The 115,343-nt window shown below is 53.9% G+C and carries 94 protein-coding genes and 1 tRNA gene (1 of these 95 running past the window's edge); 53 read left to right on the top strand and 42 right to left on the bottom strand.

Translation table 11 applies throughout. From position 1 onward, the window contains the following. The 3 genes from R3I13_RS10160 to R3I13_RS10150 form a co-directional block, all read left to right on the top strand. Positions 1-721: the 3' portion of a sugar phosphate isomerase/epimerase family protein gene (locus R3I13_RS10160; protein WP_346317833.1), read on the top strand. The gene continues 137 nt to the left of window position 1, outside the view; 721 of the gene's 858 nt are visible here — the last part of the coding sequence; its start codon lies off the left edge, out of view; its stop codon occupies positions 719-721. A 7-nt stretch (positions 722-728) separates the two neighbouring features. After that, a complete protein-coding gene (locus tag R3I13_RS10155) occupies positions 729-1,859 on the top strand; it encodes a Gfo/Idh/MocA family oxidoreductase (protein WP_346317832.1) in 1,131 nt (376 codons plus the stop codon). Positions 1,860-2,034: 175 nt separating this feature from the next. Beyond that, complete coding sequence (locus R3I13_RS10150; RefSeq protein WP_346317831.1) at positions 2,035-3,204, top strand: glycosyltransferase family 87 protein; 1,170 nt, start codon at positions 2,035-2,037, stop codon at positions 3,202-3,204. Between the two features lie 63 nt (positions 3,205-3,267). On the opposite strand, the gene R3I13_RS10145 is transcribed toward R3I13_RS10150, so the two are convergent. Both R3I13_RS10145 and R3I13_RS10140 read right to left on the bottom strand, forming a co-directional pair. Beyond that, entirely contained in the window at positions 3,268-3,720 is a 453-nt protein-coding gene (locus R3I13_RS10145; RefSeq protein WP_346317830.1) for a carboxymuconolactone decarboxylase family protein, read from the bottom strand. 50 nt (positions 3,721-3,770) lie between these two features. Then, on the bottom strand, positions 3,771-4,601 hold the full coding sequence (locus R3I13_RS10140) for a sigma-70 family RNA polymerase sigma factor (protein WP_346317829.1): 831 nt from the start codon (positions 4,599-4,601) through the stop codon (positions 3,771-3,773). A 104-nt stretch (positions 4,602-4,705) separates the two neighbouring features. On the opposite strand from R3I13_RS10140, the gene R3I13_RS10135 reads away from it, so the two are divergent. Continuing rightward, complete coding sequence (locus R3I13_RS10135; RefSeq protein WP_346317828.1) at positions 4,706-5,701, top strand: outer membrane beta-barrel protein; 996 nt, start codon at positions 4,706-4,708, stop codon at positions 5,699-5,701. Between the two features lie 73 nt (positions 5,702-5,774). On the opposite strand, the gene R3I13_RS10130 is transcribed toward R3I13_RS10135, so the two are convergent. The 4 genes from R3I13_RS10130 to R3I13_RS10115 are packed head-to-tail and all read right to left on the bottom strand — an operon-like array spanning position 5,775 to position 9,691. Further along, positions 5,775-7,721 (bottom strand): DUF2207 domain-containing protein, encoded by a 1,947-nt coding sequence (locus R3I13_RS10130; protein WP_346317827.1) that lies wholly within the window; start codon positions 7,719-7,721, stop codon positions 5,775-5,777. Next, positions 7,721-8,275, bottom strand: a complete 555-nt coding sequence (locus R3I13_RS10125) for a LemA family protein (RefSeq protein WP_346317826.1) — start codon at positions 8,273-8,275, stop codon at positions 7,721-7,723. The genes R3I13_RS10130 and R3I13_RS10125 overlap by 1 nt, the downstream gene beginning before the upstream one ends. Positions 8,276-8,321: 46 nt before the next feature. Beyond that, on the bottom strand, positions 8,322-8,954 hold the full coding sequence (locus R3I13_RS10120; protein ID WP_346317825.1) for a DUF1361 domain-containing protein: 633 nt from the start codon (positions 8,952-8,954) through the stop codon (positions 8,322-8,324). Next, on the bottom strand, positions 8,951-9,691 hold the full coding sequence (locus R3I13_RS10115) for a ferritin-like domain-containing protein (protein WP_346317824.1): 741 nt from the start codon (positions 9,689-9,691) through the stop codon (positions 8,951-8,953). Before R3I13_RS10115 ends, R3I13_RS10120 begins: the two co-directional genes overlap by 4 nt. A 317-nt stretch (positions 9,692-10,008) precedes the next feature. Between R3I13_RS10115 and R3I13_RS10110 the strand changes: the two genes are divergently transcribed. From R3I13_RS10110 to R3I13_RS10090, 5 genes are all read left to right on the top strand, one after another. Beyond that, entirely contained in the window at positions 10,009-10,179 is a 171-nt protein-coding gene (locus R3I13_RS10110) for a hypothetical protein (protein ID WP_346317823.1), read from the top strand. Between the two features lie 62 nt (positions 10,180-10,241). Beyond that, a complete protein-coding gene (locus R3I13_RS10105; RefSeq protein ID WP_346317822.1) occupies positions 10,242-10,475 on the top strand; it encodes a hypothetical protein in 234 nt (77 codons plus the stop codon). A gap of 162 nt (positions 10,476-10,637) precedes the next feature. After that, complete coding sequence (locus tag R3I13_RS10100) at positions 10,638-11,039, top strand: GreA/GreB family elongation factor (protein ID WP_346317821.1); 402 nt, start codon at positions 10,638-10,640, stop codon at positions 11,037-11,039. Positions 11,040-11,208: 169 nt separating this feature from the next. Next, a complete protein-coding gene (locus R3I13_RS10095) occupies positions 11,209-12,078 on the top strand; it encodes a helix-turn-helix domain-containing protein (RefSeq protein WP_346317820.1) in 870 nt (289 codons plus the stop codon). A 134-nt stretch (positions 12,079-12,212) separates the two neighbouring features. Then, positions 12,213-12,521, top strand: coding sequence for a DUF983 domain-containing protein (locus R3I13_RS10090; protein WP_346317819.1), 309 nt, complete (start codon positions 12,213-12,215; stop codon positions 12,519-12,521). A gap of 138 nt (positions 12,522-12,659) precedes the next feature. Here the strand turns inward: R3I13_RS10090 and R3I13_RS10085 are convergent, their stop codons facing one another. Beyond that, positions 12,660-14,213: a PAS domain S-box protein gene (locus tag R3I13_RS10085; RefSeq protein ID WP_346317818.1), complete on the bottom strand. Its 1,554-nt coding sequence runs from the start codon at positions 14,211-14,213 to the stop codon at positions 12,660-12,662. 118 nt (positions 14,214-14,331) lie between these two features. Between R3I13_RS10085 and R3I13_RS10080 the strand changes: the two genes are divergently transcribed. Further along, entirely contained in the window at positions 14,332-15,426 is a 1,095-nt protein-coding gene (locus R3I13_RS10080; RefSeq protein ID WP_346317817.1) for a Gfo/Idh/MocA family oxidoreductase, read from the top strand. Here R3I13_RS10080 and R3I13_RS10075 read toward each other — a convergent pair. After that, positions 15,419-15,946 carry a hypothetical protein gene (locus tag R3I13_RS10075; protein ID WP_346317816.1) on the bottom strand — a complete coding sequence of 176 codons (528 nt, stop codon included), beginning with the start codon at positions 15,944-15,946 and terminating at the stop codon, positions 15,419-15,421. The genes R3I13_RS10080 and R3I13_RS10075 overlap by 8 nt on opposite strands. 234 nt (positions 15,947-16,180) lie before the next feature. On the opposite strand from R3I13_RS10075, the gene R3I13_RS10070 reads away from it, so the two are divergent. Further along, a complete protein-coding gene (locus tag R3I13_RS10070) occupies positions 16,181-17,002 on the top strand; it encodes an N-acetylmuramoyl-L-alanine amidase (protein WP_346317815.1) in 822 nt (273 codons plus the stop codon). A gap of 93 nt (positions 17,003-17,095) precedes the next feature. Here R3I13_RS10070 and R3I13_RS10065 read toward each other — a convergent pair whose 3' ends face one another. Both R3I13_RS10065 and R3I13_RS10060 read right to left on the bottom strand, forming a co-directional pair. Beyond that, entirely contained in the window at positions 17,096-18,676 is a 1,581-nt protein-coding gene (locus R3I13_RS10065) for a RagB/SusD family nutrient uptake outer membrane protein (RefSeq protein ID WP_346317814.1), read from the bottom strand. A 19-nt stretch (positions 18,677-18,695) separates the two neighbouring features. Next, positions 18,696-21,752: a TonB-dependent receptor gene (locus R3I13_RS10060; protein ID WP_346317813.1), complete on the bottom strand. Its 3,057-nt coding sequence runs from the start codon at positions 21,750-21,752 to the stop codon at positions 18,696-18,698. A 515-nt stretch (positions 21,753-22,267) separates the two neighbouring features. Here R3I13_RS10060 and R3I13_RS10055 point away from each other — a divergent pair. The 6 genes from R3I13_RS10055 to R3I13_RS10030 are packed head-to-tail and all read left to right on the top strand — an operon-like array spanning position 22,268 to position 25,602. After that, complete coding sequence (locus R3I13_RS10055) at positions 22,268-23,038, top strand: DeoR/GlpR family DNA-binding transcription regulator (protein WP_346317812.1); 771 nt, start codon at positions 22,268-22,270, stop codon at positions 23,036-23,038. A gap of 33 nt (positions 23,039-23,071) precedes the next feature. Continuing rightward, positions 23,072-23,557, top strand: coding sequence for a hypothetical protein (locus tag R3I13_RS10050; RefSeq protein ID WP_346317811.1), 486 nt, complete (start codon positions 23,072-23,074; stop codon positions 23,555-23,557). Between the two features lie 16 nt (positions 23,558-23,573). Further along, on the top strand, positions 23,574-24,068 hold the full coding sequence (locus tag R3I13_RS10045; protein ID WP_346317810.1) for a hypothetical protein: 495 nt from the start codon (positions 23,574-23,576) through the stop codon (positions 24,066-24,068). Positions 24,069-24,074: 6 nt separating this feature from the next. Further along, a complete protein-coding gene (locus tag R3I13_RS10040; RefSeq protein ID WP_346317809.1) occupies positions 24,075-24,545 on the top strand; it encodes a hypothetical protein in 471 nt (156 codons plus the stop codon). A gap of 17 nt (positions 24,546-24,562) precedes the next feature. Beyond that, a complete protein-coding gene (locus R3I13_RS10035; RefSeq protein WP_346317808.1) occupies positions 24,563-25,069 on the top strand; it encodes a hypothetical protein in 507 nt (168 codons plus the stop codon). A gap of 26 nt (positions 25,070-25,095) precedes the next feature. Continuing rightward, complete coding sequence (locus R3I13_RS10030; RefSeq protein ID WP_346317807.1) at positions 25,096-25,602, top strand: hypothetical protein; 507 nt, start codon at positions 25,096-25,098, stop codon at positions 25,600-25,602. 3 nt (positions 25,603-25,605) lie between these two features. Here the strand turns inward: R3I13_RS10030 and R3I13_RS10025 are convergent, their stop codons facing one another. The 5 genes from R3I13_RS10025 to R3I13_RS10005 form a co-directional block, all read right to left on the bottom strand. After that, positions 25,606-26,709, bottom strand: a complete 1,104-nt coding sequence (locus tag R3I13_RS10025; protein ID WP_346317806.1) for a sialidase family protein — start codon at positions 26,707-26,709, stop codon at positions 25,606-25,608. 77 nt (positions 26,710-26,786) lie between these two features. Next, positions 26,787-28,340 carry an SPFH domain-containing protein gene (locus R3I13_RS10020; protein ID WP_346317805.1) on the bottom strand — a complete coding sequence of 518 codons (1,554 nt, stop codon included), beginning with the start codon at positions 28,338-28,340 and terminating at the stop codon, positions 26,787-26,789. A 6-nt stretch (positions 28,341-28,346) separates the two neighbouring features. After that, entirely contained in the window at positions 28,347-28,940 is a 594-nt protein-coding gene (locus R3I13_RS10015) for a hypothetical protein (protein WP_346317804.1), read from the bottom strand. A gap of 172 nt (positions 28,941-29,112) precedes the next feature. Next, on the bottom strand, positions 29,113-29,601 hold the full coding sequence (locus tag R3I13_RS10010; RefSeq protein WP_346317803.1) for a hypothetical protein: 489 nt from the start codon (positions 29,599-29,601) through the stop codon (positions 29,113-29,115). 111 nt (positions 29,602-29,712) lie between these two features. Then, positions 29,713-32,736: a triple tyrosine motif-containing protein gene (locus tag R3I13_RS10005; RefSeq protein ID WP_346317802.1), complete on the bottom strand. Its 3,024-nt coding sequence runs from the start codon at positions 32,734-32,736 to the stop codon at positions 29,713-29,715. A gap of 258 nt (positions 32,737-32,994) precedes the next feature. On the opposite strand from R3I13_RS10005, the gene R3I13_RS10000 reads away from it, so the two are divergent. After that, positions 32,995-34,218 carry a family 16 glycosylhydrolase gene (locus R3I13_RS10000; RefSeq protein ID WP_346317801.1) on the top strand — a complete coding sequence of 408 codons (1,224 nt, stop codon included), beginning with the start codon at positions 32,995-32,997 and terminating at the stop codon, positions 34,216-34,218. A gap of 42 nt (positions 34,219-34,260) precedes the next feature. Next, complete coding sequence (locus tag R3I13_RS09995) at positions 34,261-35,130, top strand: polysaccharide lyase (protein WP_346317800.1); 870 nt, start codon at positions 34,261-34,263, stop codon at positions 35,128-35,130. Positions 35,131-35,191: 61 nt separating this feature from the next. Here the strand turns inward: R3I13_RS09995 and R3I13_RS09990 are convergent, their stop codons facing one another. Then, on the bottom strand, positions 35,192-36,148 hold the full coding sequence (locus R3I13_RS09990) for a nitrilase family protein (RefSeq protein ID WP_346317799.1): 957 nt from the start codon (positions 36,146-36,148) through the stop codon (positions 35,192-35,194). Positions 36,149-36,269: 121 nt separating this feature from the next. Between R3I13_RS09990 and R3I13_RS09985 the strand changes: the two genes are divergently transcribed. The 7 genes from R3I13_RS09985 (at position 36,270) to R3I13_RS09955 (ending at position 43,528) form a co-directional block, all read left to right on the top strand. After that, positions 36,270-36,707 (top strand): nuclear transport factor 2 family protein, encoded by a 438-nt coding sequence (locus R3I13_RS09985; protein ID WP_346317798.1) that lies wholly within the window; start codon positions 36,270-36,272, stop codon positions 36,705-36,707. A gap of 425 nt (positions 36,708-37,132) precedes the next feature. After that, on the top strand, positions 37,133-37,984 hold the full coding sequence (locus R3I13_RS09980) for a chromate resistance protein ChrB domain-containing protein (RefSeq protein ID WP_346317797.1): 852 nt from the start codon (positions 37,133-37,135) through the stop codon (positions 37,982-37,984). A gap of 197 nt (positions 37,985-38,181) precedes the next feature. After that, positions 38,182-39,531, top strand: a complete 1,350-nt coding sequence (locus tag R3I13_RS09975; RefSeq protein WP_346317796.1) for a glycosyl hydrolase — start codon at positions 38,182-38,184, stop codon at positions 39,529-39,531. Continuing rightward, positions 39,528-40,337 carry a sugar phosphate isomerase/epimerase family protein gene (locus tag R3I13_RS09970; RefSeq protein ID WP_346317795.1) on the top strand — a complete coding sequence of 270 codons (810 nt, stop codon included), beginning with the start codon at positions 39,528-39,530 and terminating at the stop codon, positions 40,335-40,337. The genes R3I13_RS09975 and R3I13_RS09970 overlap by 4 nt, the downstream gene beginning before the upstream one ends. Positions 40,338-40,349: 12 nt before the next feature. Continuing rightward, complete coding sequence (locus R3I13_RS09965; RefSeq protein WP_346317794.1) at positions 40,350-41,510, top strand: Gfo/Idh/MocA family oxidoreductase; 1,161 nt, start codon at positions 40,350-40,352, stop codon at positions 41,508-41,510. Further along, positions 41,507-42,286, top strand: a complete 780-nt coding sequence (locus tag R3I13_RS09960; protein ID WP_346317793.1) for a 3-ketoacyl-ACP reductase — start codon at positions 41,507-41,509, stop codon at positions 42,284-42,286. Before R3I13_RS09965 ends, R3I13_RS09960 begins: the two co-directional genes overlap by 4 nt. 15 nt (positions 42,287-42,301) lie before the next feature. Continuing rightward, complete coding sequence (locus tag R3I13_RS09955; protein WP_346317792.1) at positions 42,302-43,528, top strand: MFS transporter; 1,227 nt, start codon at positions 42,302-42,304, stop codon at positions 43,526-43,528. A 198-nt stretch (positions 43,529-43,726) separates the two neighbouring features. On the opposite strand, the gene R3I13_RS09950 is transcribed toward R3I13_RS09955, so the two are convergent. The 6 genes from R3I13_RS09950 to R3I13_RS09925 form a co-directional block, all read right to left on the bottom strand. Further along, a complete protein-coding gene (locus R3I13_RS09950) occupies positions 43,727-45,868 on the bottom strand; it encodes an ATP-binding protein (RefSeq protein ID WP_346317791.1) in 2,142 nt (713 codons plus the stop codon). A 184-nt stretch (positions 45,869-46,052) separates the two neighbouring features. Further along, on the bottom strand, positions 46,053-46,586 hold the full coding sequence (locus R3I13_RS09945; protein WP_346317790.1) for a ferritin: 534 nt from the start codon (positions 46,584-46,586) through the stop codon (positions 46,053-46,055). Positions 46,587-46,634: 48 nt separating this feature from the next. Beyond that, on the bottom strand, positions 46,635-47,462 hold the full coding sequence (gene murI, locus R3I13_RS09940) for a glutamate racemase (protein ID WP_346317789.1): 828 nt from the start codon (positions 47,460-47,462) through the stop codon (positions 46,635-46,637). Positions 47,463-47,655: 193 nt separating this feature from the next. Continuing rightward, the gene (locus tag R3I13_RS09935; protein ID WP_346317788.1) at positions 47,656-48,933 is read right to left on the bottom strand and encodes a sorbosone dehydrogenase family protein; all 1,278 of its coding nucleotides are present in this window, start codon (positions 48,931-48,933) and stop codon (positions 47,656-47,658) included. An 88-nt stretch (positions 48,934-49,021) separates the two neighbouring features. After that, a complete protein-coding gene (locus tag R3I13_RS09930) occupies positions 49,022-51,943 on the bottom strand; it encodes an FAD-linked oxidase C-terminal domain-containing protein (protein ID WP_346317787.1) in 2,922 nt (973 codons plus the stop codon). A gap of 42 nt (positions 51,944-51,985) precedes the next feature. Then, positions 51,986-52,891 (bottom strand): DUF72 domain-containing protein, encoded by a 906-nt coding sequence (locus R3I13_RS09925; protein ID WP_346317786.1) that lies wholly within the window; start codon positions 52,889-52,891, stop codon positions 51,986-51,988. Between the two features lie 302 nt (positions 52,892-53,193). Between R3I13_RS09925 and R3I13_RS09920 the strand changes: the two genes are divergently transcribed. The 3 genes from R3I13_RS09920 to R3I13_RS09910 are packed head-to-tail and all read left to right on the top strand — an operon-like array spanning position 53,194 to position 57,410. Continuing rightward, entirely contained in the window at positions 53,194-54,615 is a 1,422-nt protein-coding gene (locus R3I13_RS09920; protein ID WP_346317785.1) for a glycogen synthase, read from the top strand. A gap of 9 nt (positions 54,616-54,624) precedes the next feature. Continuing rightward, complete coding sequence (locus R3I13_RS09915) at positions 54,625-55,902, top strand: glucose-1-phosphate adenylyltransferase (protein WP_346317784.1); 1,278 nt, start codon at positions 54,625-54,627, stop codon at positions 55,900-55,902. Between the two features lie 44 nt (positions 55,903-55,946). Further along, positions 55,947-57,410 carry a glycoside hydrolase family 130 protein gene (locus R3I13_RS09910; protein ID WP_346317783.1) on the top strand — a complete coding sequence of 488 codons (1,464 nt, stop codon included), beginning with the start codon at positions 55,947-55,949 and terminating at the stop codon, positions 57,408-57,410. A 238-nt stretch (positions 57,411-57,648) separates the two neighbouring features. Here the strand turns inward: R3I13_RS09910 and R3I13_RS09905 are convergent, their stop codons facing one another. Next, complete coding sequence (locus R3I13_RS09905) at positions 57,649-58,662, bottom strand: glycosyltransferase family 4 protein (protein ID WP_346317782.1); 1,014 nt, start codon at positions 58,660-58,662, stop codon at positions 57,649-57,651. Between the two features lie 6 nt (positions 58,663-58,668). Beyond that, complete coding sequence (locus tag R3I13_RS09900) at positions 58,669-60,954, bottom strand: glycosyltransferase (protein WP_346317781.1); 2,286 nt, start codon at positions 60,952-60,954, stop codon at positions 58,669-58,671. A 225-nt stretch (positions 60,955-61,179) separates the two neighbouring features. On the opposite strand from R3I13_RS09900, the gene bshC reads away from it, so the two are divergent. Continuing rightward, entirely contained in the window at positions 61,180-62,793 is a 1,614-nt protein-coding gene (gene bshC, locus R3I13_RS09895; RefSeq protein ID WP_346317780.1) for a bacillithiol biosynthesis cysteine-adding enzyme BshC, read from the top strand. 8 nt (positions 62,794-62,801) lie between these two features. On the opposite strand, the gene R3I13_RS09890 is transcribed toward bshC, so the two are convergent. Continuing rightward, entirely contained in the window at positions 62,802-65,036 is a 2,235-nt protein-coding gene (locus tag R3I13_RS09890) for an FUSC family membrane protein (RefSeq protein ID WP_346317779.1), read from the bottom strand. A gap of 294 nt (positions 65,037-65,330) precedes the next feature. Here R3I13_RS09890 and smc point away from each other — a divergent pair, with 294 nt between their 5' ends. The 7 genes from smc to R3I13_RS09855 all read left to right on the top strand — a co-directional run bounded on the left by smc (position 65,331) and on the right by R3I13_RS09855 (position 77,223). Continuing rightward, positions 65,331-68,861: a chromosome segregation protein SMC gene (smc, locus tag R3I13_RS09885; protein WP_346317778.1), complete on the top strand. Its 3,531-nt coding sequence runs from the start codon at positions 65,331-65,333 to the stop codon at positions 68,859-68,861. A 405-nt stretch (positions 68,862-69,266) separates the two neighbouring features. Continuing rightward, the gene (locus R3I13_RS09880; RefSeq protein WP_346317777.1) at positions 69,267-69,536 is read left to right on the top strand and encodes a hypothetical protein; all 270 of its coding nucleotides are present in this window, start codon (positions 69,267-69,269) and stop codon (positions 69,534-69,536) included. Between the two features lie 194 nt (positions 69,537-69,730). Beyond that, positions 69,731-72,088, top strand: a complete 2,358-nt coding sequence (locus R3I13_RS09875; protein ID WP_346317776.1) for a TonB-dependent receptor — start codon at positions 69,731-69,733, stop codon at positions 72,086-72,088. Positions 72,089-72,099: 11 nt separating this feature from the next. Further along, on the top strand, positions 72,100-73,533 hold the full coding sequence (locus R3I13_RS09870; protein WP_346317775.1) for a DUF3526 domain-containing protein: 1,434 nt from the start codon (positions 72,100-72,102) through the stop codon (positions 73,531-73,533). Then, a complete protein-coding gene (locus tag R3I13_RS09865; protein WP_346317774.1) occupies positions 73,530-74,966 on the top strand; it encodes a DUF3526 domain-containing protein in 1,437 nt (478 codons plus the stop codon). The genes R3I13_RS09870 and R3I13_RS09865 overlap by 4 nt, the downstream gene beginning before the upstream one ends. An 11-nt stretch (positions 74,967-74,977) precedes the next feature. Next, on the top strand, positions 74,978-75,673 hold the full coding sequence (locus R3I13_RS09860) for an ABC transporter ATP-binding protein (protein WP_346317773.1): 696 nt from the start codon (positions 74,978-74,980) through the stop codon (positions 75,671-75,673). Between the two features lie 86 nt (positions 75,674-75,759). Continuing rightward, positions 75,760-77,223, top strand: coding sequence for an MFS transporter (locus tag R3I13_RS09855; RefSeq protein WP_346317772.1), 1,464 nt, complete (start codon positions 75,760-75,762; stop codon positions 77,221-77,223). A gap of 9 nt (positions 77,224-77,232) precedes the next feature. On the opposite strand, the gene R3I13_RS09850 is transcribed toward R3I13_RS09855, so the two are convergent. The 6 genes from R3I13_RS09850 to R3I13_RS09825 all read right to left on the bottom strand — a co-directional run bounded on the left by R3I13_RS09850 (position 77,233) and on the right by R3I13_RS09825 (position 80,947). Continuing rightward, complete coding sequence (locus R3I13_RS09850) at positions 77,233-77,871, bottom strand: NAD(P)H-binding protein (protein WP_346317771.1); 639 nt, start codon at positions 77,869-77,871, stop codon at positions 77,233-77,235. An 86-nt stretch (positions 77,872-77,957) separates the two neighbouring features. Next, a complete protein-coding gene (locus tag R3I13_RS09845; RefSeq protein WP_346317770.1) occupies positions 77,958-78,758 on the bottom strand; it encodes a type 1 glutamine amidotransferase domain-containing protein in 801 nt (266 codons plus the stop codon). 31 nt (positions 78,759-78,789) lie between these two features. Next, a complete protein-coding gene (locus tag R3I13_RS09840) occupies positions 78,790-79,515 on the bottom strand; it encodes an antibiotic biosynthesis monooxygenase family protein (protein ID WP_346317769.1) in 726 nt (241 codons plus the stop codon). 46 nt (positions 79,516-79,561) lie between these two features. Next, positions 79,562-80,128 (bottom strand): carboxymuconolactone decarboxylase family protein, encoded by a 567-nt coding sequence (locus R3I13_RS09835; protein WP_346317768.1) that lies wholly within the window; start codon positions 80,126-80,128, stop codon positions 79,562-79,564. A gap of 18 nt (positions 80,129-80,146) precedes the next feature. Next, a complete protein-coding gene (locus tag R3I13_RS09830; protein ID WP_346317767.1) occupies positions 80,147-80,713 on the bottom strand; it encodes a cupin domain-containing protein in 567 nt (188 codons plus the stop codon). A 9-nt stretch (positions 80,714-80,722) separates the two neighbouring features. After that, complete coding sequence (locus R3I13_RS09825) at positions 80,723-80,947, bottom strand: 2TM domain-containing protein (protein WP_346317766.1); 225 nt, start codon at positions 80,945-80,947, stop codon at positions 80,723-80,725. A gap of 352 nt (positions 80,948-81,299) precedes the next feature. On the opposite strand from R3I13_RS09825, the gene R3I13_RS09820 reads away from it, so the two are divergent. The 3 genes from R3I13_RS09820 (at position 81,300) to R3I13_RS09810 (ending at position 88,227) form a co-directional block, all read left to right on the top strand. Further along, on the top strand, positions 81,300-83,753 hold the full coding sequence (locus tag R3I13_RS09820) for a histidine kinase dimerization/phosphoacceptor domain -containing protein (RefSeq protein ID WP_346317765.1): 2,454 nt from the start codon (positions 81,300-81,302) through the stop codon (positions 83,751-83,753). 10 nt (positions 83,754-83,763) lie between these two features. Then, positions 83,764-85,734 (top strand): sigma 54-interacting response regulator, encoded by a 1,971-nt coding sequence (locus R3I13_RS09815; RefSeq protein WP_346317764.1) that lies wholly within the window; start codon positions 83,764-83,766, stop codon positions 85,732-85,734. A gap of 198 nt (positions 85,735-85,932) precedes the next feature. Then, the gene (locus R3I13_RS09810) at positions 85,933-88,227 is read left to right on the top strand and encodes a c-type cytochrome (RefSeq protein ID WP_346317763.1); all 2,295 of its coding nucleotides are present in this window, start codon (positions 85,933-85,935) and stop codon (positions 88,225-88,227) included. A gap of 86 nt (positions 88,228-88,313) precedes the next feature. Here R3I13_RS09810 and R3I13_RS09805 read toward each other — a convergent pair whose 3' ends face one another. From R3I13_RS09805 to dnaE, 6 genes are all read right to left on the bottom strand, one after another. Further along, entirely contained in the window at positions 88,314-88,844 is a 531-nt protein-coding gene (locus R3I13_RS09805) for a DUF192 domain-containing protein (protein WP_346317762.1), read from the bottom strand. 88 nt (positions 88,845-88,932) lie between these two features. Continuing rightward, positions 88,933-90,114, bottom strand: coding sequence for an aminofutalosine synthase MqnE (gene mqnE, locus R3I13_RS09800; protein WP_346317761.1), 1,182 nt, complete (start codon positions 90,112-90,114; stop codon positions 88,933-88,935). Then, on the bottom strand, positions 90,111-92,309 hold the full coding sequence (locus R3I13_RS09795; RefSeq protein WP_346317760.1) for a M43 family zinc metalloprotease: 2,199 nt from the start codon (positions 92,307-92,309) through the stop codon (positions 90,111-90,113). Before R3I13_RS09795 ends, mqnE begins: the two co-directional genes overlap by 4 nt. A gap of 140 nt (positions 92,310-92,449) precedes the next feature. Continuing rightward, positions 92,450-94,084, bottom strand: a complete 1,635-nt coding sequence (locus tag R3I13_RS09790; RefSeq protein ID WP_346317759.1) for a nucleoside transporter C-terminal domain-containing protein — start codon at positions 94,082-94,084, stop codon at positions 92,450-92,452. 118 nt (positions 94,085-94,202) lie between these two features. Next, positions 94,203-94,520, bottom strand: coding sequence for a thioredoxin (gene trxA / locus R3I13_RS09785; RefSeq protein ID WP_346317758.1), 318 nt, complete (start codon positions 94,518-94,520; stop codon positions 94,203-94,205). A 134-nt stretch (positions 94,521-94,654) separates the two neighbouring features. Continuing rightward, a complete protein-coding gene (dnaE, locus tag R3I13_RS09780; protein ID WP_346317757.1) occupies positions 94,655-98,287 on the bottom strand; it encodes a DNA polymerase III subunit alpha in 3,633 nt (1,210 codons plus the stop codon). A gap of 93 nt (positions 98,288-98,380) precedes the next feature. Here dnaE and R3I13_RS09775 point away from each other — a divergent pair, with 93 nt between their 5' ends. From R3I13_RS09775 to R3I13_RS09765, 3 genes are read left to right on the top strand one after another with little or no spacing between them, the layout of a single operon-like run. After that, positions 98,381-99,046, top strand: a complete 666-nt coding sequence (locus tag R3I13_RS09775; RefSeq protein WP_346317756.1) for a C40 family peptidase — start codon at positions 98,381-98,383, stop codon at positions 99,044-99,046. A gap of 33 nt (positions 99,047-99,079) precedes the next feature. Continuing rightward, on the top strand, positions 99,080-99,814 hold the full coding sequence (locus R3I13_RS09770) for a class I SAM-dependent methyltransferase (RefSeq protein WP_346317755.1): 735 nt from the start codon (positions 99,080-99,082) through the stop codon (positions 99,812-99,814). Then, positions 99,811-100,602, top strand: coding sequence for a family 6 glucosyltransferase (locus R3I13_RS09765; protein ID WP_346317754.1), 792 nt, complete (start codon positions 99,811-99,813; stop codon positions 100,600-100,602). The genes R3I13_RS09770 and R3I13_RS09765 overlap by 4 nt, the downstream gene beginning before the upstream one ends. Positions 100,603-100,610: 8 nt before the next feature. Here R3I13_RS09765 and R3I13_RS09760 read toward each other — a convergent pair whose 3' ends face one another. Continuing rightward, positions 100,611-102,110, bottom strand: coding sequence for a polysaccharide biosynthesis C-terminal domain-containing protein (locus tag R3I13_RS09760; RefSeq protein ID WP_346317753.1), 1,500 nt, complete (start codon positions 102,108-102,110; stop codon positions 100,611-100,613). Between the two features lie 48 nt (positions 102,111-102,158). Here R3I13_RS09760 and R3I13_RS09755 point away from each other — a divergent pair, with 48 nt between their 5' ends. Genes R3I13_RS09755 through R3I13_RS09740 form a run of 4 tightly spaced genes read left to right on the top strand, consistent with a single transcriptional unit; the run spans position 102,159 to position 105,888 of the window. Continuing rightward, positions 102,159-102,995 (top strand): alpha-1,2-fucosyltransferase, encoded by an 837-nt coding sequence (locus R3I13_RS09755; protein WP_346317752.1) that lies wholly within the window; start codon positions 102,159-102,161, stop codon positions 102,993-102,995. A 9-nt stretch (positions 102,996-103,004) separates the two neighbouring features. Then, the gene (locus tag R3I13_RS09750; protein WP_346317751.1) at positions 103,005-103,817 is read left to right on the top strand and encodes a glycosyltransferase; all 813 of its coding nucleotides are present in this window, start codon (positions 103,005-103,007) and stop codon (positions 103,815-103,817) included. Continuing rightward, positions 103,814-104,980 (top strand): glycosyltransferase family 4 protein, encoded by a 1,167-nt coding sequence (locus tag R3I13_RS09745; protein ID WP_346317750.1) that lies wholly within the window; start codon positions 103,814-103,816, stop codon positions 104,978-104,980. Before R3I13_RS09750 ends, R3I13_RS09745 begins: the two co-directional genes overlap by 4 nt. Then, entirely contained in the window at positions 104,977-105,888 is a 912-nt protein-coding gene (locus tag R3I13_RS09740) for a glycosyltransferase family 2 protein (RefSeq protein ID WP_346317749.1), read from the top strand. The genes R3I13_RS09745 and R3I13_RS09740 overlap by 4 nt, the downstream gene beginning before the upstream one ends. A gap of 67 nt (positions 105,889-105,955) precedes the next feature. Here the strand turns inward: R3I13_RS09740 and R3I13_RS09735 are convergent, their stop codons facing one another. Further along, entirely contained in the window at positions 105,956-108,448 is a 2,493-nt protein-coding gene (locus tag R3I13_RS09735; protein ID WP_346317748.1) for a YfhO family protein, read from the bottom strand. Between the two features lie 63 nt (positions 108,449-108,511). Between R3I13_RS09735 and R3I13_RS09730 the strand changes: the two genes are divergently transcribed. Genes R3I13_RS09730 through R3I13_RS09720 form a run of 3 tightly spaced genes read left to right on the top strand, consistent with a single transcriptional unit; the run spans position 108,512 to position 110,051 of the window. Continuing rightward, positions 108,512-108,793 (top strand): hypothetical protein, encoded by a 282-nt coding sequence (locus tag R3I13_RS09730; protein WP_346317747.1) that lies wholly within the window; start codon positions 108,512-108,514, stop codon positions 108,791-108,793. Next, complete coding sequence (locus tag R3I13_RS09725; RefSeq protein ID WP_346317746.1) at positions 108,790-109,587, top strand: queuosine precursor transporter; 798 nt, start codon at positions 108,790-108,792, stop codon at positions 109,585-109,587. Before R3I13_RS09730 ends, R3I13_RS09725 begins: the two co-directional genes overlap by 4 nt. Positions 109,588-109,601: 14 nt before the next feature. Next, positions 109,602-110,051 (top strand): NUDIX domain-containing protein, encoded by a 450-nt coding sequence (locus tag R3I13_RS09720; protein ID WP_346317745.1) that lies wholly within the window; start codon positions 109,602-109,604, stop codon positions 110,049-110,051. On the opposite strand, the gene R3I13_RS09715 is transcribed toward R3I13_RS09720, so the two are convergent. From R3I13_RS09715 to R3I13_RS09705, 3 genes are read right to left on the bottom strand one after another with little or no spacing between them, the layout of a single operon-like run. After that, positions 110,048-110,986 carry a magnesium transporter CorA family protein gene (locus R3I13_RS09715; protein WP_346317744.1) on the bottom strand — a complete coding sequence of 313 codons (939 nt, stop codon included), beginning with the start codon at positions 110,984-110,986 and terminating at the stop codon, positions 110,048-110,050. The two genes, R3I13_RS09720 and R3I13_RS09715, sit on opposite strands and share 4 nt — an antisense overlap. Positions 110,987-111,030: 44 nt before the next feature. Continuing rightward, entirely contained in the window at positions 111,031-111,810 is a 780-nt protein-coding gene (dapF, locus tag R3I13_RS09710; protein ID WP_346317743.1) for a diaminopimelate epimerase, read from the bottom strand. A gap of 31 nt (positions 111,811-111,841) precedes the next feature. Further along, the gene (locus R3I13_RS09705) at positions 111,842-112,717 is read right to left on the bottom strand and encodes a nucleoside phosphorylase (protein ID WP_346317742.1); all 876 of its coding nucleotides are present in this window, start codon (positions 112,715-112,717) and stop codon (positions 111,842-111,844) included. Positions 112,718-112,823: 106 nt separating this feature from the next. Here R3I13_RS09705 and R3I13_RS09700 point away from each other — a divergent pair. The 3 genes from R3I13_RS09700 (at position 112,824) to R3I13_RS09690 (ending at position 115,141) form a co-directional block, all read left to right on the top strand. Further along, positions 112,824-112,894, top strand: a tRNA-Cys gene (locus R3I13_RS09700). A 332-nt stretch (positions 112,895-113,226) separates the two neighbouring features. Continuing rightward, positions 113,227-113,796: a hypothetical protein gene (locus tag R3I13_RS09695; protein ID WP_346317741.1), complete on the top strand. Its 570-nt coding sequence runs from the start codon at positions 113,227-113,229 to the stop codon at positions 113,794-113,796. Next, positions 113,741-115,141 carry a hypothetical protein gene (locus R3I13_RS09690; RefSeq protein WP_346317740.1) on the top strand — a complete coding sequence of 467 codons (1,401 nt, stop codon included), beginning with the start codon at positions 113,741-113,743 and terminating at the stop codon, positions 115,139-115,141. The genes R3I13_RS09695 and R3I13_RS09690 overlap by 56 nt, the downstream gene beginning before the upstream one ends. Positions 115,142-115,343 lie beyond the last annotated feature (202 nt).

Genomic DNA, 115,343 nt, shown 5'->3' with positions numbered 1-115,343 from the left:
GATAGACGCGCTGACCGTCAGGCAGGCGCTGGACGATAACGGCCTGGAACCCATTTTATGCGGCGCTTTCGGGCCAACGAGAGATCTTACCAATGAAGACCCTAAGGTGCATGAGCATTGCTTCGCGTACATCCGCCAATGTTTCGATCTCTGCAATGCCTGGGGCGCGGGCTTCGTAGCGGGGCCGATGTATTCCGCCGTGGGCAAAGCACGCATGGTGCCGCCGGAGCAAAGGAAGATTGAATGGGACCGCGCAGTGCGCAACCTGCGCAAGATGTGCGAAGAAGCAGAAGCCGCAGGGCTGAAGCTGGCGCTGGAACCGCTGAACCGGTTTGAGTCTGACCTGGTGAACACCGCGGAAGACGTGATGCGGCTGGTGCGGGACATCGATCATCCCGCAGCGGGCGTGCTGCTGGACAGCTTTCATATGTCCCTGGAAGAAAGGAGCCTGGAAGAGGCCATTGTTGCCGCCGGAGAAAGGCTGCTGCATGTGCAGGTATCCGAAAATTACCGCGGCGTGCCCGGCACCGGGCAAACGCCCTGGGACAGCTTCAGGCGCGGGTTGGAACGGGCAGGTTACAAAGGCGTGGTGTCTATTGAAAGCTTTACGCCCGAGATAAAAGAACTGGCCGGTGCTGTCTGCATTTGGAAGAACCTGGCGGAAAGCCAGGACGGCTTTGCCGAAAACGGTCATCAATTCCTGAAAACATTATTAAAATAACGAGAACATGGAACAACGCAGGATCAACATAGCAATTGCCGGGCTGGGATTTGGCGCGGAATTTATTCCCATCTACCAGCAGCATCCTGATGCCAACTTGGTAGCCATCTGCCAGCGCACCCGCTCCCGCGTCGATGAGATCGGCGACGCTTTCGGTATCGAAAAACGGTATACCGATTACGATGAAATGCTGCTGGACCCGGAGATAGACGCCGTTCACATCAACACGCCCATCCCGGACCATGGCGTGCAGACCATTAAAGCGCTGAAAGCAGGCAAACACGTGGCCTGCACCGTGCCCATGGCCACCACCGTGGAAGAATGCGAAGAGATCGTACGGCTCAGCAAAGAAAAAGGACTTACCTATATGATGATGGAAACAGTGGTGTACAGCCGCGAGTTCCTGTTCATGAAAGAATTATATGAAAAAGGGGAGCTGGGCAAAGTGCAGTTCCTGAAAGCCAGCCACCAGCAGGATATGGACGGCTGGCCGGGTTACTGGCCGGGCCTTCCGCCGATGTATTATGCCACGCATTGCGTAGGCCCCGTGCTGGGACTGCTGCGCAGTGAAGCGGAGTATGTATCCTGCTTCGGCTCCGGCACCATCCGCGAAGAAATGCACGGTCATTACGGTTCGCCTTATGCCGTGGAAACCACGCAGATCAAGCTGCGCAACTCAGACCTGAGCGCGCATGTGTACCGCTCTTTGTTTGACGTGGCGCGGCAGTACCGGGAAAGTTTTGAAGTGTACGGCTCCCTGAAGTCCGTAGAATGGCCGCTGATAGAAGGAAAACCGCTGGTAGTGCATACTGCCAAGAAACCAGAGCCTGAAATACCGGAAGAAACGGAATGCCCTGATTACGCGAAGCTGCTGCCGGAGGAGATCAGGCGGTTTACCACCAAAGGGGTGTATGACGCGGACGAGCACCAGCACCTGTCGTTTGCGCAGGGTGGCGGCCATGGCGGTTCCCACCCGCACCTGGTGCATGCTTTTGTGAAAGCGCTGAAGGAGGGAAGCAGCCCGTACCCGAATGCTGTACAATCCGCCAATATCACCTGCGTGGGCATCCTGGCGCACGAATCTGCCAAGCAAGGCGGGAAGATCATTTATTTACCACCATTTACCCTGGCTGATTAATCAATGGCCTTATGCCGCGAACGGGAACTGCGGGCATCCAGGCAACCATATCCTACAGGCGTCCGCCCGGCAACCCGTTCTGCCGGGCCTGCCTTTCATGTTTGACCGGTAATATGGCAATGGGTACTAAATGACCGAATAATTGCTATTTTGCGCCGCATAAGCAATTATTATCATGTTGAAACAACGGAAAGACCTACTATCCTGGCTCGGCGAAAAAGAATGGCTGGCCCCCTCATTGTGGTTCGGGTTGTCTATGATCGTTGCCTGCAAAGAGTTCTTCAGCGGCAACTACAACAACTACACCATTTTCAAGCATGTTTTCCTGCACACTGTTCACGGCCAGAACCTTTACATCGCCTACCCTGAGTACTTCGACGTGAATATGTACGGCCCGCTGTTCAGCGTGCTGATCGCGCCTTTCGCGCTTTTACCCGATATGATCGGCTCCATTCTCTGGATGCTTTTCAACGCCACCGTACTTTTCCTGGCCATCCGCCAGTTGCCGCTGACGCGCATGCAGCAGAACCTGGTGCTGATATTCGCCAGCCATGAGCTGATGGCCGCCAGCAGCTATTTCCAGTTCAACCCGATCATCGCCAGCTGCCTCATTTTCAGCTTCGCGATGATCCGGAAAGGAAAGGAGTTCTGGGCGGCGTTCTTCATCATGTTCGGCGCGCTCACCAAACTCTACGGCATCGTCGGTTTGTCATTTTTCTTCTTCTCCAATAACAAATGGCGGCTAATCTACAGCATGGTGATCTGGGGCGTGATCCTGTTCGCCCTGCCCATGATCATTTCCTCACCGTCGTTTATCGTGCAGAGTTACAAGGACTGGTGGGATGCGCTGGTGTTCAAGAACGATAAAAACGCGCAGTTCGACAAAGGGATCAAGTTGCAGGATATTTCCGCGATGGGCTTCATCAAGCGCGTTTTCAACCTGCATTATATGAGCAATCTCTGGGTGATAGGGCCTGCCCTCGTCCTGTTTGCCGCGCAGTACCTGCGTTTGAAGTACCGCGAATATGCCAGCTACCAGCTGTATATCCTCTGTTCCGCATTGCTGTTCACCGTATTGTACAGCAGCAGCTCCGAGTCGCCCACGTACATCATTGCATTCATTGCGCCCTGTATCTGGTATGTGATGCAGCCGAAAACCTGGCAGAACAATGCTTTCTTCATATTCGTGCTCATCGGGTGCAGCTTTTCACATTCAGACCTGGTGACGCCCTGGGTGAAAAAGAACATCGTAGTGCCGTATGCCTTCAAGGCATTCCCCTGCCTGGTGATGTGGCTGGTGATCGTTTACCAGGTACTCACGCGAAGGTTTTTGCGAACCGTTTAAAATAACCGGGAAGGCTGCTTTTCACAAAGCAGCCTTTTTTGTGTTGAAATGATGGCCCTGCGGTTATCCTTTCAGCTGGTAAGTGCCTGCCTCCACACCGAAAGAACGCACCAGGCGGTTCCAGGAGTTGATCTGGCAAATAGCGAGCGTGAGTACGGCTATTTCCTGTTTAGAAAAGAAGTTCAGCAGCTCGTCGTGCAGGTGATGGGTATGCTGCTCTGAGGGCATGTGGGTAAGGGTTTCCGCGAAAGCCAGCACGGCCTGCTCTTTGGGTGTGTAATAGTTGGTTTCGCGCCATACGGAAACAGACAGCAGGCGGATGGGTGTTTCGCCGGCGTGTACTGCTTCCTTGTAATGCATGTCCATGCAGTATGCACAGCTGTTGATCTGTGAAACCCGCATCTGCAGGAGCTTTATCAGCTTCGGTTCCAGTCCTGACCTGTAGATGTAAGCCTGTACGTTGGTCATCACTTCCATGAGACCGGCGGGAATGTCCTGTTGATTAATTCTGGCCATGGTAAAATTGATTTTATATAAAGACATTTCCCCGGACCGGAATGTGACAGCTAAGCGGGATTTTTTTTCAAATGGCGTAATTTATCCGGGTTACGGATGATGAAAACGTTGCTGATGGCGCCATTGAGGAAAGTAAATACCTGGCAGCCGATCAGCTCGCCGTTATAATAATGCAATATGGCAGGCTGGTTGTTCACTTCCCCGGGCCGCAGGTCGAAATGCATATATGCTTTTTTGTAAAGACCCAGCAGCATCGCCATAGCAGCCGTTCTGCCGGAAACCGGGTTGATGGCGGCCGATACCTTGCCGCCGCCATCGGAAATAACGGTGATATCTTCATTCAGCAGCTGTTCCAGCTTTTTGAGATCGTTGCGGATAATGGCGTCCTGGTATTTACGGATATCCGTTCCCGTATGTGCCTGTATAACGGGCGCATCCAGCTGTTTGCGGGCGCGGGTGAGCAGCAGCCGGGAATAGTCTTCGCTGATGTTCAACGTAGCGGCTATCTCGGCATGATCATAATCGAATGCCTCGCGGAGGATGAACACCGCGCGCTGGCGCGGGTTGAGCTTTTCGAGCAATACCATGAGGGAATAGGAGAGCATGTCGCCCCGCAGCAGGGAACTGTCGGCACTTTCGGTAGATACAGGCTCGGGCAGCCATTCGCCGGGATAATCCGCAGCCTGCAGCTGCTGTTGTTTTTTACGGTTGATAGAACGGTTGATGACGGTTCTTACAAGATAGGCCTTTTCGTCCCGCACATGGCCCCTGTCTGCCTGTACGTAGTGCAGGTAAGCATCCTGCACGATATCTTTGGCTTCTTCCAGTGAACCAGTGATATTGTAAGCATAAGTAGTCAGCAGCGGTCTGAGCGATTCCATGCCTGAAAATTATATAATCTATTCCTAATCGCCTGAAAATCGTTAACTTCCCTATAACCATATTTGATACGGAAACCATATTCAGTAACCAAAACAATTGAAGTATGAATCGCATACACCTGCTTTGCCTCGCATTGCTGGCGATGGCATTTACAAACGGAGCCCATGCACAATCCACCCCAGGAAAATTTTATATGAAAGTGGCCGGCGGTTATTTTTTCAGCGTATCTCCCGGCCAGTTTCCGGACGTAGGCCCTTACCCGCCGAGAGATGAGCATGTGGCTGTTAATCCAACTACCGGCGCGATGACCACCATTTCAGAAAGAGTGCTCACCGGTTCTTACGGTGAAGGCGTGCGTGGCGGATTGTCGTTCGGGTATACGCTTAATAAACATTTCGCCATTGAAGGAACGTTCAATTATTTCCGCAGCAAGAAAAACCTGATGACGAAAAATGTGACCACCGTACAGGGTACGAACACCGTGGTGGGCAGCATCGAATCGCACGGGCATGTGAATGCCGTGGACTTCGCGCCCAGCCTGGTGGTGAGCCCCGGATATGAAAAATTCAATCCTTATGTACGTTTCGGCGTGGTAGTGCCGTTGTGGGGAAGGCTGTACATTGAAACTGATGCAACCCGCACCAGCGCAGTGCCGGGCCAGCCCGCGGCGGTAGTGGCGCAAACCACGATCCACCGGAAGGAGGAGATCAAACCCAATCCCACCTTCGGTTTCCAGGGTGCGCTGGGTTTCAATTATGCTGTAGCGCGCAGGCTGGATATATTTGCAGAAGCCGAGTACCGCAATGTGCCGGTAAGAAGCAAAAGCAAGGAGGTAACGGAATACGATGAAGTGACCCGCATTGTGAACACCAGCACCGGCGTGGAGATCGCGCGGCAAACACGCGGCCTGGGCGACCTGAGCACGGCGGAAAGGGAAACAGAGTATAAGACAGTGCTGGATGAAAGTTCCAACACGCCCACCGGCAATACCGGTACCAAAACCAATTACAAAAACAATAATGCCCCGGCCAATGACCTGAAGTCCTACATCAACATCGGTGGCCTGGGATTGAATGCTGGCGTGAGATTCCGGTTTTGACATAACCCCTGGAAACAACAGCGCCGGAAGAATTTCTTCCGGCGCCGCCGTTTTTTAAGATTATCGTATGCGGCTACCATCCGCCGCCACCTCCGCCTCCACCGCCGCCGCCGGAAGAACCGCCGCTGCTGCCGGAGCTCCAGCTGGAACTTCCGCTGGAACTGCTGCCTGAGCTGCGCGGCGGGGTTGGGTCCACCTGGGCGCTCATCACGGAAGAAGTGAGGCGGTTGGAGAAGGAAGAAGAAAAACGGGTGTAGTTTAAATTGTTGCCCGCATACCAGCCGGGTTCGTAGTTGGCCTGTTCCAGGACACTGCTGAATTTATCCGCCCACTGGTTTTCCAGGTCCAGCGCAATGGCGTAAGGCAGGAGTTTTTCGAACAGCGCCGGCGTATGTTCGGGCGGCGTAAGCATATCCAGCCTGTGCTCTTCCGCTGTTTCAAGGTACATCCTGAACCCTTCGATCTTCGCGTTCATGTCCGCACCCAATGGCGTAGGCGCTTTGATCAGGCGGATGTAGAGGAAATAAGCCAGGCCCATGCCGGTGATGAATACCAGCGCGGCAAACGGCACCTCGTCCAGGTAAGAGAACATGATCACGAAAGGCACGATCGTGAAGGGAATGCCGACAATGAAATAGACCACCGAAGCGCAACCCGATTTGATCTTCCTGAAACCGCTCACCAGCATGCCAACGCCTATGCCCATAAAAGGTGTGAGGAACAGCAGCAGGAAAAACGTGCCGGCATTGATCAGCAGCATGTATACGAACAGCGTGGCGCCGGTGAGGAGGCCGCCGATGAGGATCTGTTTGGTGTTGGGCAGGAAATAATCCTTTATTTTATGTTGCTCGGCCAAAGCCGCGCTGAATGCATGGTCTGCGGCTTCGAATATTTTATGCTGCTTGTTGTCCAGCGCAATTTCGCGGCGGGAGCTGAGCAGGCCGGAGAATAATTTTTGTTCTTCCTTCGGCAATTTCTCCGGTGCATCAACGAGTTTTTCCACTGCATATTCATTCCGCCCGGTCTCTTTGATGCGGATGATCTTTTTCACTGCCAGGCTTACCAGCGCGGCGGCGTTTGTTTTATTGTCCGCCCCTCGTTTCCAGATATACCGCAACGCTGCCGGCGAAAGGTCCTGTGGCGGCTCGAAAGCGGGCACTGTTACCGGTTGTGTGGGGTCCACGCCATGTTTTTTCCAGGTGGCGAAGAAGTAGAGCAGCAGGCCGGCGCTGCCGGCGAGGGCAAGCAGCACCGCGCGGTAGTGCTCATACCATTCCACCAGCTTTTCCCAAAAACCGGGTGGCGGCGGCCGCGTAATGATGCCCGGGCTGAAGGCCGGCGCGATGGTAAAACCTTCGCCCGGCTCCAGCTGGCTGCTGGCGGTGAATGTGGGATGTCCTTCGTTGTTGTAAGCCACGGTGCAGTTGCTGGCGGTGGAGCCATCGGGCCCGGTGTAGCACGCTGCCCGCACGATCCTGGCGCCACGCGGAAGCTCCACGGTGGCGCTGGCTTTCACGATGGGAAAGCTCCAGCCGCTGCCGGTCACATTCCAGTAGAATTCATCGGAATCGTCGAAGAAACCAACGTGGCCTGTGGTGGTGTAGCTGATGGCGTATTCGTATACGCCGGGCTCCAGCTCCACGTCCTTATCGCCGATGCGGATGAGGAGGTCGCCGTCTTTTTCCGTTTCCGTGTATGGCTCCGGCATCCCGTCTTTCAGCACCTCGGTAACGTTGATGTCTACACGTTTCCAGCTGCCGTTCTTGTTACGCCGGTACAGCGGGATATTGCGGAAAATGCCTTTTTTGATGTAGAACCGCGCGGTGAATACCTTGATCCGTTCCGTGATGCGCGCTTCGCCGGTGGGGTACAGGCGGATGTCTGAATGGAAATCCAGTATACCGTCTGAATACAGCTGATGGGCGGCCTCTTCCTGGATATAGGCAGTGGTATCGGCTTCCTGCGCCGGCGCTTTCGCGAAGGGAAGCAACAGGCAGAGGGCGAAAATGAGCTGTTTCATCAGAATGTTACGTTGGGCCTTTCGCGGTGCGCGGCATTGTCTATTTCAAAGAATTCTCCTGTGCGGAAGCTGAACATGCCGGCAATGAGGTTGGTGGGGAAACTTTCAACGAGCGTGTTGTTCTCGCGCACGGTGCCGTTGTAGTACCGGCGGGCCGATTCCAGGTTGCTCTCAATATCCGCAAGCTCCGATTGCAGGGCCGTGAAATTGGCGCTGGCTTTCAGGTCCGGGTAATTTTCCGCTACGGCGAAAAGAGAGCCCAATGCGCGGGTAAGCCCGGCCTCGGCCTGCATCTTGTCGTGCGGACTGGCTGCGTTCATGGAAGCGGTGCGGTAGCTGGTCACCTGTTCGAGCGTTTGTTTTTCATGCGCGGCGTAACCTTTTACGGTCTCCACGAGGTTAGGTATGAGGTCGTAACGCTTTTTGAGGCTCACGTCTATCCCGCTCCAGCCTTCTTTCATGAGGTTCCGTTTGCTGACCAGCCTGTTGTAGCCGCTGATGGCCCATATCAGCATAATGGCCGCGAGCGCGATGATTCCAATGGTAATTCCCATAATTCCGTAGGTTTTAGGAAAATGGAAATTAATTATAAATATCGGTTCAGCATAATGTATGGGAGCGGAGCTTTTTAAGGGTGAAATAAAATAAGCTGAACATGGCGGCGAACAAAGCGGTGAAAAACCATACTTCCGCGTTGCGGAAGGGATGGATGAAATGCGCGGCCAGGCCTTGCAGCAGGTCATGCGGCGCGGCGATCACATCCCAGCTGTTGAACCGCATGAACCGCCCGATGTAGATGCCGTACCCGCAAAGCAGCGAGGCGCCGGCCAGGCAGAGATGCACGGTGCTTTTTTTGAAACCCGCCATGAGGAAATGTTCCACCTGCATGAGCGATACCATGCCGAGCAATAACCCGTTCCATGCGGCCGTGACCAGCAGGAAGAGGTCGAACCACGCAGGTACGGGCGGCTTGGCGTGGAAGTGGAACAGGTCTGTGAGCAGGTAGGGGGCGTTGGGGAAAAAGAGGAGCCAGGCGGAAAGCTGCAAAATATTACGCGGGCCCGGCGCTTCTCCCGGTTTTAGTTTCCGGCTGATGGCCAGCGGTATTAAAGCGAGCACGGTGTTCCATGCAAGGAAGATGTAAGCAATGTTTTGCGTGTAGCATATGCGGACCGCCAGCAGCAGGCACATGAACAATATACTCAGCAGGATCATTTTTTCAACAGGCTTCATGAGTAGGACAATTGAGGTTTGGGCATGGACAACGTAACCCGGTGCAGTGTTTTGTAATATTTGTAGCGCATTTTGCGGAAGTAGGTGGTGTAAGTGTTTCCGCCCGCTTTGAACAGCCTGCGGTGGGCAAACCAGATCACATGGATGGTGGCAAAATAGAATACTTTGTAGAACAGCCTGCTGAATATCCTGCCGTTCATGGATTTGGACCAGAACAGCTGCTCCATCCGTTCCCGCTGGAATTGTATATGATATGCTTCGTCTATCAGTATTTCGCGGCAGATCTGTTTCAGGAGAATGCAGGAGGTGGCGTCTTTCAGCGACTGGTAAAACACCTGCGCGGCACTTTCCACGGTGAGCACGGCGAGCGTCCAGGATTCCATGCTGGTGTTGAAATGGCGGGCGCGGCGGAACAGCGTGTCGCCCCAGTTATGTTTTATCCTTGGCTGCCCGATCATATCCAGGTAACGGCCAAGGTTTTCGCCGTGCTTCTGCTCTTCTTTAATGAAAAGCTGCATCGCTTCCACGAAATGTTCATCACCTGTTTTGCGGGCATGCAGGAAGGAAGCGCGCAGCAGGTTGCGCCCGTCAGACGTTTCGCCGAGCTGCCAGGCCTGGAGGGAGCGGAGCACGGCTTTTGTCTGCGACGGCGTGATGGAGGGTGTAAGGTCCCAGTTCACGCGGTGATGCGTGGCGTTGTAACGGAAAAAACGGACCCAGTCCTGTGTAGAATGCATAGGCGTATTTTTATTCACTTTGTGTTGCAAAGTAAAAGGGTGAAAAATAAGGCTGAGCGGGACAGCCTGTTTAATGTCTATGAATTGATTGTCTGAAAAAAAGTACTTTGTAATACAAAGTAAGTGAAGCTATGCAAAAAATCCAAATTTATTTTTGATCGCCTTCGAAGCGGAATTGGTTCTGCCTGCCGGGTTTTTCATACCTTTTGTATATTAGCGGTACCAGAATTTACGTTTTTAAAGGAAAGGGCAGCACCAGGCGTATCCACGATGAATAAAACGAGGTTATTTCCACGGAAATTTTGTATATTCGCCTAATGTCAGGTAAGTTTATATACCAGCGCATGCGCATCATTTTCCGTCCCACGCAGGACGTGATGCCGCTGTATACCTGCATCAGCAAACATTTCCGCACGTTCTGCAAGAAGTTGTATTACTTCTCAAATTTTAAGGACTTCAATACGCTTGCCCTGAACCGTATATCATAGTGCCAGGGTTCAGGGGCTTCCTTACTTTTTTATTTTTTATCGACATTTCAAGCTGAATTGTTATGACCAGGAATAAGGAAACTGTTCCGGTCAGCGGTATGTTACTGGTCCTTCTCGTGATTATCAACGCGCTCGTATTGCGCGCGGGGTTAACGAGAAATTCCGGGTGGTATTGGGTGCTGTGCATCACTTTCCCGCTGCTGCTGACCGTAACAAGGAATGCGTGTAGAAAACAACCCGAAGGCGCACAGCGAAACCTTGCCGGGCAGCTGCGGTGGCTGCTCCGCATTTGGTGAGCCGCAAAGGGCATGATGTTTGCACACAACACCAGGACAATACTTACGCCGCACCCGGCCGGCTTCCAGGAAGCCCGTCCTTCCCATTAAATATATTACCCGTTTCGGACCTGCCGTCGCCGGCCGGACCGGGATCTTTATTCATAAAAAAAATGATGACCGATGCAAAAGACAAAACATCAACCGGTATTCAGGAAAGATGATTTCGAAATATTACAGGCCTGCCTGCAGGAAGACGAGCGCGTGAGCCAATTCACGCCCGAAGTGGTGGAATCGCTGCTGGCAGACTTCAGGAAGGGGAAACTCGTCAGCAAGGAAGAATTTCCCGCGGACGTTGTGCGGCTCAACTCCCGTGTGATAGTGCAGGAGGCCAATAAAGACAAAGAAATGGAACTGACCGTGGTAATGCCGGAAGAAGCGGACATCAAACAGCGGAAAATATCCGTCATGGCGCCCGTGGGCGTAGCCCTCATCGGTTTCAGGCAGGGGCAGGAGGTGATGTGGCCCGTACCCGGCGGCCAGAAGAAATTCCGGATCAAAGAAGTGATCAACGACAACGAATAATAGCTCAAAATTGGAATAAACACAGCCGGCGCTTTTATAGGCGCCGGTCTTTTTTACGGCATACCGGTAAAAGATACAAATACCATTTACCGGGAATCAGTAAAAAGTACCATAAAATCCCTGAATCAGCGCTGGCCGGCCGCCGCTTACGGCGTACCTTTACATTGTTATGAAACAGGCCATCCCGGTATATGATATTTGTACCATCAGTGCTGGTCACCAGCATAAAGACCTGCTCGCGGAGCGGCTGAACGGTTACCTGGAAAAGAACTACCAGCGCGTTCACCAGCAGCATGGTCATGACTTCTACCACCTGGTGCTTTTCACTAAAGGCAACGGCGCGCATACGCTGGACTTCACACGTTTTGCCGTGCAGCCCTGGCAGATCTATTTCATGACGCCGGGCCAGGTGCACAGCTGGCATTTCAGGGAAGGAACAGACGGGTATGTGATTCACTTTTCCGCCTCCTTTTTCGATACGTTCCTCATGCAGCACCAATACCTGGAACAGTTCCCTTTTTTCAGCGGCAACAGCAGCGAACAGGTGCTCAACATCCCGGCCCCCGCGCGGAACAATGTGAAAACCGTGCTCGAACAAATACTGGAAGAAGCAGCAGGCCGCAATGAGACAGACATGATCCGCGTGCTCCTGCTCCAATTGTTCCTGCTGGTGAACCGGGCAACGGTGAAAGACACGAAAAAAGCCGTACCACAGCAAAAGCAACTGGTGTTGCGCAATTTCCGGCAACTGATCAATAAACACTACCGGAGGCTCCGTCTGCCGAAAGAATACGCGGAACTCCTGTACATCACCCCTAATCACCTGAATGCCCTCTGCCAGGACCTGCTGAACAAAACCGCCGGGGAACTGATCAGGGAACGCGTGCTGCTGGAAGCCAAACGGATGCTGACCAACGAAGACCTGACCATAACGCAGATCGCCGCCGATCTCAACTTCGAAGACAATTCCTACTTTTCACGCTTCTTTAAAAAATATGCGGGCATGACCGCAGAAGAATTTAGAAACAGTTTAATCTGAATACCATGTGTGCCGAAAGAACAAACCATAAACCAAACCTTTTACTGAGCGTATTAGGTAATAAATGTCCCCGTTGCAGAAGGGGCGATCTTTACGAAAATCCCAATCCCTACAACCTTTTCAAATTCATGCGCATGAACGAACGCTGCCCTGAATGCGGGCAGCTTACCGAACCTGAGACCGGGTTTTATTTCGGGACGGGATATGTGAGTTATGCGCTGGCCGTTGCTACCAGCGTGGCTACGTTTATCGCCTGGTGGGTGTTGCTCGGGTTTTCGCTGGAAGATAACAGCGTGTTCTGGTGGCTGGGAGTGAACGGGTTGGTGTTGGTGCTGATGCAGCCTTTGTTGATGCGGGTTTCGCGGAGTATTTGGCTGGCGTTTTTCGTCTACTACGATAAGGATTGGCGGACGAATGGTGAATTTTTTAAAAAAATAAACTAGGCTGTGTTCGCTTAGGCAATGGGCACAGGATTTTTTTAAAAAATTCACCATTCGTCCTTGGGGGCAGTAAAAATTTGGGTGTGTTGGGTTATGTGTTTTTTTAGGGAATTGTTTGTTCTCGGGTTGTGTGGAAATTCGTTATTGTGCTACTTCTTTGAAGATATGATTGCATTTTTCGGCTACGTCGTGAATGATGTGGTCCATTTCCTGGGCGATCTTTTCTATGAAGGTGAGCAGGGGCAGGTTGTCTGGATGGGCGAGGTCTTCTTTGTTGAGGAGGGATACTACGCCAAGCATTGACGCCACTGGTCTGCGCAGGCTGTGAGAGCTCATGTGGGCTACTTTTTTGAGTTCTTCTATGTAGGTTTTTTTATCATGGATGTCTTCCATGGCGCCAATCATTCTGTAGGGTTTGCCTTCATCGTTGTACAGCACATAGCCGCGGTCTGAAATATAGCGGTAGGTGCCGGCGGCGCTTTTGAACCTGTAGTCTACCGTCCATTGTTCTTTCCGCCGGTTCATTGCTTCTTCCACGCTTTTTACCACCATATCGGCATCGTCGGGATGGACATGATCTTTCCACCAGTCTGTGCCGGTACTGCTGTCTTTATAGCCGAAAAGGGTGAAGAGATTATTGTTCCAGAGTACTTTGTTTGTTTTCAGATCCAGGTCCCATATTACATTGCGGGTGGCAAGGGTTACCATGTCGTAGCGGTCCAGCGCTCTTTTGAGACGGATCTCCTGTTTTTTCCTTTCGGAAATATCGCGGGCAAAGCAGGCCACGCCTACTATTTTGTCGTCGTTGATAATGGGGTTGAAAGTAATTTCCGCTGTTGACAGGCCATAGTCCGCCATTTCCCTGGATTCCTCAATGATTTGTTTTTCGCCCTGCAAGCTTTTTCGGAAATAGCCTTCCCAGCGGTGAAGCTCCTCCCGGTTTGTGGTGAGTACGGGCCTGGTAGTACCGGGTTTAAGGCTCACGCCGGTGAAATGCAGGATGGCGTCGTGATAGGCTTTGTTAAAAACAGTGAAACGCAACTGCTCGTCCACCGCCCAGATGAGGTCTTCCGTACTGTTGATCACCGAATCAAGCAGTGCCTGCTGTTTCGAGAGGGCTTCGAAAGCATGATGTTTTTCCGTCACATTCCAGATAGACACGATCTCCACGTCGCGGCCCCTGTATACTGTGCCATAAGTGCGTATTTCAACATGCATCAGGGTACCGTCCTTTTTCAGGTGTTTCCAGGTACCGAAGTCCGCGAATCCCTTCCCGATCCTTTTGTGCACTTCCAGTACCCGGTCCACGTCTTCAGGCGGGCGTACCTGCAGGATGGACATTTTGAGGAACTCTTCCAGCGAATAGCCGTAAAGGTCCACCGCGGCGTCATTCACGGCAATGAAATGCAATGTTTCCCGGTCGTAGATCCACATGGGCTGCGGGTTTTGGCGAAAAATGCGGATGTAGGCGGTTTCCGATTTTTGCAGGGAACGTTTGTATTTGGCCAGCAGCCAGTACATCACAATGCTCGCCATACAAACGAAAAGAAGGCCCCTGGTGTACGGCCCTTTCCAAATAGTGCTGGGGATATGTATGGCCAGCCAATGCAGGAGATGATCTGCGGTTAGGGTCCAGGTGAGACCGAATGCGAAAAAAATAAGGACTGTTCGGGCCGGAGACAGTAGGTTGATCATAAGTTAGCTCGATTTCAGTAGACGGTTATGGTCTGTGTTAAGTTACTGAAATTTCCGGAGGCCATTGCATTTACAAGCAGAGATTTGTATCTTTTGTACATTTCCTAAAACCCTTTTTATGACAACACATTCCCGCCGCAGTTTTCTGCAATATTCAGCCGTATTAGGCGCATCAGCATTGGCTTCGCCGTTGACCGGCCTGATCCCTTACCAGGAAAAAAAGCTGGGCATCGCGCTGGTGGGGCTTGGCGGCTATGCTACCAACCAGCTTGCGCCTGCGCTGATGCAAACGAAGAACATCGAACTGAGAGGCATCGTGACCGGTACGCCTTCTAAAATACCGGTGTGGGTGGAGAAGTATAAGATCCCGGAGAAAAATATCTACAATTACGAAACCTTCGACCGTATTGCTGATAATAAGGACATAGACGTGGTATATATCGTGCTGCCCAACTCCATGCATGCCGAATATACCATCCGCGCGGCCAAAGCTGGCAAACACGTGATCTGCGAAAAGCCTATGGCTGTTAGCGTGAAAGAAGGCCAGGCAATGATAGACGCCTGCAAGGCGGCAGGCAGGCAGCTGGCCATCGGTTACCGGCTGCATTACGACCCGTTCCATCTCGAAATGATGAGGCTCACCCGCGAAAAGGTATTCGGTGCCGTAAAGTTCGTGGAAGCCAGCGACGGCTTCAGGGCGGGCGATCCCAACCAGTGGCGGCTGAAACACGCGCTTTCAGGCGGCGGCCCGCTGATGGACGTGGGCATCTACGCCATCCAGGGCGCTAGGTATACGGTGGGCGAAGAGCCGCTGGCCGTTACCGCGCAGGAATTCCCGAAAACGATGCCGGAGAAATTTAAGGATGTAGAAGAATCGCTTGCCTGGCAGTTATATTTCCCCGGCGGCGCGGTGGCCAATTCCTTTTCTACTTATGCCACCGGCGTCAACCGGCTGTATGCGGGCGCCGAAAGCGGCTGGTACGAGGTGGCTAACGCATATGGCTATGGCGGCCAGGTAGGCCGTACCAGTAAAGGCCCGATGAATTTCACGCACATCAACCAGCAGGCCGCGCATATGGACGGCGTGGCGAAATCCATTCTTGAGAACACGCCGAACATCGTACCCGGCGAAGAAGGCCTGCGCGATATGAAGGTAATAGAAGCGATCTATGCTTCCATTGCGGCTGGCGGCAAAAAGATACAGATCAGTTGAGGGTATGATCCAGCTCCAGCGTGCCGGTGAACAGGAACTCTTTCCGGTCCGCGGTAAAGACCTTTACTTTTACGGAAGTCTGGTAATTAAGAGAGGTGAAAAGCTCGTCTTCCCGGAGGGAATGCAGGTCCAGCAAGGTATGTGGCGAATTTTCCTGCAGCTTTATTTTAATAGGCCAGATGTTGAGTTCAGATAATACCGTGCCGCGGAGCAGCAGGTTGTTTTCCTGTATGCGCAGCAGGATGTGGCGGCCTTTGAGGTTGTCGGTAACTGTGAGAGGCTGGCGGGAGGGGAATGGGAACATGATCAGCGCAAAAAGGAACGAGGCTAGCATTACGCCCAGGATGAGCGCCAGATAAACGGGATTGGCGGGCATGAAATTAATGGCCAGCAGCAGAGCCAGCGAACCCCAGAGCACCAGCCGCCGCTTTTTCTTTTTTACCGTTATATCTTTTTTATAAAGTACCGACGTGGTGATCCATACAGCCAGCGCGAAAGGAGAAGTGGCTACAGTAGCCAATGTGAAAACAAACAGGACGGGAGAAACAGGAAAGTCAGAAAGCTCGGGAGTCGCGACTATGCGAACAGCAAGGATTAAGAATGTGCATACAACAACCGTAGCCCAAACTTTCAAAGTGTGCAGGAATACTCTCATAATTACTTCAAATAAATAAAGAATCCCCCATCTTTACAATACCCCATACGCTGTATTTTCTACGGTTGTTTCCGCTTCAACTTTTTCGTAGATTTATGCATGTTGAAAAGACAGATACTCCTGGCTACGGTTGTTTTTTTCAGCGCCTGCGCGCCTAAACCGTATAAAGCCACCAACAAGGTTTACCGCCATCAGAGCAAACACTGGGCGGACGTGCTGAAAGAGCAGCCGGGCAATGTTCCCGTAGCGGCTGTTGCAGCCCCGGAATGGGTGGGCACTACCAACTTCAACCTCCGTAAACCCAATTATGTCATCATTCACCATACTGCGCAGAATTCCTGCGAACAAACACTGAAGACCTTCACGCTGGAACGTACACAGGTAAGCGCGCATTACGTGATCTGCCGCAACGGCACTGTGCATCATATGCTGAACGATTACCTGCGGGCCTGGCATGGCGGCGTTTCCAAATGGGGCAGCCTGACAGACATCAATTCTTCTTCCATCGGCATAGAGCTGGACAATAACGGCAGCGAGCCTTTCGATTCGCTGCAGATCAACAGCCTGATGATAGTGCTGGACACGCTGAAACGGCGGTATAATATCCCCGCTGCCAATATTATCGGCCATGGCGATATTGCGCCCAAACGGAAAGTGGACCCCAGTGTACTGTTCCCCTGGGACAGGCTGGCTGCGCGGGGTTTCGGCTTGTGGTACGGCGATACAACGGGCATCCAGGTACCGGAGAACTTCAATACTTTACAGGGCCTGCGGCTGGTGGGGTATGATGTAAAAGACACTGCTGCGGCCATCCAGGCGTTCAAAAGGCATTTTATCCCCGGCGATTCGCTGAGCGCGCCCGGTGCAATGAACGAAGCGGCCAAAAAGATACTGCTGGGTGTAATGCAGCAGGCGCAATAAGCCGCATTACCGAAAATATATGATCCTTGCGGGCAAAAAAGAAGCGGAGAGAGAACTCTCCGCTTTCATTTTTCCACGTTACTCAATTCTAAATTAATAGAACGGATTTTGTTCGAGGTTGGGATTGAGGTCTCTCTCTCCCGTGGGGATCGGCCACCAGTAATCGCGTTTCGCGTCAAAGGAGCGGGTGGCCTGCCTTTCCCTCTTGTAATTATATATGTCGGTGTTCATCACCGTTTCCGCTGTTTTCCAGCGGCGGATGTCGTTGTAGTACAAGCCTTCGCCGGCCAGCTCTATCCTTCTTTCCAGGCGGATCACATCGCGCATCTGCGCCTGGGTGAGGCCCGGGGTGATGAGCGGCATGCCTGCGCGGCTGCGGATGGAATCCAGGGCGGCGTACACGGTGTTGTCCGGCCCGGTGGCTTCGTTCTGCGCTTCCGCGTACATGAGCAATACGTCCGCGTACCGCAGCACGATGAAGTTGGTCTCAGACTGGCCGCCAACAAGGGATTCCACGGCTTTTGGAGGAGCAGCGGTGTCGTAGATGCTGAATTTCTTCATGCCATAGCCGGTGAATGAAAAGCGGTTGTTGGCCACCACCTTGCCCATGTATTTATCGCCGGGGAACGTTAAAGTGGCGTACATGCGCGGATCGCGGTTGGCCCACTGTTTGGCGGGATCGTAGCCGGAGCCGGGAGCGGTGCGGGGCAGGCCGTTTTTCATGAGGTAGGCGTCTATCAGGTCCTGCAGCGGCGCGTTGGTATTATACTGGCGGCAAATGAGGTCGAAGGAATTGCCCTGCAGCGGGAAAATGTACTGCACATCGAAGATCACTTCGGAATTGTTTTCGTTTTGCGGCAGGAACATGGCGCGGTAATCCCGGTAAAGCTTGTAGCCGAAAGTGTTGGCGCCCGTGATCACTGCGTTGGCTGCATCAGCGGCGGCTTTCCATTTCGCCGGATCGTTCACGCCGTTGTTCATCAGCGGGCTCGCTTCGTACAGCAGCACTCTTGCCTTCAGGGCCATGGCTGCGCCTTTGGAAGCACGACCCGGTTCAGTGGCTTTGGGAGGCAGGCCGCTGATGGCGTTTTCGAGGTCAGACAGTACCTGTGCGATCACGTCTTTCCGCGGAGTGCGGGGAAGGTCGGAATCCCTTTGCTCATCGGGCGGAGTGAGGATGAGCGGCGCGTCGCCATAATAGGTGGCCAGTGTGAAATAATACAACGCGCGGAGGAAATAAGCCTCGCCTTTCATCCTGGTAATATCCGCGGCTTCCATGCCAGGTACCTCGTCGATCTTGGCGAGGAAGGTATTGCAACGGCCAATGCCGCCGTAGCTGTCGCCCCAGCGTGCGGTAACGATGCCGCCGGTGGAAGCGTTGTGCTGGCCCATGGCTATGGCGTCGAAGTTGTTGGTATTGCTGTAGTTCCAGGCATTGGGTGAAAGCGTTTCATCCCAGAGCGCGGTGGCGTTGTTGGAGCCTTTGCCGCCGTACATGCCGTCGTTCCTGAGAACGGAGTAGCAGCCTACCAGCCCTGCGGCTGCGGCGTCGGGGGAGTTCCAATAGGTGGATTCCTGGTAACGGTCGTTGGGCGATGTTTCGAGTAAACTTTTGTTACAGCCGGTTGCTATCAGCAACAATGCAGTTCCGGCCGCTAAAAATATCTTTTGCATATGCATGAGTTAATTAGAATTAGAAAGTAACGTTGATACCGCCGGTGAATGTTTTCAGCATCGGGTAGGTATACAGGTCGTTCCTGTTAAGCAATGATTCCGGGTCAAGATCTTTGTATTTCGATATGGTCAGTAGGTTCTCCGCGTTCACGTATACGGATACACGGCTGATCTTCACCTTTTGCAGCAGCGAAGCAGGCAGCGCATACGCCAGCTGGATATTCTTCATGCGCAGGTAATCGCCGTTCCTCAGCCAGAAGTCGGACAGGTTGGTGAAGTTGCCCGTTCCCCCGGTGGTAAGCAGCGGCAGGCGCGCATTGGGGTTCTCCGGCGTCCAGGTGTCGCGCGTCCATTCCCAGGTGGCATTGGCGCCGTTCACGAAAGGATAGGCGAGGTTGGCCCTGGGGTATACTTTCACGCCGGCAACGCCCTGCCAGGCGGTGGTGAGGGAAATACCTTTCCAGTCTACGTTGAACCCGAAACCGAAAGTATATTTCGGCATAATGGAAGAGGCATTCATGATCACGCGGTCGTCGCCGTTGATGATGCCGTCCTGCTTCACGTCTTTGTAACGGATAAAGCCGGGGCGGGTGTCCGTGCCCTGTTTGGGGCCTCTTGTAATTTCATCGGCATTCTGGTAGTAGCCGTCGGCTTGCAGGATATAGTAGGAGTTGAGCGGGTAGCCTTTTTTGGTGATGGTAGCGCCGCTGTAAATGATCTCCCCGTCCAGGTCCACTACTTTGTTCTTGTTGTAGGATACATTGCCCCAAACGCCGTAGTTCACTTCCCTGATGTTGTTGCGGTACTGAAGGGTGATCTCGTAACCGGTATTGTCTACCGTGCCGATGTTCCGCTGCGGACCGGTAAGGTTGCCCACCTGGGCGGGCAGGTTCACCGGGCGCAGGATGCCGTCCGTACGTTTTTTATATACATCAACGGTCAGCGCAATGCGGTTCTTCCACATGTTCATATCGATGCCGCCGTTGTACGTGGTGGTGGTTTCCCAGTGAATGCCGGGATCGGTATCCTGTGTTTTAGCGTTGCCTTGCTGCAGGGTGCCGCCAAAGCTGTAATCCTGCCCGGTAGCCACGGTGGGCGCGTAACTGTAAAGCTCAACGGCCTGGTTGCCGAGCTGGCCTACAGAGGCTCGGAGCTTCAACTGGTCAATGAATTTTACATTCCAGAATTCCTCGCGGTCTATGCGCCATCCGGCGGATGCGGCAGGGAAATATCCCCAGCGGTTGTCCGGCGCAAAACGGCTGGAACCGTCTGCGCGGAAAGTGAATTCAAACAGGTATTTATCGTCATAATCATAGTTCGCACGGCCAAAGTAAGACATGATCACGTCCCTGGTAGTGTTGCCTGAAATGGCGTTGAACGTGAGGCCTGCATCCAGGGCGGTAAGCGTAGCTTCGCCGTTATCCAGGTAACCTGTCATCGCGGCGTTGAACTGGTCTTTATCAAAATTGTCGTAGCTGGAGCCGATCATCGCAGACACATTGTGTTTGGAGCCGAAGGTCTTTTTCCAGTCGAGCGTATTGTAGAAGTGCAGGGAAATATCGTTCTCATCCGTTTTGGCGAAACGCGGCGCGGTAGCGGGACTGTTCCAGTTGGTCGGTGCGCCGGTCTTGGGATTGAACGTTTGCAGGCGCGGTGTGTTGGTGCTAAGCAGGCCGTCGTATTTGTCCACGCCGAATTTGATATTGTAGGTGATGTCAAACGGGAGCTTGTATTCCGCGTTCACCGTTGCCAGGAAACGTTGTACCAGCTTGGTGGTAATGGCGCCGTAGGCGAAGAGACGGGGATGCTCCCAGTTGTTGCGGCCCGCGGTCTTCAGCCAGGAGTTGCCATAGCGGCCGTCTGCCAGGGTATCGGTGAGGATGGGCAGGGTGCGGCTCATGGCTTGCCAGAAGGTGTTGTAAGTAGGCTGGGTGTAGTTGCGGTAATAACCATCGAGCGTGATGCCGGCTTTCAGTTTTTTGGTCACGTTCATGGAAGCGTTCAGGCCGAGGGAATAGTTCTTGGCGTGGTTGGTAGGGCCAAACTGGATACCGTCGCGGTCAAGGAAGCCGAGGGAAAGGCGGTATTGGTACTGGTCTGTGCTGGCGGCTACGCTCAGGTCGTGTTTCTGGATAGAGCCGTTGTCTATCGCGATCTTGTACCAATCGCTTTTCGGGTAAGTGATGTTATCGGTGAGCATGCCTTGTTCATATTCGGCGATCTCAGCGTCGGAATATTCAACGGCCTTGTTCTCATTTTTGAGCGCCTGGTTCTTGGTGCGCATGTAGGCGATCGGGTCGTTGATCGCGTCCGGCAGGTAGGTGGCCTTATGGAAGCCGCGGTAGTAGCTGTAGTTTACTTTAGCGGCGCCTTTCCCTTTTTTGGTGGTAACGAGGATAACGCCATTGGCGCCGCGGGAGCCGTAAATGGCGGCAGCGGCGTCTTTCAGCACGGAGATGCTTTCAATGTCGTTCGGGTTCAGCTCGTCCATGGAATATTCAATACCATCCACGAGCACCAGCGGGTTGTTGTTATTGAGTGTTCCTACGCCGCGGATGCGGATAGTAGAGCGGTCGATGCCGGGCTGGCTGTTGCTGAGATTTACGAACAGGCCTGGCGTGCCATGCAGCGCGTTGCTGACGTTGGTGATGGGCTGGCCTTCTTTTTCCGACATGTCTATAGTAGCCACAGCGCCGGTAAGGGTGGCTTTTTTGCGGGTTCCGTAACCAACCACCACCGTTTCATTCAGTTTCTGCACATCTTCCTGGAGTTTCACGTCCAGGGTGGCTGCTTTGGTGATCTTTATCTCCTGGGGGAGATAACCGATGAAGGAGAACCGCAGGACGGCGCCGGCCGGGGCGCTGATCTTAAAAGCGCCGTTGACGTCGGTGCCAATCCCTTTGGAAGTGCCCTGCACCTGGATGCTGACGCCCATCAGCGGGCTGCCGTCTGTGGCGGAGGTCACTTTCCCGGAAATGGGAAGGTCCTGCGCCCGGAGGGTAAGGGAAGAAAGGCAAATAACCCCGAAGCAGGCCGCCAGGAAGCGGAGAAGGAGTGATCGCTTAAAAAGCTCCATAATCATTGATTTTACTTGTTTGAATAGCTCGGATATTTAAAACTGGCTGGTAAAACGCCATGTGATGTATAAATTAAGCTGAGTAGCGGCCGTTGCCGGCGGATCCCGTGAGTAGCATAGTATGTCTGTTAACGTGGCTCTTTTATCGCTGTAATTTGTATCAGTATTATTTTATATATCGATTCTGGCTTTTTTGTCCTTTCGTTTGCGGTCAAAAATATAAAAAATGAAAACAAAAGAAAATAAATTGAAACTAATTTGAAAAATAACCTGGATTCTTGTCAAGCGGGAATAAAGCAGCCGGAAAGCGGGAGCGGGGTTACATATTGTTGATAATGACGTAATTATCAATGTTAAAGAATGTTTAAACCCTGCGGCGGGAATCGGGGAATTGCCTATTTTTAGGAAAATCCTCCGTATTTTACAGGGAATTGCGGGCCTGTACAATTACAAAGAAGTGATTTTCAATATGCATACTGAGATTTCTACGTTAATTTAACCTAATATTTCAACCCATGTCAATGATCAATATTGCGGAGCGGCACAAGTTTATATTAAGCAGGTTATACGAAAAGGGCTATGTGAACGTGGTGGAATTGTGTAAGGAGTTAGACGTTTCCGGTGTAACGATCCGAAAGGATTTGAAGCTGCTGGAGGATAAATCGCTGCTATACCGCTCCCATGGAGGGGCTACGGTGCAAAATCCCTATACCAACGACAAACCGGTAAACGAAAAGGAGAAGATCCGCCGGGAAGAAAAGAACAACATCGGCAAAACAGCAGCTTCCCTGATCGTTCCGGGAGATGCCATTATTATCGCCTCGGGCACCACCGTGCTGGCGCTGGCCAAGCACATCCAGCCCCGCGGGCCGCTGATGATCATTACCTCCGCCCTGAATGTAGCGCTGGAACTGAACCGGTATCATGAAATAGAGGTTGTGCAGCTGGGCGGCGTGATCCGCAACAATTCGTCGTCTGTTGCCGGGCCGTATGCAGAGAAGATCCTGGAAGATTTTTCCTGCAGCAAGCTGTTCCTCGGCGTGGATGGCATTGATGTTGAATTCGGCCTCACCACCACCAGTATCGCGGAAGCGCACCTGAACCAGCAGATGATCGCCGCGGCGCAGAAAACGATCGTGCTGGCGGATTCGTCCAAGTTCGGCAAACGCGGCTTCGGCAGGATATGCCGGCTTGAAGAAGTGGACCAGATCATTACCGACAAGGGCATTTCCGAGCACATGGTGAAATTGCTGGAAGATATGGGGATTGAAGTGGTGATTGTTTAATTTGTACCCTGAACCCAATACACTCTTATACCTATGCTTACAGATCCCGCACAGGAAAATATTTTCCAGGAAGAAGAATTTACGGATGTCCGTTACAGGGAAACACTGATGCCGCTCTGGCTGAAACTGTTAATTGGCCTGGGCGTGTTCTCGTCTTTTATGTCAGGCGCTGTAATCGCTGTTGTATTCTTTGCTGTTGAAAGGAACAAAGGGGCCGCGGACATAATAACAGTCTTTGCAATGGCGTCTTTATTCCTAGCAGGAGGAATAGCCGGCATCCAAATGTTCCGCGAAAAGAAGTGGGCAATTTATGGGATCACAGCCAGCGCACTTTTGCACTTATTGATATATGGCGTAGGAGTTGTGCAATTCCGTGACATGTTTAAGAATGAGGAAGCACGTTCATTAATGATCCCTATGGCAGTCATCGTGTTTGTATTACTGATCTTCCTCATCAAAATCCTTCTTATCTTCAAAAGATGGCTGGCCTACCATCCATCGGTAAAGCCTAAACGATAATTCAAACTTTTCCTTCATGGAGAACCTGGATACCGACGACCTGCTTACCGGCCCCGGCCTTGAAGAGCCCGTCATCCGTAAAAACCTGCTTCCCGAATGGCTGAAGAAGCTGCTGCTGGTGCTGATCTTTTACAAGGCATATGCCCTGCTGCGCAGTTTCCAGCTCTTCCTGCTGCTCAGCACCGGCAGTGTTAACGGCGCCGGCGGTTCCCTTGTGATGTGGATCGCTTTCGTCGTCCTTGATCTGCTGGAGGCTTTCGTGTACATCTCGCTGCTGAAACAGTGGAAACAGGCGCCGATAGCAGGCATTATCATATTATCCGTTTCGTCACTTGCCGTGGTTGTGTATTATGTGCGGTTTATAGTAAGCGTTTGGGATATACAGAGCATGCCCTCCGGTCTAACGATACAGGGGATCATTTCCGTCGCATCGCTGGTATTGTCCGTCATCATCATTATCCGCCTGTTGAAGATCCGCCGTGCCTGGGAGAATGGCGTGGCGGGAAAATAGCAATCTATGAACCAGGGAATGGAAGACCTGTTGCAGGAAGATTTTAAGGCCATACCCACCAGGCGTTCCCTAATGCCTGTGTGGGTTCGCATCTTTATCAGCATCATCGCGCTGGAAGGATTGCTGGGTGGCCTCGGGCTGGTGGCCGGGTTGTTATTAGAGGAAGCAGACTGGAAAGCGTTTACGTTGGCAGCGGTGCTTTTTGTCTACGGCATTTCAGCCACTGCTATGATAACTGAACGGAAATGGGCGATATATGCCTGCTTCGGGATCACTATCCTGGTGCTCGCAGTGCTGATCATCGCAGAAGGCGGATGGATCTATAATGACCTGGTGTACCCGAACAGCCTGCACATACTACATCACATCATCCTATTGGCGCTGATCTTCCTCCACCTGGCATTTGCTTTTAAGCTCGGAGGGATAATGAAGGAATGGAAATGCGCAGTGTCGGGCACGAAGCTGTTTTACGAATAACCTGAAAGTAAATACCCGTGAACATCACACCTGCAACCGAAGACCTTCTTAACGATGACGACTACAACCTGCAAAGGTTCCGCAGGCAATTGGTGCCGCTTTGGATGAAGATACTAACCATCTTGATGCTGCTGACTGCTATTGCACTGGCCGTTTTTTTCGTCATCTCGCAAATAAGAGTTGAGTGGGGCATTCTCCGGAGGTCCGTGTATTCGTGGCAGGAGGTGCTAATGCTGGCCTTGCTTGTCAATTATGTGCTCTTTGGCGTAACTGCCTGGGCGGTATTGAGGGAAAAACGATGGGCGGTCAATTTCGGGCTGGCAAATATTGGACTGGGAGTGCTTATTACAGGATATGTTGTAGTGGATGTAACCCGCGGGGTTATCAGGGGCTCCTTTGTGTTTGGCGTGCCGGAAGCTGTTCTTCTCTTTGTTTTCACGCTGCTGTGCATATACCTGTATAAACTATTCCGGATCCGCAGGGAATGGGGATATCGTCAATCAAAGATCACCGGTAAAATTTGACAACTTATAAGGAAACATAGAATGCTATGAACATGACACCCGCTTCCGAAGATCTCATTGAGGATGATTACGGCTCACAACAGTTCCGCAATCAATTGCTGCCGCTTTGGATGAAGATCTTATCTTATTTATTGGTATTCGGTTCTGTAGCCTTAGTTGCGGTTTTCGTGATCATAACGGTGGACGATGGGTTGGATGCTTTCCTGAGCACTATACGCCGGTGGCAGGACTTGTTCGTCTTTATTTTGTTCCTGAACTGCTGCCTGTTTGGCCTCACGGCCTGGGGGCTGCTCAGGGAAAAGCGCTGGGCGGTCGATTTCGGACCGGTGAACATCGGGATCGGTGTGCTGGTGGTAGCATATGCTGCAGTGGAAATAATCTGGATGAGGCTTAAATATCCGGCCCGCAGGCTGGGTGTTGATGAGGTGATCATCTTTATTTTATTCCTCCTGTTGTGTATTTATCTGTACAGGGTGCTGAGCATCCGCAAAGAATGGAAGCTTCGCAGGTCAAAGATCACAGGCGAATTTTGACATTTATTCCTCTTCCACATTTTCATTTTCCGTCTCCTTCTTTACCTCCGGTTTCTCCGGCCGGTTGATCTGCAGCACTACATGGCGGATGTTCTTCCGGTCGGCGGTATACGTGATATGCACAGCATCATCCTCCGGCGTTTGTATCACCGCGGGATAACTGTATTCGCCTTTCTTTTCGTCTTCCAGCGCAAAAACATTCTGCCAGTTCCCGCCGTTCTCAGACACCGCCACATACAGGCGGCTCCTGCCTTCCCACCATTCGTTGCCCGGCAGCAGTGGATTGTATACGATCACTTTCAGCCCGTTCTTAAGTGTAACAGCATCTGTCCCCGCGTTGGGATTGGGCAGGTCCGTAGGGCTGAGCGGCCCCCAGGTATGGCCGTTGTCTTTAGACCAGGCCTGGACTACGGTATTGTTGCGGCTGCGGCAGAGCAGTTGCAGCGAATCGTGCGGGTAACGCAATATGCTGGGTTGGATCACGCCGAAGGTATCATTGTTGATGGGGATGCGCGTCCAGTTGCGGGCGTTGCGGTCGGATCTTTCGAGGTGGATATGCCAGCGTTTATTGTCGGCGCTTTCGGTGCTGGAAGGGTAGAGGATGTCCCCGTTCGCCAGCTGCAGCGGTTTGTTCTTGATAGGCCCCAGCATGCCCTGCGGCAGCTTTTCCGGGGCGCTCCAGGTTTTGCCGTTGTTGGAAGAGCTCATCATCATGCCCCACCACAACCTGGGGTTGGGGCCCACTTTGTAGTAAAGGAAAAGCTTGCCTGCCTTGGTTTTGAACAGTACCGGGTTCCAGCAGGGATAACGCAGCGTATCGTTGATCACGCCGTTGGCAATTTCCCTGGCTTCGCCCCATTTACCGTTTTCGTTCACGGCTATCCAGATGCTGACGTCTTTATTGCCTTCTCTTGAGCCGCCAAACCAGGAAGCCATCAGCTTCCCTTTACCAAGCGCTACGATCGTAGAGGCGTGGCAGTTAGTTGTGACAGGGGTCTCCATGATCATGACCCTTCTTTCCAGCCGCGGAACAATGGGCTGCTGGGCCCGGCCTTGCAGGCATAAAAGTGAAAGAGCGGTACTCAGGCAAAATAAACTACGGCGCATATGGATGAGAATTAAAAAAGCAACCTTGTGAAGGATGGCCCGCACAAGGTTGCTGATGAAGATAATGATTTTATCTGTTATTCTGTATCCTTCAGCGGCAAAGTGGTATCGCCGTTCTGCTGTTTGCCCAGGTAGGCGGGCAGGTCCATGCCGGCCATGTTGAACATGTCTTGCAGGGGCGGCACGGCTTTATAGAGCCCGCTGATGAAGTTGGCGGTGGATGATGTGCCGTTCTGGCCGTTGGCGCCTTCCCACACGGTCACCTTATCGATCTTGATGTTCTTGATGGCTTCGGTCTGCATTTTCACCAGCTCCGGCAGCTTGTCAGCGATCAGCAGCAGCACGGCGTCTTTGGAATTATTGCCGGCTGCCTGTACGATGCGGTCGAGGCCTTCGGCCTGTTTGGTGAGTATTTCGAACATGCCTTTTGCTTCGGCCTGCATCCTGGCAAAAATGGCGTCTGCCTCGCCGCGGGCTTTTTCGCGGATCTTTTCGGCTTCTGCCTGTGCTTCGATGATGGCTTTTTGTTTCTGGATCTCGGCGGTTACCACCACGTTGGCGTTCTGGGACGCGCGTTCTTTGTCCGCGCGGGCGTCTTCCGCTTTCCGTTCTGCAACGTATGCTTCTTCGAGGGCTTTGGCAGACTGGATCTTTTCCGCGGCAACGGCGCGTTTGGCGGCTTCGGCTTCTTTTTCGCGGCGGGCGGCTTCGGACTGTGCGATCTGCACGCGCGCGGTGTTTTCTCCTTCCACGGCTAAGGCGTTGGCCTGGGAGGCCCTGATGCGGGTATCTCTTTCGGCTTCGGCTTTACCGATGGCCTCGTCCCTGTTGGCGGCGGCAATGAGGATCGATTTGTCTTTATTGGCGGTGGCGATCTGCGTATCGCGGTCACGCTGGGTTTCGGCGATGCTGACGTCCCTGTTCTTCAGCGTTTGCTGGATGGTGATGTCTTTTTCGCGGTCTGCTTCGGCTTTGCCGGTTTCCCCGAATTTCTCCTGCTCGGCCACGCTCTTCTTGGCTTCGTTGATGGCCTTTGCTGCGGCTTCTTTACCCAGGGCCTCGATGTAGCCGGATTCGTCTTTGATGTCCGTTACGTTCACGTTGATCAGCTTCATGCCGATCTTCTTGATCTCGGCTTCTACGTTAGAGGCAACGTTGGCCAGGAATTTATCGCGGTTGTTATTGATCTCCTCGATATCCATGGTGGCCACTACAAGGCGCAGCTGGCCGAAAATGATGTCTTTTGCAAGGTCGTGGATGGCGGGGCGTTGCAGGCCAAGCAAACGTTCCGCGGCATTGGTCATGGTGCCGGGCTCGGTGGAAATGGCCACAGTAAAGCGGCTCGGCACGTCCACGCGGATGTTCTGCCGGCTGAGGGCATTGGTCAGGTTCACTTCAATGGAAATAGGCGTGAGGTCCATGAAAGAATAATCCTGGATCACGGGCCAGATGAAAGCGGCGCCGCCGTGGATGCACTTGGCGCTGTGGCTGCCGTCCGGACCTTTGCCCACTTTGCCGTATACAACGAGTATCTGGTCTGAAGGGCAGCGCTTGTAACGCTTAAAAAGGGCATAGAGCAGCGTAAACACGAATACAACCGCCACCACTATGGCAATCAGTACATAGTCCATAGGTATTTAGTTTTGTTTGGTTACGATGAGGATCTGGTTGTTCACCACTTTGGTAACGGTCACCAGCGCGCCGGTGGGAATGGGCTCGGTATCGTCCGTCATGGCGTCCAGCTCGCGGAAGGCGCCTTGCACCTGCAGGTTGATCTTTCCCATGCCGCTGCGCGAAGGCGGTACGCTGAGATATACGGTAGCGGTGGACCGCAGGGCATTCTCCATGCGGAGTGTGCCGTTGTAGGCCAGCTTGCCCGTGTAATAGAAGATGGCAGCCATCAGCAGCATCATGGCCAAACCTGCCGCGGAACTGATGATCACCGTGAGGGCAGGGGAAAGTTCGCTGTGAATGCAGGCCAGCCCCGTCCACCCGAAAATGGTGAAGAAGCCGAACATATTGCGGATGGTGAAGAACTGGAACCCGATGCCATCGTCTGCATCCAGCATATCGTCCACATCGCCGGTGGCATGGTCGTGATCGCCTCCAATAAGGCTGAGGGCATTCTGCACGAGAAAGAACAATGAAAAGAGGATGGCAACGCTCCAGTATACCTTTTCAAAGATGGGCAGTGGCCCGAACCAATCCATAATGTTTAACAAACTGCTCATAAGCAAGGGATATTGAACCGTCAAGTTAATGAAAATCCGTTAAGACGGGTTTTATAATTTGTGTACGGTAAAGCAAAAAAGAACCGTCCGCCCGCAAGGCTGCTTAAAAAAGCGAACCCGGGGGCGGACGCCCGCATTGCCGGAAGGATCCGGGAAATGTTGTTGAATATCGCTAACACAAAAATTGCAAAACACTGCTTCCCGGAACCCAGGAAGTGGTTTTATCAGTTACATGGAAAGCGGCCATGAGCTGACCCTGGGGCAATTCGGTGGCGGTATAGAAAAACCGGAGATTGTCCTGCTTCAGTTGCAACAGTTCTTTCACGGCCACCACCATGCCGGATTGTTTACCGGTGGCATCTGCAAATTTCCATTCGCGGATAGTGCCGCCTTTATCGTCTTTCACGGTGAGCTTGCGGCCGGTGCCGATCTTCCCGCAATGGCTGTAGTGGAAGGTGAGCTGGTCGTTTGCATTGGCTTTGTCCAGCCGGAGATTGGAAAGCTTCACGGATTCGCCGACGTACTGTTCATGAATGAGCTGGTTGTTGAGGTACACCTTCAGGTGGTCCCTTCCTGTGCCGCTGCCGGCTTGTGTTGTAATGGCTAAAAGGCAGAAGGAGAGGAGGGCGGCTGTTTGCTTAAAAAAGGATGAGCGTTGCATATACTATCAGTTTTAGGTGAATGTTGACAGTACAAAGCAACGCAAACGCCGCTTCACGGCGGAATGGGTTTGACGACCGGGAGGGTTTGCTTGACGTAAGGGCGGATACGCTTATTCTTTCAGCGCATCTCCCGGTATGCGGGCAGCGGCAACGGCCAGCAGGAAGTCGTACAAAGGTACGTCTCCCGGCACTTCCAGCTTTTTGCGCAGGCGGTACCTGCTGGTTTCAACGCCTCTCACGGAAATGCCCAGTGATTGGGCGATCTCTTTCGTGGTGAGATTGATGCGCAGGTAAGCGCAAAGTTTCATGTCCGTAGTGCTGAGATCGGGGTAACGGGCTTTGAGTGTGGAAAGGAAATTGTTGTGCACTTCGTCGAAGTGTTGAGAGAACTGCTGCCAGTCTTCTGTATCCTGCTCCGCTTCGTCGAACAGGCGCAGCACTTTTTTGAAAGGGTAATGGGGCAGCGGTTCTATTTTTTTGATGGCCAGCAGCAGCTCTTCACGGATATTAAAAAGCAGCTTGCCTCGCTGCAACAGGTGCATGGTGGCGGTGGCCAGTTCTTTGTTCTTGAATTGTATCTCGCTCGCGAGCTTGTCGTGCTGCAGGCTGATCAGCTGTTTTTCGCGCTGTTCTTTTTCGTATTCGTGGTGAAGGATGAGTTGTTGCTGTTCCCGGCGGTGACGTTGCTGCTGCGCGGCGAATTTCCGTTTCTGCAGCCGGTAACCGCCCCAGGTGAAAACAAGCAGCAGCACTGCGTACAGGCTTTTGGCGGGCAGGCTCAGGTGCCAGGGTGGCAGGATGCGGAAGGCATAAGCGGCCGCGGCGGAAATATTGCCGAGATGGTCGCGCGCTTTTACCTGGAAAGTGTAGTGGCCATGCGGCAGGTTGGTATAATCTTTTTCTGTGCGCGCGGTCCATTCGCTCCAGGCAGGGTCGAAGCCTTCCAGCCGGTAACTGAATTCCATATTGCTGCCGTGCCCGCATGCAGGGGAGGCATATTCGAAATGAAAACCGGCGTAGGAGGAGGGAAGGGTCTTGAAAGCGGCTTTACCCGGGGGAAGGAACCCTCCGAAAAGCAGGCTGTCGCCGCCTCCGCGGGCGCTTACCCGGCTGATCATCACACGCGGCTCTTTTTTTGGCTGCCGGTATTTTTTGTAGTTGATGTGATACATGCCTTTCTCGCCGCCGATGAACACGTTTTGTTCATTATAAGGGTAAATGTTCTCAAAACCGCTTACGATCATGCCTTTCAGTTCGGGGAAGTACATGACCCGGTAGGGCTTGCCGTCATGTTTATGGTGAAAGTCCACCACACCGGGCGTTTTGCCGGATACGAACCAGATGTTCCCGCCCGCGTCTTCGGTCATGAACTGTACAGGCGCTGCACCCAGCATGGAAAACAGCCAGGGCGAGGGCACAAACGTTTGCCTGACGGGATCGAATTCATAAATGCCGGCTTGTGTGGCCACCACCATCCTGCCGCGGATGCGGAACACGAAGTTGTTATTGTCTGAAGGCAAGCCATGGCGGCTGGTGAAAAGGGTGAAGCGCAGCGTGGTGTCGCGGTCTGTTACGATGCGGTAAACGCCGCGGTAAGGATGGGAGGCCCAGATTACGCTGTCTTGTTCCGCGGTAAGGAACCGCAGGGACTCGAACAGCACATTCACCTGGCGGGCTTTGCCAAAAGTGTCATCCTGTTGATGCATAGTGCGCAACCCGTTGTAGCAGCCGATGAGCGTGCGGTGTGCCTGCGGCAGGAATAGCCAGCAGCCGGTGCTTTTCAGCAAGGGTTCCGCTCTTTCGCCACGCACATTAAACGCGCCTTCATGATGCCCCATCAGCAACTGCCCGCCGGAAACGGCAAGGCTCCATACCTGGCCGCCGGACTGCCTCACTTTGCGGAAGCGGTTTTGCTGAAAGCTCAGGTCTTCATAACCACCAGGCCCCGGCGATAGGATCGTTCCGCTATGCCCGCCTGCGGGCATCTTCCCGTTATAGCCCGCTGTAACCGGCATCCGGCGTAGTGTGGCGCTGTTGCCGGGAGCTTCGCCTTCTTCCAGCGGCGTGGCAAACAGCCCGTCGGATGTGCCGATGTAGAGCTGCCCGTTGAACACCCGGGCCGCATAAGTGGTAAGGTACTGGTGTTTGTCCGGGTGGATCTGTTTGATGGCGTTGCTGTACCGGATCATGTCTATGCCATTGTCCAGCGCCAGCCAGAGGTTATGGCCCGGGTCAGGGAATATTTTCCGCACGCTGCTGTGCTGCAATCCTTCCTGCAGGCCAAATTGCTGGATGACGGCGCCCGTCCGCCTGTCAAGGATATAACAGCCCGCTTCCGCCGTGCCTGCCAATAGCTGGTTGTTTTCCCAATCCAGGGCGCATTGTATGCGGGCTTTTTGCAGGGCTGCCGTTGCGGGTGTGCTGTAGGGGTAAAGCTCGCCGTCATGCAGTTTAAAAATGCCATGTTTGTAAGTGAATAGCAGCAGCGTATCACCGGGGTGGTCGAGCACAGCGGTAACCAGCAGTTGCCTGGCTGCAACGGCCCGGCCAACCTGCTTCCAGCCGCTGCCGGTAAATTGCACCAGGCCCAGCCGCGCGTCCTGCGCATACAGTCCGCGGCCGGTGCTGCACAACAGGCGCCATTCTCCCGGCGCATGGTATACCTGTACGCGGTTGCCATGGTAAGCGAATATTTTGTTGTTGCTCCTGAAGAACATGGCGCCGTTATAAGGCACTATGTTCCAGATATCTGCAAATTCCCTTTCACCCGCGGGGATCAGCGGCTTGAGCGAAGTGTACCGCAGCACCCCATCCGCATCGGCGAGATAATACCCGAAATCGTCCTGCGCGCCCGCATAGATCCGCCCGCCGTCTCCCGCCTTTACGGAGCGCATGCGGGTGTGATTGGGCACGGGGAACATCTTCCAGCCGTGGCCATCGAACGTGAGCAGGCCTTCATTATTGGCAAAATAGAGAATGCCCAGGGAGTCCATATCCGCATCCCAGGTTTGGCCGCCGCCGGAATATTGTTGTTTGCTGAAATGAAGCACGGAAGGGGTGCCTATCAGCTGGCGCGCATGGGTAAAAGATGCCCAGAGCATGGGCAGCACAAACAACAGGCCTTTCATTTTCATAACGTTTGAATAAAAATATAATAAATCCCGGTGAAGTAGGCGCGGCGTATTTAACCGCTATTGACTTCCAGCAATTTAGGAATTCCTGAAGTAGAATTGACGTACCCCGGCGCAGGGTATCCTGCTGTTTAATTGGGGATATTTGAACCCGGTAGCCACGTTATAGAAAACACTTCCGCCCAAACCGCCCGGAACGGAAGAGAGCACTATATAATCATCATTCAAACCCGCTATTATTCACACGTTAACTGAAAAACTATGAAACTTCAATCCTTATTTCTGCCGGCATCTGCTGCGCTGGCATCTCTGCTGTTCTTTACAGTATCCTGCACAAAAGACCGGAAAGCCCCCTCCCGGGAAAAAGTACCGCTGGAGGACAAAAGATCCGCCGTTCAGGCCCAGGCGCTGCAATTGGTATGGCAGGACGAATTCAACGGCACCAGCCTTGACCAGTCAAAATGGGGCTACGAGAACGGCGACCTTGGCGTGAACAATGAGCAGCAGTATTACCAGACGGCCAACGTAGCCGTAACCGGCGGCAACCTGGTGATCACCGCCCGTAAACAAAGCGTGGGCGGCAAACCTTATACCTCGGGCCGCATCAACACCAACGGCAAATTCTCCAAACGTTATGGCCGCATCGAAGCCAATATCAAACTGCCGGCTGTACAAGGCCTCTGGCCCGCCTTCTGGATGCTGGGTACCAACATCGGTACGCCGGGCGTAGGCTGGCCGCGTTGCGGGGAGATAGACATCATGGAGCATGTGAACACCGGCAGTACCGTGCTCGGCACGATCCATTGGTGGAACACCGCCTACAGCTACTACGGCGGCAATACCACCACTTCGCCCACGAACTTCCACGTATACGCTATTGAATGGGACGCCAGCAGCATCCGCTGGTATGTGGACGGCGTGCAATTCCACACGGCAAACATTCTCAACAATATCAACGGCACCGAAGAGTTCCACAACAATTTCTTCATCCTGCTCAACCTCGCCGTGGGCGGCAACCTGCCGGGCCAGACGATCAACGACAATGCGCTGCCTGCCACGATGCTGGTAGATTATGTGCGGGTATATGAGATTGTGAACAACCCCGGCGGAGCGCCCATCGGCTCGGTGATTTCCCTGAGAGGTAACAATGGTCAATATGCCAGCGGGGAAAACGGCACACAGGCCATGCGCTGCAACAGGCCCGCTGTGCAGGCATGGGAACAGTTCACCGTGGTAGATGCAGGCGGCGGCAAAGTGGCGCTTCGGAGCATGAGCAAATATGTTTCTTCAGAGAACGGCGCGCAGCCTATTACCTGCAGCCGCGCCACCATTGGCGACTGGGAGAAATTCGACTGGGTGTCTAACAGCGACGGCACATTTTCTTTACGGGGCAACAACGGTTTTCACATATCCAGCGAGAACGGTACGCAGGCCATGACCTGCAACCGTGCTACCATAGGCGGATGGGAGAAGTTCACTTATTAGTCTGTCTATTATTTCACGTATAAGAAAACAAAAATGCGAAAAATGAAATTCCACTTCCATGCAACCGGCGCAGCCATCCTGGTGCTCGCACTTTTCATTACATCCTGTTCCAAACCCGCTGCTGAAGAGCAGGAACAGCCCGTATCACTGGGCAACGAAACATCCGCCACAGACGTGGGGATCATGGCTATCAACGGCTCGTTCTCCGAAAACTGGAACAGCTACACTCACGGCACGCAATATTCCCAATCGCAGGCGGAGGCAGATTTTGGGAACATCAGCGGCTGGAACGCCGGGCGTTCCATGATCTCCAACGGCAACCTCCGCATCACGCTTGAGCCCAATGCCCTTTCCGGCGCGGGCGGCGTAGTCTCCAACATCGACGTGTCTGACGGTTCGGAATACCAGGTGAGCTTTACCATCCGCTTCCACAGTGCTTTTGATTGGAGCAGGGGCGGCAAGCTGGGCTTCGGCCTGCTCATCGGCGACGGCAATACCGGCGGCGACCCCGGCTGGGACGGCAATGGCGGCAGCTTCCGGCTGATGTGGTACAATAACAATGGCAGGATCTATTTCCATCCCTACGTGTATCACCGCGACCAGGCCGGCAACTACGGCGATAACTTCGGCGTAAGCTATCCTTCTTCGGGCAGCCTCGCAAAAAGCCAGACCTACAACGTGACCCTGTATGCCAAAAGCAACACCGGCTCCAACACCAACGGCCGCGCGCGTTTGATCATCAACGGCACTACCGTGCTGGACAGGGCCATGCGCTGGACCACCAACGACTCCAAACGCCTGATCCGCAACATAAGTTTCCACACTTTCCGCGGCGGCAGCCAGAGCTACTGGATGAGCTCCTCCGTTGGGTATGTATATTACGACGACCTGGTGGTGACCAGGATCAACTAACATAAAGGTTTCTCCCGCCGCACTGTGATCCATAGAACCGGGTATCTGAGTGTTCCCGGTTCTATTTCTCTTTCCCATTCATCCACACCACTTTTTGCTCCGGCACATTTTCCTGCCCGATGATATCCCTGTACAGCGCGGGGTTGCGTGCTTTCCTGTAACGGTAGCCGCCCGCCTGCTGCAGCTTTTCGGGAGTGATGAGCGCAATGGCGTAATCGTTGTCCAGCTTCCGGCATTCGGCAATGATGTCGCCGAAAGGATCGAGGATCATGGAGCAGCCGTTTTTCAGCTGATCGTCGTCCATGCCAATAGGATTTGAGAATACTGCGTAAACGGCGTTGTCATATGCGCGGGCGGGCAGCCACTTCATGAGCCAGGCCCTGCCTTTCAGCCCGTCGAATTCCTGGCGCAGGGAAGTAGGGTCCTGCAGGCGGTTCTCCCAGAGCTTCGGGTCCACGAATCCCGCGCCGGGCCTTGTGCTGGGGGTGCACATGGTCACATGCGGCATGAAGATGATATCCGCGCCTAAAAGCGCCGTGGCGCGCACGTTTTCGATGATGTTGTTGTCGTAACAAATGAGGATGCCGCATTTCCAGCCCAGCAGCTCAAACACCACGTACCGGTCGCCTTTGCTGAGATACGGGTTGATGAACGGGTGAAGCTTGCGGTATTTGGCCACCAGGCCGTTCTTATCCACGCACACATATGCTTTGAAGAGATCGTTGCGCTCATCTTTTTCGAAGAGTCCCGCCAGTATCACAATATCCAGTTCTTCAGCGATCTGCCGGAGCGCCTCAATGCTCGGGCCGGAAGGGATGAGCTCTGCCAGGTCCAGCATCTGCTGCCGGTCCAGGTGGCGGGCAAATGTATAGCCGGTCACGGAGCATTCGTGGAAGGCGATCACGTCGGCGCCGCCTGCTTTGGCTGCCGCCGCGAGGTCCCTGATCACGGAAAGGTTCTGTTTCTTATCCCCGCTGCTGTTCTCGAATTGTGCGGTCGCTATTTTGATCGGTCTCATCTTTGTTGGGTTTAAGATGGCTAATCTAAAGAAAATACCGGTCATGATAAAACATTGGAGGGAATGCCGGGGCGTACCCTGCTTTTTCGTATTTTGTCTGCTCTTCCACAAAAATGAAAACATGAAACACTTCTTTTCACTATTGGCATTCAGTATCATTTTCCAGTTCGCTACAGCACAATCTAAGGACGAAACGGCGGTAGCCGCAGCCGTGCAATCGCTACGCAGCGCCATGATAGATGCTGACAAAGCGGCCCTTGAAAAACTCACTGCCGCCAGGCTGAGCTATGGCCACTCCAACGGGAGGATCGAAGACAAGACTACGTTCATCGGCAATCTTGTAAGCGGCCAGTCAGACTTCGTAACCATGGACCTTTCCGCGCAAACCATCGCCATCACCGGGCAAACGGCCATCGTGCGCCACACGCTGGGCGGGCAGATCAACGACGGGGGGAAAGCGGGCACGGTAAACCTCCATATTCTATTGGTATTTGGTAAAGAAGGCGGGCAATGGAAGCTGGTGGCCAGGCAGGCGGTGAAAATCCCCCCGGTACAATAAACGGATGTTCTTCTCACAAAGGAAAGGAGATGCGGTGAAGCATCTCCTTTTTTATGCGTAAATACAAGCAATGAAACTGATCAGCCCTGATGTTATTTTGTCCTCTTTCCTGTTTGTGAGTTTGGTTAAATTCCTGTTGTGAGCAATCGTTCGCATAAAAAATGTGCGATCGTTTGCAATTTGTTTCCGGGGCAGAGGGAACTCCCGGTGGAAACAAATTTTCCTGGAAGTATTATTTTGTGTGTTGTTGCATGGCAGGGAATTTCATTGCTAATAAGTGTGACCGTTTTAGCACGCCGGCCCGGTCCCCGCCGGCGCGGCTGTATTATTTCAGGGGATTAAGAACCTGTTAACAGGAAATTTGTCTAAAAAACATGATTTTAGGTTAAAATCACGTCTTAAAATCCTATAAGTATAAGTATTTTATGAAATGGATCACTCTCCAGCGCCCGGAAATGGAAACTATCGCCTGCTCATGGCTCATCCTCCGTTTCATCGATCCTGATGCAGAGATAGTATATGTTGAACCTGAAATGCTCACAGCCACCCTCGCGGAAAGAGACGTTATCCCGTTTAATATAAAAGGCTCCTCGTATTATACCCGCCATCCCGACGAATGCCTGTTTGATGTGTTCATGCAGAAACACCGGCTTACAGGCCCGGCCCTTGAAGAAGTGGCCAATATCGTGAGAGGCGCGGCTACCGGCCATTTCCACCTCACCCCGCAATCTTCCGGCCTCCGCGCTATTGCCGCCGGTTTGGCGCATAAGGAATATAATGGCCAAACGCTGCTGCAGCAAAGCCTGCTCATCTACGACGCGCTCTACAACTGGGCCGGGCATGTGCGCAAACCTTTGCTGCCGGATGCGGAAAGCAAATTGATGGAAGTATTTCACCGGTTCATCACGCAGAAGTATGCAGACAGGGCGAAGAAACCCGAATGGGTCAGGGAGATCGCGGCCTTTGTGCAGGATGATATCGATACCAACCTTTCGCTGAAACTCGCCGGCCTGGCTGAACGGCTGAGGGTAGACGCCGGCAGCCTTACCCAACACCCTGACCATCACGCGTTCGGGGAAGAGATCCGCCGCCTGCGCATGGAAAAAGCCATGCAGCTGATGGAAGAAGACATCTACTCGCTCTCCGAGATTGCTTATATGACGGGCTTTTCGGACCAGGGCCATTTTTCCCGCATCTTCGGCAAACATTATGGCAAAACCCCCACAGGCCACCTGAAAACGATCAGGGCGCAAAAGGAAAAGCAGGAAAAAGAATAGTTCCGGAATTTGTATTATCTTAATATGTGCGTAAACGTTTGCATCATACCGGCTTAACGTTTCGGATTTCACGTTTGTACCATTCACCAGCAAGGCCAAAGCGCCGGTATAAGGAGCTGTAGATCATTTCCAACACCACGTATGAAAACGGAGCGGCATTGCCGGCCCCATTCCTGCGTTACCCAAAGCACAGGCCCATGATAAACATCAACGGATCATTACAGCCGCAGCACCTCGCTGCCCGGCTTCAGCAGTTCTGGCAACTTTCCGCCCAAAAGATCCTGCACATCGAAGAACACTACAATACCGCCCAGGGCGCCCCCGTGTTCACCCGCCAGGGGCAGTACACCACCCGCGGCTGGACGGAATGGACGCAGGGTTTTCAATATGGCTCAGCCATCCTGCAATACGACGCTACGGACGACGACCGTTTCCTCGACATCGGGCGGCACAATACCGTGCAGTACATGGCGCCGCACCTGAGCCACACCGGCGTGCATGATCATGGTTTCAACAACGTCAGCACCTACGGCAACCTGCTGCGCCTCATCCGCGAAGAACGCATCCCGGCGGATGAATGGGAGATCAATTTCTATGAGCTCGCCCTGAAAGTCTCAGGGGCGGTGCAGGCGGCCCGTTTCACGCCCGTTGCAGGCGGCGGGGGATATATTTATTCTTTCAACGGCCCTCATTCATTGTTTGTAGACACCATCCGCAGTTGCCGCATCCTCATGGTCAGCCACCAGCTCGGCCATGTGCTGCAGGGGGAGAACGATGTGCGCATCAGCCTGCTGGAACGCGCGCTGCAGCACATGAAAGCCACCGCTACGTACAACATCTGGTACGGTGAAGGCCGCGATGCGTATGATGAAAGAGGCCGCACGGCGCATGAATGCATCTTCAATACGAACGACGGCAACTTCCGCGCGCCCAATGCGCAGCAGGGCTTCTCCGGCTTCACCACGTGGACGCGCGGCCTGGCATGGGCCATGCTTGGCTTCGCGGAAGAGCTGGAATTCCTGGCGAACATCCCTTCCGCCAAACAACACCTGCCCTGGTTAGAAAAGGCCGCCAGGGCCACTTGTGATTTTTATATCCAACATACACCCGCAGATGGCGTGCCTTACTGGGACACGGGCGCGCCGGGCCTCGCCAGGATGGGCGATTACCTGTCCAAACCCGCCGATCCCTTTAACCCGTACGAGCCGGTAGACAGCTCGGCTGCGGCCATCGCGGCGCAGGGCCTCATCCGCCTGGGCAAATACCTCGGCGGCGAAGACGGCAAACAATATTTCCAGGCGGGCCTCACCATCCTGCAAACCCTGTTGGAAGAGCCTTATCTGAGCACCAATGCATCACACCAGGGACTGCTGCTGCACACGATCTACCACCGGCCTAACGGTTGGGACTATACGCCAAAAGAAGGACAGGCCCCCTACGGCGAATCCTGTATGTGGGGCGATTATCATATACGCGAGCTGGCGCTCACCGTGCAGCGCCTCATCACCGGCGAGCCTTATTATGCATTCTTTAATTGTGTGGCATGAACAGGCTTTGCGTGCACACCATCACCACCAAACCGCTGAGCATTGAGCAGGCGGCTGAGGCCTATCCCAAAGCAGGCGTAGGCGGCATCACCGTTTGGCGCGACGCGCTGGAAGGCCGGGATGTCGCTGCCACCGGCCGTTTGCTGCGGGACGCGGGATTGGAGATCGTATCGCTTTGCCGGGGCGGCTTTTTCCCGCATATGGAAGCAGCCGGCAGGCAGACGGCGATAGAAGACAATCTCCGCGCTATCGAAGAAGCGGCCGCGTTGGGCGCGCCCATGATCGTGCTGGTATGCGGAGCGGCGCCGGGGCAGCCGCTGGAAACATCGCGCAGGCAGATCGCTGAAGGCATTGCGGCCATAGAACCTTATGCCAAATCCGCAGGCGTCAGGCTCGCTATAGAACCGCTGCACCCCATGTATGCGGATTCCCGTTCGGCCATCAACACGCTTTCCCAGGCAAACGGCCTGGCGGAACAGCTGGATTCCCCCTTTGTTGGCGTAGCGGTAGACGTGTACCATCTCTGGTGGGATCCCGCGCTGCAACAGGAGATCATCCGCTGCGGCAGCAACGGCAAGCTGTTCGCCTTCCACATCTGCGACTGGCGCGTGCCCACCCGCGACCTGCTGCTGGACCGGGCGCTGATGGGCGAAGGCTGCATTCCTGTGAAGCAGATACGGCAATGGGTGGAGTCCACCGGTTTTGAAGGGTATCATGAAGTGGAAATATTTTCCACGGAATACTGGGCGGGCGATCAGCTGGCTTTCCTTGAAAAAATAAAACAGGCATACATCCATCATTCCTGAAAACAACATCACATGGCTGATACACAAAAGATCATTCACCGCATTGGCATCATCATGAACGGCGTAACCGGCAGGATGGGCACCAACCAGCACCTGCTGCGGTCCATTGTGCCGATCATACAACAGGGCGGCGTAAAGCTCAGCGACACAGAATACATTCTCCCCGAACCGCTGCTGGTGGGCCGCAACACGGCCAGGCTGAAGGCGCTGGCGGAAAGAAGCGGCATCGAAGCATATACCACAGACCTGGATGCTGCCTTAAAAGACGCGCGTTACAGCATTTATTTCGACGCACAAACCACCGGCATGCGCGCGGAGAGCGTGCGTAAGGCCGTGGCGGCCGGCAAACATATTTATTGTGAAAAACCCATCGCTTCAGGAACCGCCGTGGCCATGGAGTTGTACAGGCTCTGCGAAGAAGCCGGTGTGAAACACGGCGTGGTGCAGGATAAGCTCTGGCTGCCCGGGTTGCTTCGCCTGAAACGATTGATACAACAGGATTTCTTCGGGCGAATATTATCCGTGAAAGGAGAGTTCGGCTACTGGGTGTTTGAAGGGCATTCCATTCCCGCACAGCGCCCCAGCTGGAATTACAGGAAAGAAGACGAAGGCGGCATCATCCTGGATATGCTGTGCCACTGGCGGTATGTGCTGGACAACCTGTTCGGCGAAGTGAAAGCCGTATCCTGCCTCGGCGCCACGCACATACCCGAACGGATAAACGAAAAAGGAGAACCATATGCCTGCACGGCAGACGATGCGGCCTATGCCACGTTTGAGCTGGAAGGCGGCGTCATCGCGCATTTCAACTCATCATGGACCACGCGCGTGCGCCGCGACGACCTGCTTACGCTCCAGGTAGACGGCACGCATGGTTCCGCTGTAGCCGGCCTGCGCGATTGTTATGTGCAACATTATGGGCACACGCCGAAGCCTGTATGGAACCCGGATGTGGAGCAACCGATCAAATTTTTTGAAGGCTGGGCGAAAGTGCCCGACCAGGAGGCGTACGATAATGCCTTCAAGGTGCAATGGGAATTATTCCTGCGCCACGTAGTCAAAAATGAACCGTTTCCCTGGAACCTGAAAGAAGGCGCCAAAGGGGTACAACTGGCGGAGAAAGGCCTGGAAAGCTGGGCAAAACGCTGCTGGGTAAATATCGATCCGTTATGAAACAGGAAGACCGGAAAGAAAAAAGAACGGCGCTCGTCACCGGCGGCAGCCGCGGCATCGGCCTGGGCATTGCCAGGCACCTTGCGCAGCAGGGCTTCAACCTGGCCATCAACGGCGTGCGCGCTGAAGATGCGGTGCAGGAAGCGCTGCAATCATTGCGGGCAGCAGGAGCGGAGGTGATCTATTGCCCCGGCGACGTATCCGACGCCGCGCAGCGGGAACAGGTGCTGCAAAAGGCCTGGGACCATTTCGGGGTGCTGCATGTGCTGGTCAACAATGCAGGCGTGGCGCCCAGAGAAAGGAAAGACATCCTGGAAACCACGGAAGAAAGCTACGACCGCCTGCTGGACACTAACCTGAAAGGCGCATTTTTCCTCTCGCAGGCCGTGGCCAACCGCATGCTGCAAACGCCTGAGCTGAATGGCTGCATTATCAATATTTCCTCCATCTCCGCAACAGTGGCGTCTGTGAACCGGGGAGAATACTGCATTGCCAAAGCGGGCATGAGTATGATGACGCAGCTGTTCGCCGTTAGGCTGGGCCCGCACGGCATTCCCGTATATGAAGTAAGACCGGGCGTGATCGCAACGGATATGACCGCCGGCGTGCATGAAAAATATGACCGGCTGATTGAGAACGGCCTGCTCGTGCAGCCCCGCTGGGGCCTGCCGGACGATGTAGGGAAAGCCGTAGCCATGCTGGCTTCCGGCGCGCTGCCTTATTCCACGGGGCAGGTAGTGATGGTAGACGGCGGCCTTACCATTTCCAGATTATGATCTTAAATCCAACGTATGACCCGGACAAATTCCACGGCCAGGGAACTGCTGCGCCTGCCTGTATTGGTTGCAGCCTTCGGTTACCTGGTAGACATGTACGACCTTTTTCTTTTCAGCGTGGTGCGCGTGCCCAGCCTGCAATCGCTCGGCCTGAAGGATGATGAGCTGTTGCATAAAGGCGCGCTGCTGCTGAATGTGCAAATGTTCGGCCTGCTCCTCGGCGGCATCCTCTGGGGCGTGCTGGGCGATAAAAAGGGAAGGCTCTCCGTGCTGTTCGGTTCCATCCTGATCTATTCCCTGGCCAATATCGCGAACGGCTTCGTGGAAACGGTGCCGCAATACGCTTTCATGCGGTTCATCGCCGGCATAGGGCTGGCAGGGGAATTGGGCGCGGGTGTTACGCTTGTCACGGAAGTGCTGCCGCGGAAAATAAGAGGATATGGCACTACGCTGGTGGCTACACTGGGCGTGATCGGGGCCATCATGGCGTATTTCATGGCCGACCTTTTCCAGTGGCGCATATCGTACTTTATCGGCGGGGGACTGGGTTTGCTGTTGCTGCTGTTGCGTGTGCGGGTGCTGGAGTCCGGCATTTATGCGAAAACAAAAGCGATGCAGGTATCGAGAGGGAATTTCCTGTCGTTGTTTACGCATAGCGGCAAAGCGCTGCGTTACCTGCAATGTATCGCCATCGGTTTGCCGATATGGTTTGCCGTGGGCATTCTCATCACGTTCTCTCCCGAGTTTGGCAGGGCCATGAACCTGTCTGCCCCCGTAGTGGCGGGCAAAGCGGTGATGCTCGCCTTTGCGGGCCAGGTGTTCGTCGATATCGCCAGCGGGCTGCTCAGCCAGCTGGTGCGCAGCAGGAAAAAGATCATCCTGTTATTCCTGCTGCTGTCCGCGGTCATGATCGCCGTTTATTTATTCCTCCCGTTCAAAGACGTTACTACCTTCTATATCGTTTGCGCATTGCTCGGTTTTACGAACGGCTACTGGGCTTTGTTCGTAACCGTGGCGGCGGAATTGTTCGGCACCAACCTGCGTGCAACGGTGGCCACAACCGTTCCCAATTTTGTAAGGGGCGCGGTGATCCCGCTCACTACTTTGTTCCTCTACCTGAGACCTTTATGGGGCGTGCTTTACAGCGCGGCTGCGGTGGGTTTGCTTACCATGGTCGTTGCGCTGCTGGCCCTGCGGGGCTTAGCCGAAACCTTTGAAAAAGATCTTGATTACACGGAATAGATTTGTCCGGATACGGACAAATCTGTGCAATATCGTACAGGATAACCTGGTATGGCTGTATGAAAATGAATGAGTTAGGTGATGGCATTAAACTTGCCTGCCGGAGTTATCATTGTTAGCGAAATTTTAATGCCCGGCTCCCCAAACAGATTGCTACCTGCCGGGTTGACTCACGGAAACCACGCTTCGCGCGTGGTTTTATTTTTCAACGGTACGAAAGATCCTGAGCTTTTCCACTATATCCGCTTCTTTGAACGGCTTAAGCACGTAACCATCTATACCCGCGGCCATATAGGTTTCCAGGTCTTCCTTTACCACGTTCCCCGTGATCGCCAATATGGGCAGTGCGGACTTTTGCGGATCGCTGAGGCCGCGGATGCGTTTTGCCAGCGTCAGCCCGTCCATTTCAGGCATCTGTATGTCCGTCATCACCATATCGAATTCATTTTCCGAAAGCAGCTCCAGCGCTTCTATGCCGTTGCCGGCGGAAAGGAAGGGTATGTTCAGCCGGTCGAGGATCATTTCCAGCAGGCGGCGGTTGAGGTTGTTGTCGTCCACCACCAGGATGTGCGCCAGCCTGGGCTTCTGCTCATGAATGTCCTGTTGCTGTATGATGATCGTGTTGCTGGCGGTTTTGTAGGGAAGGCTGAAACGGAAGGTAGTGCCTTTGCCGGGGTAGCTTTCCACTTGCAGCCCGCTGCCGTGCAGCTCCACGATCTTGCGCACGATGGTAAGCCCAAGTCCGCTGCCCTCGTGCCTTCCGGAGGTTCCTCTCGCACCCGGCACCTGGGTGAATTCATCGAAAATATGCGGCAGGTGCTTCGGGTCTATGCCAATGCCGGTATCTGCAATGGAGATGCTCAGCGTTGATTTTCCATTCTGCACGAACAGGTCCGCCAATACTGTTACCGAACCTTCATCGGTGAACTTGATGGCGTTGCCGATGATGTTGAACAGTACCTGCTTCAGCCGGAAAGCATCGCCTTCCACCATGGTCTCCCGCGGGAAACGGATGTCGGTGGTCAGTTGCAGCTTTTTCCTTGCCGCCTGGATGTGCATGCCTTTCACGGTGTCTTCTATGGCTTTGCGCGGCGAGAATGCAAAAGTGTCCAGCGCGAACTTACCCTGCTCCAGCGCGGAAAAATCCAGCACGTTGTTCACGATAGAAAGCAGCACGCCCGCGGACAGATTGATGGCGTCCATGATCTCTTCCTGCTCGGGGTTCATGTTCGTTTTGGCCATTTGTTCGGAAAAGCCGATCACCGAGTTTAGCGGCGTCCTGATCTCATGGCTCATGCTGGCCACGAAATCGCTTTTGAGCCTGGAATATTTTTCCGCGGTCTGTTTGGCCTTTTGCAATTGCAGGCCCTTACGGTAGTCGAACCAGAGCAGGAAAAGGATGAGGATGGTGAGCAGGCTGATGAGCCAGACGCCGCGCAGGGTGGCTTTGTCTTTCCCAGCCAGCATTTGCCCGATATCCGCCGCGATCGCCTGCTTTTTCTCCGCTGTAGCAGCCACTTCCTGGGCTTTGAGCGCGGTAAGGTCTTCCCGGAGGGTTTTCAGCAGGCGGTCGCTGGAGGCAACCATCTCCAGTTCGCGTTTATTGAGGTTCACCTGCCCCTGCGATATTTTTTTATAGAGGTCGTTGTAATAAGCGTGTATGCGTTCCATTTCGCGCCGGTAGCCGGGGCTTCGGCTGTCGATGGAATAGGTGGTCTTTACGATCTTCTTTGAAGAACCGGCAGTGTCCTGCTTCGGCTTTTTGTCTGCAATGGCGTCGGCCAGGCGGCCGAACAGCTTTTTTGACTTGGCCGCTTTTTTCCCGGGATCGATGGTGTCTGTCACCACGCGTTGGGAAAAGTTGAAGGAGGGGATGGCCTGGAACACGTTGTGCTGCGCGGCGGTATCCCAGCTGCCTTTATGGATCAGCAGCGAATCCATGCCCTGCTTGACGTGCATGAACATGGCGCTTTTTGTTTCCATGTCTTTCAGCATGCCGCCCATCTTCTGCTCGTGCCTGCGGCGGGCTTCGAGGGAATCGAGGTCTGCGGCCACCAGCTGCAGGGCTTTGCTGTAATTGTTAAAATGTTCGTTCTGGTAGGTGAGGGTGAAATACCGGAAATGGTTCTGGGCGGCATAGAGGGTGATAACGGCATGGTCTATCCATTCTATTTGCGCGCCTGCGGAGGAAAGCTGCTGTACGGCGTTCTCCAGCCTGGAAGAACGCTGCTGGCGAAGGTAAACGGTCAGCACAATGCTCACCAGCGTTATCACGAGAATGGCAATCAATAAATATCGTAGGAAGTGATTACGGCTGCTCATCGGGGAAGTTGAGCCCATCAGTTAACAATTTTTTGGTGTACTGGTTTCACGTTGATGATCAAATATACCGGAAATGCAGGACCTGCTGTGTTAACGAAGCGGCGGATAAATGTGAATCAATTGTTAATGAAAAAGAAAACGCCCGGCCTGTACAGCCGGACGTTTTCATGATAGTATTCTGCAAATATGTTGGTATCGCAACTCAATGGCCGCCTCTTCCTCCTCCGCTGCCGCCGCTGATCTGCATGCGGAAGTTGAGGATGTCGCGGTCGAAGAGGTAGAGGCCGCTTTTATCTTCACCGATCATCTCGAGTTTTTCGTTGAGGGTGCGCGCCAGTCTTTCTTCTTCTATCTGTTCTGATACATACCATTGCAGGAAGTTGTGGGTGGCGTAATCCTTTTCCTGCAGGGCCATATGCACCAGGTCGTTGATGCTTTCAGACACCTTGATCTCATGCGCGAGGAATTCTTCAAATACGCGTTTGATGGACTGGAAAGTGATGATCGGCTGGCCCAGGTGGGGAACGATACCGAAACCGCCGCGCTCATTCACGAACTTGATGAGCTTCAGCATGTGCACCCTTTCTTCGTCGGACTGTTTATAGAAAAACTCCGAAACGCCCTGGAGGCCGGGTTGAATGTCTGCCCAGGAGGCCATGGCAAGGTATGCCTGGGATGATGCGGCTTCCAGCCCGATTTGCGCGTTGAGCGCTTCCTGTATGGTTTTACTCAGCATAAATTAGATGTCTTTGAATCAAATTACGAATTATTTTGAAAGAATGCTTTAAAGGTTCAGGTGTTTGCTGCTCAGCGGCTCTTCAAAAAAGATGCCGGCCTGCCGGTCGAAGGTCTCGGTGTCGTCTGTCGTATAAAACTCCCTTGTGCCCCCGGTACTGCATTTAGCGGCCATTTCGGGGTGCCGCCGGAGATAGTCCGCTAGGCTCTTCGCGACAATAGCGCCTTGTGAAAGCAGGGTTATACCAGGCGGAAGGTGCTGCTGTATCTTATCTGCCAGTAAAGGGTAATGCGTGCAGCCCAGCACGATGGTGTCTATTTCCCCGCTTTGCACCATCAGCTTGCGGATGTATTCGTTGATGAAATAATCCGCGCCTTTGCTGTTGTGTTCATTATTCTCCACCAGGGGCACCCACATGGGGCAGGCCTGCTGGTATACGGTAAGGTCGGGAAAGAACTTTTCTATCTCGATAGGATAGCTCATGGAATTAACGGTGCCGGTGGTGCCAAAAATGCCTACCTGCCTGCTTTTGGAGTAATTGCCCACGATCTCGGTAGTGGGCCTGATAATGCCCAGCACGCGTTTTTCGGGGTCTATCCCCGGAAGGTCGTTCTGCTGGATGGTGCGCAACGCTTTGGCGGAAGCGGTGTTGCAGGCCAGCACCACCAGGTGGCAACCCATCCTGAAAAGATGCTGCACGCATTCGAGCGTGTAGTGGTACACGGTTTCGAAGGAGCGGATACCGTAAGGCGCGCGCCCGTTGTCGCCAAGATAGATGTAATCGTATTGCGGCAATTCCTTTATGATCTCCTTCAGCACGGTGAGCCCGCCATAACCTGAATCAAAAACCCCGATCGGTCCGGTCTTTTTACCCATGTGGCAAAAGTACTAATTTTTATCCCGCAACGGTTTGCGCTTTCGTGCTTTTCCCGGGCGAAATGAGCGGTTTTGTTTTCCATGGCTTTGAAGGATGCTTCCCAGGAACCTGCGTGGCTGGTACCGAAGTATATCCGTGACCGTGAGTAGTGCATCATGCGCAGTTTCGGCAAGCCCCTGAACGTTGAGGCTGTTATTTTGCAGGCGCCACCCGCCAGATGATGTTGGCCGCATCGTCCGTCACCAGCAGCGCGCCGTCTTTCGCCACGGCCACGCAAACAGGTCTTCCGTATACCTCGGACTTATCAATGTCCGAGATGAACCCCGTCAGGAAATCTTCCATTTTACCTGCAGGTTTCCCGTTGCTGAAAGGCACGTAACCCACTTTATAGCCGGATAATACGGAACGGTTCCAGGAGCCGCGCTGGCCGATGAATGCGCCGCCTTTATATTTTTCAGGAAATGTATTGCCGGTGTAGAACACAAGGCCGAGCGAAGCCGTATGCGAGCCCAGGCCGAGCTCGGGCACAATGGCCTTTGCCACGAGGTCGGGCTTTTTATCCGCGCCCTGTATGCGCGGGTCTTCATGTTGCCCGAAATAAGAATACGGCCACCCGTAAAAGCCGCCGCTCTGCACGCTGGTAAGATAATCCGGCACGAGGTCGTCTCCCAGCATATCACGTTCGTTCACCACGGTCCACAGGGTATTGGAACCGGGCGCCCAATCCATGCCCACCGGGTTCCGCAGGCCGGATGCGTATATTACTTCGCCCGTGCCGTCCGGGTTTACTTCGAGGATGTTGGCGCGGCGTATTTCATTGGCCATGCCATGCTCCGCCACATTGCTGCCGGAGCCGATGGCGATGTATATTTTTTTCCCGTCCCTGGATGCAATGATATTCCGCGTCCAGTGATTGTTATAGCCGCCAACAGGCAGAGCCAGGAGCTTTTTGCCAGGGTCTTTTATTTCTGTTGCGCCCGTGGTGTAAGGATATGCCATCAGCGCATCGGTGTTGGCCACGTAGAATTGATTGCCGAGCAGCAGCATGCCGAAGGGGGAGTTGAGGTTGCTCATGAAGATCTTCTGTTCGTCAGGAAGGCCGTCCCCATTGGTGTCGCGGAAGATGGTAATGCGGTCTGCGCTGGGGCTGCGGGGCTTTTTATTGGCTTCAGCTACGAGCACGTCGCCGTTAGGCAATACGTATATCCAGCGGGGATTTTTCAGGTCTTTGGCGAATTTCTGCACGGTGAAGCCGGGAGGCGCCTGCGGGGTCTTGCCTTCGGGCCAGCCCACCACGGCGGGATTATTCCGCACAGTATCCGTCGCGTAAGGAGCGGGGAGGCTGTCGCCCGCGGCTACTGCGGCAGGCGGGGTCATAGCCGTAGAATCTGTAGTTGTTTGTTTAGCTGCATTGTTGCAGGCGGCGAAAGCAACAATGGAAATGAACAGGGTTGGGAGTACGCGTTTCATAGTGCAGAACTGTTTGTAACGACAGTTTTCCCGCAATTATGCTGCCACAATTGCCTGCGGCCGCAATACAAACCTTGCTGCTGTTCAGCTATGCCAGCGCATCATACAGTATCTCCACCGGGTGCTGCGCCTTCGCTCCCGTGCCGTCTTTGATCTGGTGCCGGCAACTGGTGCCGGGAGCAGCTATCAGCGTGCCTTCCGCGGCATTGCGCACAGCGGGGAACAATACCAGTTCGCCGATCTTCATAGACACATCGTAGTGCTCTTTTTCATACCCGAAAGAACCGGCCATACCGCAGCATCCGGAAGGGATCACTTCCACGGAATGACCCTCGGGGAGGCTCAGTATCTTTTTGCTGTGAAGCACGCTGCTGAGGGCCTTTTGCTGGCAATGCCCGTGCAGCTTGATCTTCCTGTCTGCCGCTTTGAACATATCGCTGCGGATGTGCCCGAGGTCTGCTTCTATAGACAGGAACTCATCTATCATATACACATGCTTCGCGAGCTGTTTTGCAGTATCGCGCAGCCCTTCGCCCACGAGGTCAGGATATTCATCCCTGAAACCCAGGATGGCAGAGGGTTCTATGCCTACCAGCGGCGTTTCTTCGCTGATGAGACTGCTGAAAAGTTTTACGTTCTTTTCGGCGATCACTTTCGCTTTGCGCAGGAAACCCTTGGAGAGCAAAGCGCGCGCGCTTTCAGGGTGATCTACAGGTATCACTTCGTAACCCAGCCTGCGCAGGAGGTTCACGGCTTTGATGCCTACATGGGTGTCGTTGTAATTGGTGAACTCGTCGCAGAAGAGATACACTTTGCGGGACTGTGTTGCAGCCTGCGGGTTTTGCTTCAGCCAGCTGCGCAATGTTTTACGTTCCAGCGTAGGCATGGAGCGTTTTTCGGCGAAGCCGGAGAAACGTTTGATCAGCCGGCTGGACAGGTCGCCTTTTACAAGCCAGTTGTAAATGCCGGGCGCAATGGCGGCGAGGCTGGTCAGCATCCTGAAATTCGCGATCATCCAGGTGCGCATGCTCACGCCGTTGGCGTCGTAATAATGTTGCAAGAACTCCATCTTCATCTTCGCCACGTCTACGTTGGAGGGGCATTCAGACTTACAGCCCTTGCAGGCCAGGCAGAGGTCCAGCACCTCGTATATCTCTTTGGAATCGAATTTATTTTGTTTGGTGGAGTTGGTGAGCACTTCGCGCAGGATGTTCGCACGGGCGCGGGTCGTGTCTTTCTCGCTGCGGGTGGCCATGTAGCTGGGGCACATGGTGCCGCCGCTGAGATGCGTTTTGCGGCAGTCGCCGGAACCATTGCACTGTTCTGCATGCTGCAGGATGGTCTGGTGCGGGAAATGGAAAATGGTCTCCAGGTCCGGGGCTTTTTTGCCGGGCTCGTACCGCAGGTTGCTGTTCATAGACGGGGTGTCTACGATCTTGTGCGGGTTGAAGATATTCTCCGGGTCCCAGGTGTATTTCACCTGGCGCAGCAGCTGGTAGTTCTTCGGGCCTATCATCTGCTGGATGAATTCGCCGCGCAGGCGGCCGTCGCCATGTTCGCCGCTCAACGAACCGTTGTATTTTTTAACGAGGGTCGCTATTTCTTCGGCAATGGTGCGGAAAAGCTGGTTGCCTTCTGCTGTTTTGAGATTGATGATCGGGCGCAGGTGTATCTCCCCGCTGCCGGCGTGGGCATAGTGAACGGAGAACAGGTCGTATTTTTCGAGTATCTGGTTGAACTCGGCGATGTAGGCGGGAAGGTCTTCCACCGCCACCGCGGTGTCTTCGATCACGGGTACGGCCTTTTCGTCGCCGGGCAGGTTGCTGAGCAGGCCCAGCCCCGCTTTGCGCAGGGTCCAGATCTTTTTGGTATCGTCGCCGAAAAGGAGGGGGAAGTGGTAACCCAGCCCCGCGGCCTGCATGTCGGCCTTCAGCCTGTCTGCCACTTCAACGATCTCTTCACGGGTATTGCGCAGGAATTCTACGACGAGTATCGCGCCGGGATCGCCTTCTACGAAGAAGCGGTTCTTGCGCTGCTCGATATTGTCTTTGGTGCATTCGAGGATGAAATGGTCGATCAGCTCGCTGGCGCTGGGCTTGTACCGCATGGCGATGATGTTGGCCCGCAGCGATTCGTCGATGGTATTAAAATGCACGCACAGCAGCCCTGTTTCTTTGGGCGGCAGCGGCGAGATATTCAGTTTGATCTCGGTAAGGAAGGCAAGGGTGCCTTCGGAACCGGCTATCAGTTTACAGAAATTAAAATCTTCTTTCCCGGCGGTGAAGGGCGCGGTTTCCAGCAGCATGTCTATAGCATAGCCGGTATTGCGGCGCAGTATCTCCGGTTTGGGGAATTCTTTCCTTATTTCCTGCTGGTTGTCTGCATTGCCCAGCAGGGTGCGGATCTGCTTATACACGGCCGTTTCAAGCCTCCCGTCGGCCGCTTCGCATTTGGCATGGAATTCATCGGCTGTAAGGGCGCCGAAGCTGGCTTCGCTGCCGTCGCTGAGGATGGCGTTGACGGATAATAAATGCTCGCGGGTGCTGCCGTATACCACGGAATTGGAGCCGCAGGAGTTGTTCCCCACCATGCCGCCGATCATGGCGCGGTTGGCGGTGGAGGTCTCAGGCCCGAAATAAAAGCCGTGGGGGCGGAGGAAGAGGTTCAGCTCGTCGCGGATCACGCCGGGCTGCACGCGCACCCAATGTTCTTCGGTGTTGATCTCAAGGATGCGGGTGAATTTTTTGGAAACGTCCACGATAATGCCGTTCCCAACCACCTGGCCGGCCAGCGAAGTGCCCGCGGTGCGGGGTATCAGCGAGGTCTTATGTTCCCGGGCAAACCGGATGAGGGTTTTGATGTCGGATTCATTTTCAGGGATGGCTACCGCAAGGGGCATTTCCCGGTATGCGGAAGCGTCTGTGGCGTACAGGGTGCGCATGGTATCGTCCGTAAACAATTCGCCTTTCAGTTCCTGGCCTAGCTTTTCCAGCAATTCTCGCTTGATCATGAGGGCGAAAATAATACATTCATCAGACTGTTAAAATAGGCCCTAAAAGAGGGTATTTTCCCGGTGGATGTATGGTTTCCTGATCTTCAGGCCTGTAGCGGCTTCCAGCTTATCGCCGAGGTAAATGGCCATTTCCGGGACTGCCGTATCGTCGTGCATATGCATGAAAATATACGCGTCTTCCAGCCCGTTGGCCAGCCAGAAGGCCAGGCGGTTCACCCAATCGTCCGCCCGCTGGTAATCGGTCGGGTGAAGGCTGTTGCCTACAAAGCGGATCATGGCCCGGGGCACGGGCAAGTGCATGTGCACCACATCGCGGCGGCCGGCTGTATCGGTGATGATCAGCCCCACGCCCAGCTTGCGCAGGGCCTCGTAGAGGGCAGTGGCGTGATGGGGATCGGCAAACCAGTCCGGGTGGCGCAGCTCCACGAAAAAGCGGAGGTCGCGGGGCAGTGAGGCCAGGTAGGTGAACAGCAGGTCTTTCCGCGCCGGGCCAAAGCTTTCGCTCATCTGGATGAACACCGGGCCCAGCTTGCCTTCAAACGCCAGGATGCCTTCCAGGAATGCGTCTGTCTGGTCTTTTGCGTTCACCAGGTTGGAATAATGGCTGATACTCTGGGGCAGCTTGGGGCAGAAGCGGAAATCGGGGTTGCTGACCTTCTCCGCCCATCCGCGGATGGTTTCCGGCGGGTAGATCTTGTAGTGGGTGGCGTTCAGCTCCACGCTGTTGAAGTGTTTGGAATATTCCTGGAGAAAGTCCTTTTCTTTGGTGCCTTTTGGGAAAAACCCGCCCACCCAGTCTTTCCGGTTCCAGCTGGTAGCCCCGAGCCTGATAACAGGCTGCGCGGCGGGCTTGCCGGAAAGGGCGCCGCTGTTAAAAGCCGGCTCCGCGGGCAATTTGAAATCGATGTTGTTGAGAACGCTGAGGTCCTGCCGTCCGAACTGCATATTGCAATGTATCATTTTTTTGGAACAGGGTGGAAGCGGTGCATGCGGGAAGTCCTTCATGGCACGAAGAGCCCGTCATTGCGAGGAGCCGCAGAGCCAAAGCGGGGTGGGGCGACGAAGCAATCTCCCATATTGGATTGGCGTATTCCAGGCCATTGAAGAGATTGCTTCGTCGCGGCTCCCGCACAAATCCGCGCTCAGCTTCTCGCAATGACGGGCTCTTCTTCGCAATAACGGCTTTTTGGTAAATTTTACTGCTGATCCTTTGAATTCTGGCTTTATCGGTTTAAATTATATGCAGTATGGAAATATTACACGTCAGCGCGGAATGTTACCCGGCCGCCAAAGTAGGCGGCCTTGGAGATGTGGTAGGGGCTTTGCCCAAATACCAGTACCAGGCGGGGGCCATTGCCAAAGTGGTAATGCCCGCTTACCGCACGCCTTTCAGGGAAAACGGCCAGCACCAATTTGAGCTGGTGCACCAGGGCGGGTTGTGGCTTGGCCACGACTGGTACCACTTTAATGTCTGGAAAGAAAGCGCCAACACGCTTGGGTTCGACCTTTACCAGGTGGATATCCCCGGCCTGCTGGACACCGCCGGCGTTTACGGCTATTTCAACGATACCGAACGTTTCCTGGCCTTCCAGGTGGCGGTGCTGGACTGGCTCAACGAATGGCAGCACCTGCCGGATGTGATCCACTGCCACGACCATCACACCGGCCTGATCCCTTTCCTCGTTCAATACGGCTACAAATACAAACGCCTGAAAGATACTGCTACGGTGGTCACCATCCACAACGCTCAATACCAGGGCCAGTTCGGGTGGAACAAGTTATACCTCATCCCCTCGTTCGACCTGTGGAAGAGCGGCATGCTGGACTGGAACGGCGCCATCAACCCGCTGGCCGCGGCCATTAAGTGCTGCTGGCGTTTCAATACCGTGTCTCCCAGCTACATGGAAGAACTCTTCAGCAACGCCAACGGCCTGGAAGCCCTGCTGAGCACGGAACGTATGAAGGCAGGCGGCATTCTCAACGGTATAGACGACAAGGTGTGGAACCCCGCCAAAGATGCGATGATCCCTGCCCGTTACAGCCAGAAAGACGTCGCTAAAGGCAAGCTGGCCAACAAGCAGGCGCTTTGCGAAGCCTTCGGGTTGAGCCCTGAGCTTCCGCTGTTCGTATTCATCGGCCGGCTGGTGGGCGACAAAGGGGCGGACCTGCTGCCGGAGATCATCGGGCGGGCGCTGGCAGACCATCCCGGACAGCTTAATTTCCTGGTGCTGGGCAGCGGCGATGCGCACATCGAATGGATGCTGCAGCAAACGCGTGCATCCGCCAATGAACACTTCAACGTGTATATCGGTTATAACGAAACGCTCAGTCACCAGCTATACGCCGGTGCAGACTACCTGCTCATGCCATCACGCGTGGAGCCATGCGGCCTGAACCAGATGTACGCCATGCGGTACGGCACTATTCCCATCGTGCGCACCACGGGCGGACTGATAGACACAGTGACCGATTTCGGGGACGAGGGCGGCACCGGCATACGGTTTTTCCATGCATCAGCGGGCGACGTGCTGCACGCTATCGGCCGTGCGTTGGAACTGTCCGCCACGAAAACAAAATTTTCAAAGATCAGGAAGGCCGCCATGCAGCAGGACCATTCCTGGGATAAAGCAGCACAACAATACATCGATCTATACACCAGCCTAAAATAGTTTTACGTTATGTCTAATGCAGTGATCTCCATTATTCTTGGCGGCGGAGCCGGAACGAGGCTCTATCCCCTGACCCGCAGCCGCTCCAAGCCTGCTGTGCCCGTAGCAGGCAAATACCGCCTGGTAGATATCCCCATTTCAAACTGCCTCAACGCAGACCTGCACCGCATTTTCGTGCTTACGCAGTTCAACTCCGCCTCGCTGAACAAACATATCAAGAACACTTATCACTTCAGCCATTTCAGCAAGGCGTTCGTGGATATCCTGGCGGCAGAGCAAACGCCCGACAATCCCACCTGGTTCCAGGGAACGGCTGACGCCGTGCGGCAAACGCTGCGGCACCTGGAGAACTTCGAGTTCGAGTACGCGCTCATCCTTTCCGGTGATCAGCTGTACCAGATGGATTTCCGGGAGATGATCAAACATCATATCGACAAGGGGGCGGATATTTCCATTGCCACCATTCCCGTACACGCGCGCGAGGCCACGGAATTCGGTATCCTTAAAACGAACGAGGAGAGCTTTATTTCCGCTTTCATCGAGAAGCCAAAGAAGGAGCTGCTGCCGGACTGGAGCTCGGAGGTGAGCCCTGAAATGCAGCGGGAAGGGCGTATTTACCTCGCTTCCATGGGTATCTATATCTTCAACAAACAGCTTTTGTTTGACCTGCTGACCAACAGCCCTGAAGCGACGGATTTTGGCAAGGAGATCATCCCCAACAATATCGACAAACATAAAGTGCTCAGCTTCCAGTACGAAGGCTACTGGACGGACATCGGGAATATATCTTCCTTCTTTGAAGCCAACCTTGGCCTTACAGACGACATCCCGCAGTTCAATCTTTTCGACGATACAAAGACCATCTTCTCCCGCGCCCGCATGCTGCCGCCCGCGAAGATCTCCGGCACCACGCTGGAGAAGACCGTGATAGCGGACGGCTGCATCATCAACGCCAGCCGCCTGGAACGCTGCGTGGTGGGCATCCGCACGCGCATCGGCAAAGGCACTACCATCAGCAACAGTTACCTGATGGGGAACGATATCTACCAAACGCTGGATGAAATCAACAACGCACGCAGCAAAGGCCGGCCGCCCATCGGCATTGGCGACCGCTGTTATATCAACAATGCGATCATCGATAAAAACGCCTGCATCGGGAATGACGTACGTATTAACGGGGGCAGGCACCTGGAAGACGGGGATTTTGAAAAGTATACCGTGAAGGATGGCATTGTTGTTGTGAAGAAAGGTGCGGTACTGCCCGATGGCTTCCAGTGCCTGGAATGACCGGAGGGATCATCTGCATGATCATCGTCTAAAATCCTTGGTATATGAGAATTCCTATCGAGCGGCAAATGACTAAGATCACCCCGGATCTCAAACGGGTGGTAGCAAGGTTCTTTTTCAACGGCGACGCGCGCGCGAAAGGCATCATCCTGAAAGTGATGGAAATGTCGGAAGAAGATGTAGAAAAGGAACTGACCCCGCTGCTGCGTAATTTTTCCCGGCGTCACCGCAATATTACCCGCATTTTTGAAAGGCATGCAGAGAAGCTGAAGAATTTATTCACCGCATTAAAAATTGAATATGATGAGCTGAGCCAGCGGCGTAAGCTGCTGATCGGCTCATTTTTCACTAATGAATTCTCCATCGAATCGGCCGCGTTCTTCAATCCTTCCATCGTGGAAGATGTGGACCAGAGCGGGCTGGAAGAAGGAGAGAAACGCGTGGTGCTCAGCTTCAGGGCCGTGGGCGAAGGGCATGTAAGCTCCATCGTGTTCCGCCAGGCCATCATCAACCGCTTCAACGAAATCACCATTGTGCCGGCCGGTAATTATGTAGACGAGCCGGATATCATCCGCAACACCGTTTACCATAAGAATGTTTTTTTCCAGAACGCAGTATCCATCAAGCTGCCCGATTCCGTGATCCGCGATATCAGCAATGCCCTGCCGGATACCTTCGAATACGTGGCGCTCAAAAGGCTTATCCGCGATATGCAGCAGCGCTACCAGGTGGATCACCTGCTGAAACGCAACCTGGAAAGGCTTCTCTGGCTGGCGGATTCTTATTACGAGATCAATTTTTCACTCGATACCGATATTTCCGACCGCGTGATATTCCCTTATTCCGAAGCAGAAAGCCGCGGGATCGAAGACGCGCGTTTCGTGAAATACACCGGCGATACCAGCGGCGTTACCTACTACGCTACCTACACCGCGTTCGATGGGGTGACCATCCAGCCGAAGCTGCTGGCCACCCGCGATTTCTATCATTTCAAGATCATGCCGCTGTACGGCGAAGGCGCGCAGAACAAGAACCTCGCGCTGTTCCCGCGGAAGATCAATGGCAAATATGCGATGATGAGCCGCATCGACGGGATCAACAATTACATCATGTACTCGGATAAGATCAATATCTGGGAAAACCCCGAGATACTGCAAACGCCTAAATATCCCTGGGAGTTCGTGCAGATCGGCAACTGCGGCTCGCCGATAGAAACGCCGGAAGGCTGGCTGGTGATCACGCACGGCGTAGGCCCGATGCGCACGTATTGCCTGGGCGCCACGCTGCTGGACCTGGAGAACCCGAAGATCGAGATCGGCCGGCTGAAAGAACCGCTGGTAGTGCCTAATAAGGATGAAAGGGAAGGATATGTGCCGAATGTGCTCTACAGCTGCGGCTCGCTGATACATAATAACGAGCTGATCATTCCCTATGGTTTGTCAGACTATGCCTCTTCATTCGCTACTGTTCACTTAGAAGATTTATTGGAAAAGGTACGCGAAGGGTGAAAAAACGTCATTGCGCGTGAAATACCCGTCATTGCGAGAAGCAGCAGAGCCAACGCGGGAGGGGCGACGAAGCAATTTCCTGCATTGGATTAATATACATCATGTTAGGAGATTGCTTCGTCGCGTTTCCCGCCGCACCGAATTCCTTGCAGCTCCTCGCAATGACGGGCTCTTCTATGTAATGATGGGCTCATACTAGCGGTGACCGGCTCTTCCTGGTAATCACCAGTATTGAATGTCAACGTCGCAACGGCACATTCTCATACACCTTCACATAATCATCCACCATCTTCTGCATGCTGAACCGTGAAACGGCCCACTCACGGCATGTTTCCCGCTGTATGGTATGCAACTGCCCGACGAACGCTGCGGCTTCGCTGGTGTTCTTTGCGAGAAAGCCCGTCTTTTCATGGTTGATCAGCTCCGGCATGGAGCCCCTGTTGAAAGCGATCACTGGTGTGCCGCACATCATAGCTTCCGCAACGCTCAGCCCGAAGGGCTCATCAAAATGAATGGGATGCAATAAAGCCTTTGCATGACCCAGCAGCCGGTTGCGCTGCTCCGGCCCGGCTTGTCCCACAAACTGTACCTGCCCGCCATCTATCAGCGGCTCCACCTTTTCCCGGTAATACGCTTCATCCTGCACGATGCCCGCCATCACCAGCCGGTGGCCGGTTTGCTTTGCAATGTCTATCGCGTCGCGGGCGCCTTTGTCGGGGTGGATGCGGCCGAAGAACAGGAGATAATCTTCCGGCGTGTCCACGTAATCAAAACCCGCAGGCCCGACGCCGTTGTACACGGTGGCTGCATAACGCAGCTGCGGACTGCGGTCGGAGTGGCTGATAGACACGTAATGCCCGATGTCGTTGTATTTTTTATACACGGGGATGATGCGTGGGGAGGAGAAGCCATGGATAGTGGTCACCATCGGCGTGGGGATCAGCCTGGACCAGGTGAGCGGCAGGAAGTCGAAGTGATTGTGGATGATATCGAATTGGCCTGCCTGTTCCATCAGGTGGCTGATGTGCAGGCATTCCAGCACTTTGGCGTCCTGGCTGCGGTCTTCCTCGTAGCCTTTTTCACAGATGGATTCGAGCTTGCCTGCTGTCTGCGAATTGCCGGTGGCAAAGAGCGTAACGTCCCAACCCTTTGCCACCAGCCCTTCCGCGATATTGGAGGCCATTTGTTCCCACGGGCCGTAATGCACAGGCGGCGTGCGCCATGCAACGGGGGAGAGTACGGCGATCTTCATCTACGTTCAGCTGATTTTACTAACCATCCCGGTACTGGTCGTGATGATGGTGGTCTTGATATTTTTTTCCTGCCTGGGTATCATTTCGAGGCTCTTCAGCACGGCCAGGTGCGAAATGAAATAGGCCAGCGTGCTTTCTGCGCCCTGGTTGCGGTTTACACCGGCAGGCGAAAGCCCGTCGCAACAGCCATGTGTTTCATGGTCGTACAGCGGTATGCGCAGCGCGTTTTCGCCGAGGAACCAGTTGTAGCAGGTGAACATCTTTTGCAGGTAAGCACGGTTGCCGGTAACGGCATACGCCTGCTGGTAAAGCAATACCATTGCCATGGTCTCGATGGCCTGCTGGTCGAACAGCGGGCAGCTGCCGCCTTCGCAATGCCAGCCTTCGTTGCCCACCGGCGCAAAGTAGCCGCGGTGCATGGTGAGGTTTTCCAGGAAGGAAAGGCTTTCCAGCGCAATGGCCTGTATCTTTTCATTACCGGTGAGCCCGGCAACATGGAACAGCGCCAGCGGCAATATGCCGTTATCGTAGGTCATGCTCTTTTCAAACCATCGCCATTCATCCGTGCAGTTAGTTTCCCAGGCCGTTACCAGCGGTTGTACCAGGTTGTCCAGTACGGCAAACATCCCTTCGTCAGACGGGTGGTAGTGCAGGTAATGGCACACGCCGATAGCCGCGTTGGCGCGCCCGCGGAGGTATTCCAGGGCGGCGAAGTGCTGCGTCGATTTATGGAACAGCTCGGTGGCGAACTCGCGGTAGGAGTTGTTGGGCGCGCAACGCACGAGGTAACCCAAAGCCCATACGGTGCGGCCGAATGAATCTTCGGAACCTACTTCATCCAGGTACTGGCGGCTGAAACTGAGGAAGTTCCTGAAATTGCCGTCCGGCGTTTGCATGTAGTGGATGAAGCTGAGGTAGATCGGCAGCAGGTCCGGGTTGTCCTTGCTTTTGCGGTGCGGCTGCACCATGAGCATCATCATCAGCGCGCGGGCGTTATCGTCCAGGCAATAACCTTCCTTCAGGTTGGGGATGCCGTATTTGGCGTGCTGGACGATGCCGGTGTCGTCCGTCAAACGCCGTATATGCGTGAGGTTTAGCGGCGGCAGGTATGATGCGTCCGGGAGGGGGCGGTTGTTGACGGCCGCGGGCCTCGGCGTGCTCAGTATCTTACGGGCCAGCTGGCGGTAACGCGCGCCCATCCTGCTCCATTGCAGCTCGCGGCCATATTCGCTGGCGCGGGAACGCAGTGCCTCCAGCGCTTCAGGATCGTCCAGCAGGTTGCGGATGAGCTGGCCTAGTTCTTCGTGCTGCGAAAAACCAAACAGCTGGCCGCGGCCGTCTTCCAGCAATTCTTTCGCATACCAGTATGGCGTGGAAAGAACAGCGGCACCTGCACCCAGTGCATAAGTGAGTGTGCCGCTGGTGATCTGGGTTTCACTAAGATATGGGGTAACGTAAATGTCGCTGTGGGTGAGATAGGCAAACAGGTCGTCTTCCGTCAGGAACTTATCCACGAACAGCACATGATCTTCCAGCTTCAGCTGTGATACCAATGCATGAAGGCTTTCCCGGTATTCTTCGCCCGCATGCCGCAGCACGGCGGGATGCGTTTTCCCGGCCACTACATACAAGATGTCCGGGTGCTCGCTGATCACGGAAGGCAATGCCCTGATAACTGTTTCAATGCCCTTGTTCCTGCTCAGCAGGCCGAAAGTGAATATCACCCTGCGGTGGCGGAGCACTTCGGGCAATATGTCGGAGCGGATAGACAGTTTTTCGAAATCGGGCACGCCGTGGGGGATCAGCATCATTTTATCCGCGGGCACTTCATAAATATCTTCAAGGAAAGAAATGGCCAGCCTGCTCATCACGATCACCCGCGATGCATGGCGCGCAATTTCCCTTACCACGCTCTTCTGCATGAAGGACGGCTCTTTCAGCACGGTATGGAACGTAACGATGTAAGGCACTTTGATCTGGTGGAGGAAAGGAAGAAGGTATGCGCCGCTTTCCCCGCCGAATATGCCGAACTCATGCTGCACCACTACCAGGTCCACATCGCTGCTGTTCACATGCGCGGCGGCGTCCAGGTAATCTTCCATATGGTTCTGCCTGATGGTAAAGGTCACTTCGGGCGGGTAATCGTAGACCTGCCCTTCGTCGTTCATGGCAATGACGGATACTTCGGGCACATCGTCCGTATCTCGGCAAACTGCCTTTATCAAATGCTCGGTAAACGTAGCAATTCCACACTCCCGGGGAAAATACGAGGCTATATACGCAATCTTCATAAGATGTAATTTTTCTGTTTATCTGGTATTCCAGGGTGGGTATAGGGTGAAGGATATGAACATCCGGAGGACATTAATCATTTGCAAATCTGGTGCCGTTGAAAATTGTGGAAATGATGTGACAGGCATGGGCGGTCAGCCCTATGAATTGTGATAAATGGTAATATCAGCAGGAGGGAATAATTGTAGTTTCGAGTTATCTTCGTGTCCTCAAAATAAGAACAGGTGACTCAACAGATATTGCCAGCAGTGAATTATCATACTTTGCCTTTTGCCGCCACCGGTTACTGCAGCCCGCTGATAGCGGATTTTCTTGCAGGGCGCGCGCCATTGAGCAATTTCTACGAATATAGCCCTATTAATCCGGACTTCCATAAAGCAATGTTGTTAAAAGCCGCGCAGCCGTTGCGGAGGGACATATTGGCAGAAGCCCTGTACGCGCAATACCGTCACATAGAGCTGCGGGAGGAAGTGCGTGCCAATATAGGGCTGTTGCAGGCCACTAACACGTTCACGATCTGTACCGCGCATCAGCCGAATATTTTCACAGGGTACCTGTACTTCGTGTACAAAATACTGCAAACTGTCAAACTAGCACAGGAGCTGCAGCGCAAATACCCGAAGAACCATTTTGTGCCGGTGTATTACATGGGCAGCGAGGATGCAGACCTGGAAGAGCTGGGCTCCATCAACCTGGAAGGCCGCAAACTGACCTGGGAAACGGACCAGACGGGCGCTGTGGGCCGCATGACCACGGCGGGCCTGGAAAAGCTGATCGAAGAAATTGAAGGCGTAACGGGCTATATGCCGCATGCGCCGCTGCTGCTGGAGATCCTGCGCAAGGCTTACCTGGAGCATGCAACCATGCAGGAGGCCACCCTGTACCTGGTGAATGAGCTTTTCGGCTGTTATGGCGTGGTAGTGCTCATTCCGGACAACCCGGCCTTCAAACAACAGCTGATCCCCATAATGGAAGAAGAGCTGCGCGAGCAAAGTTCCGAGGCTATCGTCGGCAAAACCATTGAAAAGTTGGCGGAACATTATAAAGTGCAGGCAACGCCACGGGAAATAAATCTTTTTTATTTAAAGGATAATATCCGCGAACGCATTGTAAAAGAGGGAGATGTGTGGAAGATATTACACACTTCGTTGTCTTTCACCTGGGACGAATTGCGGGCCGAGCTGCATGCCCACCCGGAGCGTTTCAGCCCCAATGTGATCCTCCGCGGCATCCTCCAGGAAACGATCCTGCCCAATATCGCATTTATCGGCGGCGGGGGAGAAGTGGCGTACTGGCTGGAGCTGAGAGACCTTTTCAAACATCACAAAGTGCCTTACCCGGTAGTGCTGCTGCGCAATTCTTTCCTGTGGATCAGGAGGGAGGAGAACAACCGTCTCAAAAAGCTGGGGATCGCGCCGGAAGCGCTTTTCGAAGATACGCAGCTGCTGGTGAACCGCTTTGTGCATGAGCATACCAACGCCGCCCTTGTGCTGCGGGAAGAATATGCGGCGGTGGAAAAGCTCTACAACGAGCTGGAAGAAAAAGCACGCGCCATAGACGTTACCCTGGCAGATGCTGTGAACGCGGAGCGCACCCGCGCCATCAAATCCATCGGCAAGCTGGAGCACAAGTTCCTGCGGGCGGAGAAGAAAAAATTCCAGTGGCAGACGGACCAGATCAGGCATATCAAAGACCGCCTGTTTCCCGCCAATTCGCTGCAGGAGCGCAAGGAAAACTTCATTCCCTATTTCGCCCAGTACGGGCCTTCTTACTTCGATGATATCTTAAGGGCCATCAACCCGGTAACGGACCAGCTGATGATCATTTCAGAGCTGTAGGCTGCGGCTTAGCTGTTGATGATCTCCGCGCCATGCACGGCCGCCTTTTTCATGTCTTTGAGAACGGTGAACAGTGCCTGGAACTGGTCGCGCACGTGTTTTATTTCCAGCATTTCCTCTCTTTCCTGCGTATGGCCCTGCCCCTGGTTGATCTGCTCCTGGCGCAGTTTCAGCAGGTGCTCCAGCCTGTCTTCCAGGCTGTGGAACGCCGCGGGCGTTTCGGGGTCGGGCATCCGGGCGCCTACATTCACGTATTGCTCTATCTGGTCCATAATGGTAAGCAGGAACAACAGGATGTCCTTATACTCCGGCCGCTTGTATTTCAGCCGGTGCTGCAGGGCATAGGCGCTCAGCTGCGCGATATGTGAGCCGAGCGAATGGCTCAGCACCACGAAGTGATACAGCTCGGAACCGTGTTTCTGCTTGCTCCTGGGCTCGCTGAGCATGCGCTGGAAGGCCGCGGTGAGGTTGGCCGTGGTTACATGCACGTCCTTCCGCGCGAGCTTATAGGCAATGAGGCTGAAAGGCCTGTCTGTATACAGGTTCATCACCTGCGTGAGGTATTGTTTGTTGGAAGAGATGGTCTTCACCATGTAATCCGGCAGGAAACGGAACTCCCAGCTGGGCCAGAAGATGTAGTTGAATGCAAAGGCGATGCCCCCGCCGATCACGGTATCCAGTACCCGCTGCGTTACGTTCTGGAAATCCGCCGGGTGCAGGAAATGCAGCAGGAACACGATGAACGGCGTCATGAACACCACGCTGGTGATGTAATGGTACGTCTGGAAGCTGTAAGCGCCCAGGATGCAGATGAGCATGATGATGAAGATCACCGTATTGTCTTTTGTAAGCCACAGGATGCCCGCGGCAAAGAAGGCCCCGATGAGCGTGCCCACGATGCGCTGGTAGCTCCGCATCTTGGTAAGGCTGAAGCCGGGTTTCATGATCACGACGATGGTCAGCAGTATCCAGTAGGTACGGCTCAGGTGCAAGGCCTGCCCCAGCAGGAAACCCGCCATCATGGCCAATGCGGTGCGGACGCCGTGGCGGAAGATGTGGGAGTCGAACGTGAGGTTGTTCATGAACGTGGTGAGGTCGTATTGCTGGCGGGTGGTGAATTTACTTAGCTCCAGCTGGTGATCAAAACTCGCGTCCTTCACGCGTTCCAGCCGGGTGAGGCGGTGCATGTTGTACACACGCTGGGCAATATGCTGCAGGTTGTCGAAAATGCTTTCGAAATGAATAAGGTCGGCGCGTTCCTTCAGCGTAGGCAGCGCAGCCTGGTAGGTTTTGAAGGCGCGTTTGCTTTTTTCCAGTTCCAGCTTCAGGTTCACGATAGGCAGGGAGCGCTGGCCGGCGCTCACGGCAATGCCGATATTGTCCAGCTCTTCGGCGAACCGCAGAATGGTATGATGGAGTTCCGTGATCACGGGTGTGCCGGCAAAACGTTTCTGCAGGCTGGTATAGTCGATCTGCGAGGCCATGATCTGCTCGTGCATGTCTACCAGGTCCAGGAAAATAAGCACCATGCTTTTGCTGATGCTGGTGGTGCCTTGCTGGGCGGAGCGCATTTTGAGCAGCAGTTCGCGCACGGCTTCCTGTTTTTCGTTGACGATCACCTGCTGGGCCAGCACTTCCCGGTAGGTATCGGTAATGTCCTGCTCGGGCCGGTAAAAGTTGGCGCGCAGGCGCAGGTATTTGGCGGTTTGCTGGATACAGTCGCCCAGCGTCTGCTGCACGGTAAGGTACGGTCTCACCTGCCAGAGCAATAGCGCCAGCAGGGCATACCAGATACTGCCACTGAGGATGAGGAAACTGACGGGGATGGCCTCGCGCCAGGTATAGGATTCCGCCATCACGCTGACCATTACGAGCAGGCAGCCCAGGCCGATGTTCGCCCCGCGGTTGCCGTAAATGAGCAGCATGCTGTATAAAAAGCTGCAAATGCCCACCCAGACGGTAAGCGCAGGCCAGAGATGCAGCAGCAGGCCGGTGCCCAGGGCGGTGATGAAAATCAAAATGGTACTGATGATCAGGCCGTTCCGCTTATGGATGATGGTGCCCGGCACGTCTGCCAGCGCAGTGCAGAGGGCGCCCAGCGAAATGGAGATCCCGGTTTCCAGGTGGCCGATGGCGGCGAAAATAACGGAGGGGACAACAACACTCAGCGTGGTGCGAAGCCCGTTGCTGAAATGATAACTGAAAATAAAGGCTTTCGCTTCTTTGGTCCAACGTTCTTGCATTGCGGCAAAATTACAAATATCAGGCTGTATTTATAAGAGGCGGGTTTAATGCATATATCATTCACATTCCTCTCATTTTCAGTAAGATACTATATGCTGTTGATAATTATGGTGTATAAATTATCCCCAGGTGTGTATAAATAATGTCTGTTATTTCTGAGCAGGGAACTAAATTACCGGTAGTTGCCATATCGTGAAAACCGCTGGCCCCATTCACCGCCCATTCCGGATGCGGGAATCAGCAGAATTCGACTATCTTTGGCGGCCAAATCATTCATTCGTAATCCGAGAAATGTGCGTTTAAAAACACTAGAGATCAAAGGTTTTAAAAGTTTTGCGGACAAGACCGTGCTGCACTTCGATGAAGGGGTGACAGGCGTAATTGGCCCCAATGGCTGTGGAAAAAGCAATATCATCGATTCTATCCGCTGGGTGATAGGCGAGCACAAGATCAGCAACCTGCGTTCTGAGAACCAGGCTGGGCTTGTGTTCAACGGTTCCCGTACCCGTTCCGCCAGCGGCATGGCCGAAGTGAGCCTTACCTTCGAGAATACCAAGAATGTACTTCCCACCGAGTTCACCACGGTTACGATTACACGGAAATTCTACAAGAACGGCGACAGCGAATACCGGCTGAACGACGTAGCCTGTCGCCTCAAGGATATCCACAACCTCTTCCTGGATACCGGCGTAAGCACGGATTCCTACGCCATCATCGAGCTGGGGATGGTAGACGATATCATCAAAGACAAAGAGAACTCCCGCCGCCGTATGCTGGAACAGGCTGCGGGCATTTCCATCTATAAAACGCGGAAAAAAGAAGCCAAATCGAAGCTGGACGCTACCGAAGGCGACCTGAACCGCATCGAGGACCTTCTTTTCGAGATCAATAACAACCTCAAGACCCTGGAAAGCCAGGCGAAAAAGGCCGAGCGTTATTACGAGATCAAAAAGGAATACAAAGAAGCCAGCATCGAGCTCGCCAAAGCCGCGCTGGAAGGGTTTAACATCACCTTCCGCGACCTTACCGAGCAGCAGCAGCAGGAAACTGACCGCAAAATGGCCCTGGAAGCGGAGATCAGCACAGACGAAGCGGCCGTGGAGCAGGATAAGCTGCACTTCGTGGCCAAAGAGCGCGAGCTGCAGGTAATGCAACGTTCCTTCAACGAGCTCGTTTCCACCATCCGCACCAAGGAAAACGATAAGAACCTCGCCACCCAGCAGCTCACGTACCTGCGCGAACGGGAAAAAAGCCTGACGGACTTCCTGGGCAGCGCCGAAGGCACCGTGGCCGGCCTCACCGAATCCATCGCCTTCACCGAAACGCAGGTCGCAGACGAGCAGGAGGTGTTCGATTCCATGCAGGACGAACTGGAAACCCTCCACGAAATGGTGGATGAGAAAAAACATCACTTCGCCGATAAGAAACAGGCCCTCGAAAATTTCCGCAAAGACCAGCAGCAATGGCAGCGCCAGCAGTTCGAAGCAGAAAAAAAAGTGGCCGTAGCCGATACCTCCGTGCAGAACCTCCAGCGCGGCATCCAGCAATTGCAGGAAGAAAAGGCCAACCGCCAGGTGCAGATCCAGCAGCTGGAAGAAGAAAAAGCCACCCTCCAGGAAACGCTGGAAAACACGAAGGAAGAACTGGCAGACATGGTGCAGTTCCAGGAAGAGACCAAAGGCAAGATACTCGCCACACAGGGAGAGATCGAAGGCCTGCGCGACAAACTGGTAGATGAAAACCGTTCCCTCGATTCCAAAAAGAACGAGTACGACCTGCTGAAATCGCTGGTAGACAGCCTGGAAGGTTATCCCGAGAGCATCAAGTTCCTCAAGAAGAACAGCGACTGGAACAACAAAGCGCCCATCCTCAGCGATATATTTTTCTGTAAGGAAGCTTACCGCACCTGTATAGAGAACCTCCTCGAACCGTACCTGAACTATTACGTGGTGAACAACGCGGAAGAGGCCATCACGGCCATCCGCCTGCTGGACCTGCATAAGAAGGGCAAAGCCAACTTCTTTATCCTGGACCAGTTCAACCACCAGGCAGGCAACCTGTTCACCCCGCCCGGCACCATCCCGGCGCTGGATGTGGTGGAGATAGACGAGAAGTACAAAGGCCTGGGCAATTACCTGCTGGGTAAAGTGTTCATCGCCGAAGACCTGACCGCCATCAATTTTGCGGAATTGCCCGAGCAGGACGTGCTCATCACCGAGCAATCCGGCCGCATGCACCGTGGCAAATACAGCATGAACGGCGGTTCCGTAGGACTGTTCGAAGGCAAGAAGCTGGGCCGCGCCAAGAACCTGGAAAAGCTGGACGCAGAGATCCGCGTGCTGGAAACCAACGTGGCCGACCTGAAAGCGCGCCTCCAGGCCAAGCACGACGAAGTGCTGGGCTACAACAGCCAGCTGAACGAAAACAAGATCAACGCCACCCGCGAAAAGGTGAACCAGCTGAACAACCAGCTGTTCGGCCTGCAGAACCGCATCGAGAACTTCCACCACCTCATCGAGACCGGCAACAAACGCCTCGCTGAAATGGAAGCCTTACTCGCGGCGAACGAGCAAAGTATTTCCAGCGTGCGCGATGAGCTGGACAGCCTCAACGACCGTGTGCACCAGCTGCACGACAGCATCCTGGAGGCCGACCGCGCCGCGCAGGAAGCCGAGCAGCAATTCAACCAGGCCAATATCCAGTTCAACAACCAGAACCTCCAGCACACCCGCCAGCAGAGCAAAGTGCAGGGGCTGAAGCAGGAACTGGATTTCAAACGCAAGCAACTCAGCGACCTGCACGCGCAGGTGATCAGCAATAAAGCCCAGCTCGAAGACACGGCCGGCAACATCGCCGCCGCGGAAGACCGGCTCACCCAGTCGGAAGACGGCCTGGTGGAACTGTTCCGCCGCCGTGAAGAAGAAGAGAAAGGGCTGAATGAAAAAGACCAGGAATACTACAATTTCCGCAACCATCTCCAGGAACTGGAAAGCGCCCTGCGCAGCAAGCAGAAAACGCGGGATATGCTTGACCAGAACCTGAACCAGATCAAGGATAAAGTGAACGAGCTGAAGCTGCAGCTGGCTTCCATGAAAGAAAGGCTCAGCGTAGAATTCAAAGTGAACCTGGACGAGATACTGGACGAAGAGCGCACCGGCACCGCTGCGCTGGAAGACCTGCAAAGCAACGCCGAAAGGCTGAAGAAACGCCTGGAAAACATGGGCGAGATCAACCCCACGGCCATTGAGGCTTATACCGAAATGAAAAAGCGGTACGAGTTCATCCTTGAGCAGAAGAACGACCTGGTGAACGCGAAGGAATCCCTGCTGGCCACCATCCAGGAAGTGGAATCCACCGCCAACCAGAAATTCCTGGACACTTTCAACCAGGTGAAGGAAAACTTCATCCGCGTGTTCAAAGCCCTGTTTACCGAAGAAGACCAGTGCGATATGATCCTGAACGACCCGTCTAACCTGGCGGATACCGGCATTGAGATCATCGCCAAGCCGAAGGGTAAGCGTCCTGCGGCCATCACGCAGCTGTCTGGCGGTGAAAAAACGCTGACGGCCACCGCGCTGCTGTTCGCCATTTACCTGATCAAACCCGCGCCGTTTTGTATCCTCGATGAGGTGGACGCGCCGCTGGACGATGCGAACGTGGGCAAATTCACCAATATGATCCGCAAGTTCTCCGACAATTCACAGTTCATCATCGTGACCCACAACAAACAAACGATGGCGGCCGTGGATGTGATCTACGGGGTGACCATGCAGGAGCCGGGCGTCAGCAAGCTGGTGCCGGTGGATTTCAGGAGTTTGAATTAAACGTATTATCTACATACAGCAAAGCCGGCAGGTATACCTGCCGGCTTTTTTTTATGCAAAGGGCTGTCATTGCGAGAAAGATCCGTCATTGCCCGAAGAGACCGTCATTGCGAGGAGCCGCAGAGCTAACGCGGGGGGGGGCGGCGAAGCAATCTCCTGCATTGGATTGATATACCCAATATTAGGAGATTGCTTCGCCGCCCTCCCGCACAAATCCCACGCGGCTCCTCGCAATGACGACTTTCTTTCGCAACGACGGCCTTTGGAGCAAAGACGATCTTTTTTATTTTGATTAGAACAGCTTAATTTCTATATTCGCAACTACGTTGCAATAAGTTGACAGCTTTTACCAGATACCGCCAATGGAGTGCCGCCTTGCTGCTGGCTTTATATGCATTTATTGCAATGCCTGTTCAGTACTGGCATACGCACCCGGAGCAAGAGCAGGCTGCGGCCTGGCATTCAGCGGAAGTTTCCATCTTCGGGGCTGGCGCACAACTGAAAGGCGATTGTAAGATATGCGACCACCATTACTCCGTTTATTATGACGACTCCTGCGGGCAACCAGCCCCGCTGCCGGCCGTAAAGAATCTTTCCCTTCGATCTCCCGACCCTGCATTGTCCGAAACAATGCACCTTCCCAGCCCGAATAAGGGTCCGCCTGCCACAACCTGACACCGTTATTCTTCCCGGGGCCTGAAAGACCCTGCCGGTAAGTATTACCGCGAAGTCCGCCGTATGCTTTCCGCCAAACGCGTTTTGCGAAATGCTGACGCAGCTGCGCATGTTATCCGCATCTGTGATGCTGCGCCTGCGCGGCCATGCTATCCCTTATACGTCTCATTCAAATTCTTCCTAACAACAACAAGATGATCCAACGGCTATACTTTTTAATCGTTCTCGGTTTTTTTTCAAACAGCCTATATGCACAGCAGGGCAGGATTGCCGGTAATATTTCCGGTCCTGACCACCAGGTACTCCCAGGCATCACGATCAGCCTCGAAGGGCATGATAAGCTCACACAAACGGACGATAACGGCAATTTCTCCTTTGCAGGTCTTGCCGCCGGCAATTATACCCTCCTGGCAAGGGGCGTTGGTTACAGGGCCAAAAGCAGCCAGGTGAAAGTGGAAGATCATAAAACGGTATTCCTCCGCCTTGAGCTGGATAAAGCAACGTCTACCCTGAAGGAAATAAATGTAACGGCCAGCCGGGGACCTGTGCCAACGGCAACGGTTACACGCACCAGCACGCCGCTGCGCGATATTCCGCAGAATATCCAGTCGGTAGACAGGGCGGCGATGAACGACCAGCAGTTTTTCCAGCTCAACGATGCGTTCGCGAATGTAGCGGGCATCACGTCTGCCAATTATTACGGCGGTTTCAGCTCCCGGGGGTTTACTTCTGAGGCAAGCGGCATTACCACCAACGGCATTAAAGGCTCGCCCTATCCTGAAGGGCAGATACCTTTGCTGGGCAATATCGAAAGCGTGGAGGTGATACATGGCCCCTCGGCCATCCTCTACGGCCAGGGTGGCCTGGGCGGCAATATCAACCTGGTGACGAAGCAGCCGAAGAAATTCACTGTCGTAAATGCCAGCGTTTCCGCGGGTTCCTTCGACCTGTTAAGGGCGCAGGCGGACGTAACCGGCAGCATCAATAAAAAGAAGAACCTGTATTTCCTCGCTGGCGCAGGCTGGCAGAACGGCGGGAGCTTTACCCGGCAATTCGACCGGCGGAGCATCCAGGCTTATGGTTCGCTGAAGTGGGAGATCGGCCCGCGCACCAGCTGGCAGGTAAACGGGAATTATGTGAACGATGATGCCGGCAACAACTACCAGCCCCGCGTGCCGATATACAACAGCCGGGATAAGGACAGCATTTTCCTGGTGCCTTATGATTTTAACCCGGGATACGACAGCCGCTACAAAGGCAACAATTACCAGCTGCAATCCGTGATGGAGCACAGCTTTTCCGCCAACTGGAAAGTGGGGCTGCTGGCCGCTTACAGCGAATCCAGGGCGGAGCGCCGGCAATATACCGCATCCGGTTTTGTAAGGACCACCGACCATACCGTGAGCCGCTCTTACAGCTGGCAAACGATCCATTCACCGCAAACTACCGTTAACCTCTATACGAATATCCGGGTAAAGACCTGGAGCCTTACGCACCAGGTGACCGCCGGCGGCGATGCGATGCTGGCCCGAAACAATTATCCCGGCGGGATCACACAATATGCAGCCACCCGCCTGTCTGTACTGCAACCCGTGCATGAAGGCCATTTCGACTCCACCGGCATGACGTTGTACGGGAAGTCCGCCATCGAAAAATTCACTTATAATACCTTAGGCGCTTACGTGCAGGACCAGGTGGAGATCACTTCGCAAGTGAAGCTGCTGGCGGGTTTGCGGTACAACAATTATTTCAGGCGTTACCTGGCCAACCGTGCGGACGGCTCCGTGATATACGATGAAAGGCCGTTGAGAACGGAAAACTTTTCCCCGCGCCTGGGCATTGTTTACCAGCCTGTACCCACTGTTTCCCTTTATGTGGATTACAACGAGGGATTTTCACCACAGTATGGCAACAATGCGGAAAACGGCGGGCCGTTTGACCCGGAAACATCCAAACAATATGAATTCGGCGCGAAAGGGGAATTTTTCAAAGGTGCCTTGCAGCCGTTTATTACCATTTACCAGAGCACCAAAAAGAACGTGCTGCAATCCGCTCCCAGGCCCGATTTCCCGTACTGGCAGGAAGCCATCGGCGAAGTGCGGAGCAGGGGTGTGGAAATGGGGGTGAAAGGAACTCTCTTCAACAGCCTTTTCCTCACATTGAATTACAACTACAACAAAACGAAGATCACCCAAAGCAAAAAGCCGGAAGACATCGGGCAGCTGTTTGCCAACGCGCCGGAAAACTCCGCGAATGGCTGGATCAAATATTCATTTACGGGCAAAGGATTAAAAGGGTTATTCCTCGGCGGCGGTTTCCAGTATGTTGATGACCGTTTCTTCAGCAATAAAAAACCGGGCGCGAACGTGCTGGAAATGCCCGCCTATACCATATTTAACGCCGTGGCAGGATACCGCTACAAACAATACAGCCTCCAGGTGAACGGCAATAACCTGGCAGACGAGCGTTATGCGTCCAGTGGTTTTTCAAGCGCTTATACGCCGGGCATGCCGCGCAATTGGCTGGTTACGCTCAGCTGTTCATTCAGGTAAAAAACGATGGCATGAAAAAACAAAACATGGTGCTTACCATCGCGGTCAAAGAGGTGGTGGCGGCGTTCCGGAGCAGGGTGGCGACATTGCTGGCCTTTATCACCTGGATCCTGCTGGGAGTGGCGGTATACACCGGCATGCAGCAGGAGCGGGAAGCAGCGGGCAAAAAGAGCAGGGCTGCATCGCTTTTCAGGCATGAATGGGAGGAACAGGAAGCCAACCCGCATTCGGCGGCGCATTTTGGCACTTACCTGTTCAAGCCCCATACCTTCCTCAGCATTTACGATCATGGGCTGAACCGCTTCCTGGGCGAAACTTACAGGGTGGAAGCGCATGTTCAGCACGAAGTGAACCACTCTGAAGCCGAAACTGCAGGCAGCCAGCTGCGTTTCGGGGAATTGTCGGCGGCGATGGTATTCCAGCTGCTGGTGCCGCTGCTGGTGCTGCTGCTCAGCTTTAACGCCATTACGCGCGAACGCGAGAGCAATACCCTGCGTTTGCTGCTGATACAAGGTGTGAAACCCGCCGCGCTGATCCGCGGGAAAATATGGGGTATTTATTTCATTGTGCTGCTGGTAGTGCTGCCCGCATTTTTATTGATGGGTATCCCCGTGATCGTGCAGGACCATGGGCAGGACGCGCTCCTTCGTTATGGACTTTTTACCGTGGCTTACCTGGTGTATTTTTTTCTTTTTTCAGGTATCGGCGTGCTGGTATCCGCATGGAGCCGGCATTCAAACGCGGCGCTCATTGGCAGCCTCGGCGTATGGTTCCTGCTGGCGGTACTTGTTCCGCGGGCTGCTGTGCGTATGATAGACGAAAACAACCGGCTGCCTTCGCGGTTCGAGCTGAACAGGCGCATCGCGCAGGGATACAGCAAAGGGATGGGGGAAGACGGCACCAGCATTGAAAGGAACCGGAAGCTGCTGGATTCCACGCTAAAGCGGTATAAGGTGGATTCCGTTCAGCAGCTGCCCGTTAATTTCGACGGGCTCGCCATGCAAAACGGGGAAGATTATAATACGAAAGTCTATGAACACTATGCAGGCGAAGTGGAGCGCACCGTCCGGCAGCAGCAGGAAAGCCTTGGATGGGTCAGTTTCTTCGATCCGTTCATCGCCGTACAGCAGGTATCTATGGGCGTTGCGGGCACGGATTATCATCATCATCTTTCTTTCCACCGCCAGGCCAAAACCTACCGCGATGAATTCATCCGCATACTGAATATGGACCTGGCCAACAGCGGGTCTGCATACTTATCCTACGGCTACAAAGCGGGGCCTGAGTTTTTCAAGAAAATGAAGGACTTCCGCTATAACCCTCAGCCGGCGGGCCTTGCCGTCGGGCAGCACCGCTGGTCGTGGCTGGCGCTTGCTGCGTGGTGCCTGCTTGTTTATATCCTGGTCAATATTTCCGCGAAGCGGCTAACTAATATATACCCATGAAACTGCTGAAAACAATTTTCATATTCGAATGGCGGCAATTATGCCGGCAGGGATGGCTTTTATCAGGCCTGTGCCTGTTCCTGGCCGTCAGCCTGCTGTCTGTGTATTCGGGCAACCGCACGGTGGGGAAAAGGTGGGTGCAGGCAGACAGCGTTCGCGAAGCGTATCACAAAGACTTTGAGGCCGCACTGAAACGGTTTACGGATACATCGACCAGTAAAGGCAAGGCTGAGGCGAAGACCGCCGGGATGGCCGCGGTGATCAATTTCAGGCTGCCGCAGCATGCTGTTAAATACCCGGAGCCGCTGGCGGCGCTGTCGCTGGGGTTAACGGACATCCGGCCCTGGCATGAACAGGTCCGGTACGTTAAGAACTACAACGATGCCACGGAAATGCCTGTCAACAACCCGATGACGCTGTTCGCCGGTAATTTCGACCTCGCTTTCGTGATCATTTATTTCCTGCCCCTGCTGGTGCTGGCATATTGTTATTCCCTGTATTCATCCGAGAAGGAAGCGGGAACATTGGCCATGCTGGCGGTTCAGGCAGGGAGCGTTGCCCGCGTCGTCCGGCTGAAGCTGCTGTTCCGCTTCCTGGTGCTCGCTGCATTGCTGCTGGTGGTAAACGGGCTGGGTTTTGTACTGGCAGAAAAACGCGCTGCGCCCGGGGTGCCGCAGATGTTATTGTGGTGCCTGTTCTCTTTGCTGTACCTGCTGTTCTGGCTGGGCATCGCTTATTTCATCGTAGCCTTCAGGCAGGGCGCCACGGCCACAGGCATGTACCTTGCCGCCTGCTGGATGCTGGTGCTGGTCATTTTACCCTCCCTGGCCAATACGATCGTCCAGCAACGGCATTCGCTGCCGCTGAAGGATGAGATCGCGGCTTACCGCCGCCACCAGTCGGAAGAAATATGGAATACGCCTGCCCGCATTCTATCAGACAGCTTCAACCGGTACAACCCGCAATACGCATCCACCGCCGATCCCGCAAAGGATACGCTTCACCTGAGCACGCGTTATGTAGCCGGTTATTACGATCTGCTGGAAAGGAGGATGGAGCGGGTCATTGCGCCGTATGAACGGGAAATAGAGGATCGCAACCGGCAACTGGCCGCCCTTTCTGCCTGGAACCCCGCTTCCGTTGCGCAGCAGTGGCTGAATACGCTCGCGGGCACCGAGCTGCCTGCTTATGATCAGTTCTCCCGGCAGGCGGACCAGTTCCAGCGAAGCTGGAAAACCTTTCTCTACGATTTTCATATACCGGGCAAACAATTGCAGGCGGCGGATCTTGAACGGTTCCCTGTTTTCCGCTACCAGCCGCCGGAACTGCCCGTGCGCGGCATGCTGTACCAGGCTTTTATGCTGTTCTGCGGCCTGTGTGTATTGTTTGCCACGGGTTCATTTGTGTTCAACGGGAAAGATCAGGCTTCTTAAAAATTTATGACATGTTACAGGCAATTCAACTGACAAAAAAATACCAGCAGCATACCGCGCTCGATCATCTTAACCTGGAGGTTGCAAAAGGAGAGATCTTTTGCCTGCTGGGGCAGAACGGGGCCGGCAAAACCACCACTATCAACCTTTTCCTCGGGTTTACCGCCGCCACATCAGGGCAGGCCTTCGTGAACGGTCTGGAAGTGAAGCCCGGCGCGGCAGATACCCGGAAATTCATAGCATACATCCCCGAAGTGGTGCAGCTATACGGCAACCTGACAGGGGTGGAGAACCTTGATTTTTTCTGCCGGCTGGCCGGGTTCCGTTACCCGGCAGATATGCTGAAAGGTTTCCTGCAGAAAGCCGGGCTGCAGCCGGATGCGCATGCCCGGCGGCTTTCGGGTTATTCAAAGGGGATGCGGCAAAAGGTGGGCATTGCCATCGCGCTGGCAAAAAATGCAGAAGTGATCTTCATGGATGAGCCCACCAGCGGGCTGGATCCACGCTCCACGCAGGAATTTGCCGACATCGCCCGGCAGCTGGGCAGCGAAGGGAAAACGATCCTCATGGCTACCCATGACATCTTTAATGCCGTCAACGTAGGCACCACCATCGGCATCATGAACAAAGGCGTGCTGGTGCATACCCTTGCAACGGCGGGCATTACGGCGGGGGAATTGCAGCAGCTATACCTGGAGACCATATAAGGCTGTTTCCATGAAATAACAAAGAGAAAACACCGCGGCCCCCCCTAAGTGGTACAATGATTGCTCCCCAACCCCAAACCGGAGTGATGAATTTACAGCCGAAAGAAGTACTCACGGAGCAGGATGTAAGGAGGGGCTTGAGATTGGTGATCGGCGACGGGCTGGCGTCTGAGGCCATGACCACGTTGACCGGCGGGGTTTTTATTGTCGCCATGGCTATTTTGCTCGGCGCCAACAACGTGCAGCTGGGTTTGATAGCGGCATTGCCTACCATGGTGAACGTTTTCCAGCTGATCTCCATCTGGCTGGTAAGGCGGTTCAACAACCGGCGGGGCATCACCGTCATATGCAGCCTGCTGGCAAGGCTTCCGCTGATCTTTATCGGCCTCATGCCGCTGCTGTTCCGTGGTGTGGTGACCATCGAGCTGATCATTCCCATCCTGTTCTTTTATTATCTCTCCGGGGCCGTAGCCGGCGCCAGCTGGAATTCGTGGATGAAAGACCTGGTGCCGGAAAAACAACTGGGCGCTTTTTTCGCAAAAAGAAGCAGCCTCATGCAGTCGCTGAACGTGGTGCTGAGCCTGCTGCTGGCATTGGGGGTGGACTATGTCCGGCGTGATTTCCCGGCCTATGAGCTGGACGCTTACGGTTATATGTTCATCGTTGCCGGTGTGGCCGGTGTTTCAGGCACCCTCATCCTGGCCAGCACGCCGGAACCGAAAAAGATACTGCCACGGGAGAACCTGTTCAGCATGCTCCGCCGGCCGCTGAAAGACCCGAATTTCATGCGGCTGCTGATATTCAACTCCGCCTGGGTGTTTGCCGTAAACATTGCTTCGCCGTTCTTCACCGTATTCATGATGAAAAGCATGGGGCTGGGATTGTCGTTCATCATCGGGCTGAACATCCTCAGCCAGGTGAGCAGCATTCTCACGATCCGGCTGTGGGGGCTGTTTGCGGACAGGTATAGCAACAAGACCATCATCGCCATTGGCGCGCCGATTTATATCCTTTGCCTGATAGCCTGGTGTTTTGTGGGCATTTACACGCAATTGTGGCCCAACCTTGTGCTGCTGGCACTGATCCATTTGCTGATGGGTTTTGCGAACGCGGGCATCAACTTGTCGCTTACCAATATCGGGCTGAAGCTGGCGCCTACGGCGGATTCTATTATATACCTTTCCACGAAGAACATCATCACCGCCATATTTTCCGCACTGGCGCCGCTCGCAGGTGGTTCGCTGGCGGATTTCTTCGCCAACAGGCATTTGAAAATAGACGCGCAATGGACCGATCCCAAATGGAATAAAACCCTTCACATTGTTGAGCTGCAGGACTGGAACTTCCTGTTCCTGATCGGCGCGGTACTGGCGCTCATCGCCGTGAACCAGCTGGGTCGGGTAAAGGAAACGGGGGAAGTGGAAAAGGACGTAGTGGTGCGCATCATGCGCAGCACCCTGCGGAACAACCTGAAGGACAACTTCCTGACTGGTTCCCTGATGAACGGGTATTCCACGATCCGGAATGTTTTCAGGAGGCGATTCTTTTGAGCCAGTATGTTAAAAGCTAAAGATTTCATCTAACGCTACAATGTGTTTTCCCGGACCAAGCACTTTTGGCGCTTTCGCAAGTTTCCCTGCCAATAAAGAAGTGGGTAATGGCTTGAACTTCCGGGCTATTCCAAGTTTGTTCAGCAACCTCAGCAAAGCAGCGAACACGCGTTCGCCAACACGGCTGCTGCCTTTGCGCAACAACAATCCAGGGCGGAAAATGATGTGCCGTTCGAATGCAAGTGCGCCGATCCGCTCTTCCAGCTTGCCCTTCATCTTTGAATAAAACACATTGCTGTCAGGGGAAGCCCCGTAAGCAGACAGCAGCACAACCGATGCGATCCCATTCTTTTTCGCTATCTCAGCAAACTTCACAGGGATCCCGTAATCCACATGCCACTGCTGCTCCTTTGAGCCCGCCGCTTTCCGGGTAGTGCCCAGGCAGGAAAACCACACGTCTCCTTTGATGAAACCGGCAACCTGTTCCAGGTTATCAAAATCAGTCAGCACTTCAAATAATTTTGGCGCGCTGATTCCGATAGGACGGCGCACAAATATTACGATGATGGTATACTGGTTATCCTGCAGCAGTAATTGTACGAGGTCTCTTCCTGTTGCTCCCGTAGCTCCTGTGATCAGCGCTATCATATGATGTATGATTTTAAAGAAAGTAGCAACCCGGAGCCGGAAAAGGCCCCGGGTTGTGCTTAAACTGCCAGCCGGTTTTCGTCAGATCATTTATTGGTGAGCCAGCGCTCAACGGCCCTCGAAAAATCGGCTACGTCAATGGGGTGCCTGCTGGTGATCAGGTTGCCGTCTGTCACCACAGGCTGGTCCAGCACGGTTCCGCCGGCATTTTTCAGGTCTACCTGTATATTCCAGTAACCTGTCAGTTTTTTTCCTTTCAGGATATCGGCTGAAGCCAACACTACCGGCGCATGACAGATGGCCGCGATCAGTTTGCCTGACTTATTGAACTCCCGGATAAAATTGATAACATCTTTGTCGTACCGCAAATTGTCCGGGTTCCAGGCGCCGCCGGGGATAAAGACGGCATCGTAGTCATCCACTTTTACCTGGTCTGCCGTCCGGTCGAATTTTATCCATCCCACGGGCTGCAAATATTGTATCGCCATGATATGGGTCTTTGCCATTTCAGGGTACATAAGGCCATACCTTTCAGGAGCAGGATTATACTTTGGCGCTACGATATCCACTTTGGCGCCCAGTTGCCTGAAATACCATACGGGGCCTAACAATTCAATTTCCTCGAAGCCATCCGCGGCAATCACTGCGATGGTCCTGCCTTTCAGCATCGAGGGGTCCTTTACGGGATCAAAAAAGAATGCGCGCAACGCTTCATTGCCCGGGGCGTTCAACAGCTGCGATACCGGCATGTTCACCACCACCGCGGGAGATGATAGTTGATTCAGTATGGACAGTTCATGATCAGTAGCCTTTACCTGGGCTTGTACGTTAAACACTGTGAGTGTGCCTGCTATCAAGGGCAGCAGGCCCTGGTTGATATGCTTCATCTTTGTTTATTTTTTTGTTTTTGGTAATAATTTATTTCGATGTGAGCGTAATGAGCCGGTGGAGCCCTTTTTGAAAAGGCTGGCTTTTTATACTGGTATTCAGGTAGTCGATCACGGGCTTTATGGGCGGGAAATTCAGGTGGTATTGGAAAGCATCTTCACTCCTGAATTTTTCGTAGGTGACAAACTGCGTACTGTCTTCTTCCAGCTGTGACAGCTGGTAATTAATAACCCCGGGTTCGCTCCGGAACTGCGGCATGGCAGCATGGTATACTTGCCTGAAAGTGCCTTCTGTACCGGGTTTGCTGTCCACGAACAACATGATGGTAATGGGCTCGTCTTCCTTTTCCGGAGGCCTTCTCCATTCGTTTTTTGAAAGCGGTTCCAGGTCGCTGATGTAGATTGTCCGGGCTGGTTGCGCCAGCATTCCTTCGATCTTTTTAAACCCGCCGGTTGCACCTTCTCTCATTTCCTGCAGGGCGCTTTTGCTGTCCCATCTTTCGATGATCCAGAGAACGGAAGGTTTTTCCTGCTCATGATATGCTTCTGCCATGATGTTGTTTTCACGGGCAACCGCCTGCTTCACATATTCCTGGAGCGTTTTCCGGAGCGTTTTTTCGTAGCCGCTCTTCACCTCGAACCGGGTCAGCACAGCTGCGGGCGCTTGCGCGGTTGCGCGTGTTCCCGCCAGCATGAGGCAAATGGTCATCAACGAAAGGATCTTGTTGAACAAGGATGTGGTTTTCTTCACTGTCATTGGTTTAGTTTTTAAGACTGCCGGTAAAAGAAAAATGGTTCCTTTATTACGGGTTATCCGGTGCCGGGATATCAAACCCGTTCAGGATAACCGCGATAAGACAATATCCTGCGACCAGGAAGAACAGCTCCGATACTGCATCCTGGCCGTGCAAGGCCACCGCCCGGTTGTACGTTGAAGCCGGAACGATACGGCCGGCTGCCAATGCAAAGGCAATATGGTGCGCAATGGCTTCCTGCTCATTCAGTCCGTATGGATGGCCGCCCGCTGCAATCGCGGCGATCGTATCCGCCGGCAAGCCGAAAGCCTCCGCCATGATGGCGTGCGCATACAGCTCGAAACGCGCGCCGAACGCCGCTCCTACGGTGAGTATCGCAACTTCGCGTACCCGTTTGTCAAGTGTTGCATGGGTATCGAGTGTTCGCAAAAAGCTCAGCGCAGGTATGCCGAACTGGGGGTAATGCAGCATGGCGGGAAAGGGCCCCGTCAATGCCCCCTGCTCATTGAGCATGCTAACCTGGCGCTGGCTGCGGCCTACGAGCCCTGCAATCTCATCGTGAACGAAACGTACTTCCGGGCTGAGCTGCTCCGGCGGTATGGGGTGAATACGCATGATGTTGTAATTTTTGTTTTATACAATTCCGGCAGGTTCACCGTCGATCAGGATAAAGGCCATGCGGCAAGCCTTGCCGGAACGGTTTGCCCAGGCATGGTTGGTGCCGTTCTGCACAACGATGTCGCCCGCCCGGATGATCGTTTCATCCTGGTCAAGCACCAGCGTTATCTCGCCTTCGAGCACGATGCCGTAATCCACTGTTTTTGTGCGGTGCATCAGCGGGTGAGGGGCGCTTTCTCCGGAAGTGGATGCGTGCTCGTCGCCCATGGCTTTGAACTTGGCAGCTGCGTCCGCGCCGGTCAATTTCCGGATCTCTTCCCCTTCCGGCGGAAATTCTATCACGCGGATGCGCGTTCCGTTTTTAGGAGGGGGCAGCACCAGGCCCTGCTCGTCCCGGTCCTGCGGCCGGGCGTAAATGAAAGCGGGCGTTTCCAGGGTATGCCAGACCTCAAAGAAAGTGGGGCCGCCAGGGCCGCCTACGAGTTGTGCGTTAACGGGCGGCGCATCTGAAACGATCGTTGCTTTTCCATTTGCATCATGGCCTGTTACGACGCGCCTGAAGGTTTTTTGTGATGGGTTCATATCCGGTGCTTATTTAGACTTGGGTTTTTTAAAAACAAATACGCCGAGGTAGTGGAAGAGTACGCCTATTGCCCAGGCAGGGGTAGACCACAGGGGCCAGGGATAAGTTCTGTCGGTAAGGTACCATACCAGCCAGATGGCCGGCACGCCAAGGAGGAAAACGATCAGGTGGATCCTGAAGCCTTTTTTCGGGTCAATAGGGGGAGTGGCACTCCAGTCAGTGTGATGTGTCATTGTGATGAGTTTAAGGGGGAGTGACCAGTTGCATGCCATTTAAGGGAAGGAGATGCAAAGCGCGGATGTAATTTTTTAAAATGCTGATACATAAATTTATATGGGTTGCAATTACCTGTAATCAGACGAAGGATGCATGCGGGGTACTCCGAAATATCGGAGTTTGAAAGCGCCTGCTCCGATAAGCTGGAGTGAAGATCCAATATGAGAACAAACTGAAAACAAAGCGTAATTTGCACTGTGCTGCAGATGGAGGCCGCCAGTGAAATATTGCATGATTATTGGCTTCTTTTGCTGATCCGTAAACGCATTTAAAATCCAACCTTTACCGGCTATCCTTAAAATGAAAGCTATGCCCAGAGCAATAATATTATGCATCACGCTTGGCCTGCTGATACCAGTTGACGGGCATTCACAGTCTTCAATACCATCAGCGGGTTTAGCCGGCGCTTATCATCATCCCTCTGAGGATAAGGGGTCATGGCAGTGGTTGAACTTACAACTCAGTTCCACTTATCTCGTTGTTGCCAGCGAAGGAATGGTGGGGGCAGACAGCTGCCTGTATATCGCCAGCCGGTCGCTGGGCCTAAGCCGGTTGCCGGTGCTGGCGGAAGGAATTGACGATCCCGCTTTGCTGAAACAATCGCAATGGATAGACCGCCAGGAGCCTGGTGCCGGGGTCCGTTTGCTTTCGGAAGCGACCGGCCGCCAGCGCCTGCGGCTGTTCCTGCTGCTGGGTTCTTATTATGCATTTCAACCCCATAGCTACCACAGGTATGGCGACTCCGTGCGGTATTTTTTAAACAGTGCAATAACAGAAAGCAGGTCTTTGAACGAAAAAAAGCTGGGCCGGATCGCGCTTTGCCTGCTTGGAAAGATGTATGTACAGGAGAATGACAGCAGGGGCGATTCCATTTACAATGTACTGATCGGTCAATGCCGGGAAGCCGGGGATAAAGAAACCGAAGCAAGGGCATATGCTTACAGGGGTATGTATACCGCCCCGGCAGCTGCTACTTTACTGCGAAAGGTGGAGGACCTGCAGAAAGCAGCCGGCCTTTATCACAGCCTGGGCGATACGGAAGCAGAGATCAATGTGCTGACAGATCTGGGGTATATGTCCGTTGTAACCGGGCAATTGCAGGCAGCTAATGAAGTTTTCATAAAAGCGCTTCAGCTGGAGGAGCTTATTCACTATCCTTATACGCATTATAACACGGAGGCGCTTGCGAATGTCACCATGTTCCGGGGAAAGTTCGGAGAGCCGCTGCGATATGCCTTTCAAACGGTCAAAGTGGCGGAACGCAGCCGCGACAGCATTGGCTGGGGATATTTTTATGGCCGGCTGGCGCTGCTTTACGAGAGTGAGGACAACCGGGAACAAAGCGTTAAAATGGCGCAGAAAAGCATCAACCGGTTTATTATTGACCGTAACCCGGCCGGGTATAATATGCTGTTTTTGATCGCCGGCAATATGCATAACCAGGGGCGTGCCAGGGAAGCGTTCGACCTGGTACAAGAAACCGCCAGGAGGCTGGGCCCGCCGTCGATCATTTCCGACCAGATCTTTTATTACTCTTTGCTTTCAGACTGTTATTTAAACCTGGGAAACCTGGATCTGGCCGAAGCCTATCTCGGCAAGATGGACTCGCTGGAGACGATAGCGGAGGCCATCAGGGGGCCGCTCCGGAGGGCAGGCATCAATGAGGGGTATGCAGTCATCGCTTATAAGCGGAAGCAGTACGGGAAGGCGCGGGAGTTGTTCAATAAAAGTTTGGCGGATACCGTAACATTAGACCGGGCTTACCTGGCAAACAAACTCAACACATACCGCTGGCTGATCAGCATCGATTCCACGATGGGCGATGATGCCGCCGCCGCAGCTCACTATAAGCAATATACACAACTGCTCGACTCCAATTTCCGGGTAACGAAAATAAGGCAGGCGGAAGAGCTGCAGGTTATCTATGAAACGCAGGAAAAAGAAAGCCTGATCACCCTGTTGAATAAAGAAGCAAGCCAGGCAACGCTTGTGAGGAACCTGACCTTTGCAGGGATTGCCGCGGTGATCATTATTGCGGGCTTATTATACCGGCAAAACCGTTTGAAGCAGAAGAACAACGAAGTGATCACGCTCAAGAACGACCAGCTGCGGCGCCTGGTGACCGACAGGGAATGGCTGCTGAAGGAAATACATCACCGTGTGAAGAATAATCTCCAGATAGTGATCAGCCTGCTTAATTCGCAGGCTGTGTATATTAATAACGATGCCGCGCTCTCTGCTATCCAGGACAGCAAACGCCGCGTGTATGCCATGTCTCTCATCCACCAGAAGCTTTACCAGTCCGAGAATATTGCGTCCATTTCCATGCCTGAATATATCAGGGAACTGGTGAACCATGTCCAGGACAGCCTGGGCGCGGGGAGCCAGGTGATCTTTAAACAGGACGTTGAGCCGCTGGATCTTGACGTATCGCAGGCCATTCCATTGGGGCTGATCATCAATGAAAGTATTGTAAATTCCGTCAAATATGCGTTTCCCGGCGGGCAGAGGGGAGTGGTGAGCATCAGCCTGCGGCACGACGATACTGATCATTTGTTGCTGAACATTTCAGATGACGGCGTTGGCCTGCCGGCGGATTTCGATGTAACGGAGCATCACTCGCTTGGTCTGGAACTGATACGCGGCCTTTCAAAACAATTAAAAGGCCGCTTCAACATGGTAAATAATAACGGTTTCCATATAACGATCAGGTTTGCGGTGACCAGTAAATTAATTTCAGAGGAGGCATTGGCCGACGCTTAAGCAATATGCTATGAATAAAAAAATACTGATCGTAGAAGATGAATTCATTGTAGCGAATGATCTCCGCCTGATACTGGTACCGGCCGGGTACCAGGTGGTGGGTATTGCCGCGTCTGCGGAAGAGGCGGATGAATATCTTCAAAGCAACCGGCCGGATATCGTGATACTGGATATCCGTTTGGAGGGAGACATCTCGGGTATCGAATTTGCCCGGAAACTGAAGGCGGAAAACATCGCGTTTATTTATTTGTCCGCCAACTCCAATCAAAAAGTGCTGGAAGAAGCAAGAACAACGGAGCCCTACGGGTTTCTTGTCAAACCCTTCCGCGAGCGGGACCTGCTGGTGATGCTGGATATTGCGTGGTACCGGCATACGCATAGCCTTGAATCCAAATTACGGCAGGAAGAACATTTGCAGAAGCAGCTAACGGCCATCAGCAATGAAGCTGCAGGCGTTCCGGAAAAAATGCTGAAGGTGGCCAGGGCCATTCAATCTTTTGTACCCTTCGATCTTGTTACAAATGGCCTGAGACCTACCGATGCCGGGCATTTCGGCGATACGGGATATTTACGTACGGGCTTTGATGAATACCAGTTTATTGGAGAAAAGGAGATGATGACGATTACAGGATTAAACCAGCAAGACCTTTCCGCAATGGCAGCGAACAGTCCAACGGAAAATGGGGCATGCATATATAACACGGAAACAGCCGGCAGGGATGCAGGTAATACCTCACTACAAAAGATAATATCAGGCCGCTTCCGGATGAAGTCCTGCCTCGTATTCCCCGTTGCGCTGGGTTATGGGCTGTCCGTTCAATATTATTTTTACAGCAGGCAGCCTGCTGCTTATACAAAAGACCACATCCGCTTACTGGAACGGTTGAAATCCAACCTGGAAGAGCTGGCCGGGAGAACGGCCTATGGCGCGCCGCCGGCAACCGCGGTGAAGAACGGGGCTGCTGCCGCGGGCGTGAAGCAGGAGGATATGATGAGCCATCCCGGGTTTAAGGGCATCATTGGCAGTCATCATCTTTTGTTATCCGCGCTGGACCTGGCGGCGAAGGTGGCCCCGTACAGCACGTCTGTCCTGATATTGGGAGAAAGCGGTACCGGGAAAGAGCGTGTTGCCCAATCCATTCACCTGTTTTCGCCCAGGAAAGACGGGCCTTTCGTAAAGGTTAACTGCGCCGCTATCCCCGCCACGCTGATAGAGTCGGAATTGTTTGGCCACGAAAAAGGCGCGTTTACCGGCGCCATCGAAAAGCGGAAAGGAAAGTTCGAACTTGCCGACGGCGGAACGATCTTCCTGGACGAGATCGGGGAACTGCCGGTTGCCATGCAGGTCAAGCTCTTGCGCGTGCTGCAGGAAAGAGAAATAGAATATGTCGGCGGAAAGGCGCCGGTAAAAGTGAATGTGCGGATCGTAGCCGCCACGCACCGCAACCTCGAAAAAGAAGTAGCGGAAGGGAATTTCAGGCTCGACCTGTACTACCGCTTAAACGTTTTCCCGATTACGCTGCCGCCCCTGCGGGAACGGAAGCCGGACATCGAAGCGCTTTCTTTATTTTTTGCAAAAAAATTCTGCAAGTCATTTAACAAGCCTTTCAACGGCATCAGCGAAACCATGCTGGAAACGCTGCAGGGGTATGACTGGCCGGGAAATATCCGTGAACTGGAAAATATCCTGGAACAATCGGTGGTGCTCAATGACGGCCAGTCGAAGCTGCAGCTGGCCCGGAAGCTTCCGGCAGGCGTGCCGAAACCTGCAGGTAACGACATCGGCACGATAGAAGAAATTAAGGACATCCAGCGGCAAACAGAGAAAGAATACATCATAGCCATTCTAAAAAAGACGAAAGGCCGGATCAGGGGAGTGCATGGCGCGGCGGAAATCATGAAGATCAAGCCCACCACACTGGAATCAAAAATGGCCAAGCTGCATATCAGGCGGCAGGATTTTTTCAATGCGGGGGAGTAACCGCAATGAACCGGTTGGCTACAGGCCAAACGGGTAGTGCTCACTTGATTATTATACGATTCCCCCTGTAACTCCCTTCGCCCGCCTGTCAATAATTCCTCTATTTTACCCTTTTCCAGCCCTATTTTAGCGCCCTCAAATTTGATTATTACCCTTCGGGGTATTATTTTAAAGGCAAATTTCAATCGATTTCAAGATATGGCAAACGCTATAACGAAAGGCAGGATCTGGATGGGTTTTTTATTGGCGGGGATAACAATAGCTTCCTGTAACAATGCAGAGAAAAATTCAAAGGCGGATTCCATCGCCATGCGCCGCCAGTTTGCCGAATCGCCCGTGCTTTCGCCCGCGCAGGCCCTGCAGCATTTCCAGGTGGAAAACGGTTTTACCGTGCAGCTGGTGGCCGCAGAGCCGGATGTAATAGTGCCTGTGGCCATGACCTTCGACGAGCGCGGCCGCATGTGGGTGGCGGAAATGACCGGCTATATGCCGGATACCGTCGGCACAGGCGAAGAAGCCATGAACGGGAAGATCGTGATCCTGGAAGATACCAACGGAGACGGCGCTGCGGATACCCGCACCGTGTTCCTGGACTCGCTGATACTGCCCCGCGCGCTTTGCATCGTGGGCAATGGCCTGCTGGTGGCCGAACCGCCCCGGCTCTGGCACGTGGAAATAAATGACGGCAAAGCCGGGAAGAAAACCCTGGTAGACTCCGCCTACACTGAAGGCGGCAACGTGGAGCACCAGCCCAACGGCCTGTACCGCGCCATGGACAACTGGATCTACAACGCCAAAGCCTCCAAACGCTACCGCCGTGAAGGCAACCGCTGGCTGAAGGAAGACACGCATTTCCGCGGGCAGTGGGGCATTTCGCAGGACAGCTACGGCCGCCTCTACTACAACAACAACTCGGAAAACCTGCTGGGCGATTATTTCTCCCCGGGCCTCGGTTCTACCAATGAGAACCAGCGCCGCGTGGCAGGTTATAATGAAAACATCGTCCCTGACAACCGTACTTATCCCATCCGCCCCACGCCGGGCGTGAACAGGGGATACATGAAAGGCGTACTGGACGACAGCCTGCGCCTGGTGAAATTCACAGCCGCCTGCGGCCCGCTCATCTACCGCAGCAGCCTGTATGGCAGGGAATACCAGGAGAACGCATTTGTGGCCGAGCCTTCCGCCAACCTCATAAAGAGGAATATCCTCAAAGACAGTTCATTTTTTGTGAAAGGCCGCCAGGCCTACGCCGGCAGGGAATTCCTGGCCAGCACGGACGAACGTTTCCGCCCCGTGAACCTCCACGCAGGGCCGGATGGCGCCATTTATGTGCTGGACATGTACCGCGGCATCATTCAACATAAAACCTACCTCACGCCGTACCTGAAAAATGAGATCGGCGCACGCAGCCTTACGCAGCCGCTCAACTGCGGCCGCATTTACCGCATCATCCCGGAAGGGTCGAAGCCGGTGCGCGAAACGCTGAACAACAACCCGGCAGACCTCGTGAAAGCACTGGGCTCAGAGAACGGCTGGACGAGAGATAAAGCGCAGCAGATGCTGGTAGACGGCCAATACAAAGCCGCCGTCCCGCTGCTGAAAGCACTGCTGCAGGATTCTGTGCGGTCGCTGGCGGACCTGCATGCGATGTGGACGCTGGAAGGCCTGCACGCGCTGACGCTGGACGACATCCTGCGCGTATACCAGGAGGACGGCAACATCGCCGTGAATAACAACGCGCTGGCGGCCATCCCTTCGGTATTGGATAAAAGCAATGCTGCATTTATTACAAAACTCCTCGCGGAAATGGCCGGCCATACCAACTATGCGCCGGTGACGGGCTTCCTGCTGCCCGCGCTGAAAAAGTATAATGCCGCCGCCGCAAACGAAATCCTTACAGCGCTCTATCACAACTTCCCCAACAGCCCCTACGTGGCTGCTGCGGTGATCAGCAACGTGCGGGACAAGGAAGTGCAGCTGCTGGCGGACGTTACAGCCTGGAACCCGGATACCAATCTCATCATCCGCCGCAGGCTGGAAAAAGTGATCAAGGATATCAGGAACAACCGCCAGGCCAATGCAGACGGCGCCCTGGCGAAAGAATACCCGCGCGGCGCGCTGATCTTCAAAACCGTTTGCCAAACCTGCCACGGCACCGATGGAGACGGCATTCAATCGCTCGCGCCGCCACTGAACCATTCCGAAATAGTGACCGGCAAAAAAGAACGGCTCATCGCGATCGTGCTGTATGGCCTTACAGGCCCCGTGGAAGTGAACGGCAAAGTATACAAAGCGCCTGAGATCAATGCGGACATGCCCGGCATCGCAACCAGCGACGAGTTCTCTGATGCAGACATTGCGCAGCTGCTCAGCTTCATACGCAACGCATGGAGCAACAAGGCAGAAAAGGTGACGGAAAAAGACGTACAGGCCGTAAGGCAGCAATACAAAGGCCGGCAGAAATCCTTCACGATGGAGGAACTGAAGTAGAGGCCGGGCTTCGTCAGCCCCGCGGCGCAGGTAAAAACGCCGCGGGGCTGATCAAAGAAGTTTATAGAAGAGATAAGGTGTGAACGCTATTTTTTGGTGAAAGCGATCTTATCGCCGTAGGCAACCTTGTATTTATCGGCAAAACCGGCATTGGTTTCCACAACATACTGCGCCTTCTTAAAAGACGGAAGGCTTTCTTCAGACAGGGGAGTGGCGTACTTCTGGATGCTTACGATCTCGAAATTCTCATTCACATACATGATATCCAGCGAAATGTAGGTGTTCTTCATCCAGAAAGACTGCTCTTCTGGAGCGGAAAAAATGAACAGCATGCCCTGGGTATCTTCCATAGACTTGCGGTCCATCAGGCCTTTGGCTCTTTCTTCATCCGTTTCGGCTATTTCAATAGCGATCGTTTTGATCGTATCGCCTTTTGCTTTGCTGATGAATGACAGCTGGCCTTCATTCTTAAATACCGGCCCATCCGCCGGCGCGGGGGCAGCGGGGGTAGTGGAGGCGGAACCCGTGTCCGTACTGCTTTCCTGTTTGGGTTGGTTGTTGCAGGAAGCGGCCAGTGCAAAGCCGGAAAGCGCCATGATCCACATAAAATTCTTCATGATAACTCGGTTTGAGGCTTGAAGGTAATAAAAAACAAAAAGAGGAAAAGCCGGGCCCTTCCTCTTTTTTACAATATTAACAGCTATTTTAATTCAGTAGCTCTTCCTCGCTGAATTCCACGTTGGAATAATCTTTCACTTCGTTGTACACGGTATCTCTTTCCACGGGCGTTCTGCCGGCTTGTTTGATGAGCATGGCCAGCTGTGCGGTGTTCATGGAAGGGGATTGTTCTTCAGAACCCGCCATGGAGTAGATCTTCGTGGTATCGTCTATCGTGCCGTCCAGGTCGTTTACGCCGAAGGAAAGGGTGAGCTGCGCGCTGTTCCTTCCCAGCATAGGCCAGTAGGCTTTCAGGTGCGGGAAGTTGTCCATGTAAAGCCGCGCAATGGCATACATCCTGAGATCCTCCACGATGGTGGATTCCGGCACATGCGCCATATCGTTGTCCTTATTCCTGAACTTCAGCGGGATGAATGTATTGAAGCCATGCGTTTCGTCCTGCAGCTGGCGAAGGCGCTCCATATGATCCACGCGGTGCCAGAACTGCTCGATGTGGCCGTAGAGCATGGTGGCGTTGGTGACCATGCCCATCTGGTGAGCCGTGCGGTGGATAGCCAGCCATCCGTCGGCATCCACCTTATCGTGGCAGATCTGGTTGCGGATATCCGGGTGGAAGATCTCCGCGCCGCCCCCGGGAAGGGATTGCAGGCCGGCCTCTTTCATCATGCGCATGCCTTCCTCAATGCTCACTTTCGCTTTGCGGAACATGTAATCCAGCTCCACGGGCGTGAAACCTTTGATGTGCAGGTCCGGCCGGTGAGCCTTGATGCGGCGCATCAGTTCCATGAAAAAGTCCAGGTTCATTTTGGGATGCACGCCGCCAACGATGTGCACTTCGGTAACGGGCTGGCTGTCGTATTTCTTCACGATGTCCAGCATCTCGTCGATGCTCAGTTCCCAGCCGTCTTCGCGGTTCTTGTAAAGCCTGGAGTAAGAGCAGAATTTGCAGGTGAATACGCAAACATTGGTAGGCTCTATATGGAAATTGCGGTTGAAGTAAGTTTTGTTGCCGTGTAATCTTTCACGGACATGGTTGGCAAGCGCACCGAGGTACCCGATATCTCCCTTCTCAAACAGCGTTACGCCGTCTTCCTGCGTAAGCCTTTCCCGGTTCAGCACTTTGTCGGCGATCCTTTTGAGATCCTTATCCAGGGTGGGTGCAGACAAGATGGTCAGTAATCCGGGCTTTGGTGCTGTGGTCGTCGTCATTTTGCTTTCACTATTTTATATGTCCTCACCTGTTGGCTGTAAAATAACGTTACAAAGTAAACACCATTTGAGGCATTTACCAAATCAATTGTAGTACGGTTGCCGCTGCGGATCACGGGCTCCTGGCGGTATACCTGCCTGCCCGCGGCATCATACACGGCAATGCTTTTCAGGTCTTCGGGCCAGGCGCTGAACTCGATGTAGAACTGCCTGCTGAAGGAGTTCGGCCATATGAGGATGCCGCGGCTTACGAGGTCGGGGTTGGCGTCTTTTTTAAAGATGTTCACCTGGTCGATATACACATTGTTCTCGTAGTTCGAGGTGTTGCGGAACACGGCGCGGAAGGGCTGCTTTTTCACGAAAGCGGTGAGGTTTACGGTGTCTCTCCGCCATTCGCTGGCGGTGGGCACAAATTCGGCACTGGCGGGCGTTTTGCGGGTGATGAGCGTGCTGCCCCATTTCTTGTAACCTGTGGGGATGAACGTTTGCCCGCAATCGAGCGTAACCAATATTTCCAGCGTATCCCAGGGATTGCCGGTGGTGGCCGGATCGGTGCTTACCGCCGCCGCCACGTCGAAGCTGAGGAATACGGAATCTGCCAGGGATGCGTCTATCACCGGGCCAATGAGGTCATCTACCTGGTTGTTAATTGCGTAACCCAGGTTGCGCATAAAGGCGCTGCGGCTGCTGCCCTGGCTGCCTACGGCGGCTCTTTCCCAGGTAAAGCTGCGGTCAGGATTGCGGATGCTGAAGGCTTCCGGCGGGAATGCCGCGCCTTCGAAGGCCTCTGCAAACGGCATGGCGGCCGGGCTGCGGTAGAAGAAATTAATGGAAGCGGTATCGTTTTCCGGCTGCTCATCCGCGCCGCCATTGGGGTTCAGTGTCCAGGCTTTGAAGGTGAACGTGCCCTGGCCGGCCTGGAATACAGGCAGTACTACGGCTGTTTGCTGCAGCGAAGCCAGGTTGCCCGTCCAGCTGTAATCCATCGGCGCGCCGTTGTTGACGGTATAACGGATGGTCACGGAAGTGAGCGGGTCAAAGCCGCGGTTCTTCAGTATCACGAGCGGCGTTTGCGTTGCTTCGCAGCGGTAGCCCGCCGGTTGTGATACTTCTGCTATGCCCGCGTCGCGGTTGCGGAGATTAACGGGCGTACAGCCGTTGGAGGTAAGCAGCGAAGCGCGTTGTGCGTCCAGCGCGTTGCGCATACGGTCTGTTTGCCCGGTGGTGAATAAGATCATGCAGGCGTCGTTCACATAATCCATGTAGTTCATGTACATGTAGCCGGGGGCGGCAGGGGAGCACATGTCTGTAGCCACGCCTGAAGGGCAGCCATAGGTGGCGTCTCCCTGCGGCGGGGTATCCGCCACGCCGTCGTCCGTTGTGCAACTGCCGTTATCGTCGCCCCAGATATGCCGGAGCCCGAAAAAGTGGCCTACTTCGTGGGTAAGGGTGCGGCCCAGGTTGAACGGCGCGCGGGCGGAGCCTACGTCGCCGAAGGCGCGGTAGTTCACCACCACGCCGTCTTCTTCGGGTGGGTATACGTTGCCGGGAGGCGTGGCCACCCCCAGGTAATTATCGTCCAGCACGCAGACCCAAACATTGAGGTAGCGGGTATTGTCCCAGCCGTTGGCCCCGCCGGTGGCGGCGTATTTCACTTCGGGGGCGGCGCTGTTGATGGAAAAGCTGCTGCGCTGCGTCACGGTGCGGGTAATACCGCTGGTAGGGTCGCCGCCGGGCGTGCGCGCGGCCAGGCAGAACTGGATCTCGGAATTGCCGATAAGGCCCTGCCATACGGCGGGAACGTTCGCTATGTCCGCATTTTGAGCAATATAGTCCTGGTTGAGGGTCGCTATCTGGTTGAGTATCTGCTGGTCGGTTACGATGGAAGGATCCGGCAGCACGATGTGTACTACCACGGGAATGGTCACGCGGGGATTGACACGCTGGAGATCGCGCGGGGGCCTGGTTTTCCGGAGAGTGGCTTCCACGGCCTGCATTTTGGCCACGAGCTTTGGCTGGGCTTTCAGCTTTTGCGCCAGGGCCGTTTCCGTTCCGCATTTCCGTTGAGCCGACGCGCCTGCGAAAGAAAGTATGAACAGGGCGAGCAGGGTAAAATTACGCAAGTGATATCCGTTATAGGTGATAGTGATATGATCAAAGCCTGTCTTCACGGTTCGCTTTGTAAATGTACTCACAGCGGCTGAGATTAACATGGATTAATCGTTAAATCGCCTGAAATTGCCGGGCAACCGGCACTACAGGCCAGCGGGCGGCAAATGGCTGTTTTCCCTCAGGGCTGCGCCCTGCTGTACACCCGCATATCAGGTGCCGCCGATCAGCTCAGCGCCCCCGCAATGCACCCGCACATCAGGCAGGCGATGGTGCCGCCGATGAGCGCTTTCACGCCCAGTTCCGTCAGGTTGCGGCGCTGGTTGGGCGCCAGCTGGCTGATACCCCCGATCTGTATGCCGATGGAGGCGAAGTTGGCAAACCCGCACAGGGCATAGGTCACTATCAGCAGCGATTTCGGGTCGTGGATCATGTTGGCCGTCTTCATTTTGGCCAGGGTCTGGTAAGCGAGGAATTCGTTCAGCACGGTCTTTTGCCCCAATAATTGCCCCACGGCCAGCATGTCCTGCTGCGCTACGCCTATGATCCAGGCCACGGGACTGAAAAGGTAGCCCAGCAGCATTTCCAGGCTCAGCTCTTTATACTGCCCGCCGCTCATGGCTGCTATTTGCGGGTTAAGGGCCGTCTGGTCGCCCACCCAGCCCAGCAGGCCATTTACCACGTACATCAGCGCGGTGAATACGATCAGCATGGCGCCCACGTTCACGGCCAGTTTCAGGCCGTCGGTAGTGCCGATGGAAAGCGCGTCCAGGAAGTTGTCGCCGAGCTTCTCACGGGGCACGTAGAGGTCTTTCTGGATTAGATGCGCCTGTGTTTCAGGGAAAAGCAGCTTCGCGCAAACGATGGCTGCCGGGGCGCTCATGATGCTCTGGCTGAGCATATGCAGCGCAAAATATTCCTGCTGCGCCGCATCGGGGCCGCCCAGCATGCTGACATAAGCCGCCAGTACGCTGCCGGCGGTGTTGGCAAAGCCGCCCACCATGATACAAAGTATCTCCGAACGCGTCATCTTTTCAAGGTAAGGCCTGATCATCAGCGGGGCCTCGGTTTGCCCGAGGAAGATATTGGCCGCCGTGGAAAGGCTTTCCGCGCCGGAAATGCTGAGTTTATTGAGCAGGTAAGCGAAAACGTACACGATCTTTTGCAGTACGCCGAGGTAATACAGCACAGAGCTCAACGCCGCAAAGAAAATGATATTGGGCAGCACCTGCACCGCGAAAATATATCCCCATTCGCCCCTGAAATCGGCCAGCCCCTCGAACATAAATTCAGTGCCTTTATGGCTGAGATTGATCAGCTTCACGAATGAATTGGATACCCCTGAAAGCGTGCTGCTGAATACATTGGCCGGGCACCAGCGCATGTACACGGAAACGGTCAGCACAATGCAGGCCGCCAGGATGGTCCATTTCAGCAGCTCTATATTCCTTTTCTGCAACACTTTTATCATCGCCACAATGGGAATAAGCCCCACGAAAAAAGCCACCGCCGGGAGCGGGAACTGCGAGCTGCGGATAATGCCAATAAAAAAGCCGGCCAGGGCGGCAACCGCCAGCAGCCAGCTGAGCATATCTTTAGGAAGGCCAAAGCCTTCTTTTTGTTTACGCCTGAAACGGTTGAAGGAATAAAGGAGGATCATGATCCCGAAAAGGACCCAGAAGACGGGCTGCCCGCCCAGCTGCGTATTCAGCACGCCCATGGCGAACATCACCTGTGCGCAGATCCCGATGCCCACCAGCTTCCAGTTGATAGCACGGCGGTTATTGCTCAGGAGGTAACAAACCAGGACAAGAAAGAACATACCCAGCGCGCCGCGGGCAACATTTTCCCATTGTAGCATTCTCAGAGATTGATTTATCAGGCAAAATAAGGGAATATGTTCATATGATGGCGCCCGGGCATAAAAAAAACGCAGCTCATAAGAGCTGCGTTCTTCCAATTTTATGCGTTCTCCAGTACTAGAGGTTAGCCTGGATCTTCTTTTCCAGTACAGATTTGGGAACCGCGCCCACCTGCTTGTCTACCACTTTACCGTCCTTGATGAACAGGATAGCGGGGATGCTGGTGATGCCGTAGTTCATGGAGATCTGCGGGTTGTTGTCCACATTCACCTTACCAACGTTCACTTTACCATCGTAATCTTTAGACAGTTCTTCGATCACGGGACCGATCGCGCGGCAAGGACCGCACCATTCTGCCCAAAAGTCTACCACAGTCAGCTTGTTCGAATCGAGAACGGTGGTCTGAAAGTTCGCATCTGTGAATTCTAAAGCCATTTTTATAGATTTAAAAGTTTATAATTTTAATAAATGATTGGTTCTCAGGTTGTTGTCGGTTTGGCTTTTGTCAAATCGATATGCAATATATACAAAAACTAAACCGGTGTAAAACTACTGCTTTTTTGGCATCGCTACTTATTGAATGTGTCGATATAGACATCGATGTCCGGCTGTGAGTTAAGGAACTGTGCCAGTTCGTCATTCATCTCCACGTGTTTGGTGAAAGTGTGCAGTTTTACCATCAGTTCCTCGTCCCGGTCTATCAGCTGGCAATAGATCTCGGCCTTGCCGGGGTTTTTCTGGATGTTGTCAGATAAAAAATCGATCACCTCCGGGGTGATGAACTGCGGCATGGTAATGAGCCCTACCTTGCGGGTTTGCGTGCGTTTCACCTCCTGCAGCAACTGCATGCTGTTTATTTTGAACTCGTACTCGTTGTCGTTGAACCTTCTCGGTTTAAAACCGCCGTTCACGTACAGGCAAAGCCCGGTTTTGAAGTGGGTGGCGAATTTCAGGAAGTCTTCGCTCCACAGCGCGAACTCGAATTTCCCGGTATAATCTTCCAGGGTCATGATGCCGAACTGCTTGTTGTTCCGCGAGATGCGCTCCACGGCGCCGCTCACGTACACCGCCATCCTGAAGTCCTTGGCTTTGCCTTTATTGTTGTCTGAAGGGGTGCTGATCAGGTTCTGGTATTCGGTCACTTCCGCCAGGGTGTTCATGTGGTAGTGCTTCATTTCGAACTTGTAATCGTCCAGCGGGTGGCCGGAGATGTAGATGCCCGTCACTTCCCGCTCGTTGTTGAGCTTGATGGTGAGCGGCCAGGGATCGCAGGGGGGGATCTTCGGCGGCTGTATCTCATCCATAAAGGCGTCGCCAAACAGGCCGCCGGTACTTTGGCTGCCCGCGGCCACCTGCTGCCCGAAACGGATGATCTTTTCCAGCCCGGTGCTGTTTTCCGCTGAATGGAAATATTGCGCGCGGTGCAGCTCGGGGAAGCAGTCCAGCGCGCCGCTCATGGCCAGGGCCTCCAGCGATTTTTTATTCACCGCGCGCTGGTTCACGCGTTTGATCATGTCGAAAATGGTCGTGTAAGCGCCGCCTTTCTCACGTTCTTCGATGATATTCTCAATGGCGGCTTCTCCCACGCCTTTCAGGCCGGCAAGGCCGAAACGCACCTGGCCTCTTTTGTTCACCGCGAAACCTTTGAAGGATTCGTTCACATCGGGCGGCAATACGTCCAGCCCCATGCGTTTACATTCTTCCATGAAGAAGGTGATCTTTTCCAGGTTGCTGGCGTTGTTCAGCACGGCGGCCATGTATTCGGCAGGGTAGTGGGCCTTGAGGTAAGCCGTCTGGTAGGCCACGAAGGCATAACAGGTGGAGTGGGATTTGTTAAAGGCGTAGGATGCGAATGCTTCCCAGTCGGTCCACACTTTATCGCACATTTTCAGGTCGTGCCCGTTGGTCTTGCAGCCTTCCATGAACTGTGCCTTCATTTTGTCCAGCACGGCCTTTTGCTTTTTACCCATGGCTTTACGGAGAATGTCCGCGTCGCCTTTGGAAAAGTTCGCCATTTTCTGGCTGAGCAGCATTACCTGTTCCTGGTATACGTTGATGCCGTAGGTTTCCGCAAGGTATTCCTCCATCACCGGCACGTCGTAGGTAACGGGCTCCAGCCCGTGCTTGCGGCGGATGAAGGTGGGAATATATTCCAGCGGCCCCGGGCGGTAAAGGGCGTTCATCGCGATCAGGTCAGCGAATTTGTCCGGCTTCAGCTCGCGCAGGTATTTCTGCATACCCGGACTTTCAAACTGGAACGTGGCGTTGGTTTCGGCTTTCTGGTACAGTTCAAAAGTCTTCGCATCGTCCAGCGGGATGTCGTCTATCACGATATCCACCCCGTGGTTCTTTTTGATCATCTGCAAAGCGCCTTTGATGATGGTGAGGGTCTTGAGACCCAGGAAGTCCATCTTGATTACACCGGCGCTTTCGATCACGTTCCCTTCGAACTGTGTTACCAGCAGGTCGGAATCTTTCGCGGTGGTAACGGGTATCAGCTCGGAGAGGTCTGTAGGGGCGATGATGATGCCGGCCGCGTGGATGCCGGTATTGCGCACGGAACCTTCCAGCACGCAAGCTTCCCGCAGCACTTCGCCCTGCAGGTCGTTGCCTTTGATCAGCTCGCGGAGGCGCTTCACGTTTTCCAGGTCTTCCGCGGCAAGGCCTTCTTTTTCAGCAAGGCTCTTATCCCCGTCCAGCGGGGCGTTGAAGATGCGCGACAACTGGATGCCCGGCTTATCCGGCACCAGTTTGGCCAGCATGTTGGAATCCTGCAACGGCAGGTCCATCACGCGCGCCACGTCCTTGATGCTCATTTTGGCGGCCATGGTACCGTAGGTGATGATTTGCGCTACCTGTTGCTTGCCGTATTTCTGCACCACGTAGTCGATCACTTTCTGGCGGCCTTCATCATCGAAGTCCGTGTCGATATCGGGCATGCTCTTACGTTCCGGGTTCAGGAAACGTTCGAACAGGAGGTCGTATTTGATGGGGTCTATATTAGTGATGCCGATGCAGTACGCCACGGCGGAACCTGCCGCGGAACCGCGCCCCGGGCCGATGAACACGCCCAGCTCGCGCCCTGCCTTGATGAAATCGCCCACGATGAGGAAATAACCGGCAAAACCCATGTTCTCGATCACATTCAGCTCGAAGTTGAGGCGCTCTTCCACTTCGGGTGTGATCTCCGCATAACGCTGGCGCGCGCCTTCGTAAGTGAGGTGGCGCAGGTACTGGTCCTGCGTGATGAACTCCGGCGGAACGGGGAAGTTAGGCAGCAGGATGTCGCGCTTCAGGTCCAGCAGCTGCACTTTATCCACGATCTCGTTGGTATTGTCGATCGCCTGCGGGAGGTCTGCAAACAGCTTGCTCATCTCCTGCGTGTTCTTGAAATAGAACTGGTCGTTATAAAAAGCGAAACGTTTGTTTTTCACAATGGCATCATCGTCGGAAAACTCCTTCATGGAAGGGGTGCTTTTCTTTTCGCCGGTGTTGATGCAAAGCAGGATGTCGTGCGCGTTGGCGTCCGCCTGGTCTACATAGTGGCTGTCGTTGGATGCGATGATCTTCACATTGTATTTCTCCGCGAAGCGCACGAGACATTCATTCACTTTTTCCTGTTCGGGGATGCCGTGGCGCTGCATTTCCACGTAGAAGTCCTCGCCGAAGATGTCCAGCCACCATTTGAATTCCTTTTCGCCTTCTTCTTCTCCTTTTTTGAGAATGGTCTTGGGCACGGAAGCACCGAGGCAGCAGGTGGTGGCAATGAGGCCCTGGTGGTATTGAAGGATCAGTTCTTTATCGATACGGGGATATTTGCCGTACAATCCTTCCATATAGCCGAGGGAGCAGAGTTTGATGAGGTTCTTATAACCCTGGTCGTCTTTCGCGAGCAACACCTGGTGATAGCGGATATCTTTTTCTTCGCGTGTAAACTGGCGTTTGTGGCGGTTTTCCACGAGGTAAAACTCACAACCCACAATAGGCTTCACTTTCAGGCGTTTATCCTTTGGGTCCTCCGGGTTCAGCTTGTTATTATACGCTTCTGCTACGAACTGGAAGGCGCCGAACATGTTGCCATGGTCTGTAATGGCCAGTGCCGGCATATTGTCTGCCATGGCTTTTTTATAAAGCTGCTTGATATCTGCGGCTCCGTCGAGCAGGGAAAACTGTGTATGTACGTGCAGGTGAGAAAACTTCATCGTCGGTTCGGAATTACAGCTTAAAGATCGTAATGTAGCAAGCAGCAAAAATCGGATTTTTTTTATATTGCAGCAATTTTAAAACGGGGGCCAATGCACAGAAGAAAGGGGAAATTGTACCTGATACCGGCCGGCGCGCTTTTATTGGGAAGCTGCGCCCTGCTGAAGCCGAAAGAAACGGCTAAGCAACCGGCGCCGGCAAAGCAGCAGGAGATGGAATTTATAGACGGTATCGCGATCAAACGCGATGCCCGGGGCAGCGAGCACCAGGGTAAAACGCGCAGCACCCGCATCGGCAATGCGCCCACTACGGTCAACAGCATTGAAGAAGCGCGCCCCTGGCAGTTTAAATACGCCCAGCTGCTGGACCTGCCGGTGGAGAACGTGGTGAATGAAAAACTCTACAACTTCATCGAAGAATGGTGGGGAACGCCGTACCGCATGGGCGGCAACACCAAAAGCGGCATAGACTGCTCCAATTTCGTGAACACCCTGATGGCGGCCGTGTACCAGATCACCCTGGCCGGCAATTCCATCCAGCTATACAACCAGGTGGCCCGCCTCGGCAAAAGGGCGGAGCTGAAGCCCGGTGATCTCGTGTTTTTTGCGATCAACCGCAAAAGACGCATTTCCCATGTCGGTATTTACCTCGAAAACGAACGTTTCGTGCATGCATCCAGCAGCAACGGCGTCATGATCAGCGACCTGCGGGAACCTTATTGGGTAAGATATTATGCCGGGGCAGGCAGGATCAACTGATTTTTTATAGCTTAGCAGGATTAAACTATTCTAATGGACCTGGTGAACCAGCAATACTGGGATGCTTCCTACAGTAACTTTCAATACTTTATCGCGGAAGACAATATCACGAAGTGGCTCGACCAATACGAAGCGCTGCTGCCAAAAGGAGGCCGCCTCTTCGAATTCGGCTGCTTTCCCGGCAGGTATATGGCGCACCTGGGCAAAAAAGGCCTGGAAGTGAACGGCATGGACCTCGTGCCGAATATGAACGAAGGCTTCAGCAGCTGGCTGCAAAGCCTGGGCATTGCCACCGGCAGGCTGGAAAGGGGCGACGTGCTGGCGTATGCGGCCCATACCGAAGACCGTTACGATGTGGTATGCTCCTTCGGGTTCATCGAACATTTCCGGAATTTCCCAGAGATCATCGCGCTGCATCACCGCATATTGAAGCCCGGCGGCCTGCTGATCATCACCACGCCCAATTTCAGGGGCGGCTTGCAGCAGTTCCTGCGCAGCAGCCTGGATAAGGAAAACCTTGCCCGGCATTATATCCCTTCCATGCAGCCTTCACTCTGGGCGCAGCAGTTGCAGGCGCTCGGCTATCAAGTGCCCTACGCGGGCTGCTTCGGCAAATTCGATTTCTGGCACGACCCGCAGCCGCGCAACGTGTTCCAGAAAGCAGGCCTGCAGGTAGCCTATAAGCTCATTCCTCTTTTAAGATCTCTGCCAGACGGTACTTTCCACTCACCTTACTGCGGCATCGTGGCGCAAAAACCGGTCGCATGAAAATAGCCCTGCTCTACATCTGCACAGGAAAATACAAGGTGTTCTGGGATGAATTCTTTACCAGCAGCGAACAATACTTCATTCCCGGCGCGGATAAGGAATACTTCGTATTCACAGACGCGGATGACCTGCCTTACAAGGACCATCCCCGCGTGCATGTGATTGCACAGGAATGGCTGGCATGGCCTTATGCCACGCTCATGCGGTTCCATATTTTTTCGGGGGTGGAAGAGCAGCTGCAAAAATTCGATTATATCTTTTTCTTCAACGCGAACGCGCAATTCCTGCGCACGGTAACCGCGGAGGAATTCCTGCCCGGGCCGGGGCATGATGGGCTGACCGTCGTGAGCAGCCCGGGTTTCCACGGGCAGCCGGTTAAAAATTTCCCTTACGAAAAAAAGGACAAACGCTCCAAAGCATACATGCCCCCCGCACTGCGGAAGATCTATGTACAGGGCGGTGTGAACGGCGGCACTGCCGCCGCTTACCTGGCGCTGATCCGTGAATTGAAGAATAATGTGCAGGCAGACCTGGACAAAGGCATCATTGCCCAGTGGCACGACGAATCGCACCTGAACAGGTACATCGCCGAACGGCATCCGCGGGTACTTTCCCCCGCGTATATTTTCCCCGAAGAAAGGAAGGACCTGCCTTTCGACCCCATCATCCTCATCCGCGACAAGAACCGCCTGGGCGGCAACGCTGCCATGCGGCAACATACCGACCTGCATCCCCGCCCGGGGATCGCGAAGCGCATTTTAAGGCGCGTGCGCAACTGGTTCAGCTGATCATTTGATTATTTCCGCCTGGTATATTTCTGCACCATAGCCAAACCTTTGCGCCAGCTTTCCGTCACGTCCTGCGACCATTGAAAGTAAATGATGGGAAAAAGATAAATGGCGCAAAAGATGCCCGTGCGCAGGATGCCGCGCACCCATGGGTTTTCCATGGTGATGAGGAACTGGCAGATATACCAGCCCAGCACCGCCAGCAGCACCACGTACAGCGTTCTGAGGGTGAACGGCTGCATATCGTATTTGAAGTAGAGGAAAGCGTAACGCAGGGAATTGTACACGAAAGCCGTTATCAGTGCGGCCACACCTGAACCGGTAATACCCAGCCATTTGATCAGCCAGATGTTCATCGGAATGCTGGCCACCAGCAGCGCCAGCGTGGAGTAGAACTGGAAACGCCACATGTTGGAAGTGCCGATGATCTGCTCGTTCACACCCGTGCCCAGGTCCAGCACCTTGCTGAGGCCAAGGAAAAGGATGATGTAACGGCCTTCGAGGTACAGCTCCGGGATGTGGAGTATCTCGAAAACGGAATCCAGGTTGAGCCAGACCATCATGAACAGGAATGTCGCGAAAATGAGCAGGGTGAGGGAAGAGCGGCGGTACATGCTTTGGATGCCGTTATAATCCTTGTCTTTCCAGGCCTTGGCCAGTATGGGAATGGCAATGGCGATCAGGCTGCGTTGCGGCACAGCAATAGCATTGCTCACATAGGTACTCGATTCCAGCACGCCGGTGGCCGCGAGGCCCTTGGTGCTGCCCACTACCAGCGCGTCTATATTCTGCGCCAGCACGCCAAACACGCTGCCGCCGAAGATCAGCAGGTTGAAGGAGATCATTTTATCTGACAGCTTGCGCGTCACCTTGCTGATCCGGAACGAGAAATGCAGGGAGTCTTCCCGCCGCAGGTACAGCACCAGCGCGATGAACACGGCGGCGTAGATGAATGAGAACACCCAGACGAACTGGATATTGGTAAAGAAATGCACGACCAGCAGCAGGATCATCAGCGTGGTGATCACGCGGATGCCCACTTCTTTGAGGAATATCGGGAAGATGGTCTTGAAATGATTGTAGCTGAAGTTCTCAAACAGCGTGAACAGCATGAGGAAGAACGTAAAAGGGTAGAGCAGGTAAAAATGCTCCACGAATATCTGCGAGTTGGCGGAATATTTCTGTACCACCAGGTCGTGAAACACAATGGTGCCAAGGGTTACCAGCGCAAAGCCGATCAGGCTGACGGTGAGCACGATGCCGAACAGGTCGCGCCGGGCGAAAGGCAGGTGATCGCGGTAATACGGGTAGAATTTGTTGAGCAGCGTAGCCGTGCCCATGGAGGCGATGGAATAGAATACCATAGCGGTGCTGGACATGAGGCGCGTGAGGCCGTAGATCTCAGCCGGTACAAACGACATGAAGAGATAGGTATTGAGCGCCCCGATGGCAAAACCCACGTAGGTGATGATGGCAGACCGTATGCTTTGGCTTCTGATAATTCCCATATAGATACCCGCGAAAATAGATATTTTTGCGCCTAAAACCGGTAATTCTTGATCCTTGTTCAATTAAAAGGAGGGCTGGGCAACCAGATGTTCCAATACGCCGCCGGCCGTACGCTTGCTTTACAACACGATGTTCCGCTGTTCCTGGATAAGGGTAGTTATGAACCGAAACAGGCCGGCATGTACGGGCTTGGCGGTCTGCATATTTCCGCTTCCCTTGCGGGAGAAGAGATGATCCCCCGGCCCGGGTTCCTGCAAAAAGCGTTCAACCGCCTGGCGCCTGCACCCTGGCGGCGCATCTTCCGGGAAACAGGCATGGACTTCGACCCGCGTTTTTTCAGCCTGCGCCCGCCCGTATACCTGAAAGGATACTGGCAAAGCTGGAAATACTTCGAGCCGCAGGCCGCGCAGATCAGGAAAGATTTCACCTTCAACATAGAATTTTCCCCCGCCATTATGGCCAAAGCCGCGGAATTGCCGCAGCAGGATACCGTGGCCATGCATTACCGCCGCGGCGACTATACGAACAGCGAAGCGGCCGCTTTCCATGGCATCCTGGGGCCTGATTATTATGAAAAGGCCGCGCAGCACTTCAACGGCGCAAAGTTCATTATATTCACCAACGACCCGGCCTGGGTGCGAAGCAACCTGCCCGCCGGCATCGATTACGAAATACCCAGCGGCAGCCTGAGCCATACGCAGTATGAAGACCTGTTCCTGATGAGCCGTTGCCGGCACCAGGTGATCGCCAACAGCAGCTTCAGCTGGTGGGGCGCCTGGCTGAACGAATACCCCGGCAGGGAAGTAGTGGCCCCGCGCCACTGGTTCGCAAAAGAGGGGCTTACCGCGAAAGACCTGGTGCCGGACAGCTGGCGCCAATATTAAAAAGAAATGATGCAGCCATCGCCACTCATATCAGTTGTGTTGCCCGTATATAACGGGGCAGACTACCTGCGCCCGACCATAGACGCCATCCTGTCGCAAACGCAGGGCGATTTTGAGCTGCTGGTGATCAACGACGGCTCCTCCGATGGCAGCGAGACTATTATCCGGTCGTATCCGGATAGCCGTATCCGTTATTTCCATCATCCTAACAAAGGCTTCGCCTACACGCTCAACCGCGGCATCGGCGAGGCCCGCGGCAAATACATCGCCCGCATCGATGCGGATGATATCTGCCTGCCGCAGCGTTTCGAAAAGCAGGCTGCCTGGCTGGAAGAAAGGCCGGGAACGGACCTGGTAGGGTGCTTCATCACTTTTATCGATGAAAAGGGGGAAGTGAAAGGCGACTGGCCCGAAGACCGTGCGCATTACACGAATGCGCAGATCAGGGAAGCATTGCCGTTTAAGAACTGCATCGCGCATCCGGGCGTGATGGTACGCACGGAAGTGTTCCGCAGTTTCCCTTATCTCGATTCGCAGAAACCCGTGGAGGATTACGACATGTGGCTGCGGCTGGCAGGAGCGGGGCTGGTGATGGAAAAAGTGCCTGAAATGCTGCTGCTTTACCGGGTGCACGGCGCTTCCATGACCTTGAGCATCATTAAAAAGAAAAACGTGTTCTTCCGCCATTATCACTGCAAGCGGCGTTATCTCGCGGGCAGGCTTTCGAAAGGCAGGCTGAACATGTTCGATATACGGGTGTTCGCAGGTATGTGCAAGGACCTGCTGACCGCCATCGGGAAAAACATCAAACAGAAATTGTGATCTACTCCCTGCTGCGCATAAAACGCTTGATAGAAGCGGTTTTCATTGCACCCTTCGCGGTGTTGGGGCGGTTGTATGCGTGGTGGCGGCCTTTGAAGGAGGAATATGATATTTTTATGTTCTTCCCCTTTTACCACGTTGGCGGGGCCGAAAAAGTGCACAGCGAAATAGCGAAGCTGTTCCCGGGGAAAAAAGTGATGATCTTTTTTACCAAGAGATCCGTGAACGCGGCCATGCTGCCGGCTTTCGAAGCGCCGGGCAACACCATCCGCGATATTTCAAAGTATACGGACAACAAGTTCCTGTACTTCAACAACCTCATCTGGCGCGGCATTGCGGCCGCCTATATCAGCAGGCAGCGCAAGCAGCCAGTGGTATTCAACGGGCAGTGCAACTTCGCGTACAAGCTGAGCCCGCATGTGCCCGGGCGTATCAGGCAGGTAGAGCTGATCCATGCTTTCCACAGCTTTTCGTATATCCGCATACCGTTTATCCCGTATTACGAAACCACGGTGATGATCAGCCGGGAAAGCATTCAGCGGCATCTTGAATTGTACCAACAGTACGGCATACCCGCCGGTTACGCGGAAAGGATCAAGCTGGTGATGAACGGCATCCCGCTGCCGCAGGACACCACGCCGCTGGAAGAAGACAATATGCTGTTGTATGTTGGCCGCGGCACGCCTGAAAAACGGGTGCATCTTGTAGCCGCCATCGCAAAAGCGGCGGGCGTTTCGGCAGGTTTTATCGGGAACGTGGAAGAAGCGATACCACAGGAGCTGCGCGCTTATTGCCGTTTTTACGGCGAACTGGCAGACGCGGCAAAGATAGACGAGCTTTACCGCCGCCACCGCGTGATCATGATCACCTCCATCCGCGAGGGCTTCCCGATGGTGATCATGGAAGGCATGGCCCGCGGGCTGGCCGTGCTGGCCACCGATGCGGGGGATATTCCTTTTCACGTGCGCAACGGCGAAAACGGTTACCTGGTAAACCATCTTGATACCGAAGAGCATATCATCGCCGCTGCGGCGCAGCTGGTGAAGAACTGGCAGCCCGTAGCGCTCGAAACAATGCGGCAGAACAATATCGCTTATGCGCGCGGGCATTTCAGCATGGAAGCGTTTGCAGAAGCCTACCGCAGTTTATTTTATACAGTATGAGATCATTATCCGTCATCATCATCACCTACAACCGGCCGGACGATCTGCTGGTGCTGCTGCGCAACCTCAGCGCGCAGGAAGGCGCCGCGGAGCTGCTGGAAGAAGTGATCATCATCAACAATGCCTCCACGGCGGATTATACGCCCGTCACGGCATTCATCGCCGGTTTCCCATACTTCCGATATCATTATTCCAACGAGAACCTTGGCGTAGCCCGGGGCCGCAATCTTGGTATTTCCATGGCCACAGCGCCCATCCTGGTAACGATAGACGACGACGCCTGGTTCAGGGATACAGACGCCCTGCGCAAGATCGAAGCTGCATTCGGCAATACTTTCATGCAAAGCAACCAGGCCGGTGTACTGTGTTTCAAGGTGCTGTACGCCAGCACGCAGCAGATGCAGGTAAATGCCTTCCCCCACAAGAAATTTGAACAATACAAAGATAAAACCTGGTTCCTGGCGCCTTACTTCATCGGCGCAGGCCATGCCATCCTGAAGGAAGTCTATGAAAAAGCGGGCATTTACCCGGTGGATTTCTTTTACGGCATGGAAGAATACGACCTCACCTACCGCGTGATCCAAAGCGGCTATACGATCGCCTACAATTCGGATATCGTGATCCTGCACAACGAAAGCCCGCTGGGCCGCACGCCGCACGTCGCCAAGATGAAAATGCTGTGGATCAACAAAAGCAAGGTGGCATACCGTTACCTGTCTTTCCCGCACTTCATTTCCACCGCCGTGATGTGGTCGCTGGAGTTCCTGAAAAAGACCGGCTGGAACTGGAAGGAGTGGGCCCGGGGCTGGAGCGAAGTGTTGCACATACCGCGCAAAGAAACACGCCAGCCTTTGAATGCCGCTGCCCGCGGGTACCTGAAGCGGGTGCAGGCAAGGTTGTGGTATTAGGAACGTCACTACAGGAAATAAAAAAGGGAGCGGATGATCCGCTCCCTTTTCGCTTTTCAGGCGATTATTATTTTACAGCCGGCTGTGGCTGCGCTTTCGCGCCACGCCTTATCTCGAAGGCAATGGCAAGCGCAAGCAGCACCAGCATGGCAATAGAGCTCCAGCGGGTGATCATGTTGCCGAGGTAATAGCTTCTCGGTTCAAATTTCATCACGACCTGGTGGTCGCCGGCGGGTATCTTCGCGCCGCGCAGCAGGTAGTCCACTCTCACGATGTCTTCTTTTTTACCATCCACGTACAGGTTCCAGCCCGCGGGATAATATATCTCGGAGAACACGGCGAAGCCGGGTTTGCTGTTGCTGCTGCGGTACTGCAATTCGTTGAGGCCGTATTTGGTCAGCTGTATCTTGCTGGCGGAGTCTTTACCGGGTGTAAACCCGTTCAGCGCGGGTTTGAACCTTTCGTCGATCACCACGGCGCGGCCGGTGGGCAGGCTGTCCAGCGTTTTCATTTCCTGGTCCGCATTTTTGGCCCATACGAGGCTGTCCACAAACCAGGCGTTGCCCAGCGCTTCCGGGTTCTGGAAATAGGAGAGCTGGCCCTGACCTTGCTGGCCCTGGCCCTGCACGATCACGTATTTAGCGTTCAGCATGTTCAGCACGTTGGGATTGTTCTTGCTGATCTGGTATTTGATAAGGTCGTCGTACAGCGCGAGTTTCACCGGGCTGTACCCGCCGATGCTCCTGTGATGGTAAGAGCTCATGGCGCTCATGAAACTAACGGTATTGAATACACGGTAATACGGGTCCCTATCCTGTTTGATGGCCACGTCTACGGGAGAAGGCGCAAATGCCGCGCTGTAATCCGTCGGGGTCACATAGTTTTTGGAATTGAGGATGCGGCTGGCCACCAGCATCTGGTCTACCGCTACGCTGAGCGCAAGCAGGGCAAGCATATAACCGGCCTGGAGTTTCTTTTGCAGGTAGGCCCAGATGAGGCCCGCCGCGATGAGGATGAACACGAGCGAACGGACGGCGTCCAGGCGGAGGGCAGAAGCCCTGTCTGCCCGCAGCGCGCTCAGCAGTTTGTCCATTACTTCCTGGTTGCCGCTAAAGAATTGCTGGTAAAAACGCAGGCCTTCATCATATTCCGCCATATAGCTTTGGCCGAAGGAAGCGAGGAACAGCACGACTATCAGCCCGCCGGTGATATACAGCGATTGTTTCACACTGGTGAGCAGCGCTTTTTTATCCCATTCTTTGCTCACTACATCGTTCAGCGCCCAGCAGGCCAGGAACGGCACGAGCAGCTGGCAAAGCACCAGCGCCTGCGCGGGCGCGCGGAACTTGCTGAACAGCGGCAGGTGGTCGAACAGGAAGTAGTTGAAGAAGGCGAAGTTGCTGCCCCATGCCAGGAACAGGCCCAGCAGGCAGCCCGCCAGTATCCACCATTTGGCAAAATCCTTCACGATAAAGAAGGCCAGCACAAAAAGGAAGATGATGGCCGCGCCCCAGTAAACAGGCCCGTCTGTATGCGGCTGCGGGCCCCAGTACACGGGCATCTGCTCCAGTATCTGCTCCTGCTGCGCGGGCGGCACGCCTATTTCTGTAAATGCTTTGGCCGTATTGCTGCCTGCGGAAAGTTTGCCCACGGAAGAGCCGCCGTAAAGATTGGGAACGAGCACGGTGAGCGTTTCCATCTTGCCTTCGCTCCAGTTGAAAGCATAACTTTTATCGAGGCCGCCGGCGGTCTTGTCGCCTTCCTGGCCGGCTTCAGCCGTAAGCTCGGAATGCCCGCCGCGCATGGTGTATTTGCTGAACTCGGAGGTGGTCCACAGGCTGACGGTAGACGGCAGCACAGACAGCAGGCCGAAGCCCAGCAGTACCAGCGTGGCTTTGATGTATGGCAGCAGCTGTTGAGTACGGATAGCGTTCACCAGGTAGCCGATGCCGATCACGAGGCAGAGCAGCAGCATGTAGAACACGATCTGGTAGTGCCCGTTGGTTACCATCAGGCAAAGTGTGATGCAGGTCATAATGCCGCCGATCAGGTATTTGCCGCGGTAGGTGAGCAATATGCCCGCCAGCAGCGGCGCCATATAGGCGATGGTGAACATCTTGGTATCGTGCCCCGCCGATATGATCATCGGGTTATAGGCCGCGAAACCGAAGGCGATGGCCCCGAGAATGTTGACCCATTGCCGGAAGTTCATGACAGACAGCAGTATATAAAAGCCCAGCATGGCCAGGAAAAAGAAGTTGACGGGTTTGGGAAGGCCCAGCGTGAGGATCCGGTGAAGCTGGTAAGTGTAATTATCCTGGCTCATGTAGATCTGGTAAGTGGGCATGCCGCCAAACATGGCATTGGTCCACAGGGGGCTGATGCCGGTACTGTCGTGGTAAGCGCGTGCTTCCTGCGACATGGCCTGCCACGACACGGTGTCCGTCTGCCTGATCTCCAATCCTTCCAGTACAGGGCTACAGAATAAGAAAGACAGCCCCAGGAAGATGAGGATGGCGTACACATGCTTTAGGACGGCTTTTTGCCAGTTTTGCTTCATCGGGTTTTTCCTGTTTAGTTTTTAAAGAATCCAAAATAACTGTATTTTATCGGAAATTTCAATATGAACTGGCTCCGTTTCCTGATAAAAGTGAGCTTTATCTGTAATATCTGTTACCTGGTAGGTTTTATCATCCGGATGCTGAACGATACAGAGAACTGGGAGCATGTGGCCAGGCACATCATGGTGCTGGGAGGGCTGGTGGCCGCCCCGCTCAATATCGTTACCTGCCTGCTGGCTGTTATCATGCTGTTAAGAAAGAAAGTGCGGTTCGCAGCCATCCATCCTGTTATATTTATTTTGAATGTTATTATCTTGCTCCTTCAATTGGAACTGTTCTTATGATCACCAATATCCTCAGAGACAAACCGACCCGGCTCTTCATTATTTTAAGCGGCATTTTAGTGGCCAACGCGCTGATCGCGGAGATCATAGGGGTGAAGATCTTTTCCCTGGAAGCCACCTTCGGTTTTCAGCCGGTGAACATGATGATACTCGGCGACCCGTACAGCTTCAATATGACGGCGGGCGTGCTGCTCTGGCCGGTAGTGTTCATCATGACGGATATTATCAATGAATATTACGGTGTGAAAGGCGTGCGTTTCCTGTCGTTCCTGGCGGCGGGGCTCATTTTGTTCGCCTTCATCATATTTTTCCTCGCCATCCATCTTACGCCGGCGGGGTTCTTTGTGACCAGCAAGGTAAATTCCGGCGTGCCGGATATGGATAAGGCTTACGGGCAGATACTGGGCCAGGGTTCGCTCATTATCATCGGTTCGCTCACCGCGTTCCTGGTCGGGCAGCTGGTGGATGTGTTCACCTTTCACAAGATCAAAAAAGCAACAGGGGAGAAAAAGATATGGCTGCGCGCAACGGGCTCCACGCTGATATCGCAGCTGATAGACAGCTTCGTGGTGCTGTTTGTCGCCTTCCACCTCGGGCCCGCTATTTACAATCCGGACGGCAACCCGGTGTGGCCGATCGGACAGGTGCTGAGCGTGTGCCTCATCAATTACATTTATAAGTTTGCAGCGGCCATTGTATTGACGCCGGTGATCTATTGGGTGCACGGCATCCTGGAGCGGTATCTCGGCCACGAAACGGCCGCGGAAATGAAAAGAACGGCCATGAACAGGTAAAAATATTGTTTTCAATGTCCCAGTTTACAGTCCGTGTATACGGCATAATGATCAACGAAAAAAAGCAGGTGCTGGTGAGCGACGAGTTTATCCGCGGCGGCTACTATACGAAGTTTCCCGGCGGCGGGCTGGAGTTTGGCGAAGGCACGCTGGAATGTATTGTGCGGGAGTGGAAGGAAGAAGTGAACCAGGATATAGAAGTGGTGGAACACCTCTACACCACCGACTTTTTCCAGATGAACGCGTTCAACAACGTACAGCAGATCATCGCGATATATTATCTCGTCAAAGCCGTGTCACCTTTTGTAGCGCCCATCCTCGAAAAACCGTTCGGCTTTGAAGTGCCCGAAGGCGCCACGCAGATAGAAGGAGTGCGCTGGGTGGAATGGGATGCATTTTCTTCAGCAGCGGTCACGCTTCCGACCGATAAAAGAGTATCTGATATTGTAAAGGCGAAATTTTAGAACCACTTTTTCTTCATGAAATACCAGCTCATGATCACCGCCGTTACGATGGCGATGGTAACGGGTATGTAGAAGGCGTACCGGGAATGCGCGTAGGGTATCTCCACGTTCATACCGTAGATGCTGGCCACGAGCACGGGCAGGGTGAGCACGATCGTGATGGAGGTGAGGCGTTTCATCACGAAGTTGAGGTTATTGGAAATGATGCTGGCAAAGGCATCCATGGTGCTGCTGAGGATGTTGGTGTAGATGTTCGCCATTTCAAGCGCCTGGCTGGTATCTACGATCAGGTCGTGGAGGAATTCCTTCTCATCGTCGTTCAGCCCCAGGAAGTTGGTGCGTTCCAGCTTCATGAGCAGCAGCTCGTTGCTGCGCAGGGCCGTCACGAAATACACCAGGCTCTTCTGGATACGCATCAGGTAGAGCAGCTCTTCGTTCCGGTTGGAATCATACAGCTTTTGTTCCAGCAGGTTGCGGCGCTGGTTGATCTCTTTGAGGTAATCCAGGAAGTTCATCACCACTTTCTCGAATACCTTCAGCACCATCATGTTCCTTTTTTCCGGGTGGCGGTTGTGGAAGGTGTTGAGGAATTTTTTGATCGCCGCATTGTCGAACGAATTTACGGTCACGACCTGGTTGTGCGTGAGGATGATCACGATGGGGATGGTGATGTAATAGGCGTCGCTTTCGTTGATGGAATTGTTTTCGGTGGGGGTTTTGATAACGATGAGCTTCACGTTGTCCTCCAGCTCGAAACGGCTCTTTTCATCGATGTCCAGCGAGTCGGTAAGGAAGTCCAGCGGTATATCCAGCGCTTCGGATAACTGCTCAAACTCTGCCTGTTTGAGGGGCGGGGTAATATTCACCCAGGCGCCGTTTTCCGGCTCTTCAATAGCAACAGTGCGGGCATCGATATTTTTGAAGTACTGGATCATCCGGGCGCAAAGGTAGTGGAATTAATTTACCAATAGCCTGGGGGCTAAATATTAATATTTCCTTCAAACACAAGCGTTGCGGGGCCGCAGAGCCAGATATTGGAGAAATTGCGTTCCCCGGTGCGGGTGAAGCGGATCTCCAGGTGGCCGCCCAGCGTTTCCACGGGGATGGCATAGTCGCCGGGTTCGGATGGCGAGGCGGTGAGCGCGGAGGCGGTTACGCCGGTGCCGCAGGAGTAGGTCTCATCTTCCACGCCGCGTTCGTAGGTGCGCACAAATATGCCGTTATCCAGTTCCTGCACAAAATTCACATTGGTGCCTTCCGCGGCGAACCGCTCATTATAACGGATATCCCGGCCCTGCTGGTATACGTCCACTTCCTGCACGTCCGTCACGAATTTCACGAAGTGGGGCGAGCCGGTATTGAGATAAAAATACATGTTTCCTTTTTCCACCCAGTCCACATCCTGCATTTTCAGGTTCACCCAGCCGTTTTCGCGGAAGCTGGCCTCATGTTCGCCGTCTACGGCAATGAACTTCAATTCGGCCGCTTCAATGCCCATCTGGCGGGCAAATGCGGTGAGGCACCGGCCGCCGTTGCCGCACATGCTGCCTTCGCGGCCGTCGGAATTGTAATATTTCATGGCAAAATCGTACCCGTCGCGGTTCTCCAGCATCATAAAGCCGTCTGCCCCGATGCCGAAGCGTCTGTCGCAGATGTGGGCCACCTGCGCTGTGGTAAGGTGGCTGTAAGCGCCGTCCCGGTTGTCTACGATCACGAAGTCGTTCCCTGTTCCCTGGTATTTATAGAAATGCATGTTCATCTATGCACAAAGGTAAAAATTGTTTTGATGATTATGCCGCGAGGATGCCCAGCGCTTTGGCGATGAGGCTTTCCACGGCGGCGTTGCCGTCTTTGCTGAATTCTTTCCTGATCCTGTTGGCCACAATGGCGCTGATAGACAGGCATTCGTGCCCCAGCACGCGCCCCAGCCCGTAAATACCCGCGGTTTCCATCTCGAAGTTGGTAATATGCCTGTTTTCGAAGCTGAAGCCGGTGAGCTGGTCTATCAGTTCGGGGTGGGAGAGGTGGCCCCTCAATTGACGGCCCTGCGGGGCGTAAAAACCGGGGCAGGTAACGGTGATGCCGTGGTGGAAGCCGTCTGTGAACAAACCCGCCAGCGCTGCGGAAGCCTCAATGAGGTAGGGCCGCGCCGCGTTGGGATGCATGCGTATCTGGCCGCGGAAAGCCTCCAGCAGCTGCAGTTCTTCGGGGGTGTTGTGGTAGGTGTAGAACGGCAGCAGGTTGTCCAGCCCCAGGCCGTGAGACGATACCACGAAGCTGTCTACCGGGATGTTTTCCTGGAGGGAGCCGCTGGTGCCGAGGCGTATGATGCGGAGGCTGACGGGCTCTTCCCGGGGAAGGCGGGTCGCAAGATCGATATTGGCCAGCGCATCCAGCTCGTTGAGCACGATGTCGATATTATCCGTGCCGATGCCGGTAGACACGACAGACAGCCGTTTGGCGCCGATCCTGCCGGTATGGGTCACGAATTCGCGGTGCTGGTAGCGGCCTTCGATATGGTCGAAGTGTTTGCTGACGGCCTTTACACGGTCGGGGTCTCCCACGGTGATGATGGTGTCTGCGAGTTCGTCCGAGCGGAGGTCCAGGTGGTAGATGGCGCCGCGGGCGTTGAGTATCAGTTCGGATTCAGCTATTGGAGTGGTCATACCTTGCGTTTTTTTTAATCCGTAATTGAATATCTTGTAATCAGATTTGGCAAATATCTAAAATTTACTACTTTTGCAGTCCATCAAAATTTGATGGTTACAAAAGGGTACCGTGGCCGAGTGGCTAGGCAGAGGTCTGCAAAACCTTTTACAGCGGTTCGAATCCGCTCGGTACCTCAGGAAAAGGATCGCAATGGGCGGTCCTTTTTGCATTTACGGGCATTCTGTCCTACTCTTCCAACGCTTTTACCCTGCTTTGAGAACGCTTTAACCTTACGGTAGCCCTACGGCGCTATCGCGATCAGATCGGGTCACGATCGGGTCACGACCGGAATTAGACCTATCCGTATGCGGTGAATGCACCGGCAATATATACCCGAACTTACCACAAAATATACCGGAATGGAAAAAATCGGCAAAAACCGGCAAAAACGGAAACACTTTTTGGCGGCGGTAACCTGTGCCGGTAAATTGCGCTGAAAACTTTTTTAATCACCAAAACAATTTTTATGGCAAAGCAGGAAGGTGTGATCAAGATCACCGGTACGATCGGGAATATCACATTTTACAAAATGAACGGCGGATATTATGCGCGCAGCAAAAGTTCGCTTACCGGCAAACGGGTCAAAAAAGCCCCGAATTATTATCGTTTCCGGATGTATTCCAGCCGGATGGCATGCTCGTCTGCAACGGCGGCCAAAATTTACCGCTCATTGCGTAATGATGAGCGGGAGGTATCGCTTTACCGCCGGATGGTCAGCGAAGGCTTGCGCCTGCTGAGGGCGGGGTGTGCGCAGGAGCGGCTGGAAGAAACATTGAGGGCGGTGTTCTTGCCGGAGGCTGCGCAGGAAATGATCCTGTTACCGGGGAATGCTGTGCGGAGCGGCGTTTGTGTGGACGCACATGGAAAGCTGGCGATTTGTGCAAAAAATACGGCGGAAGTGAATGGTGATATTTTCAAAATGCGGTTATATTTACAGCAAATTCATTCACTTATCTCTATTAACTATGAAATTAAAGCACATGTTGTTAACCCTGCCGTTGATGATTTCCGGCAGCGCGTTTTCCCAGATCAATAACCAGATTACAGACGCTCAAACCGGCAATGCCTGGATTTCGGGTATATTCAGGGCCAATACCGGCTTAGAGATCAATGCTGCTCCGGGAACAGGCGGTTATGTTTTCTATAATTCCACATTAACTACCGGGAGCATTGCGAATAAATTGCGATGGGTCATTAGGGGAGAGAATGCTGAAACGGGCAGCAATAGTGGATATGACTTCAGTATTCTCCGCCGTGATGATGCCGGGACGCATATTGATGTCCCGTTTCAGATCATGCGTGCAACCGGCGCCGTTAACATGCCGGGGATCGTGACTATGGGCGCCAATTCCAGTGTGACCAACAACTTCAGGTTGAGAGGCACCGGCAGCGGAGTAGGGAATACCAGCACTGTGGGGTTTTACCAGTCGGACAATACCACGCGCATGGGGGCCATTGGGGATGGTGCTACAGGTAATAGCGACCTTTATATTGTATCAGACGTAGGCGGCATTAACGTGATTTCTGCTACGGGAATTGTCGGGTTTAACAATGCTACTTCCAATACACTTTATTTTAACAGTGTTGGCATACTGGCGCCTACATTCAATACAAGAAGCACCGGCACCAAGGCCGTCTGGTACCCCGCCGGTACGCCCGCCACCCAGGTGGATTTTGCTACCGGTATTGAAAGCGGCCATCTTTGGAACAGCGTGCCAATGGCTAATCTCTCTTATGGCTTCAAATGGTATGCAGGCACTACCCAGATCGCGAAACTCGATGGGTTGGGGAATTTAGAAACAATCAGTTCATTCCGTGTGGGCCCCGCTACCGGGTCTGAACGCCTGGCTGCAAAATTCAATGCCCTTAGCTTTAACAGGGATGTGAATAACGGTGCCATCTTTTCCAATACAGGCCACGCCTACCAGTTCAACCATACAGCATCCACCACCGCAACTTCAGACAGGCTCGATTTATTCGTATATAATACTGCCGGTACCATTATTTCCCCCAATGCCCTTTCTGTGAACGGTGCAGGCAACGTCGGCATGGGCATTTATCCCCAGGCGGATTACAAGCTGGCGGTAGCCGGCACTATTGCCGCGCGTAAAGTGAAGGTAACGCTGGAAACATGGGCGGATTATGTATTCCGCGCCGGCTACAAACTTCCTACTATCGATGAAACGGAAGCCTATATCCATGCGAACAAACACCTGCCGGGTATTCCATCTGAAAAGGAAGTGGCGAAGGAAGGGATAGATGTGGGAGAGATGAATAAATTGCTGCTGCAGAAGATCGAGGAGCAGATGTTGTATATTATTGAGATGAATAAGGAGGTGAAGGAGTTGAAGAGGGAGTTGAAGGAGTTGAAGGGGAGATAGTAGTAGTGGGCCAGATACAAATTGCCTGAGATAGTTTTGTTATACCTGTCTGTAATAATAGAGATCTATGAAATTTTGGTCCTTATACATCATTTTTTGTTTTGCGTGCATGCTGGATGCTTTTTCTCAAAAACCGAACACGCAAACCCAACCCGCCGCCCCGACCCAAACGGTGAACCCTGTTCCTGCTGCTTACGGTGCG

Origin of the sequence: Chitinophaga sp. YIM B06452 (assembly GCF_039655965.1) — a bacterium.
In the GTDB taxonomy this organism is placed as follows: Bacteria; Bacteroidota; Bacteroidia; order Chitinophagales; family Chitinophagaceae; genus Chitinophaga.
Note: the sequence above shows the minus strand (reverse complement) of the source record. Positions and strands in the feature narration are given on the sequence as shown.

Excerpts from the sequence above, each read along its gene's own strand:
- R3I13_RS10020 (WP_346317805.1), bottom strand. The coding sequence starts at position 28,340 with ATGGACTATGTACTGATTGCCATAGTGGTGGCGGTTGTATTCGTGTTT.
- R3I13_RS10015 (WP_346317804.1), bottom strand. The coding sequence starts at position 28,940 with ATGAGCAGTTTGTTAAACATTATGGATTGGTTCGGGCCACTGCCCATC.
- R3I13_RS09790 (WP_346317759.1), bottom strand. The coding sequence starts at position 94,084 with ATGCTACAATGGGAAAATGTTGCCCGCGGCGCGCTGGGTATGTTCTTT.
- R3I13_RS09840 (WP_346317769.1), bottom strand. The coding sequence starts at position 79,515 with ATGACAGTGAAGAAAACCACATCCTTGTTCAACAAGATCCTTTCGTTG.
- R3I13_RS09890 (WP_346317779.1), bottom strand. The coding sequence starts at position 65,036 with ATGCAAGAACGTTGGACCAAAGAAGCGAAAGCCTTTATTTTCAGTTAT.
- R3I13_RS10055 (WP_346317812.1), top strand. The coding sequence starts at position 22,268 with ATGTCAATGATCAATATTGCGGAGCGGCACAAGTTTATATTAAGCAGG.
- R3I13_RS09950 (WP_346317791.1), bottom strand. The coding sequence starts at position 45,868 with ATGGGCTCAACTTCCCCGATGAGCAGCCGTAATCACTTCCTACGATAT.
- R3I13_RS10010 (WP_346317803.1), bottom strand. The coding sequence starts at position 29,601 with ATGCAACGCTCATCCTTTTTTAAGCAAACAGCCGCCCTCCTCTCCTTC.
- R3I13_RS09930 (WP_346317787.1), bottom strand. The coding sequence starts at position 51,943 with ATGATCAAGCGAGAATTGCTGGAAAAGCTAGGCCAGGAACTGAAAGGC.
- R3I13_RS09945 (WP_346317790.1), bottom strand. The coding sequence starts at position 46,586 with ATGCTGAGTAAAACCATACAGGAAGCGCTCAACGCGCAAATCGGGCTG.
- R3I13_RS10115 (WP_346317824.1), bottom strand. The coding sequence starts at position 9,691 with ATGCATTCTACACAGGACTGGGTCCGTTTTTTCCGTTACAACGCCACG.
- R3I13_RS09775 (WP_346317756.1), top strand. The coding sequence starts at position 98,381 with ATGCACAGAAGAAAGGGGAAATTGTACCTGATACCGGCCGGCGCGCTT.
- R3I13_RS09725 (WP_346317746.1), top strand. The coding sequence starts at position 108,790 with ATGATCACCAATATCCTCAGAGACAAACCGACCCGGCTCTTCATTATT.
- R3I13_RS09845 (WP_346317770.1), bottom strand. The coding sequence starts at position 78,758 with ATGAAGCATATCAACCAGGGCCTGCTGCCCTTGATAGCAGGCACACTC.
- R3I13_RS10125 (WP_346317826.1), bottom strand. The coding sequence starts at position 8,275 with ATGGGAATTACCATTGGAATCATCGCGCTCGCGGCCATTATGCTGATA.
- R3I13_RS09760 (WP_346317753.1), bottom strand. The coding sequence starts at position 102,110 with ATGGGAATTATCAGAAGCCAAAGCATACGGTCTGCCATCATCACCTAC.
- R3I13_RS09695 (WP_346317741.1), top strand. The coding sequence starts at position 113,227 with ATGGCAAAGCAGGAAGGTGTGATCAAGATCACCGGTACGATCGGGAAT.
- R3I13_RS10085 (WP_346317818.1), bottom strand. The coding sequence starts at position 14,213 with ATGATCAACCTACTGTCTCCGGCCCGAACAGTCCTTATTTTTTTCGCA.
- R3I13_RS09765 (WP_346317754.1), top strand. The coding sequence starts at position 99,811 with ATGAAAATAGCCCTGCTCTACATCTGCACAGGAAAATACAAGGTGTTC.
- R3I13_RS10050 (WP_346317811.1), top strand. The coding sequence starts at position 23,072 with ATGCTTACAGATCCCGCACAGGAAAATATTTTCCAGGAAGAAGAATTT.
- R3I13_RS09720 (WP_346317745.1), top strand. The coding sequence starts at position 109,602 with ATGTCCCAGTTTACAGTCCGTGTATACGGCATAATGATCAACGAAAAA.
- R3I13_RS09715 (WP_346317744.1), bottom strand. The coding sequence starts at position 110,986 with ATGATCCAGTACTTCAAAAATATCGATGCCCGCACTGTTGCTATTGAA.
- R3I13_RS09875 (WP_346317776.1), top strand. The coding sequence starts at position 69,731 with ATGATCCAACGGCTATACTTTTTAATCGTTCTCGGTTTTTTTTCAAAC.
- R3I13_RS09820 (WP_346317765.1), top strand. The coding sequence starts at position 81,300 with ATGCCCAGAGCAATAATATTATGCATCACGCTTGGCCTGCTGATACCA.
- R3I13_RS10145 (WP_346317830.1), bottom strand. The coding sequence starts at position 3,720 with ATGGCCAGAATTAATCAACAGGACATTCCCGCCGGTCTCATGGAAGTG.
- R3I13_RS09990 (WP_346317799.1), bottom strand. The coding sequence starts at position 36,148 with ATGAGACCGATCAAAATAGCGACCGCACAATTCGAGAACAGCAGCGGG.
- R3I13_RS09915 (WP_346317784.1), top strand. The coding sequence starts at position 54,625 with ATGTCTAATGCAGTGATCTCCATTATTCTTGGCGGCGGAGCCGGAACG.
- R3I13_RS09880 (WP_346317777.1), top strand. The coding sequence starts at position 69,267 with ATGCCTGTTCAGTACTGGCATACGCACCCGGAGCAAGAGCAGGCTGCG.
- R3I13_RS09980 (WP_346317797.1), top strand. The coding sequence starts at position 37,133 with ATGAAATGGATCACTCTCCAGCGCCCGGAAATGGAAACTATCGCCTGC.
- dapF (WP_346317743.1), bottom strand. The coding sequence starts at position 111,810 with ATGAACATGCATTTCTATAAATACCAGGGAACAGGGAACGACTTCGTG.
- R3I13_RS10065 (WP_346317814.1), bottom strand. The coding sequence starts at position 18,676 with ATGCAAAAGATATTTTTAGCGGCCGGAACTGCATTGTTGCTGATAGCA.
- R3I13_RS09815 (WP_346317764.1), top strand. The coding sequence starts at position 83,764 with ATGAATAAAAAAATACTGATCGTAGAAGATGAATTCATTGTAGCGAAT.
- R3I13_RS10100 (WP_346317821.1), top strand. The coding sequence starts at position 10,638 with ATGCAAAAGACAAAACATCAACCGGTATTCAGGAAAGATGATTTCGAA.
- R3I13_RS09870 (WP_346317775.1), top strand. The coding sequence starts at position 72,100 with ATGAAAAAACAAAACATGGTGCTTACCATCGCGGTCAAAGAGGTGGTG.
- dnaE (WP_346317757.1), bottom strand. The coding sequence starts at position 98,287 with ATGAAGTTTTCTCACCTGCACGTACATACACAGTTTTCCCTGCTCGAC.
- R3I13_RS09830 (WP_346317767.1), bottom strand. The coding sequence starts at position 80,713 with ATGAACCCATCACAAAAAACCTTCAGGCGCGTCGTAACAGGCCATGAT.
- R3I13_RS09690 (WP_346317740.1), top strand. The coding sequence starts at position 113,741 with ATGTTGTTAACCCTGCCGTTGATGATTTCCGGCAGCGCGTTTTCCCAG.
- R3I13_RS09835 (WP_346317768.1), bottom strand. The coding sequence starts at position 80,128 with ATGCGTATTCACCCCATACCGCCGGAGCAGCTCAGCCCGGAAGTACGT.
- R3I13_RS10040 (WP_346317809.1), top strand. The coding sequence starts at position 24,075 with ATGAACCAGGGAATGGAAGACCTGTTGCAGGAAGATTTTAAGGCCATA.
- R3I13_RS09920 (WP_346317785.1), top strand. The coding sequence starts at position 53,194 with ATGGAAATATTACACGTCAGCGCGGAATGTTACCCGGCCGCCAAAGTA.
- trxA (WP_346317758.1), bottom strand. The coding sequence starts at position 94,520 with ATGGCTTTAGAATTCACAGATGCGAACTTTCAGACCACCGTTCTCGAT.
- R3I13_RS10105 (WP_346317822.1), top strand. The coding sequence starts at position 10,242 with ATGACCAGGAATAAGGAAACTGTTCCGGTCAGCGGTATGTTACTGGTC.
- R3I13_RS09900 (WP_346317781.1), bottom strand. The coding sequence starts at position 60,954 with ATGAAGATTGCGTATATAGCCTCGTATTTTCCCCGGGAGTGTGGAATT.
- R3I13_RS09960 (WP_346317793.1), top strand. The coding sequence starts at position 41,507 with ATGAAACAGGAAGACCGGAAAGAAAAAAGAACGGCGCTCGTCACCGGC.
- R3I13_RS09905 (WP_346317782.1), bottom strand. The coding sequence starts at position 58,662 with ATGAAGATCGCCGTACTCTCCCCCGTTGCATGGCGCACGCCGCCTGTG.
- R3I13_RS09985 (WP_346317798.1), top strand. The coding sequence starts at position 36,270 with ATGAAACACTTCTTTTCACTATTGGCATTCAGTATCATTTTCCAGTTC.
- R3I13_RS09970 (WP_346317795.1), top strand. The coding sequence starts at position 39,528 with ATGAACAGGCTTTGCGTGCACACCATCACCACCAAACCGCTGAGCATT.
- R3I13_RS09865 (WP_346317774.1), top strand. The coding sequence starts at position 73,530 with ATGAAACTGCTGAAAACAATTTTCATATTCGAATGGCGGCAATTATGC.
- R3I13_RS10130 (WP_346317827.1), bottom strand. The coding sequence starts at position 7,721 with ATGAAACAGCTCATTTTCGCCCTCTGCCTGTTGCTTCCCTTCGCGAAA.
- R3I13_RS09860 (WP_346317773.1), top strand. The coding sequence starts at position 74,978 with ATGTTACAGGCAATTCAACTGACAAAAAAATACCAGCAGCATACCGCG.
- R3I13_RS09825 (WP_346317766.1), bottom strand. The coding sequence starts at position 80,947 with ATGACACATCACACTGACTGGAGTGCCACTCCCCCTATTGACCCGAAA.
- R3I13_RS09810 (WP_346317763.1), top strand. The coding sequence starts at position 85,933 with ATGGCAAACGCTATAACGAAAGGCAGGATCTGGATGGGTTTTTTATTG.
- R3I13_RS09925 (WP_346317786.1), bottom strand. The coding sequence starts at position 52,891 with ATGCAGTTCGGACGGCAGGACCTCAGCGTTCTCAACAACATCGATTTC.
- R3I13_RS09935 (WP_346317788.1), bottom strand. The coding sequence starts at position 48,933 with ATGAAACGCGTACTCCCAACCCTGTTCATTTCCATTGTTGCTTTCGCC.
- R3I13_RS10150 (WP_346317831.1), top strand. The coding sequence starts at position 2,035 with ATGTTGAAACAACGGAAAGACCTACTATCCTGGCTCGGCGAAAAAGAA.
- murI (WP_346317789.1), bottom strand. The coding sequence starts at position 47,462 with ATGGGTAAAAAGACCGGACCGATCGGGGTTTTTGATTCAGGTTATGGC.
- R3I13_RS09740 (WP_346317749.1), top strand. The coding sequence starts at position 104,977 with ATGAGATCATTATCCGTCATCATCATCACCTACAACCGGCCGGACGAT.
- R3I13_RS09855 (WP_346317772.1), top strand. The coding sequence starts at position 75,760 with ATGAATTTACAGCCGAAAGAAGTACTCACGGAGCAGGATGTAAGGAGG.
- R3I13_RS10080 (WP_346317817.1), top strand. The coding sequence starts at position 14,332 with ATGACAACACATTCCCGCCGCAGTTTTCTGCAATATTCAGCCGTATTA.
- R3I13_RS09910 (WP_346317783.1), top strand. The coding sequence starts at position 55,947 with ATGAGAATTCCTATCGAGCGGCAAATGACTAAGATCACCCCGGATCTC.
- R3I13_RS10120 (WP_346317825.1), bottom strand. The coding sequence starts at position 8,954 with ATGAAGCCTGTTGAAAAAATGATCCTGCTGAGTATATTGTTCATGTGC.
- R3I13_RS10135 (WP_346317828.1), top strand. The coding sequence starts at position 4,706 with ATGAATCGCATACACCTGCTTTGCCTCGCATTGCTGGCGATGGCATTT.
- R3I13_RS10095 (WP_346317820.1), top strand. The coding sequence starts at position 11,209 with ATGAAACAGGCCATCCCGGTATATGATATTTGTACCATCAGTGCTGGT.
- R3I13_RS10140 (WP_346317829.1), bottom strand. The coding sequence starts at position 4,601 with ATGGAATCGCTCAGACCGCTGCTGACTACTTATGCTTACAATATCACT.
- R3I13_RS09995 (WP_346317800.1), top strand. The coding sequence starts at position 34,261 with ATGAAATTCCACTTCCATGCAACCGGCGCAGCCATCCTGGTGCTCGCA.
- R3I13_RS10045 (WP_346317810.1), top strand. The coding sequence starts at position 23,574 with ATGGAGAACCTGGATACCGACGACCTGCTTACCGGCCCCGGCCTTGAA.
- R3I13_RS09975 (WP_346317796.1), top strand. The coding sequence starts at position 38,182 with ATGATAAACATCAACGGATCATTACAGCCGCAGCACCTCGCTGCCCGG.
- R3I13_RS09770 (WP_346317755.1), top strand. The coding sequence starts at position 99,080 with ATGGACCTGGTGAACCAGCAATACTGGGATGCTTCCTACAGTAACTTT.
- R3I13_RS10110 (WP_346317823.1), top strand. The coding sequence starts at position 10,009 with ATGTCAGGTAAGTTTATATACCAGCGCATGCGCATCATTTTCCGTCCC.
- R3I13_RS10000 (WP_346317801.1), top strand. The coding sequence starts at position 32,995 with ATGAAACTTCAATCCTTATTTCTGCCGGCATCTGCTGCGCTGGCATCT.
- R3I13_RS09735 (WP_346317748.1), bottom strand. The coding sequence starts at position 108,448 with ATGAAGCAAAACTGGCAAAAAGCCGTCCTAAAGCATGTGTACGCCATC.
- R3I13_RS10005 (WP_346317802.1), bottom strand. The coding sequence starts at position 32,736 with ATGAAAATGAAAGGCCTGTTGTTTGTGCTGCCCATGCTCTGGGCATCT.
- mqnE (WP_346317761.1), bottom strand. The coding sequence starts at position 90,114 with ATGACGACGACCACAGCACCAAAGCCCGGATTACTGACCATCTTGTCT.
- R3I13_RS10030 (WP_346317807.1), top strand. The coding sequence starts at position 25,096 with ATGAACATGACACCCGCTTCCGAAGATCTCATTGAGGATGATTACGGC.
- R3I13_RS10155 (WP_346317832.1), top strand. The coding sequence starts at position 729 with ATGGAACAACGCAGGATCAACATAGCAATTGCCGGGCTGGGATTTGGC.
- R3I13_RS09805 (WP_346317762.1), bottom strand. The coding sequence starts at position 88,844 with ATGAAGAATTTTATGTGGATCATGGCGCTTTCCGGCTTTGCACTGGCC.
- R3I13_RS10090 (WP_346317819.1), top strand. The coding sequence starts at position 12,213 with ATGAACGAACGCTGCCCTGAATGCGGGCAGCTTACCGAACCTGAGACC.
- R3I13_RS09850 (WP_346317771.1), bottom strand. The coding sequence starts at position 77,871 with ATGATAGCGCTGATCACAGGAGCTACGGGAGCAACAGGAAGAGACCTC.
- R3I13_RS10070 (WP_346317815.1), top strand. The coding sequence starts at position 16,181 with ATGTTGAAAAGACAGATACTCCTGGCTACGGTTGTTTTTTTCAGCGCC.
- R3I13_RS09750 (WP_346317751.1), top strand. The coding sequence starts at position 103,005 with ATGCAGCCATCGCCACTCATATCAGTTGTGTTGCCCGTATATAACGGG.
- R3I13_RS09730 (WP_346317747.1), top strand. The coding sequence starts at position 108,512 with ATGAACTGGCTCCGTTTCCTGATAAAAGTGAGCTTTATCTGTAATATC.
- R3I13_RS09965 (WP_346317794.1), top strand. The coding sequence starts at position 40,350 with ATGGCTGATACACAAAAGATCATTCACCGCATTGGCATCATCATGAAC.
- R3I13_RS10025 (WP_346317806.1), bottom strand. The coding sequence starts at position 26,709 with ATGCGCCGTAGTTTATTTTGCCTGAGTACCGCTCTTTCACTTTTATGC.
- R3I13_RS09955 (WP_346317792.1), top strand. The coding sequence starts at position 42,302 with ATGACCCGGACAAATTCCACGGCCAGGGAACTGCTGCGCCTGCCTGTA.
- R3I13_RS10060 (WP_346317813.1), bottom strand. The coding sequence starts at position 21,752 with ATGGAGCTTTTTAAGCGATCACTCCTTCTCCGCTTCCTGGCGGCCTGC.
- R3I13_RS09705 (WP_346317742.1), bottom strand. The coding sequence starts at position 112,717 with ATGACCACTCCAATAGCTGAATCCGAACTGATACTCAACGCCCGCGGC.